The 114,040-nt window shown below is 60.8% G+C and carries 101 protein-coding genes, 2 tRNA genes and 9 pseudogenes (1 of these 112 only partly in view); 65 read left to right on the top strand and 47 right to left on the bottom strand.

Annotation, left to right across the window (positions count from 1 at the left end):
• Positions 1-145 precede the first annotated feature (145 nt).
• The 5 genes and pseudogenes from ACS4RR_RS23930 to ACS4RR_RS23910 form a co-directional block, all read right to left on the bottom strand.
• Positions 146-1,089 (bottom strand): annotated as a pseudogene (locus ACS4RR_RS23930) (IS110 family RNA-guided transposase).
• A gap of 239 nt (positions 1,090-1,328) precedes the next feature.
• Positions 1,329-5,106 (bottom strand): annotated as a pseudogene (locus tag ACS4RR_RS23925) (peptidoglycan-binding protein).
• Positions 5,107-5,437: 331 nt separating this feature from the next.
• The gene (locus ACS4RR_RS23920) at positions 5,438-5,803 is read right to left on the bottom strand and encodes a VOC family protein (protein WP_260110018.1); all 366 of its coding nucleotides are present in this window, start codon (positions 5,801-5,803) and stop codon (positions 5,438-5,440) included.
• A 215-nt stretch (positions 5,804-6,018) separates the two neighbouring features.
• Positions 6,019-6,720, bottom strand: a complete 702-nt coding sequence (locus ACS4RR_RS23915) for an SDR family NAD(P)-dependent oxidoreductase (RefSeq protein WP_456189503.1) — start codon at positions 6,718-6,720, stop codon at positions 6,019-6,021.
• Positions 6,721-6,793: 73 nt separating this feature from the next.
• Complete coding sequence (locus tag ACS4RR_RS23910) at positions 6,794-7,477, bottom strand: DNA-3-methyladenine glycosylase I (protein WP_456189502.1); 684 nt, start codon at positions 7,475-7,477, stop codon at positions 6,794-6,796.
• 280 nt (positions 7,478-7,757) lie between these two features.
• Between ACS4RR_RS23910 and ACS4RR_RS23905 the strand changes: the two genes are divergently transcribed.
• The 4 genes from ACS4RR_RS23905 (at position 7,758) to ACS4RR_RS23890 (ending at position 13,938) form a co-directional block, all read left to right on the top strand.
• Positions 7,758-9,554, top strand: a complete 1,797-nt coding sequence (locus tag ACS4RR_RS23905) for an acyl-CoA dehydrogenase C-terminal domain-containing protein (protein WP_260110020.1) — start codon at positions 7,758-7,760, stop codon at positions 9,552-9,554.
• A gap of 138 nt (positions 9,555-9,692) precedes the next feature.
• Positions 9,693-10,901 (top strand): acetyl-CoA C-acetyltransferase, encoded by a 1,209-nt coding sequence (locus ACS4RR_RS23900; protein WP_260110021.1) that lies wholly within the window; start codon positions 9,693-9,695, stop codon positions 10,899-10,901.
• Between the two features lie 143 nt (positions 10,902-11,044).
• A complete protein-coding gene (locus ACS4RR_RS23895; protein WP_260110022.1) occupies positions 11,045-13,261 on the top strand; it encodes a 3-hydroxyacyl-CoA dehydrogenase NAD-binding domain-containing protein in 2,217 nt (738 codons plus the stop codon).
• A gap of 467 nt (positions 13,262-13,728) precedes the next feature.
• Positions 13,729-13,938 (top strand): cold-shock protein, encoded by a 210-nt coding sequence (locus ACS4RR_RS23890; RefSeq protein ID WP_003545273.1) that lies wholly within the window; start codon positions 13,729-13,731, stop codon positions 13,936-13,938.
• 438 nt (positions 13,939-14,376) lie between these two features.
• Here ACS4RR_RS23890 and ACS4RR_RS23885 read toward each other — a convergent pair whose 3' ends face one another.
• Positions 14,377-14,877, bottom strand: a complete 501-nt coding sequence (locus tag ACS4RR_RS23885) for a MarR family winged helix-turn-helix transcriptional regulator (protein ID WP_260110023.1) — start codon at positions 14,875-14,877, stop codon at positions 14,377-14,379.
• 58 nt (positions 14,878-14,935) lie between these two features.
• Between ACS4RR_RS23885 and ACS4RR_RS23880 the strand changes: the two genes are divergently transcribed.
• Positions 14,936-15,340 carry a GFA family protein gene (locus ACS4RR_RS23880; protein WP_260110024.1) on the top strand — a complete coding sequence of 135 codons (405 nt, stop codon included), beginning with the start codon at positions 14,936-14,938 and terminating at the stop codon, positions 15,338-15,340.
• 93 nt (positions 15,341-15,433) lie between these two features.
• Positions 15,434-15,877 carry a YybH family protein gene (locus ACS4RR_RS23875; RefSeq protein WP_260110025.1) on the top strand — a complete coding sequence of 148 codons (444 nt, stop codon included), beginning with the start codon at positions 15,434-15,436 and terminating at the stop codon, positions 15,875-15,877.
• A 6-nt stretch (positions 15,878-15,883) separates the two neighbouring features.
• Here ACS4RR_RS23875 and ACS4RR_RS23870 read toward each other — a convergent pair whose 3' ends face one another.
• Complete coding sequence (locus ACS4RR_RS23870; RefSeq protein WP_260110026.1) at positions 15,884-17,086, bottom strand: MFS transporter; 1,203 nt, start codon at positions 17,084-17,086, stop codon at positions 15,884-15,886.
• Between the two features lie 137 nt (positions 17,087-17,223).
• Here ACS4RR_RS23870 and ACS4RR_RS23865 point away from each other — a divergent pair, with 137 nt between their 5' ends.
• Positions 17,224-17,781 carry a TetR/AcrR family transcriptional regulator gene (locus tag ACS4RR_RS23865; RefSeq protein ID WP_260110027.1) on the top strand — a complete coding sequence of 186 codons (558 nt, stop codon included), beginning with the start codon at positions 17,224-17,226 and terminating at the stop codon, positions 17,779-17,781.
• A 9-nt stretch (positions 17,782-17,790) separates the two neighbouring features.
• Here the strand turns inward: ACS4RR_RS23865 and ACS4RR_RS23860 are convergent.
• A pseudogene (locus ACS4RR_RS23860) lies at positions 17,791-21,334 on the bottom strand (PAS domain-containing hybrid sensor histidine kinase/response regulator).
• 205 nt (positions 21,335-21,539) lie between these two features.
• Here ACS4RR_RS23860 and mscL point away from each other — a divergent pair.
• The 5 genes from mscL to ACS4RR_RS23835 all read left to right on the top strand — a co-directional run bounded on the left by mscL (position 21,540) and on the right by ACS4RR_RS23835 (position 27,941).
• Positions 21,540-21,977 carry a large conductance mechanosensitive channel protein MscL gene (gene mscL, locus ACS4RR_RS23855; RefSeq protein WP_017966928.1) on the top strand — a complete coding sequence of 146 codons (438 nt, stop codon included), beginning with the start codon at positions 21,540-21,542 and terminating at the stop codon, positions 21,975-21,977.
• Between the two features lie 122 nt (positions 21,978-22,099).
• A complete protein-coding gene (locus ACS4RR_RS23850; RefSeq protein WP_456189501.1) occupies positions 22,100-23,266 on the top strand; it encodes a pyridoxal phosphate-dependent aminotransferase in 1,167 nt (388 codons plus the stop codon).
• A gap of 436 nt (positions 23,267-23,702) precedes the next feature.
• Entirely contained in the window at positions 23,703-24,737 is a 1,035-nt protein-coding gene (galE, locus tag ACS4RR_RS23845; protein WP_456189500.1) for a UDP-glucose 4-epimerase GalE, read from the top strand.
• 108 nt (positions 24,738-24,845) lie between these two features.
• Positions 24,846-26,807: a putative bifunctional diguanylate cyclase/phosphodiesterase gene (locus ACS4RR_RS23840; RefSeq protein WP_456189499.1), complete on the top strand. Its 1,962-nt coding sequence runs from the start codon at positions 24,846-24,848 to the stop codon at positions 26,805-26,807.
• 81 nt (positions 26,808-26,888) lie between these two features.
• Positions 26,889-27,941, top strand: coding sequence for an enoyl-CoA hydratase/isomerase family protein (locus ACS4RR_RS23835; protein ID WP_456189498.1), 1,053 nt, complete (start codon positions 26,889-26,891; stop codon positions 27,939-27,941).
• A gap of 11 nt (positions 27,942-27,952) precedes the next feature.
• Here the strand turns inward: ACS4RR_RS23835 and ACS4RR_RS23830 are convergent, their stop codons facing one another.
• On the bottom strand, positions 27,953-30,010 hold the full coding sequence (locus tag ACS4RR_RS23830; RefSeq protein WP_456189497.1) for an ATP-dependent helicase: 2,058 nt from the start codon (positions 30,008-30,010) through the stop codon (positions 27,953-27,955).
• A 107-nt stretch (positions 30,011-30,117) separates the two neighbouring features.
• Positions 30,118-30,384: a hypothetical protein gene (locus ACS4RR_RS23825; protein WP_260297748.1), complete on the bottom strand. Its 267-nt coding sequence runs from the start codon at positions 30,382-30,384 to the stop codon at positions 30,118-30,120.
• Between the two features lie 160 nt (positions 30,385-30,544).
• On the opposite strand from ACS4RR_RS23825, the gene ACS4RR_RS23820 reads away from it, so the two are divergent.
• Positions 30,545-30,805: a BON domain-containing protein gene (locus ACS4RR_RS23820; protein WP_456189496.1), complete on the top strand. Its 261-nt coding sequence runs from the start codon at positions 30,545-30,547 to the stop codon at positions 30,803-30,805.
• Between the two features lie 110 nt (positions 30,806-30,915).
• Positions 30,916-31,176 carry a hypothetical protein gene (locus ACS4RR_RS23815; protein WP_456189495.1) on the top strand — a complete coding sequence of 87 codons (261 nt, stop codon included), beginning with the start codon at positions 30,916-30,918 and terminating at the stop codon, positions 31,174-31,176.
• Between the two features lie 237 nt (positions 31,177-31,413).
• Here the strand turns inward: ACS4RR_RS23815 and ACS4RR_RS23810 are convergent, their stop codons facing one another.
• The 3 genes from ACS4RR_RS23810 to ACS4RR_RS23800 all read right to left on the bottom strand — a co-directional run bounded on the left by ACS4RR_RS23810 (position 31,414) and on the right by ACS4RR_RS23800 (position 33,834).
• Positions 31,414-31,656, bottom strand: a complete 243-nt coding sequence (locus tag ACS4RR_RS23810) for a DUF982 domain-containing protein (RefSeq protein WP_162119242.1) — start codon at positions 31,654-31,656, stop codon at positions 31,414-31,416.
• Between the two features lie 867 nt (positions 31,657-32,523).
• The gene (locus ACS4RR_RS23805; RefSeq protein WP_456189494.1) at positions 32,524-33,462 is read right to left on the bottom strand and encodes an IS110 family RNA-guided transposase; all 939 of its coding nucleotides are present in this window, start codon (positions 33,460-33,462) and stop codon (positions 32,524-32,526) included.
• Positions 33,463-33,759: 297 nt separating this feature from the next.
• A tRNA-Thr gene (locus ACS4RR_RS23800) sits at positions 33,760-33,834 on the bottom strand.
• Positions 33,835-33,987: 153 nt separating this feature from the next.
• On the opposite strand from ACS4RR_RS23800, the gene ACS4RR_RS23795 reads away from it, so the two are divergent.
• The 10 genes from ACS4RR_RS23795 to ACS4RR_RS23750 all read left to right on the top strand — a co-directional run bounded on the left by ACS4RR_RS23795 (position 33,988) and on the right by ACS4RR_RS23750 (position 39,946).
• Positions 33,988-34,182 carry a hypothetical protein gene (locus ACS4RR_RS23795; protein WP_456189493.1) on the top strand — a complete coding sequence of 65 codons (195 nt, stop codon included), beginning with the start codon at positions 33,988-33,990 and terminating at the stop codon, positions 34,180-34,182.
• A 107-nt stretch (positions 34,183-34,289) separates the two neighbouring features.
• Complete coding sequence (gene murA, locus ACS4RR_RS23790) at positions 34,290-35,582, top strand: UDP-N-acetylglucosamine 1-carboxyvinyltransferase (protein WP_456189492.1); 1,293 nt, start codon at positions 34,290-34,292, stop codon at positions 35,580-35,582.
• Between the two features lie 124 nt (positions 35,583-35,706).
• Positions 35,707-36,138, top strand: coding sequence for a DUF2948 family protein (locus tag ACS4RR_RS23785; RefSeq protein ID WP_456189491.1), 432 nt, complete (start codon positions 35,707-35,709; stop codon positions 36,136-36,138).
• 56 nt (positions 36,139-36,194) lie between these two features.
• Positions 36,195-37,493, top strand: a complete 1,299-nt coding sequence (hisD, locus tag ACS4RR_RS23780) for a histidinol dehydrogenase (RefSeq protein WP_456189490.1) — start codon at positions 36,195-36,197, stop codon at positions 37,491-37,493.
• Between the two features lie 4 nt (positions 37,494-37,497).
• A complete protein-coding gene (locus ACS4RR_RS23775; RefSeq protein WP_020048402.1) occupies positions 37,498-37,971 on the top strand; it encodes a UPF0262 family protein in 474 nt (157 codons plus the stop codon).
• The gene (locus tag ACS4RR_RS23770; protein ID WP_456189489.1) at positions 37,968-38,453 is read left to right on the top strand and encodes an arsenate-mycothiol transferase ArsC; all 486 of its coding nucleotides are present in this window, start codon (positions 37,968-37,970) and stop codon (positions 38,451-38,453) included. Before ACS4RR_RS23775 ends, ACS4RR_RS23770 begins: the two co-directional genes overlap by 4 nt.
• A 123-nt stretch (positions 38,454-38,576) precedes the next feature.
• The gene (gene infA, locus ACS4RR_RS23765; protein WP_003545338.1) at positions 38,577-38,795 is read left to right on the top strand and encodes a translation initiation factor IF-1; all 219 of its coding nucleotides are present in this window, start codon (positions 38,577-38,579) and stop codon (positions 38,793-38,795) included.
• A 37-nt stretch (positions 38,796-38,832) separates the two neighbouring features.
• Positions 38,833-39,453: a Maf-like protein gene (locus ACS4RR_RS23760; protein ID WP_003556345.1), complete on the top strand. Its 621-nt coding sequence runs from the start codon at positions 38,833-38,835 to the stop codon at positions 39,451-39,453.
• 25 nt (positions 39,454-39,478) lie between these two features.
• On the top strand, positions 39,479-39,691 hold the full coding sequence (gene yacG / locus ACS4RR_RS23755) for a DNA gyrase inhibitor YacG (protein WP_012755993.1): 213 nt from the start codon (positions 39,479-39,481) through the stop codon (positions 39,689-39,691).
• A gap of 179 nt (positions 39,692-39,870) precedes the next feature.
• Positions 39,871-39,946 (top strand) — tRNA-Phe (locus ACS4RR_RS23750).
• A 160-nt stretch (positions 39,947-40,106) separates the two neighbouring features.
• Here the strand turns inward: ACS4RR_RS23750 and ACS4RR_RS23745 are convergent.
• Both ACS4RR_RS23745 and ACS4RR_RS23740 read right to left on the bottom strand, forming a co-directional pair.
• The gene (locus ACS4RR_RS23745) at positions 40,107-40,508 is read right to left on the bottom strand and encodes a hypothetical protein (protein ID WP_456189488.1); all 402 of its coding nucleotides are present in this window, start codon (positions 40,506-40,508) and stop codon (positions 40,107-40,109) included.
• Between the two features lie 122 nt (positions 40,509-40,630).
• Positions 40,631-40,951, bottom strand: a complete 321-nt coding sequence (locus tag ACS4RR_RS23740) for a hypothetical protein (protein WP_456189487.1) — start codon at positions 40,949-40,951, stop codon at positions 40,631-40,633.
• 133 nt (positions 40,952-41,084) lie between these two features.
• Here ACS4RR_RS23740 and ACS4RR_RS23735 point away from each other — a divergent pair, with 133 nt between their 5' ends.
• The 4 genes from ACS4RR_RS23735 to ACS4RR_RS23720 all read left to right on the top strand — a co-directional run bounded on the left by ACS4RR_RS23735 (position 41,085) and on the right by ACS4RR_RS23720 (position 43,609).
• Positions 41,085-41,429: a hypothetical protein gene (locus tag ACS4RR_RS23735; RefSeq protein ID WP_456189486.1), complete on the top strand. Its 345-nt coding sequence runs from the start codon at positions 41,085-41,087 to the stop codon at positions 41,427-41,429.
• 12 nt (positions 41,430-41,441) lie between these two features.
• Complete coding sequence (locus tag ACS4RR_RS23730; protein WP_456189485.1) at positions 41,442-42,182, top strand: hypothetical protein; 741 nt, start codon at positions 41,442-41,444, stop codon at positions 42,180-42,182.
• A 396-nt stretch (positions 42,183-42,578) separates the two neighbouring features.
• Positions 42,579-42,956, top strand: coding sequence for a GIY-YIG nuclease family protein (locus tag ACS4RR_RS23725; protein ID WP_456189484.1), 378 nt, complete (start codon positions 42,579-42,581; stop codon positions 42,954-42,956).
• Positions 42,957-43,150: 194 nt separating this feature from the next.
• The gene (locus ACS4RR_RS23720) at positions 43,151-43,609 is read left to right on the top strand and encodes a hypothetical protein (RefSeq protein ID WP_456189483.1); all 459 of its coding nucleotides are present in this window, start codon (positions 43,151-43,153) and stop codon (positions 43,607-43,609) included.
• Between the two features lie 455 nt (positions 43,610-44,064).
• Here the strand turns inward: ACS4RR_RS23720 and ACS4RR_RS23715 are convergent.
• The 4 genes and pseudogenes from ACS4RR_RS23715 to ACS4RR_RS23700 form a co-directional block, all read right to left on the bottom strand.
• A pseudogene (locus ACS4RR_RS23715) lies at positions 44,065-44,328 on the bottom strand (transposase); the annotation flags it as partial.
• A gap of 7 nt (positions 44,329-44,335) precedes the next feature.
• Positions 44,336-45,781 (bottom strand): HlyD family type I secretion periplasmic adaptor subunit, encoded by a 1,446-nt coding sequence (locus ACS4RR_RS23710; protein ID WP_456189482.1) that lies wholly within the window; start codon positions 45,779-45,781, stop codon positions 44,336-44,338.
• A 14-nt stretch (positions 45,782-45,795) separates the two neighbouring features.
• Positions 45,796-47,511, bottom strand: coding sequence for a type I secretion system permease/ATPase (locus ACS4RR_RS23705; protein WP_456189481.1), 1,716 nt, complete (start codon positions 47,509-47,511; stop codon positions 45,796-45,798).
• Positions 47,512-47,601: 90 nt separating this feature from the next.
• Positions 47,602-48,177 (bottom strand): hypothetical protein, encoded by a 576-nt coding sequence (locus ACS4RR_RS23700; RefSeq protein WP_003584165.1) that lies wholly within the window; start codon positions 48,175-48,177, stop codon positions 47,602-47,604.
• A 472-nt stretch (positions 48,178-48,649) separates the two neighbouring features.
• On the opposite strand from ACS4RR_RS23700, the gene ACS4RR_RS23695 reads away from it, so the two are divergent.
• The 3 genes from ACS4RR_RS23695 (at position 48,650) to ACS4RR_RS23685 (ending at position 51,671) form a co-directional block, all read left to right on the top strand.
• The gene (locus tag ACS4RR_RS23695) at positions 48,650-49,738 is read left to right on the top strand and encodes a hypothetical protein (RefSeq protein ID WP_456189480.1); all 1,089 of its coding nucleotides are present in this window, start codon (positions 48,650-48,652) and stop codon (positions 49,736-49,738) included.
• Positions 49,739-50,532: 794 nt separating this feature from the next.
• Positions 50,533-51,297, top strand: a complete 765-nt coding sequence (locus tag ACS4RR_RS23690) for a LuxR C-terminal-related transcriptional regulator (RefSeq protein WP_456189479.1) — start codon at positions 50,533-50,535, stop codon at positions 51,295-51,297.
• A 116-nt stretch (positions 51,298-51,413) separates the two neighbouring features.
• Positions 51,414-51,671, top strand: a complete 258-nt coding sequence (locus ACS4RR_RS23685) for a hypothetical protein (protein WP_222280844.1) — start codon at positions 51,414-51,416, stop codon at positions 51,669-51,671.
• Positions 51,672-51,674: 3 nt separating this feature from the next.
• On the opposite strand, the gene ACS4RR_RS23680 is transcribed toward ACS4RR_RS23685, so the two are convergent.
• The 6 genes from ACS4RR_RS23680 to ACS4RR_RS23655 form a co-directional block, all read right to left on the bottom strand.
• Positions 51,675-52,400: an SDR family oxidoreductase gene (locus ACS4RR_RS23680; RefSeq protein WP_456189478.1), complete on the bottom strand. Its 726-nt coding sequence runs from the start codon at positions 52,398-52,400 to the stop codon at positions 51,675-51,677.
• An 11-nt stretch (positions 52,401-52,411) separates the two neighbouring features.
• On the bottom strand, positions 52,412-53,473 hold the full coding sequence (locus ACS4RR_RS23675) for an ABC transporter ATP-binding protein (protein ID WP_017966965.1): 1,062 nt from the start codon (positions 53,471-53,473) through the stop codon (positions 52,412-52,414).
• A 60-nt stretch (positions 53,474-53,533) separates the two neighbouring features.
• Positions 53,534-53,740, bottom strand: coding sequence for a DUF2160 family membrane protein (locus ACS4RR_RS23670; RefSeq protein ID WP_222386415.1), 207 nt, complete (start codon positions 53,738-53,740; stop codon positions 53,534-53,536).
• A gap of 4 nt (positions 53,741-53,744) precedes the next feature.
• Complete coding sequence (locus ACS4RR_RS23665) at positions 53,745-54,581, bottom strand: carbohydrate ABC transporter permease (RefSeq protein WP_017966967.1); 837 nt, start codon at positions 54,579-54,581, stop codon at positions 53,745-53,747.
• A 4-nt stretch (positions 54,582-54,585) separates the two neighbouring features.
• The gene (locus tag ACS4RR_RS23660; protein ID WP_017966968.1) at positions 54,586-55,461 is read right to left on the bottom strand and encodes a carbohydrate ABC transporter permease; all 876 of its coding nucleotides are present in this window, start codon (positions 55,459-55,461) and stop codon (positions 54,586-54,588) included.
• Between the two features lie 97 nt (positions 55,462-55,558).
• On the bottom strand, positions 55,559-57,007 hold the full coding sequence (locus ACS4RR_RS23655; protein ID WP_222280841.1) for an extracellular solute-binding protein: 1,449 nt from the start codon (positions 57,005-57,007) through the stop codon (positions 55,559-55,561).
• Positions 57,008-57,289: 282 nt separating this feature from the next.
• Between ACS4RR_RS23655 and ACS4RR_RS23650 the strand changes: the two genes are divergently transcribed.
• From ACS4RR_RS23650 to ACS4RR_RS23595, 12 genes and pseudogenes are all read left to right on the top strand, one after another.
• Complete coding sequence (locus ACS4RR_RS23650; RefSeq protein ID WP_162117864.1) at positions 57,290-58,174, top strand: sugar phosphate isomerase/epimerase family protein; 885 nt, start codon at positions 57,290-57,292, stop codon at positions 58,172-58,174.
• A 62-nt stretch (positions 58,175-58,236) separates the two neighbouring features.
• On the top strand, positions 58,237-59,463 hold the full coding sequence (locus ACS4RR_RS23645; protein ID WP_260110047.1) for an ROK family transcriptional regulator: 1,227 nt from the start codon (positions 58,237-58,239) through the stop codon (positions 59,461-59,463).
• A 30-nt stretch (positions 59,464-59,493) separates the two neighbouring features.
• Positions 59,494-60,471 carry a tagatose kinase gene (locus ACS4RR_RS23640; RefSeq protein WP_260110048.1) on the top strand — a complete coding sequence of 326 codons (978 nt, stop codon included), beginning with the start codon at positions 59,494-59,496 and terminating at the stop codon, positions 60,469-60,471.
• Positions 60,468-61,748 (top strand): D-tagatose-bisphosphate aldolase, class II, non-catalytic subunit, encoded by a 1,281-nt coding sequence (locus ACS4RR_RS23635; protein WP_260110050.1) that lies wholly within the window; start codon positions 60,468-60,470, stop codon positions 61,746-61,748. The genes ACS4RR_RS23640 and ACS4RR_RS23635 overlap by 4 nt, the downstream gene beginning before the upstream one ends.
• 30 nt (positions 61,749-61,778) lie before the next feature.
• Positions 61,779-62,504, top strand: coding sequence for an SDR family oxidoreductase (locus tag ACS4RR_RS23630; RefSeq protein WP_260110051.1), 726 nt, complete (start codon positions 61,779-61,781; stop codon positions 62,502-62,504).
• Positions 62,505-62,515: 11 nt separating this feature from the next.
• Positions 62,516-63,289, top strand: a complete 774-nt coding sequence (locus tag ACS4RR_RS23625; protein WP_260110052.1) for an SDR family NAD(P)-dependent oxidoreductase — start codon at positions 62,516-62,518, stop codon at positions 63,287-63,289.
• A 139-nt stretch (positions 63,290-63,428) separates the two neighbouring features.
• Complete coding sequence (locus ACS4RR_RS23620) at positions 63,429-64,253, top strand: class I fructose-bisphosphate aldolase (protein ID WP_260110053.1); 825 nt, start codon at positions 63,429-63,431, stop codon at positions 64,251-64,253.
• A 22-nt stretch (positions 64,254-64,275) separates the two neighbouring features.
• A complete protein-coding gene (locus tag ACS4RR_RS23615) occupies positions 64,276-65,430 on the top strand; it encodes a Gfo/Idh/MocA family protein (RefSeq protein ID WP_162117858.1) in 1,155 nt (384 codons plus the stop codon).
• The gene (locus ACS4RR_RS23610) at positions 65,430-66,101 is read left to right on the top strand and encodes a D-lyxose/D-mannose family sugar isomerase (RefSeq protein WP_260110054.1); all 672 of its coding nucleotides are present in this window, start codon (positions 65,430-65,432) and stop codon (positions 66,099-66,101) included. The genes ACS4RR_RS23615 and ACS4RR_RS23610 overlap by 1 nt, the downstream gene beginning before the upstream one ends.
• Positions 66,101-67,159: a carbohydrate kinase family protein gene (locus ACS4RR_RS23605; protein ID WP_260110055.1), complete on the top strand. Its 1,059-nt coding sequence runs from the start codon at positions 66,101-66,103 to the stop codon at positions 67,157-67,159. The genes ACS4RR_RS23610 and ACS4RR_RS23605 overlap by 1 nt, the downstream gene beginning before the upstream one ends.
• A gap of 108 nt (positions 67,160-67,267) precedes the next feature.
• Positions 67,268-68,055, top strand: a pseudogene (locus ACS4RR_RS23600) (L-iditol 2-dehydrogenase).
• Positions 68,056-68,145: 90 nt separating this feature from the next.
• Entirely contained in the window at positions 68,146-69,156 is a 1,011-nt protein-coding gene (locus tag ACS4RR_RS23595; RefSeq protein WP_260110057.1) for a zinc-dependent alcohol dehydrogenase family protein, read from the top strand.
• Here the strand turns inward: ACS4RR_RS23595 and ACS4RR_RS23590 are convergent.
• Positions 69,153-70,184 (bottom strand): LacI family DNA-binding transcriptional regulator, encoded by a 1,032-nt coding sequence (locus ACS4RR_RS23590; protein WP_260110058.1) that lies wholly within the window; start codon positions 70,182-70,184, stop codon positions 69,153-69,155. The two genes, ACS4RR_RS23595 and ACS4RR_RS23590, sit on opposite strands and share 4 nt — an antisense overlap.
• Positions 70,185-70,434: 250 nt before the next feature.
• Between ACS4RR_RS23590 and ACS4RR_RS23585 the strand changes: the two genes are divergently transcribed.
• Positions 70,435-71,085, top strand: coding sequence for an esterase/lipase family protein (locus tag ACS4RR_RS23585; protein ID WP_162117852.1), 651 nt, complete (start codon positions 70,435-70,437; stop codon positions 71,083-71,085).
• A gap of 74 nt (positions 71,086-71,159) precedes the next feature.
• On the top strand, positions 71,160-72,305 hold the full coding sequence (locus ACS4RR_RS23580) for a right-handed parallel beta-helix repeat-containing protein (RefSeq protein WP_260110059.1): 1,146 nt from the start codon (positions 71,160-71,162) through the stop codon (positions 72,303-72,305).
• Between the two features lie 33 nt (positions 72,306-72,338).
• On the opposite strand, the gene ACS4RR_RS23575 is transcribed toward ACS4RR_RS23580, so the two are convergent.
• The 3 genes from ACS4RR_RS23575 to ACS4RR_RS23565 all read right to left on the bottom strand — a co-directional run bounded on the left by ACS4RR_RS23575 (position 72,339) and on the right by ACS4RR_RS23565 (position 75,565).
• The gene (locus tag ACS4RR_RS23575) at positions 72,339-73,364 is read right to left on the bottom strand and encodes an acyltransferase family protein (protein WP_311202884.1); all 1,026 of its coding nucleotides are present in this window, start codon (positions 73,362-73,364) and stop codon (positions 72,339-72,341) included.
• Positions 73,365-73,431: 67 nt separating this feature from the next.
• Positions 73,432-74,787 carry an O-antigen ligase family protein gene (locus tag ACS4RR_RS23570; RefSeq protein ID WP_017966986.1) on the bottom strand — a complete coding sequence of 452 codons (1,356 nt, stop codon included), beginning with the start codon at positions 74,785-74,787 and terminating at the stop codon, positions 73,432-73,434.
• A gap of 43 nt (positions 74,788-74,830) precedes the next feature.
• A complete protein-coding gene (locus ACS4RR_RS23565) occupies positions 74,831-75,565 on the bottom strand; it encodes a GDSL-type esterase/lipase family protein (protein ID WP_260110061.1) in 735 nt (244 codons plus the stop codon).
• 237 nt (positions 75,566-75,802) lie between these two features.
• On the opposite strand from ACS4RR_RS23565, the pseudogene ku (ACS4RR_RS23560) reads away from it, so the two are divergent.
• Positions 75,803-76,608 (top strand): annotated as a pseudogene (gene ku, locus ACS4RR_RS23560) (non-homologous end joining protein Ku).
• Between the two features lie 180 nt (positions 76,609-76,788).
• Here ku (ACS4RR_RS23560) and ku (ACS4RR_RS23555) read toward each other — a convergent pair.
• The 3 genes from ku (ACS4RR_RS23555) to ACS4RR_RS23545 form a co-directional block, all read right to left on the bottom strand.
• Positions 76,789-77,643, bottom strand: coding sequence for a non-homologous end joining protein Ku (gene ku, locus ACS4RR_RS23555; protein WP_260110062.1), 855 nt, complete (start codon positions 77,641-77,643; stop codon positions 76,789-76,791).
• Between the two features lie 18 nt (positions 77,644-77,661).
• Positions 77,662-77,892 (bottom strand): DUF2188 domain-containing protein, encoded by a 231-nt coding sequence (locus ACS4RR_RS23550; RefSeq protein ID WP_222386398.1) that lies wholly within the window; start codon positions 77,890-77,892, stop codon positions 77,662-77,664.
• 72 nt (positions 77,893-77,964) lie between these two features.
• Positions 77,965-78,225 (bottom strand): hypothetical protein, encoded by a 261-nt coding sequence (locus tag ACS4RR_RS23545; RefSeq protein WP_456189477.1) that lies wholly within the window; start codon positions 78,223-78,225, stop codon positions 77,965-77,967.
• A 145-nt stretch (positions 78,226-78,370) separates the two neighbouring features.
• Here ACS4RR_RS23545 and ACS4RR_RS23540 point away from each other — a divergent pair, with 145 nt between their 5' ends.
• From ACS4RR_RS23540 to ACS4RR_RS23530, 3 genes are all read left to right on the top strand, one after another.
• The gene (locus ACS4RR_RS23540; protein WP_017966992.1) at positions 78,371-78,799 is read left to right on the top strand and encodes an OsmC family protein; all 429 of its coding nucleotides are present in this window, start codon (positions 78,371-78,373) and stop codon (positions 78,797-78,799) included.
• Positions 78,800-78,847: 48 nt separating this feature from the next.
• Positions 78,848-80,332 carry an FAD/NAD(P)-binding protein gene (locus tag ACS4RR_RS23535; RefSeq protein WP_222386396.1) on the top strand — a complete coding sequence of 495 codons (1,485 nt, stop codon included), beginning with the start codon at positions 78,848-78,850 and terminating at the stop codon, positions 80,330-80,332.
• 111 nt (positions 80,333-80,443) lie between these two features.
• Positions 80,444-81,349: a DMT family transporter gene (locus ACS4RR_RS23530; RefSeq protein WP_170262306.1), complete on the top strand. Its 906-nt coding sequence runs from the start codon at positions 80,444-80,446 to the stop codon at positions 81,347-81,349.
• Between the two features lie 15 nt (positions 81,350-81,364).
• Here the strand turns inward: ACS4RR_RS23530 and ACS4RR_RS23525 are convergent, their stop codons facing one another.
• The 4 genes from ACS4RR_RS23525 to ACS4RR_RS23510 are packed head-to-tail and all read right to left on the bottom strand — an operon-like array spanning position 81,365 to position 87,321.
• Positions 81,365-82,984 (bottom strand): VOC family protein, encoded by a 1,620-nt coding sequence (locus ACS4RR_RS23525; RefSeq protein WP_260110065.1) that lies wholly within the window; start codon positions 82,982-82,984, stop codon positions 81,365-81,367.
• 21 nt (positions 82,985-83,005) lie between these two features.
• Positions 83,006-84,601 carry a response regulator gene (locus ACS4RR_RS23520; protein WP_456189476.1) on the bottom strand — a complete coding sequence of 532 codons (1,596 nt, stop codon included), beginning with the start codon at positions 84,599-84,601 and terminating at the stop codon, positions 83,006-83,008.
• 4 nt (positions 84,602-84,605) lie between these two features.
• Positions 84,606-85,031 (bottom strand): response regulator, encoded by a 426-nt coding sequence (locus ACS4RR_RS23515; RefSeq protein WP_017966997.1) that lies wholly within the window; start codon positions 85,029-85,031, stop codon positions 84,606-84,608.
• Positions 85,018-87,321: a sensor histidine kinase gene (locus tag ACS4RR_RS23510; RefSeq protein WP_456189475.1), complete on the bottom strand. Its 2,304-nt coding sequence runs from the start codon at positions 87,319-87,321 to the stop codon at positions 85,018-85,020. Before ACS4RR_RS23510 ends, ACS4RR_RS23515 begins: the two co-directional genes overlap by 14 nt.
• A 28-nt stretch (positions 87,322-87,349) precedes the next feature.
• On the opposite strand from ACS4RR_RS23510, the gene ACS4RR_RS23505 reads away from it, so the two are divergent.
• From ACS4RR_RS23505 to ACS4RR_RS23495, 3 genes are all read left to right on the top strand, one after another.
• Positions 87,350-87,727 (top strand): response regulator, encoded by a 378-nt coding sequence (locus tag ACS4RR_RS23505; protein ID WP_456189474.1) that lies wholly within the window; start codon positions 87,350-87,352, stop codon positions 87,725-87,727.
• Positions 87,728-88,207: 480 nt separating this feature from the next.
• Positions 88,208-88,912: a helix-turn-helix transcriptional regulator gene (locus ACS4RR_RS23500; protein WP_456189473.1), complete on the top strand. Its 705-nt coding sequence runs from the start codon at positions 88,208-88,210 to the stop codon at positions 88,910-88,912.
• Between the two features lie 30 nt (positions 88,913-88,942).
• Complete coding sequence (locus ACS4RR_RS23495; protein WP_162117837.1) at positions 88,943-89,380, top strand: response regulator; 438 nt, start codon at positions 88,943-88,945, stop codon at positions 89,378-89,380.
• 244 nt (positions 89,381-89,624) lie between these two features.
• Here ACS4RR_RS23495 and ACS4RR_RS23490 read toward each other — a convergent pair whose 3' ends face one another.
• The 6 genes and pseudogenes from ACS4RR_RS23490 to ACS4RR_RS23465 form a co-directional block, all read right to left on the bottom strand.
• A complete protein-coding gene (locus ACS4RR_RS23490) occupies positions 89,625-90,473 on the bottom strand; it encodes a hypothetical protein (RefSeq protein ID WP_456189472.1) in 849 nt (282 codons plus the stop codon).
• A 158-nt stretch (positions 90,474-90,631) separates the two neighbouring features.
• Positions 90,632-91,348 carry a sensor histidine kinase gene (locus ACS4RR_RS23485; RefSeq protein WP_407767670.1) on the bottom strand — a complete coding sequence of 239 codons (717 nt, stop codon included), beginning with the start codon at positions 91,346-91,348 and terminating at the stop codon, positions 90,632-90,634.
• A 262-nt stretch (positions 91,349-91,610) separates the two neighbouring features.
• Positions 91,611-94,157, bottom strand: coding sequence for a protein translocase subunit SecD (gene secD, locus ACS4RR_RS23480; RefSeq protein WP_017967003.1), 2,547 nt, complete (start codon positions 94,155-94,157; stop codon positions 91,611-91,613).
• Between the two features lie 83 nt (positions 94,158-94,240).
• Positions 94,241-94,621 (bottom strand): hypothetical protein, encoded by a 381-nt coding sequence (locus tag ACS4RR_RS23475; RefSeq protein ID WP_456189471.1) that lies wholly within the window; start codon positions 94,619-94,621, stop codon positions 94,241-94,243.
• A 54-nt stretch (positions 94,622-94,675) separates the two neighbouring features.
• Positions 94,676-94,888: pseudogene (locus ACS4RR_RS23470) on the bottom strand (sodium:proton antiporter); the annotation flags it as partial.
• A gap of 132 nt (positions 94,889-95,020) precedes the next feature.
• Entirely contained in the window at positions 95,021-96,451 is a 1,431-nt protein-coding gene (locus ACS4RR_RS23465; protein ID WP_456189470.1) for an ArnT family glycosyltransferase, read from the bottom strand.
• 728 nt (positions 96,452-97,179) lie between these two features.
• Between ACS4RR_RS23465 and ACS4RR_RS23460 the strand changes: the two genes are divergently transcribed.
• The 13 genes and pseudogenes from ACS4RR_RS23460 to visR all read left to right on the top strand — a co-directional run bounded on the left by ACS4RR_RS23460 (position 97,180) and on the right by visR (position 109,343).
• The gene (locus ACS4RR_RS23460) at positions 97,180-98,814 is read left to right on the top strand and encodes a methyl-accepting chemotaxis protein (RefSeq protein WP_456189469.1); all 1,635 of its coding nucleotides are present in this window, start codon (positions 97,180-97,182) and stop codon (positions 98,812-98,814) included.
• Positions 98,815-98,877: 63 nt separating this feature from the next.
• Positions 98,878-99,174: an STAS domain-containing protein gene (locus tag ACS4RR_RS23455; protein WP_017967009.1), complete on the top strand. Its 297-nt coding sequence runs from the start codon at positions 98,878-98,880 to the stop codon at positions 99,172-99,174.
• Positions 99,171-99,536, top strand: coding sequence for a chemotaxis response regulator CheY1 (gene cheY1 / locus ACS4RR_RS23450; protein ID WP_017958972.1), 366 nt, complete (start codon positions 99,171-99,173; stop codon positions 99,534-99,536). The genes ACS4RR_RS23455 and cheY1 overlap by 4 nt, the downstream gene beginning before the upstream one ends.
• A 17-nt stretch (positions 99,537-99,553) precedes the next feature.
• A complete protein-coding gene (locus ACS4RR_RS23445; RefSeq protein WP_222386387.1) occupies positions 99,554-101,830 on the top strand; it encodes a chemotaxis protein CheA in 2,277 nt (758 codons plus the stop codon).
• Between the two features lie 4 nt (positions 101,831-101,834).
• Positions 101,835-102,302: a chemotaxis protein CheW gene (locus ACS4RR_RS23440; RefSeq protein WP_017967011.1), complete on the top strand. Its 468-nt coding sequence runs from the start codon at positions 101,835-101,837 to the stop codon at positions 102,300-102,302.
• Entirely contained in the window at positions 102,299-103,207 is a 909-nt protein-coding gene (cheR, locus tag ACS4RR_RS23435; RefSeq protein ID WP_260297776.1) for a protein-glutamate O-methyltransferase CheR, read from the top strand. The genes ACS4RR_RS23440 and cheR overlap by 4 nt, the downstream gene beginning before the upstream one ends.
• Positions 103,204-104,247: a protein-glutamate O-methylesterase CheB gene (gene cheB / locus ACS4RR_RS23430; protein ID WP_456189468.1), complete on the top strand. Its 1,044-nt coding sequence runs from the start codon at positions 103,204-103,206 to the stop codon at positions 104,245-104,247. The genes cheR and cheB overlap by 4 nt, the downstream gene beginning before the upstream one ends.
• The gene (locus ACS4RR_RS23425) at positions 104,248-104,637 is read left to right on the top strand and encodes a response regulator (protein ID WP_003556488.1); all 390 of its coding nucleotides are present in this window, start codon (positions 104,248-104,250) and stop codon (positions 104,635-104,637) included. It abuts the gene before it with no gap.
• Positions 104,634-105,188 (top strand): chemoreceptor glutamine deamidase CheD, encoded by a 555-nt coding sequence (gene cheD, locus ACS4RR_RS23420; protein ID WP_017967014.1) that lies wholly within the window; start codon positions 104,634-104,636, stop codon positions 105,186-105,188. The genes ACS4RR_RS23425 and cheD overlap by 4 nt, the downstream gene beginning before the upstream one ends.
• A gap of 16 nt (positions 105,189-105,204) precedes the next feature.
• Entirely contained in the window at positions 105,205-105,594 is a 390-nt protein-coding gene (cheT, locus tag ACS4RR_RS23415; RefSeq protein WP_017958978.1) for a chemotaxis protein CheT, read from the top strand.
• Positions 105,595-105,705: 111 nt separating this feature from the next.
• Positions 105,706-107,396 (top strand): annotated as a pseudogene (fliF, locus tag ACS4RR_RS23410) (flagellar basal-body MS-ring/collar protein FliF).
• A gap of 445 nt (positions 107,397-107,841) precedes the next feature.
• The gene (gene visN, locus ACS4RR_RS23405) at positions 107,842-108,588 is read left to right on the top strand and encodes a transcriptional regulator VisN (protein ID WP_026154436.1); all 747 of its coding nucleotides are present in this window, start codon (positions 107,842-107,844) and stop codon (positions 108,586-108,588) included.
• An 8-nt stretch (positions 108,589-108,596) separates the two neighbouring features.
• Complete coding sequence (gene visR, locus ACS4RR_RS23400) at positions 108,597-109,343, top strand: transcriptional regulator VisR (RefSeq protein WP_222294979.1); 747 nt, start codon at positions 108,597-108,599, stop codon at positions 109,341-109,343.
• A gap of 308 nt (positions 109,344-109,651) precedes the next feature.
• Here visR and ACS4RR_RS23395 read toward each other — a convergent pair.
• The 5 genes and pseudogenes from ACS4RR_RS23395 to ACS4RR_RS23375 all read right to left on the bottom strand — a co-directional run.
• Positions 109,652-110,094, bottom strand: a pseudogene (locus ACS4RR_RS23395) (BspJ family T4SS effector nucleomodulin).
• Positions 110,095-110,099: 5 nt separating this feature from the next.
• Complete coding sequence (gene flhB, locus ACS4RR_RS23390) at positions 110,100-111,179, bottom strand: flagellar biosynthesis protein FlhB (RefSeq protein WP_026154437.1); 1,080 nt, start codon at positions 111,177-111,179, stop codon at positions 110,100-110,102.
• 335 nt (positions 111,180-111,514) lie between these two features.
• A complete protein-coding gene (fliG, locus tag ACS4RR_RS23385) occupies positions 111,515-112,555 on the bottom strand; it encodes a flagellar motor switch protein FliG (RefSeq protein WP_003556501.1) in 1,041 nt (346 codons plus the stop codon).
• 28 nt (positions 112,556-112,583) lie between these two features.
• The gene (gene fliN, locus ACS4RR_RS23380; protein WP_222386385.1) at positions 112,584-113,171 is read right to left on the bottom strand and encodes a flagellar motor switch protein FliN; all 588 of its coding nucleotides are present in this window, start codon (positions 113,169-113,171) and stop codon (positions 112,584-112,586) included.
• Between the two features lie 65 nt (positions 113,172-113,236).
• Positions 113,237-114,040, bottom strand: partial view of a FliM/FliN family flagellar motor switch protein gene (locus ACS4RR_RS23375; protein ID WP_456189467.1) — the 3' portion only. The gene runs 147 nt beyond the window's last position; the window shows 804 of its 951 coding nt (coding positions 148-951); its start codon lies off the right edge, out of view; it ends in the stop codon at positions 113,237-113,239.

Raw genomic sequence — 114,040 nt, 5'->3', positions numbered from 1 at the left:
CCTCACCCTAACCCTCTCCCCGTAAACGGGGCGGGGGGACGTGCCCTACGAGAAGGAGCGAGGAACGGAGAGGTTGCGGCGATCCCCCTTCGCCCCGCGAGCGGGGAGAAGGTGCCGGCAGGCGGATGAGCGACTATCTGGGTTGTCAAGTTGCGCATTCGAATTCTCTTCGCGCATCCCGTGCTTTTGCATTGAGAATGACCAGCAGTTTTCGGGCGAGCGCAATGCGGATAACCATTTTTGGCTTGCCAGCGCTCTGCAACCTTTGCCTGAAGGCAGCCAAATGCGGATCGTACCTGGCCGCGGTGGCGGCGACCAGGAACAGGATGCCACGCGGTCCGGAGCGCCCGCGGCGCACCGGCCGGGGTCCGCTGCGTTTGCCGCTATCGTTGGCAATCGGCGCCAGGCCGGCCAGTTTGACGATCGCCTTGTTGGAGATCGGCCGATTTCGGGCAATTCGGCCATCAGCCGGGCAACGGTACGGTCCGCCACCCCCTTGATCGAGCGAAAGGCTTGGTTGAGGCAGGCCCAGAGCGGATCGTCGTCGATCATCGAGGCAATCTCGCCCTCAAGGGTGCGGCTCTGGCTCTGGCGCACCAGAAGCGCGATCACTTCGTCGAGGCTTGCCACACTCTGCTGATCGCGGGCAGCACTGCGGCGCTGCCTCTGGACGGTCAGATCGCTGGTGACCTGAGACAGCCGCGTCATCAGCGCCGACAGCCGCAGCTGCGCGGCTTTCGGCGGCGGCAGGGCAGACAGCCGCCTGGCCTCGGCATAATGGGCGATCATCGCCGCATCGATCCGGTCGGTCTTTTCCAGAAAGCCCATGGCCTCGGCAAAGCGGCGCACATGGCGCGGATTGGCAAGCGCGCAGGCGATCCCCAACTCCCACAACAGCAGGAAGGCCGAACGCTCGTAGCCGCCCGACGCCTCCATGACGACGAGCTCGACACCCTGCTCCCGGCAGAGCGCAGCCAGCGCGCCGATGCCGGCCGCATCGTTGCTGAAACGCTCAAAAACCCCGGACGGGCGGATAAACGCATCCAGCCAGTCCTTCGAAACATCCACTCCACATATAACTCTGTTCACGGTAACCTGCCTTGTGCGTGCGGTTGAAGCCAAGCGACTATTCGGTCGTACGTGACGATGACGAAGATCCCAGGCTCATCCACGGTTGTAACCGGAGGGGGAAACGGGCGACTTCGTCACGCCTCTGGCTGGGTGGCCACCCAGCCAGAGGCTCAATCGCTTCCATCGCACATAAAATCTAACATGCAGATACAAGGGGCCGCTGTCGGCGATCTCCCGGACGAAGATGACGACGCGCCTCAGATCGCCTTGCTGCCCTGCTTGTTGCGTTCGAGCAGCGCCTTCACGGTCGCGTCGGTCACCTTTCCGTCCGGCTCCTGGCCGACGGACTTCTGGAAGTTTTTGATCGCGGTCACGGTCTTCGCACCCATTTCGCCGTCCGGCACTCCGGCGTCGAAGCCGTTATTGTTGAGGATCGCCTGGATGTTGCGGACGGCCTTCTTCATGTCGACGGTCGCCGTCTTCGCGCCAGTGCCGGCCCATTCGTCGGGAATGTCGATGGCGTTCGTACGGTGGTCGACCGGCTCCGGCTTCCAGAGATCGGCCTTGGCGCGCGCCCGTTCGAGCTGGTCGGGCTTCATGGCTTTGGCGACTTCGTCGCGCTTCTGCGCCGCATCCTTGTCGCCGGCCTTGGCGGCGATCGCAAACCATTTGTACGACTCTTCGAGATCAGCCGGAACCCCGTTGCCCCTAGCGCAGAGGATCGCCAGGTTGAACTGGCTGTCGGTGATGCCGAGGTTCGCAGCCTTGGTGAACCACGAGGCGGCCGTGGTATAGTCCTGCTGGCCCAGCGCGCCGGAGGCGTAGAGGACGGCGAGATTGTGCATGGCGCTCGCATTGCCCTGGTTTGCCGCCTGCTCGTAGAAGCCCTTCGCCTTGGCGATGTCGCGTTCGACGCCGTTGCCCTTCTCGTACATGCTGCCGAGCCGGTATTGCGCAGGCGCAAAGCCCTTGTCGGCCGCAAGCTGGTACCAGTTCGCCGCCTGCTTCTGATCGGCTGTCATGCCGTTGCGGCCGTCGGAATAACGCGCGCCGATCTCGAACAGCGCCAGCGCATCGCCGCCGCTCGCCGCATCGGCAAGCGATTTCGGCTGGACGGTGTCGGGAATGGTAATAGTCGCCTGCGGCGCGGGTGCGGGAACGAAGCTCGATGTCTCCTGTGCCGCGCCGGACGGACCGGGAGCGGCAAGCATCGCCGCCCCTTCGCCGTCAAGCGGCGTCATATCGGTCAGATGGTCGCCGCCGACCGGCGGGGTTGCCTCCGGCTGCGCCGGTTCGGCGACGGGCGGTACAGTTTCGGCTGCCGGAGCGGTGGTTTCGAGAGCGGCGGCATCCGGCTGGGCAGGTGTCGCTTCGGGCAAGGCCGGCGCCGGGTTTTCCGCAGCACCCGTCAGCGCCGAGACTTCCGCTGGCGGCTGCGGCGCGCGCTCGCCGCTCGTCAGCGTTCGGGCAAGCGGAAAGGCCATGATGGCGAGCAGCACGGCGCCGACCGCCAGCAAGATCGGCCGCCGGTAGCGCGAAAAGGCACTGGTCTTGCCCGTTTTGTCAGAAGCCTTGCCGGCTTTGTCGGCAGTCGCGCCCTTCTTCTCGGCCTTGACGGCCGCCTGCTTCGGATTGGCGTCCACTTCCATCGCGGCCGCCTGCGCCGCCCGGCGCGCAGCAGCAATATAATCGGCGCGATCGGTTTCGCCGGCAGGTTTGCCGCGCGCCGCGCTCTGGCTGGCGCGAACCCGTTCAAGAATCTTCTTCACGTCAGGTGCGCCCGAGCCCGGCTCGAGCAGTTCGTTTGCCGCATCCGTCGGCACCACGTCGGTGGGATCGATCGACGGCGCGGGATCGATCATCGGACGTTCGGTCGCCCGGCTCTCGGCTTTCTTGCCGGGCAGCAGCCGCTTGCCGAGACTGGCGAGCAGGCTGGCCTTCGCCGGGGTCTGTGTCCGTGTCGCTGTCGCAACCTCCGCGGTCCGGCTCGCGGCTTCGATGGCGATCGCGCTCGTTCCGCTCATGGCGGCGGCTTGTGCCGGGGCGGCAGCTTCGGCTGCGACCTCGGCCGTGCGGATAACAGGGGAAGCCGTCGCTGTCGGGGCAGCGGCCGGCATCCTGTTCATCTCGGCTTCGGCCACCATCAGCGCATAGGGATCGACATCGAAATCGACGTCGGCAACCGGCATCTGGGCGAGCGGCCGGCCGCGATCCTCCATGCCGTCGAGGCGGTCGGCGATATGCACCAGCGTCTCGTGCAGCGCCTGGAAAGTCTTGTGCGTGCGTTCCTCGCTGTCACGGCTGAGATCCTCGAGGTGGCGCAGATCCTCGGCCAGCGCCGTCAGCGCCGACATGTCGGCGGCGGGCATGACACCCTGTGGACCGCCATGGCGCGAATAGGCTTCGACGACGGCCTCTGCCGCCTGGCGTGCCGCCTCGATGATATATTCGTCGCTCGTCGCCATATAGTCTTCGATCGCGCCCATGCGCTGGTCGAGTTCGGGGGGTATTACGGCGCTTTCGCGCGGCGCGCTCATCAGCGCCGACAGATTGGCAATCTGGTCTTCGAGGTTCTTCAGCGCGTGCGGATCGGTCGGCGCTGCCGATGTGCTCTCTTCGAGCCGGGCGGCAATGTCGCTCAGCCGTCCTTCGAGACGCAGGAAGGCGCTGTCGTCGGCCACAGCGGCGCGCCGGCGCCTGCTGCTGATAGGCCATCTCGTCGATGCGCCGGGCGAGATGGTCGAGCCGCTGCGCCAGCACGTCGTTGACGGCGCCATTCTCAAGCGCGTCGATCTTGCGGGAAATGTCGGAAAGCGTGCCGGTGAGGTCGGCCTGCGGCGCCGTCTCCTGCGTGCGCTCCAGCAGATAGGAAAGATGTTCCAGCCGTTCATCGAGCCGCGACGTCGCTTCCGCCTTCGTCATCTCCTCGACGCGTCCCGTCAGCGCCTCCAGCCGCATCGCCAGCTCATCGGCCGGGTTCACGCGGCTGGCCACATCATGGCTCATCAGTTCGATCTGATCGGCCAGCGCCTCCAGCCGGTTTTCCAGCCGCTGCATCAGGCCCGGATCATTCGTGGTGGCCGTGCGCCCGCTTGCCGCGATCGCCCGGCTGATCTCGTCGAGCCGCATGTCCATGGCGGCGAACTGTTCGGACATTACCCGGTCGTGCGGCTGGATCATGTTGCCGAAATGCTCCATCGCCGTGGCGATCGAGATGAGCTTGTCTTCCAGCGCCCGAACCGCGGGGCTTTCGCCCATGCCGCCGATATGGCGCTTGATGTCGTCGAGCCGATAGGCAAGCGAAACGAGCTCTTCCTGCAGCCCTTCGGTATCGAGCGCCGCAAGCCGGTTTTCGAAACCGTCCCAGCGGTTTTCCATATGGCGCAGCGAATCCTCGCGCGCCAGCCCGTCGATCAGCGAGCGCAGCTCTTCAAAATCCTCGCGAAGGCCTGTGGCCTCCGGCGCGGCGGAGCGGCCGGTCAGCTGCGTGATGCTCTGGGCAAGGCGGCCCATGTCGGCGCGCATGTCGTCGGCGAAACGGCCGTCGCCAGCATTTGTCTTGATCTCGCGCAGCTCGGCGCGCAGCGCGTTCATCTCACGGGTGACGCCCTCGGAAATGTCGCGCTTCAGGTCCTGCCGCAGGTTGACGAGGGCCTGGGCAATCTCCGTCATCGTATCGTCGCCGGCGCGCAAGGCCGGCGCCGGCGCTGGAGCGGCGGCGCGCGGCACAGGTTCGCGAAGCTGCGGGGCCTGTTGGCGTGCGTAGGGCCGTTCGCGGCTGGCTTCGAGCGCGCGCTGGCGTTGACGGATTTCGGCGAGCGGATCGGGCCGCGGCTCGGGCGGGACCTTTGCGGGCCGGGGAGCATGGGAGCCGGCATAAGGATCGCGCTCGGCCGTTGCCGTGCGCGGCCGCTGCTCGCGCCCGCTGCCCATCAGCCCTTCGATGCGCGCCTCCAGCCCTTCGATCGTGCGGTTCAGCGCATCGAGCGAGGTCCTGTCGGACTGTCGGGAAGGATTTAATCGCGATCCGTTCATGTTCTTGCTCGCTTCGACTGCTCGACCTCTCGTCAGAGCTCGATCTTTGGCTTTTCCGTCTGCTGCCCGCCTCTTTACGCGGACCGGAGCGCACCATTCATAAGACGATAGTCAATTAGACTTTCCTCAAGCTGAACGATGTAGCGGCATCCTAAGGGAACGCGAGACTGGGAAAAGGAATGCGGATCGCTACTGCTCAATCCGCACCTTTCACGAAACGTGGTAAACAAGCCGTTAATGCCGATGGGAATTTTTTAACGTTTGTGTTCAAAACGCCGTTTCTGACGGCAACTGCCGTTCAATTCGTCAGATCAAATCGCCGCTCGCGCGATCACGCCGGACGCGGATATTGCAGCTCGATCTTCACGCCTTCAGGGCCGTAGACGAAGATCTGGCCGAGTTCTGTGTCGGGAATATCGTAATATTCGTGGCGATAGCCGCCCGCCTTGATGCGTTCCAGCGCCGGCCCGAATTCATAGAGGCTGAAGGCGACATGGTTGAAGATGCCGGGCGGAAAATCGGTGCTGCGCGATGTCAGGTTGAGATGGATGACCGGGCGTTCGTCCAGATAGAGCCAGTGGCCGGGCGAGGCGAAGGGCGGCCGATAGCCCTCGCTGACGCCGAGCACGGTCTCCAGGAAGCCGATCATCCCGGGCGCATCGCGGGTCTCGATGGTGACATGGTCCAGACGTGGCATCGGTATCCTCCCAGCTAGAGCATGATGCCGAAAAGTGTGAGCGGTTTTCGGACGACATCATGCTCTAACTCTTTAATTGAGAACAGGATTCAGATGTTAGGCCGAACAGGCCTAAAATCATCCTGTTCTAGCCTTGACGGCAAAGCCTAACCCGTCTGAGAGTGTCGCGAAAGTTGCTTCCCCTGCGGCGGCAGGCCGCGGCCAGGGCGTGAGACCTAGAAGCTCTCCGTCCAGGGCCGGACTTCCACCTCCAGCGACCATGCGCTGCGGTGCTGGCGAAGCACGTCGATATAAGTCTGGGCGATCGCATCCGGCGAGAGCGTGCCATCCGGCTTCTCCACCCGGTCCGGCCGGGTCTGCGACCGCACCGCGCCGTCGATGACGAAATGGGCGACATGGATGCCCATCGGCCCGAGTTCGCGGGCGGCACTCTGGGCAAGGCCACGCAGCGCGAACTTGCCCATCGCGAAGGATGCCGATTGCGCAAAGCCCTTCACGCTGGCCGACGCGCCGGTGATCAGGATGGCGCCGCGGCCACGCGGGATCATCCGACGCGCCGCCTGCTGCACCACCAGGAAACCGCCGAAAGCGGTGGTCGCAATCGCCTTCTCGACCTCGGCGGGATCGAGTTCGGCGAGCGGGCCGCGCTGACGGGCGCTGGCATTGAAGATCACCACGTCGGGCCCGCTGATCGCAGCGGCAGCCGCTTCGAAGAGTGCTGCGACGCTCGCAGGTTGCGAGACATCCGTTGTAAAGGCGCTGGCGCCGGTCTCCTCGATCAGCCCCTGCAGTTTCTCGATATTGCGGGCGGCAAGCCCGACCTTGACGCCCTGCGCCGACAATTGCCGGGCAAGCGATGCGCTGATGCCGGAGCCCGCGCCGACGATCAGTGCGCTCTCATAGGGAAAGTCGGTCATAATGTCTTCCTCGATGGATCGTGGCAAAGACGTAGGAAGTCCGAACGGCCGGCGCCACCACGCGACCGGAATTTCAGTGCGCTGAATCGATCGAATAGGCGCTGATGCGCGAGAGATGGATGAAGGAAAGGCCCGTTTCCTCCGCCCAGTCATTGAAGGCCTGCTGGATCAACTGCTGGTCCTTCTTGGTCGTGCCGGAGGAGGAGAGCGGTACGCCGGCCGATCGGAGGCAGGCGAGCACGTCGATCGTGGCGATGAAGCTGTCGCGGCCGATGCCGCGCAGGAAATATTGTCCGGTCATGCCGCCGAGCCGGTTGCCGCGTTTGCTCAGCAGGTCGAGAAGGCCGATCTGGTCATCCCCAGGCCAGTCGGCGAAGAAGACGCCGGCGCTGCCATATTCCTTTGCCAATTCCCTGATGAAGGCGGCATTGGCCCGAACCGACATGATCTTGGCGCCGTTGCGGATGATCCGCTCATCCGAAGTGAGGGCATGCCAATAGTCGTCGGGCGCGATATTCAGCATCGCCGGATCAAAACCGGAAAACGCTGACTCGAAACCTGGCCACTTGCTGTCGATCACCTTCTGGACGAAACCGCTGTAGAAGATGCGCCGGGTCATGTCTGCCAGGATGCGATCGTCGGGCATGGCGCGCAGCCGCTCGGGATCCGGTCGGTGATTCTCCAGCAAGGCCTGCAACGCGGCGGCCCCGCCCTTTCGCTCCTCCGCACGCTGCCTTATCGCCTCGAAACTGATCATGCGGCCCTCCTCAAACATTTCCCGATTGCGGCTTGAACGACGCTTCCGTTTATACGCCGTTCTGCGATGGACAAGGAAGATGAGATGGCGTCTGTTCCTTCCCACGCGTGATGCATTACGCGTCGCACTTTCATCGCCCAACGGATTCGCGCGTTCGAATTTTTTTCATGAAAAGACGGCCAAGGTTGCAAAATTTGACGTTTACGCAAACGTCAATATTTTGTAAGACAGTGCCCGAGGCTGGAGCAATCCGGTCAGTCGAATGGGAGGAATTTGAGAGATGCCAGTCTACAAGGCCCCGGTGAACGATACGCTCTTCGTCCTGAACGACGTGCTGGGTCTCGAACGCTACAACAATCTGCCGGGTTTTGCCGACGCGACCCCCGATATGATCGAAGCGATCCTCGGCGAGGCCGGAAGGGTTGCCGAGGAAGCTCTCTTTCCACTGAATTATTCCGGCGACCAGGAAGGCTGCACGCGCCACGACGATGCCAGCGTCTCGACGCCGAAGGGTTTCAAGGAAGCCTATAAAGCCTATCGCGAAGGCGGCTGGATCGGCCTTGCGGTGCCGGAGGAATTCGGCGGCCAGGGGCTTCCCTATACGCTGCATACCGCCGTCGGCGAATATACGTCGGCCGCCAACATGTCGCTGATGATGTATCCAGGCCTGACGCAGGGCGCGATCGCGGCACTCCTCGTCCACGGTTCCGACGAACAGAAGGCCACCTATCTGCCGAAGATGGTGGACGGTACCTGGTCCGGCACCATGAACCTGACCGAGCCGCATTGCGGCACCGATCTCGGCATGCTGCGCACCAAGGCGGTGCCGCAGGCTGACGGCAGCTACAAAATATCAGGCCAGAAGATCTTCATCTCCGCCGGCGAGCACGACCTGACCGACAATATCATCCATCTGGTGCTGGCCCGCATCGAGGGTGCGCCCGAGGGCACCAAGGGCATCTCGCTCTTCATCGTCCCGAAATTCCTCGTCGGCAAGGACGGCGCACCGGGCACCCGCAACGCCGTCTCCTGCGGTGCCATCGAGCACAAGATGGGCATCCACGCCAACGCCACCTGCGTCATGAATTACGACGAGGCGACGGGCTTCCTGATCGGCGCCGAAAACCGCGGCCTCAACGCCATGTTCGTGATGATGAACGAGGCCCGCCTCATGGTCGGCCTGCAGGGCATCGCCATTTCCGAGATCGCCTATCAGAACGCCGCCAGCTATGCCCGCGACCGCATCCAGGGCCGTTCGCTGTCCGGCCCCAAGGCGCCGGACAAGAAGGCCGATCCGATCATCGTCCATCCGGATATTCGCCGCACGCTGATGACCATCCGCGCCTTCAACGAGGCCGGCCGCGCCTTCCTGCTCTGGACCGCGCTGAAGTCCGATATCGCCCACCGCGCTAGCGACGACAAGGAGCGCCAGACGGCCGACGATATTCTTAGCCTCGTCACCCCGATCCTCAAGGGCGTGATGACCGACAAGGGCTTCGATCATGCCGTCATGGCTCAGCAGGTCTTCGGCGGCCACGGCTATATCGAAGAACACGGCATGAGCCAGTATGTGCGCGACGCCCGCATCGCCATGATCTATGAAGGCGCCAACGGCATTCAGGCGCTCGATCTCGTCGGCCGCAAGCTGGCGCTGAACGGCGGCCGCGCCGCCATGGCCCTCTTCAAGGAGATCGGTGATTTCTGCGAGGAGAACCGCAGCAACGAAAAGCTCTCCTTCTTCACCAAGCATCTGAAGAAGGGCTTGAACGACGTCCAGGGCGCGACCATGTGGTTCATGCAGAACGCCATGGCCAAGCCCGACAATGCCGGTGCCGGCTCGACCGACTACATGCACCTCTTCGGCCTCGTCATTCTCGGCTATATGTGGGCAAAGATGGCCAAAGCCGCCGAGGACGGCCTTGCATCCGGCGATGCCGCCCGCGAGGATTACCTGAAGAACAAGCTGGTCACCGCCCGCTTCTTCATGGAACGCCTGATGCCGGAAACCGCGCTTCGCAAGGCCCGCATCGAAGCCGGCGCCGACACGATGATGGAACTGGCCGCCGAAGCGTTTTGATTGTGTCCCCTTCTCCCCAGCCGGGTTCCGAAGGACGGGCCGAGACCGGTGGCTCGACCCAGGCAGAGGTGGCCCGTTGGGCAGAAGAGGGAAGAACGAAATTCACCGGCGCCGCCGCGCCGTCAGGGAGATGAGACAATGACCGAGGTTTTCATTTACGACCACGTGCGCACGCCGCGCGGCCGCGGCAAGAAGGACGGCGCCCTGCATGAGGTGCCCTCCGTCCGGCTCGCGGCAAAGACGCTGGAAGCGATCCGCGACCGCAACGGGCTGGACACGGGCACGGTCGACGACATCATCATGGGCTGCGTCGATCCGGTCATGGATGCCGGCGCCGTCATCCCCAAGGCCGCCGCCTTCGAAGCCGGTTACTCCACGAAGGCGCCCGGCATGCAGATCTCCCGCTTCTGCGCCTCCGGCCTCGATGCCGTCAATTTCGGCGGCGGCAAGATCGCCCAAGGGGCCGACGATATCGTCATTGCCGGCGGCGTCGAAAGCATGTCCCGCGTCGGTCTCGGCATGTCCGGTGGCGCCTGGTTCATGGATCCTTCGGTGAATTTTCCGGCCTATTTCATGCCGCAGGGCGTCTCGGCCGATCTGATTGCCACCAAATACGGCTTCAGCAGAACCGATGTCGACGCTTATGCGGTCGAGAGCCAGAAGCGTGCCGCCCATGCCTGGGAAAAGGGCTGGTTCGACAAGTCGGTCATCCCGGTCAAAGACCAGAACGGCCTGACGATCCTGGCAAAGGATGAACACATGCGTCCCGGCACCGACATGCAGGCGCTCGCCTCCCTCAATCCGTCCTTCCAGATGCCCGGCGAGATGGGCGGCTTCGAGGCCGTCGGCATACAGGCCCATCCTGAGATCGAGCGCATCAACTATGTCCACCATGCCGGCAATTCCTCCGGCATCGTCGATGGCGCCAGTGTCGTCCTTCTCGGCTCCAAAGCCGGCGGTCAGAGCATGGGCAAAAAGCCGCGTGCCCGGATCAAGGCCTTCGCCAATATCGGCTCCGATCCGGCCCTGATGCTGACCGGGCCTGTCGACGTCACCGAGAAGCTGTTGAAACGATCAGGCATGAGCCTTGCCGACATCGACCTCTTCGAACTCAACGAGGCTTTCGCTGCCGTGGTGCTGCGCTACATGCAGGCCTTCGACATCGACCATGACCGGATCAACGTCAATGGCGGCGCCATCGCCATGGGTCACCCGCTCGGCGCCACCGGCGCGATGATCCTCGGAACGGTGCTGGACGAACTTGAACGCCGCGATCTCAACACCGCGCTGGTGACGCTCTGCATCGGCGCCGGCATGGGCACCGCAACGGTTATCGAAAGGGTCTGATGGGACCGAAACCTTCCCCCTTGTGGGGAGGGTCGAGCAAAGCGAGGGGAGGGGTCTTCTCGCCAAGGAAACCCCTCCCCAACCCCTCCCCACAAGGGGGAGGGGCTTCACCGCCAGAGAATTCAGGGAGAGGAATTCCCAAGATGAGCACCTACACCAATTTCACGCTCGAAACCGACGCCGATGGCATCGCTCTCGTCACCTGGGACATGCCCGGCAAATCGATGAACGTCTTCACCGCCGAGGTGATGGCCGAACTCGACGCCATCATCGACGCCACGACCGCAGATGCCGCCGTCAAGGGTGTCGTCTTCACCTCGGGCAAATCCTCTTTCTCCGGCGGCGCCGATCTGTCGATGATCAAGTCGATGTTCAGCTCCTATCAGGATGAGAAGGCAAAGAGCCTAGAGACGGCGGTGCAGAACCTCTTCGGTCTGGTCGGCCGCATGAGCGGCCTGTTCCGCAAGCTCGAAACATCGGGCAAGCCCTGGGTGTCCGCCATCAACGGCACCTGCATGGGCGGCGCCTTTGAACTGTCGCTCGCCTGCCACGGCCGCGTCGCCTCCAATGCCAAGAGCGTCAAGATTGCGCTGCCCGAGGTGAAGGTCGGTATCTTCCCCGGCGCCGGCGGCACGCAGCGTGTGCCGCGGCTGGCGAACGCCCAGGATGCGCTGCAGATGATGACCACAGGCCAGTCGCTGACCGGCTCCCGCGCCAAGGCGATGAACCTCGTGCATCAGGTGGTCGAGCCGGATCAGCTGATCCCGGCCGCCAAGCAGATGATCAAGGACGGCCTGAAGCCGGTCGCCCCCTGGGACGAGAAGGGCTACAAGGCCCCGGGCGGCGGCATCTGGACGCCGGCTTCCGCCCAGCTCTGGCCGGCAGCCCCGGCAATCCTCCGCCGGGAAACATCGGGCAATTATCCTGCAGCGCTTGCCATCCTGAAATGCGTCTACGAAGGCCTGCAGGTGCCGTTCGACACCGGCCTGAAGATCGAGCAGCGTTACTTCACCGAGGTGCTGCAGACCCGCGAAGCCTTCTCGATGATCCGTTCGCTGTTCATCTCCATGCAGGAACTCGGCAAGGGTGCCCGCCGCCCGGCAGGTCACGCGAAGACCGAGCTGAAACATATAGGCGTCGTCGGCGCCGGCTTCATGGGCGCCTCGATCGCCTATGTCACGGCTGCCGCCGGCATTCCGGTGACGCTGATCGATCGCGACATCGAAGCAGCGACCAAGGGCAAGACCGTCTCGGAAGGCCTGGTCAAGGATTCTGTCGGTAAGGGGCGTCTTACGCAGGACGAGGCGGCTGCACTGCTCTCCCGCATCACGCCCTCGGCAGACTATGCCGACCTCGCCAATGCCGATCTCGTCATCGAGGCGGTGTTTGAGGATCGCGAGGTGAAGAAAGCGGTCATCGAGGCGGTCGAAGCCGTGCTGCCGGAAGGCGCGATCTTCGCCTCCAATACCTCGACCCTGCCGATCTCAGGTCTCGCCAGGAATTCGAAACGCCCTGCCGATTTTATCGGCATCCACTTCTTCTCGCCTGTCGAGAAGATGATGCTGACCGAGGTCATCCTCGGAAGCGACACCGGCGACAGGGCGCTGGCCGTCGCTCTTGATTATGTCGCAGCCATCAAGAAGACGCCGATCGTCGTCAACGACACCCGCGGCTTCTTCGTCAATCGCTGCGTGCTGCGTTACATGTCGGAAAGCTACGACATGCTGATCGAGGGCGTGCCGCCTATCATGATCGAGAATGCCGCCAAGATGGCCGGCATGCCTGTGGGACCGCTGGCGCTCAACGACGAGGTGGCGATCGACCTTTCGCTAAAGATCCTCAAGGCGACGGCCGCCGATCTCGGCGAAAAGGCCATCGACCCCAGGCATATGGAACTCATCTCCCGCATGGTGGAAAAGGAGGGCCGCTTCGGCCGCAAGAATTCCAAGGGCTTCTACGACTACCCGCCGAAGCCGGCGAAGAAGTCCCTCTGGCCCGACCTCAAGACCCTTTACCCGCAGAAGCAGGCGGATGAGGTCGACGTCAACGTCCTGAAGCAACGCTTCCTCGTCACCATCGCGCTCGAAGCCGCCCGCACCGTGGAGGAAGGCATCGTCACCGATCCGCGCGAGGCGGATGTCGGCTCGATCCTGGGCTTCGGCTTCGCGCCCTATACCGGCGGGGCGCTGAGCTATATCGACGGGATGGGCGCGAAGGCTTTCGTGGAATTGGCGGAAAAGTTAGCTGCTGCTTACGGAAGTCACTTCAAGCCGACGCCGCTGCTGAAGGACATGGCTGCCAAGGGCGAGACGTTTTACGGCCGGTTCGACCCCTATGCGAAGGTAGGGAAGGCGGCTTAGGCCTCTGTATCGTGCCGCGGCGCCCCGCGCTGCCCTGCCGGGCCCCGGGGTCGAGCCACGCGTCTCGACCCGTCCTTCGGACCCCCACAGGTGGGGAGATTGGCTCGGCGCACCGGCTTCCCCAAACAATCGGCGTCCAGCACGACGAAACAATAGGATACGAAGTTCAAGCCACTTGTGATCTCCCCACCTGTGGGGGAGATGGCCGGCAGGCCAGAGGGGGCGGCCCACATACGACGTTCAAGAGTTACTCGACTTCACCTCGCCAGCTGAATTCCACTTTCCCTAGCTGCGGCCTTGTCACCGACACAATTTCCGATTACATGTGCGCGCATCGATCTTGCTAGATGAACTTTGAAACGGCCTTGTGTCGTTCCTGGCGAACTTCCTCCAAAATCGGTTTTCATCGCCGCTTGGCATTTATCCGAGCTGCAATCTTTAATGAACGATTCGAAAAGGATATCGTCATGAGCACAGGTACCGTAAAGTGGTTCAACGCAACCAAGGGCTTCGGCTTCATTCAGCCGGATGACGGCGCAGCCGACGTTTTCGTCCACATCTCCGCCGTTGAACGCGCTGGCATGCGCGATCTCAAGGATGGCCAGAAGCTGTCTTACGAGCTCGTCCGCGACAACAAGTCCGGCAAGATGTCGGCAGACCGCCTCCAGGCGGCCTGAGCCTTCAAGGCTCTAAATATCATCTCCGGATCGTGACCACGGATGTACTGGCACGGTTCGTTGAGATAGCAGGGAAGGTCGGGTTCACCCGGCCTTTTTTTGTATTTGGTTGGCTGATGTTGTGCCCGATTGGCGGAGTAGCCGGCATCGCCTTGGCGCATAAGTCGTGCCGTGTAAGCCCCCCTCTGCCCTGCCGGGCATCTCCCCCACAGGTGGGGAGATCGGCTGGGCGCACCGGCTTCCCCAAACAATTGGCGTTGCAGCACGGCGAACGGCCGAGGATCGAGAAGGTCAAGCCGCTTGTGATCTCCCCACCTGTGGGGGAGATGCCCGGCAGGGCAGAGGGGGGCGGCCACGGCACGACCTTAGAGAATCTTTCGTGTCGCCAAGCCGAGAGCGTCACCGGCGACAACGAGCCCCGCAACACAAGTAAGTCGTTCAGCCTCCTGCCGCCTCGCTACCCTCCAGCATCTCCATGACCCGCGCCATCACCGCCCGCGCCGCATCGAGTTCTGCTGACGTAAATGCAGCCCCCAGCTCGTCGGCCCAACCGGCTTGCGCGGTCTCAATGACACCGAGCCGCGCCGCCCCTTCTTCCGTCAGCCGCACCAGCTTGGCGCGCTGGTGCTGCGGGTTGTCGGCATAGGCGATCAGCCCTTCGCTCTCCAGTACGTCCGCAAGCCGCTGCACGCCCTGGCGGGCGACGCCGAGGGCGCGGGCGATCTGCGCTACCGACATGTCGCCGCGTCGTGCCGCCGCCAGCACCTGCCAGCGCGCGCTCGTCTGTCCTGCCGGCTTTGCCAGTCGGTCGCCGGCGGCCGTCAAATGGCCGGCCAGGCGAAGGGCGGTGATCGCGAAAGCGGAAAAGGCATCCCCTTCCAATGTCCGCTCCGGTCGATTTTGTTTGACAACATGTTGTCGATTTTGTATTTCATCCATAATGACAACATATTGTCATATCCGAAAACTGAAGGCAACGCCGAAGGAGGATAGCACCGTGAAGAAAACCTACAAGGGAAGCTGCCATTGCGGCAAAGTGCACTACGAGGTGGACATGGACCTCGAGGAGGGAACCGGCCGCTGCAATTGTTCGATCTGCGCCAAGCGCCGCTATTGGGGCGCCAACGTCAAGCCGGAGGATTTCCGACTGATGTGCGACCAGGCGGAAACGTCCGACTATCAGTTCAACACCAGGAGCGGTCATCATCGCTTCTGCCGCACCTGCGGTGTGCCGGCCTATGGCGACGGTTATGTCGAAGCGATCGGCGGCGCCTATGTCTCGATCAACATCGCCTGCCTCGACGATATCACGCCCGAGGAACTGGCAGCACTGCCTATCCGTTATGCCGATGGCAGGCACGATGCCTGGTGGAACGAACCGGCGGTGACGAGTTATCTCTGACGCAATTCCAAAAGTGCGCAGCGGTTCTATCGCTGATGTCGGAACGTCGTCCTCCCCTTCGTCCTCTGTCCATAACGGAGAAGGAGAACGACCGTGAAAGACGAAGCGAACGCCAAGATCGAGGAAGAGGCGATCATCGCCATGCTGATGATGCGCGCCAAGGCGCTGGGCGAAAAAAACGCCAAGGATGCGCTTTCCTACGAGACCGAGGATGAGGTCGAGTTTTCGCTGGCGCCGCCGCTCGTCTACTACGGCAAGGACGAGGCGGGCCTGCAGGCATGGTTCGATACCTGGGAAGGCCCGATCGGCGGCGATGTACGCGATGCCAGACTGACGGTTGGTGAAGATGTTGCTTTCTGGAGCGGCCTGACGCGCATGACCGGGACCAAGACCGACGGCACCGAAGTCGATCTCTGGTTCCGCCAGACCCTCGGCCTCGTCAAGCAGGATGGCCGCTGGCTGGTTGCCCATCAGCACGCCTCGGTGCCCTTCGCCATGGACGGCAGCGGCCGGGCGCTGCTCGATCTCAAGCCGTGAAGACCGTCAGGCAGCACTCCCCGCGACCTTCCGCCGGTCGGCGCGAATGCTCATCAGTCCGACGCCCATCAAAAGCAGGATCGCCGTCGCATAGATATCCGTCGTCAGCGCGTAACCGGCCGATTTCGCCAGGAACCCGGCAAGGATCGCCGGCAGGCTGAAGGCGAGGTAGCTCTGGACGTAAAAGGCCGACAGCAGCCCGGCTCGCTCGTCCGGTTTGGCGAGCGGCATGATGGTGCCGATCGAACCGAGGAAATTGGTGCCGAAACCGGCGCCGGTGAAAATCGTGCCGATCAGCAGCAGCGGCACATTGGCGAGATGCACGCCGGCAACGACGGTCAGGATACCGAGCGTCTTGGCCGATACGCCGAAAGCGAGATTGGCCGAGGCCGTCTTGCTGCGCCTGAGATAGACGGCGATCGCTCCGCTCACCATCAATGCGGTGACGACGGCCCCGCCGGTCAGCGGCGCCCGACTGCCGGTTGTGGTGGCGACCAGGGACGGGACCAGCGAGAGATAGAAGCCGGCAAGCGTCCAGTTGGCGATATTGATCGGCGTCACCAGCGAGAGCGGTCGCTTCACCTGCGGCGGAATGGTGACCCGTGGTATCAGCGAGCCGAGTGCGCCGGGCCGCGTGCCGCCGGTCTCGTGTGTCAGCCAGATGACCGCTGCCTGCAGCGTGAAGGCGACGAGCAGCAGCGCATAGATCAGATGCATCGGGAAGGGCCCGTATTGGATCAAGGCACTGGTGCCGACCGCGCCCACCGCCATGCCGGAAAGCGGTGCGATCGAGTTGACGATCTGTCCCTTTGCCCGGTCGACATCGACGAGCGCCGCCCCGAGCGAGGCACCGGCAATTCCCGTTGCCAGCCCCTGCACAATCCGTGCTGCGATCAGCCAGCCGGGACCGCTTGCGACGATGAAGAGCGCCATGGCGGCGATTTCGAGCACAAGGGCGAAGAAGATCACCGGCTTGCGGCCGAGATGGTCGGAGATCGAACCGGCGGTCAGTAGCGCCGCCAGCAACGCGAAGGCGTAGACCGCGAAAATCACCGTGATCAGCACCGGCGAGACGGAGAAGTTTTCCTGATAGATCCGGTAGAGCGGCGTCGGCGCCGCGGAGGCGCCGAAGAAGGTCGCGAGCGTCAGCGCATGAAAGCCGATCGAGGGGCGCGGCGAATTCTCGGTGGATTTGGCTGCGACGAACATATATAAGCTCCTTAAAGCTAAGCCGTTGCGTTAGCTTATGTAGAGCAGGCATTTCGTAAAAGCAAATTCTTTGCGTTAATAGGTCTGTCAAAGATTTTGAACCATCGGCATCAAGGAGAGAAAGTCGGGTTGCCCGCATGACAGTGAAAGAGAATCTCCGTCCGGGCGGCAGAAGCGCCCGGGTTCAGGCATCGGTGCACAAGGCGGTCCGCGAGCTGATGGCCGAGATGAGCCGCGCCGAGGTGACGATCCCCCTGATCGCCGGCAAGGCGGGGGTGACGCCATCGACCATCTATCGCCGCTGGGGCGACCTGCAGGAGCTTTTCGCCGATGTCGCCGTCGATCGGCTGCGCCCGGATATGCAGCCGGTCGATGCCGGCAGTGGCAAGGCCGATCTCGAAGCCTGGGCCGAGCAATATGCCGAGGAAATGTCCTCCGGCCCGGGCCGCGAGATGATCCGCGACGTGCTGGCGGCGCAGGCGGGCGCAAATGCCTGCAAATGCGCTGAATTTACCCGCCAGCAGATCGGCGTCATCGCCGAGAGGGCAAAGGCCCGCGGCGAGGTCTTTCCGGATGTCGACCGCGTCATGGACCAGGTCGTGGCGCCGATCATGTACCGCATCCTGTTCGCTGACGTGCCGGATGCAGCGCGCGTGCGCGATCTGGTCGCCCGTGTCATGGGCGCGACGGACTGAGCGTATCTGTTACTCCGCGGCGGCGCGCTTGAGGCCGGAAATCTGGGTGATATAGGCGCGCAGTGCCGCCGGCCGCACCGGTTTGTGCTGAACGGCGATGCCGTATCGCTCGGCCTCGCTGCGAACCTCCGGCGTGCGGTCGGCCGTGATCAGCAAAGCGGGAATATCGGCGTCGAACTGCCGGCGCAGATGCAGGATAGCGGCAATGCCGGTGCCATCGCCGAGATGATAATCGGCGATGACGATATCTGGCGGTCCGTCCCGACCGTCGCTTGATATCACGTCGGCGAGACAATCCAGCGCTGCCACCTCGCAGCCCCAGCCGCTGATCAAGAGCCGCATGCCCTCGAGGATCTTCGGCTCGTTGTCGATGCAGAGGATTTTCAGCCCGCTCAGCGGCTGCCCCGGACGGTCGTCGGGCGTGACTGCCGCTAGCGTCTCGGCTGGGCGCGAGACGTCGAGCGGCATGGCGATCTGGAATTCCGTGCCCCTGCCATGCGTCGAGTGCAGCTCGACCGGATGGTTGAGCACCCGGGCGATGCGATCGACGATCGAAAGGCCGAGCCCGAGGCCGGAGGCGGTTTTCGCGCCCTCGTCCAGCCTCGCGAATTCTTTGAACACGGTGCGGAATTTCGATGGCGGAATGCCGATACCTGAATCGATCACCTGGATGATCACCTGGTTGCCGCGCGGCCGCGCGCCGACCAGCACCTTGCCGCTGATCGTGTATTTGATGGCGTTGGAGACGAGATTCTGCACCAGCCGGCGCAGCAGGTTGGGGTCGGAGCGGACCCTGAGCGACGTCGGCATGACCACCAGCTTCAGCTGCTTTTCGCGGGCGATCGGCGCAAAGTCGGTTTGGATACGCTTCAGCAGGTCGGAGAGGGCGACGGAGGCAAGCCGCGGTCGCATGGCGCCGGTATCGAGCCTGGAGATGTCGAGCACCGCGCCGAGAATGGTCTCGACCGATTCCAGCGCCGAATCGATGTTACGCACGATCAGGCTGTTGTCGGATTGCGCCATGCGCTCGACCAGCGCCGAGGAATAGAGCCTGGCTGCATTGAGCGGCTGCAGGATATCGTGGCCGGCGGCGGCGAAAAAGCGCGTCTTGCCGATATTCGCTTCGTCGGCGGCGGCGCGTGCCTCGCCGAGTTCGCGGTTGACGCGGGTAAGCTCGGCCGTACGTTCGGCAACGCGCTGCTCCAGAGTTTCATTCGCCTGTTTCAGCGCCTGGTCGGCACTCACGCGCTGGGTAATGTCGGTGAAGGTGGCGACGATGCCCTTGTCGGGCATGGCATTGGAACGCACCTCGATGATCCGCTCGCCGCCGCCGAGCACCAGCGAAAAGGGTTTGTCGAGCGTCAGGAAATGTCGCACCGTCTGGCTGAGATCGCCGGGCGCGATGTCGCCGCGCTGGCTGAGCGTAGTGACGATATCGGACAGCGGAAAACCGACCTGGCCGGCACTTTCCGGCAGATCCAGCAATTGCCGGAAGCGCCGGTTCCAGATCGTCAGCCGGTTGGAACTGTCGAAGACCGCAATGCCCTGGTCCATCTGCGAAAGGGCTGTCTGCAGCATGTCCTGGTTATATTGCAGCGCCTCGCTCGCCTGGTCGAGCAGCCAGGCCGTGTCGGAAGAGGCATCCTCGATCTTCTGCAGGATCAACGACAGCACCAGCCGGGCCGAGGACGAGCCGATGGCGCTGCCGAGCAGCTGTTCGCTGAAATGGATGAGCGCCATGTCTGCCGGTTGCTCGTCCTCCAGCTTGCGGCCGGAGCTCTGTTCGTAGGTCGTCAATGAGCGCTGCATGCGCTCTTCGCCGAGATAGCGCGAGATCGCCGCCTTTAGATCGCCGACGCTGATGCGGGTCTTCCAGCCGCGCGTGGCAAATTGCGAGCGCGAATGCCGCTTGACGAAGATGCCGGCCTGGATGCGTTCCAGCGGCCTGGCGTTGCGGGTGAGCGAGCCGACAATAAAGAAGGCGGTGTTGACGAGCAGGCTCATCGCTGTCGCATTGACCAGCGGATCGGCGTCGGCTGTGGTGAACAATGTCGTGCCGGGGAAGATGAAGCCGAGCACGGCGCTCGCCACATAGGAATAATCGGGGCCGCCCAGCGAGGGCAGGAACAGCAGGTAGATCCAGATGACGAAACCCGAGGTCAGCCCGAGGATCGCGCCGCGCGCGTTCGCCCGCCGCCAGATCAGTCCGCCGAACAGCGCCGGGGCGATTTGCGCGATCGCGGCAAAGGAAAGAAGGCCGATCGAGGCAAGGCCGGCGGTGCTGTCGGTCGAACGGTAATAGGCGTAGCCGAACAGCAGCACGGCGAAGATGGCGCTGCGGCGGATATTGAGCAGCGTCTTGGCGAAATTGTCGCGCTGGCCGGCGCGGCCGGCGAGTTTGCGCCTGAGGAAGATCGGCATGATGATGTCGTTCGACACCATGATCGACAGCGCGACGGAATCGACGATGACCATCGCCGTTGCCGCGGAGAAACCGCCGATGAAGATGATCAGTGAAATCAGAGGCATCTGGCCGGCCAGCGGCAGCGACAGCATGTAGAAATCGGCATTGCCGTTTCCGCCGAAGGTCAGCAGCCCGCCGATCGCCACCGGCAGCACGAAGAGATTGATCGATATGAGATAGGTGGGAAACAGGAAGCCCGCGAGTTTCAGCTGTTTCGAGGTTCGGTTTTCGACAACCGTCACGTGGAATTGCCGCGGCAGCAGGATGATCGCAAAGGCCGACAATAGGATCAGGGTGATCCAGCGGCTGATCGGCGTATGGTAGCTGAGCGCCGACATCACCAGCTCATTGTCGACGGTCTTGCGCCAGAGATCGGTCGGGCCATCGAAGAGAAACCAGATGACGCAGACGCCGGCCGTCAGGAAGGCGACGAGCTTGACCACCGATTCCATCGAGACGGCGAGGATGAGGCCGTCCTGATGCTCCGTCGCATCCGTATGCCGCGTGCCGAACATGATGGCGAAGCAGGCAAGCACCAGCGTTGCGACGAGTGGCAGGTCGAGGAAATAGAGATTGCCGCTGCCGATGCCGTAATCGGACGGATTGACCATGGCGCTGACGGTGCTGGAGATCGCCTTGAGCTGTAGCGCAATATAAGGAATGGCGCCGATCAGCGAGATCAATGCGACGATCGTTGCGACCGTCGAGTTCTTGCCGTAGCGGGCGGCGACGAAATCGGCAACCGAGGTGAGCTTCTCCGCCTTGGCGAGCTCGATGATGCGGCGAAGCAGCGGCATGCCGAGCGTGAAGACCAGGATGGGGCCGATATAGATGCCGGCAAATTCCAGGCCCCGCTGCGCCGCAAGCCCGACGCTGCCGAAATAGGTCCAGGAGGTGCAGTAGATCGCAAGGCTCAGCGCATAGACCACCGGCCATCCGCCTTCCAGCGTGCCCGGGCCGCCTTGCCGCGTGCCCTGGCCGCGGTAGCATGCCCTGGCTGCGGTTCTTGCGGTCGCCATAGCTTGCCACGGCGAAAAGCAGGAGCAGATAGCCGAAGGCAGACGCGAATATGACCCAGCCTGGAAGCATTGACCCTCCGCCGGCGGAAAACCCGCCGGGACCTCCCGCAACGTGGCCAGCTTAAGTCATTTCAGACGCTTTGGAAATTCCTGGCCGTCTAGGCCTTAAGTCAAAGACGGCTGAGGTTCAGGCGGAGAATTGCGATTGACGATTGATTAATTGCAATGAAGATGTAGCTAATAAAAACAACTGTATCGAAGGGAGACGGACTCCGATGCTTAACGAGTTCAAGGCCTTTATCGCCCGCGGCAATGTCATGGATCTTGCAGTCGGCGTCATCATTGGCGGCGCCTTCGGTGGCATCGTCAAATCTTTGGTGGATGACCTCATCATGCCGATCGTCGGCGCCATTTTCGGCGGCTTCGATTTTTCGAATTACTTCCTCCCGCTCTCGTCGGCCGTCAACGCACCGACGCTTGCCGCCGCCCGCGCTCAGGGAGCGGTCTTTGCCTATGGCAGTTTCCTTACCGTGCTCATCAACTTCCTCATTCTCGCCTGGATCATCTTCCTGATGGTCAAGGGCGTGAACACCCTGCGTGCGCAGGTCGAGCGCCAGGAAAAGGCCGCACCGGAAGAGGTGCCACCACCGCCGGCAGACGTTCAGCTGCTGACCGAAATCCGTGATCTTCTTGCCAAGCGCCCGACGGCTTGATCCGGGCTGGAGCCCGTCCGCTCCGCCCGGGCTCAATCATCACGAAAATCGATAAGCCATCACCGGATGTCATGAGATTTGCCGGCGCAAATCCGCTATGAAGGCGGAAACCGGAGATATGCATGTCGATCGTCAGCAACCTCAGCCCGCGCGCCTTGGCGGCGCCCGAAAGCGGGATCGTCGAAGTCGTCAATTATGCCCGTGGCCGCGAGGGTCTGCTGCCGCTCTGGGTGGGCGAGGGCGATCTGCCGACGCCCGATTTCATCAGCCGGGCGGCGATGGAGGCGCTTGCATCAGGCGAGACCTTCTACACCTGGCAGCGCGGTATTCCGGAGCTTCGCCAGGCGCTTTCGGATTATTACAGCAGACATTTCGGAATCCGGCTTCCGGTCGAACATTTCTACGTCACCGGCTCCGGCATGCAGGCGATCCAGATCGCCGTGCAGGCGCTGACCTCGCCGGGCGACGAATTGGTTTACCTCTCGCCTTCCTGGCCGAATATCGCCGCCGCTCTCGAAATATCCGGTGCGCGCTCGCGCGGTGTCGAGCTGCAGTTCGAAGCCGGTAAATGGGCGGTCGATCTGAACCGCATCGAAACCGCGATCACCCCGAAGACCAAGGGTATCTTCATCAACACGCCGTCGAACCCGACGGGCTGGACGGCAACGAAGCAGGATCTTGGCGATATCCTGGCGCTTGCCCGCAGGCACGACCTCTGGATCATGGCGGATGAAATCTACGCCCGCTACTATTTTGCCGGCGGCCGAGCCCCCTCTTTCCTCGATGTGATGGAAGAGGGCGACAAGGTCATCTTCGTCAATTCCTTCTCGAAGAACTGGTCTATGACCGGCTGGCGCGTCGGCTGGATCGCAGCACCCCCTGAGATGGGCCAGGTGCTCGAAAACCTCATCCAGTATTCGACTTCGGGTGTGGCGCAGTTCATGCAGAAGGGCGCTGTCGCAGCCCTTGATCAAGGCGACGATTTCGTCGCTGCCAATATCGCCAAGGCGACCCGTTCCCGCGATATTTTCTGCGATGCGCTTGTCGCCACCAACCGGGTCGAGACTTTGAAGCCGGACGGCGCGATCTACGCCTTCCTGAAGATCGACGGCGTCGCCGATAGCCGCAGCGCAGCGCTCGATATCGTCGACAAGACTGGCGTCGGCCTTGCCCCCGGCACCGCTTTCGGCCGAGGCGGCGAACTCTTCCTGCGCGCCTGTTTCCTGCGCGACCCCGCGCAGGTGGCGACCGCGGCCGAGCGTCTCCGCGATTATATCCTCAAGCTCTGACGGGATCAGTCGGTCTGCTGCGAAAAGGAGCGTCATCCGCGGCCCAGGAGATCGGCGAGGGCTGCCCCTCATCCGGCTGCCGCCACCTTCTCCCCGCAAACGGGGCGAAGGGGATATGCCGCGACCTTTCGGTCCTCATTGACGTCGCGCAAGGCACGTCCCCTCGCCCCGTTTACGGGGTCCGAAGGACGGATCGAGACGAGTGGCTCGACCCCGGTAGGTTAGGGTGAGGGGCAGCCATCAGCCGCGAATGCCGCGATTTTGTGCCGGAATCGCCGGATCGATAAAACTCTAGCAAAGCCCGAAATCGGCCTCTAACCACGACTCCAAACATACCCGTTCAAGGGCCTTCCAATGGCCGTTCGATAAGAAAATTGGAAAGAAAAACCGGCGCCTGATGCCCCTGCTTATAAAAACGAAAGCAGGGACGCGGGACATGGCGGTTTTGGTGACGGGCGGGGCCGGATATATCGGCAGTCACATGGTTTGGGCGCTGCTCGATGCGGGCGAGGACGTGGTCGTACTCGACCGCCTCTCTACGGGCTTTCGCTGGGCCGTGGCGCCGGCGGCGCGTTTCTATCTCGGCGACATTGCCGATCCCGACATATTGAAAAAGGTCTTCATCGAAAACGACATCGAGGCGATCATCCATTTCGCCGGATCCGCCGTCGTCCCGGTCTCGGTCACCGATCCGCTCTCCTATTACGACAACAATTCCGGCAAGACGCGGGCGTTGCTGAGCGCTTCGGTCAAGGCCGGTATCCGCAACTTCGTCTTCTCTTCGACGGCGGCGGTCTACGGTCAACAAAAGACCGACCTGCCGGTGAAGGAGACGGCCCCGCTCAATCCGGAAAATCCTTACGGCCAGTCGAAGCTGATGACCGAGTTCATGCTGCGCGATGCCGCCGCCGCCTATGATTTCAACTATATCGCGCTGCGCTATTTCAACGTCGCCGGCGCCGACCCGCGTCATCGCGCCGGCCAGTCGACTTCAGGCGCCACGCACCTCATCAAGGTCGCCTGCGAGGCAGCGCTCGGCAGGCGAGACAGCGTCAATGTCTACGGCATCGACTATCCCACCCATGACGGCACCGGCGTGCGCGACTACATCCATGTCAGCGATCTCACGGATGCGCATCTGAAAGCGCTGCAGCACCTGCGCAGGGACAAGGGCTCGCTCGTTGCCAATTGTGGTTATGGCAGCGGCTATTCCGTGCTCGACGTGCTGAACATGGTCACCCGCCTGCACGGACATTCCTTCAAGATCCACATGGCGCCGCGGCGCGCCGGCGATTCGGCAAGCGTCGTCGCAGACGCTTCGCTCGCCCGGCAGGTGCTCGACTGGAAGCCCAGATACGATTCGCTGGAAACCATCGTTCAGAGCTCGCTCGATTGGGAACTGTTCCTGTCGAACAAGAGCGTCGACGACCTGCACAGTATCCACCGGGCACTGGCCGCCGCTTCGTTCTGATGCAGAAGCCTGTTTACCATCCCCGCGCCTGCGGGGACCACATGCCGTGACGTGAATAAGGAAAAATCAAGCTTTCTCTGGCTGGCTCTGGCCGACGGAAAGGAGAAGATGAAGAACTTTCTGGCCTCATTGCAGCTGCAAAAAGACAATCCGACGCTCCTGACGGCGCAGTTCCGGGCCTTGTCGTCGCAGATCCCCATTCTCTATGTTCTGCTGATCATCAACGCCCTTGCGGTGGCGATCACCCACCTCAAATCCGCACCCCTTTGGCTCTCGCTCTACATTCCAGTGGTCTTGAGCGTCGTCTGCGTCTTCCGTCTCTGCTGGTGGGAGATCCGGGGCAAGGAAGATGTGACAGCCGAGCGGGCCTACAGGCTGATGAAGGTGACGATATCGGGGGCCGGCATGCTGGCTGTTGCTTTCGGCGGCTGGGCGATCGCGCTTTACCAATATGGCGATGCTTCCCAGCAGGGGCAGATCGCCTATTTCCTCGTCGTGACGGGCATCTCCTGCATCTTTTGCCTGATGCACCTGCCGATGGCGGCGGCGCTGACCACCGTCATCACCTTCTCGGCCATGATTGCGACCTTCATGTTCTCGGGCAATCCCGTTTTCGTCGCGACCGCCGTCAGCGGACTCTTCCTGATCCTGCCCTTCCTCAGGGTGATCAACAGCTATTTCCAGAATTTCGTCGGTCTCGTGCAATTGACCGAGGAACTGAAGCAGAAGCAGGCAGAGGCCGAGGAACTGAACCTCGTCAATAGCCGCAACGCCCTGCATGACCAGCTGACCGGCCTTGCCAACCGCCGCAGCTTCTTTCTGTCGCTGGAAAAACGGCTGCAGAAAGATCCATCCTCGCTGCCCGTCCTCGGCATTCTCGATCTCGATGGCTTCAAGCCCGTCAACGACGTCTTCGGCCATGCCGCTGGCGACCTCGTGCTCAAGGAGACGGCCCGCCGCTTCGTCGCGCTGGTCGGCGAAGAGGGCATCGTCTCCCGTCTCGGCGGCGATGAGTTCGGGATCATCTTCCCCTGCTCGATGACACGCCAGGCGATCGCCGATCTCGGCCAGGCGCTCTGTGCTGCCGTCCGCGACCCTTTCGAAATCCCCGACGGCTCAGTCCGCGTCTTCGGCTCCTGCGGCATCGTCTATCCCGATATCGGCACATATACCGCCGAGGATCTCTACGAGAAGGCGGATTTCGCCCTCTATCAGGTCAAGAGCAAGCGCAGCAGCGGCGTCGAATTCTTCTCGGCCGAGCACGAGAAGATCCTGACGCAGCGCCACCTGATCGAACTCGAACTGCAGGCGAACGACTTCGCCAAGGAATTGAAACTCGACTATCAGCCGATCGTCGAATTGAAGAGCGGCCGCGTCGTCGCTTACGAGGCGCTTGCCCGCTGGGACAGCGCCCGCTTCGGCCGTATCAGCCCAGACGCCTTCATCCCCGCTGCCGAGCGCACGGCGGTCATCGGCCGCATGACACGCATCCTCTTCGCCAAGGCGCTCGAAGCGCTGGCGATCATTCCACGGCATCTCAGGCTGTCCTTCAATCTCTCGGCGCGCGATATCTGCGACCACGAAACGTCGATGGCGCTGCTTGCCATGATCACCCGCTCCGGTATCGATCCCAGGCGCATCGAATTCGAGATTACCGAGACCGCATTGCTCTCCGATTTCGACACCGCCGACCAGGTGATATCAATGCTGCGCGCTGCCGGCATCTCGATCGCGCTTGATGATTTCGGCACCGGCTATTCGAGCCTCAGCCATATTCATCGTCTCGCCTTCGACAAGCTGAAGATCGACAAGTCCTTCGTGATGAATTTCGATCGCGACGCCCGCTGTATGAACATCACGCGCTCGGTCGCCAATCTCTGCCAGAATCTCGGCATTGCCTCCGTCGCCGAAGGCGTCGAAAGCGAAGAGATCGCCGAGGGATTGAAGGCGATGGGCGTTCGTCTGGCGCAGGGCTATCATTTCTCGCGACCGCTGCCGCTCGAACTTGCCATCGATTACGCCGCCCGGTGCGAGGCTGAAGCCTCCGCCCGCAATTCACTGTCTGCCTGAACCAATCTCCCGACCGGTCTTAAATCGACTGGAGCGAAGCTACGTCGTCGTCTATTCATAGCCGTAACAATGAGGTGAACCATGCAAGACGGCGAAGTCATCATTGAACGGCGAGGGACTGCGGGCGTCATCCGCCTCAATCGGCCGCGGGCGCTGAACAGCCTGACGCTGCCGATGATCGGTGCGATCACTGCGGCCCTTCACGATTTTGCCGATGACCCCGAGGTGGCAGGCGTCGTGGCGACGGGAGAGGGTGAACGCGGCTTCTGTGCCGGCGGCGATGTCCGCGCCCTGCATGAGAGCGCCCGCGCCGGCGATGGCCTCGCAGGTACCTTCTGGCGTGAGGAATTCCGCCTCAACCATCTGATTGCCTCCTACCCCAAACCCTATGTCGCGCTGATGGACGGCATCACCATGGGCGGCGGCGTCGGCCTGTCGTCGCACGGCCGCCACCGCATCGTCACCGAGCGCACGCGGCTGGCCATGCCCGAAACCGGCATCGGCTATGTCCCGGATGTCGGCGCCACCTGGCTACTGCCACGCGCGCCCGGTGAAGCCGGAACATGGCTCGGCCTGACCGGGCTCGATATTGGTGCTGCCGATGCGATCCACGCTGGGCTTGCCGACCTCCAGATCGCTTCGTCGCGGCTCGGCGAGGTGGTCGACGCTCTCTCGGGCCTGCCGCGCGCCAGCTCATCCGGCGATGTCGATGCCGTGCTGCAGGCGCTTTCTGAACCTCAGGGCGAAGGGCGGCTCAAGCAGCACGCGGCGATGATCGATCGCGCATTTCGGTTCGACAGCGTCGAGGAGATCCTGGCAGCGCTTGCCGCGGAGGAGGGCGAATTCGCCGCCGAGACGCGCCGGGTGCTGCTGACGCGTTCACCGACCAGCCTGAAGCTCGCTTTGCGGCTGCTGAGAGCCGGCCGCCGCAGCGCCTCGCTGGCCGAATGCCTCGGCCGTGAACTCGGCGCCTGTCTGCAGATGCTGGATAATCCCGATTTCTTCGAGGGTATCCGCGCCGCCGTCATCGACAAGGACCGCAATCCGCAATGGTCGCCGGCAACTGTCGAGGCTGTGGGGCCCCAAACGGTCGAGCATTTCCTGAAACCGGCCGAGCCGCCGCTTTCACTCTGAACTCTATCTGACTATCGCCACATGCCGCGCATGCGGGCGCCGACATCGATGCGCACCTGTCGCGCCTGCGCTTGAGCGGCCTCCGATTTCCCCTGCGGCCAGCTGCAGGCCTCGAAGAACTGCAGCAGGGTCGCGGGAATGAAGCGGCTGCGTGAGGCATAGACGTGCCGGTCGCCCTGCGAGTTCTGCCCGTAGGTGAAGAAGCGTTGCGGCACGACGAGATCAAGGCCATCCCGGGCGCGTGTCATCGCGACATAGAGCAGCCGGCGTTCCTCCTCGATTTCGGCAGTGGTGCCGACGGCGAGATCGCTCGGTATGCAGCCGTCGACGACGTTCAGCATGAATACCTTCGTCCATTCCTGGCCCTTGGCGGAATGGATGGTGGAAAGGATGAGGTAGTCCTCGTCGAGAAGCGGCACGCCCGCCTGGTCGCTGGTCGCATCCGGCGGATCGAGGGTGAGTTCGGTCAGGAAACGCTCGCGCGAGGCATAACCGCCGGCGATCTGTTCGAGCTGCAGCAGATCGGCCTGCCGCGTCGCTGCGTCCTCGTGCAGCCGTTCAAGATGCGGCGCGTACCATTGCCGCGCCAGGCCGATTTCCGCCGGCCAGCCGGCCTTGCCAGTCTTCAGCTCCTGCAGCATCGAAACGAACATTGTCCAGTCCTCGCCGGAGCGTGGCGGCGCCGGCATGGCAGCAAGAGCAGAAATCGGACTGGCATCCTCGGCCATCAGGTCGAGCGTCTTCTGCGCCGTCGACGGGCCGACGCCCGGCAGGATCTGCATCAGCCGGAAGCCCGCCACCCGGTCGCGCGGGTTCTGCGCGAAGCGAAGGGCGGCCAGCATGTCCTTCACATGCGCGCTGTCGAGAAACTTCAGCCCGCCGAACTTGACGAAGGGAATGTTGCGCCGGGTCAGCTCGACCTCCAGCGGCCCGCTGTGATGCGAGGCGCGAAAGAGCACGGCTTGCTGCTTGAGCCTGAGGCCTTCCTCGCGATTGTCGAGCACCATGTCGGTGATGTAGCGCGCCTGCTCAGCCTCGTCGCGCACAGTGACCAGGCGCGGCCGCTCGGATGATTGCCGCTCGGTCCAGAGATTCTTGGTGAAGCGCTCCGAGGCGAGATCGATGACGGCGTTGGCGGCGGCGAGGATTGGCTGCGTCGAGCGGTAGTTGCGATCGAGCGTGACGATATTGGCGATCGGGCTGAAGGCGGCGGGAAAATCGAGGATATTGCGCACCGTCGCCGCACGGAAGGAATAGATCGACTGCGCATCGTCGCCAACGACGGTCAGTCCCTGGCCTTGGGGCTTCAGCGCCAGCAGGATCGAGGCCTGCAGCCGGTTGGTATCCTGATATTCGTCGACCAGCACATGGTCGAAGCGGCTGCCGATATCCTCGGCAATGACAGCCTCGCCGACCATCTGCGCCCAGTAGAGTAGCAGATCGTCGTAATCGAGCACGTTCTGGCTCTGCTTGGCCTCGACATAACAGGCGAATAGCTCGCGCAGCTGTTTCTCCCACGCCGCGCACCAGGGAAAGACGTCGCGCAGCACGAGGTCGAGCGCGGTTTCCGAATTCACCGCCCTGGAATAGATGGCAAGACAGGTGCCCTTTGTGGGAAAACGGCTTTCCGTCTTCGAGAAGCCGAGGTCGTGCCGGATCAGGTTCATCAGATCGGCACTGTCTTCGCGGTCGTGGATGGTGAAATCCGGATCGAGGCCAATCTGCTCGGCATAATCGCGCAACAGCCGCGCGCCGATGCCGTGGAAGGTGCCGGACCAGGAAAGCGCGTCCGCCATGACGCCGGCATTTGCACCAAGCACATCGCGGCAGATGCGCTCGACGCGCCGCGCCATCTCGGCGGCTGCTCGGCGCGAGAAGGTCATCAGCAGGATGCGGCGGGGATCGGCGCCCTTGACGATCAGGTGGGCGACCCGATGCGCCAAGGTATTCGTCTTGCCAGAGCCGGCGCCGGCAATGACCAGCAGCGGCCCGGCAATATGGCTGCCGTCGATGAGCGTGCCGTGCTCGACGGCCATGCGCTGCTGCGGATTGAGCTTTTCGAGATACATCCAGCCGTCCGGTCGGGCTCCCGCAGAATCACTGGGGAAAGATTAGATGTTCCTTGAATGTTCGCGATTGCCGTCCCTGTCAAGCGATCTGGCGCGCGAGCAACATCTCAGTCGGGAAAATCCGGGCCGATCTCGCGCCGCACCAGCTTCAGGCTGCGGTCGGGCTGAAGGATATAGGTTTCCTCAACGCGCTGGCCCGTTCCGTTGTAAAACTGGTTGTAGACGACGCTGCCGACCGGCGATTTGGTGAGCTTCGTTCGCGGTTTGCCGCCATAGGTGATGCTGCCCGGAATGGGTTCCAGCGCCGGCCTATCGGCCGAGGAGCAGCCGGCAAGCAATGCCCCGGCAAACAAGGCGGGCAGAAGCGCTTTCATTGTCATCATCCCTCATTCGACTGCAGCCAGATATGGAAGCCGCGGCGCCTTTCGCCAAGGATCGTCCATGCCAGGGTCCACGGGAAACAACCCAGCGCACCGCAACGAAATGCTTTGCCGAGGCGTTAACGGATATCAACTGACATCAGGAGAGGCCACTGTGCTCGGCTTTGCAGCATTCACGAACCATGAGGAATCCGGCCGTCAGGGTCACAGCGACGCGGCGACACGCGCCTCGGTGGAGAGCGCCCTTCATGCCGTCGACGATATCGAAGTGGCGGAAATCATCGTCGACATGTCGGGCTCATATGTAATCCTGGAAGGTTTCATACGCCGGCGGGGTGATGTCGAGCGGGCGATCGAGATTGCCGAGAGCGTCGTCGGCCGAGGCTATGTGCGCAGCCGCCTGCTGCGACGCTGAAATCGTAAGATGGTGCCCCGGCCCTCTGCTCACCTGTCCTTGCGATGCATAAGGGGAACCAAGTGCTCTCCCGCGTGTTGAAATGCCGGATCTAAACGCTGGAGACCCTCATGTCGTTGCTTCTTCGCCTTTGGGCAACCACCTTGATTTCAGGCAGTGTCTTTGTCGGCTCCGCCTACGCCTCGCTGGAAACCGGCACAAATTATTCCGCTTTGCCGAAGGACCAGATCGCCCTCAACGAATATACCGGGGCCATCGCCTGCACGCCGGCAGAGCCTCGGTATTTGCCGTCCTTCATCCGCGCATCGGATGGCACGATCATCGGTGTCAGTTATATCGAAGTGGAGGGTGAGGGCGGCGCGAACTGCTGAGGCGTCCGCTTTGCTCAGACGAGGCTCGCCTGCGTTCCCGCAGAGGTGACGAGCCTCTAACCATCATCATGATGGCTGGGCATCTTCTATGAATACACCTGTACCGGGCGCAACGCCCTTTGCACCAAAACCCGGCACGCACTTGTTGCAGGGTTAAACCAAAATTAAAGCATTGTCCCGTTCCGGCACGCTTGCGCGCCAGAAGGCGAAAATCGCCCGAATTTCCTTGCTGAAGTGCTAATGCAGCTTCAGCTTCGCTTCTTCGGCGGCCGCCAGGAACTCGGCTCTTGCTTCTTCCACGCTCTTGCGCCCGTCGAGCGCCGCCCGGCAGGCACTGCGGGCCTTGATGTAATGAAGCCCGCGCACACTCGGCCAGAGATCCGCCAGGCACTTCAGCGCATCGAACGGCCCATTAACCGTTCGCGCATCGGCATCTTCGAAACCAACCTTGACCGGGCTGTTCCATCTTTCAGTTGCCATCGACACTCCTCCACGATTTTCGACAGAAACGAAGTGCAACGCTTCCCTATCCTTAGGGACACGCCGCCATAATACGCATTCTAGCGGGATTTTTGCGGTCAACAATGGTGAATCGTTTGATGCTGATGAGGCGAAGTGTCGATCGCGGAAGAGGTCGCGGACGCCCGGGAGTCATGAGCAGCTTTTTAAACAGTCGCAAATAAGTTGTATGGCGCCAGCGCCACACCGCCGCTACCATGCTCGCGGACATGAGAGGTTCAACGTGGTTTGGAATCGAAAAGGAATTCGGGCTGCTTTTGTTTGCGGGGCGCTGGCAATGCCGGCCGTTGCCGGCGGCGCGGAGATATCTGCTGAAGACGCCTTGCTGGCGCGTATTTCCAGCGAGGTTATCCCTAGAATGCAGCGTGAATATTTGCGTACCAACCTTGAGCGGCTGGGGAAGGGGGAGACGATAGATATCGCCGCCTATATTCTATCAGAGAGCGTTGATCGATGGTATGTCGAGGGCATTTTTGATGGGGTTAATGCCCTGCCCCATCCGCCAATCCCAGGTGAAGAGGTGGTGGTAACAGGCGAACTGATCCAACAGTGGCAGTTATCCCCGTTCCTACCTTATTATCTGGAAGTCAACGACATTCCCGATTGTACTGCAATGCTGTCCAATTCATGCCGATGGCAGCCCCTCACCCTAACCCTCTACCAGGGTCGAGCCACTCGTCTCGACCCGTCCTTCGACCCCCGTAAAAACGGGGCGAGGGGACGTGCCCTGCGAGAGGTGAGTGGGGAACGGAGAGGTCGCGGCATATCCCCTTCGCCCCGCAAGCGGGGAGAAGGTGGCGGCAGCCGGATGAGCGACTATCTGGGTTGTCAAGTTGCGCATTCGAATTCTCTTCGCGCATCCCGTGCTTTTGCATTGAGAATGACCAGCAGTTTTCGGGCGAGCGCAATGCGGATAACCATTTTTGGCTTGCCAGCGCTCTGCAACCTTTGCCTGAAGGCAGCCAAATGCGGATCGTACCTGGCCGCGGTGGCGGCGACCAGGAACAGGATGCCACGCGGTCCGGAGCGCCCGCCGCGCACCGGCCGGGGTCCGCTGCGTTTGCCGCTATCGTTGGCAATCGGCGCCAGGCCGGCCAGTTTGACGATCGCCTTGTTGGAGATTCGGCCGATTTCGGGCAATTCGGCCATCAGCCGGGCAACGGTACGGTCCGCCACCCCCTTGATCGAGCGAAAGGCTTGGTTGAGGCAGGCCCAGAGCGGATCGTCGTCGATCATCGAGGCAATCTCGCCCTCAAGGGTGCGGCTCTGGCGCACCAGAAGCGCGATCACTTCGTCGAGGCTTGCCACACTCTGCTGATCGCGGGCAGCACTGCGGCGCTGCCTCTGGACGGTCAGATCGCTGGTGACCTGAGACAGCCGCGTCATCAGCGCCGACAGCCGCAGCTGCGCGGCTTTCGGCGGCGGCAGGGCAGACAGCCGCCTGGCCTCGGCATAATCGGCGATCATCGCCGCATCGATCCGGTCGGTCTTTTCCAGAAAGCCCATGGCCTCGGCAAAGCGGCGCACATGGCGCGGATTGGCAAGCGCGCAGGCGATCCCCAACTCCCACAACAGCAGGAAGGCCGAACGCTCGTAGCCGCCCGACGCCTCCATGACGACGAGCTCGACACCCTGCTCCCGGCAGAGCGCAGCCAGCGCGCCGATGCCGGCCGCATCGTTGCTGAAACGCTCAAAAACCCCGGACGGGCGGATAAACGCATCCAGCCAGTCCTTCGAAACATCCACTCCACATATAACTCTGTTCACGGTAACCTGCCTTGTGCGTGCGGTTGAAGCCAAGCGACTATTCGGTCGTACGTGACGATGACGAAGATCCCAGGCTCATCCACGGTTGTAACCGGAGGGGGAAACGGGCGACTTCGTCACGCCTCTGGCTGGGTGGCCACCCAGCCAGAGGCTCAATCGCTTCCATCGCACATAAAATCTAACATGCAGATACAAGGGGCCGGTCTTGCGCCCAGTCCACATTGTTACGGCAGCACACGGCTTCCTGCTTGTCTAGCCGCGCGTGCGAGAAATAATGTCCGATACTTGAGAGAAAACTGGTGCTGCCGAGTGGGATTGAACCACCGACCTCACCCTTACCAAGGGTGTGCTCTACCACTGAGCTACGGCAGCAGGACCAGTACTCGTGCGAGCCGGGTGGCTCAATCGCGAGAACGGGGGGCTATTGCCACAGCTTGGCGGCCAGCGCAAGCCGCAAATTCCAACTTCGTATGGATTGAGGCAAAGGGCCTTTTGGATTGGCGCGAATTCGGCTAATCCTGTCGCATGAACGAAAAGACCGAAACCGGCCAGCAGAGCCGCAAAGAGGCGATCGAAGCGCAGGCGAAACTGCGCCGCGAGCGCGCCGCCGAAAAGCTCAGGGAAAATCTGGGGCGACGCAAACAACAGGTGCGCGCCCGCCGTTCCGGCCAAGCCGACGAAACAAATGGGCTGCCCGCCGCAAAAATGGACAAATCGTAATGTTCCGTCCGTCGCGAATTGAAGCGTGTCGATAAATCCCCTAAACACCTCACTCCTTATTTCAAGGCAGAACTTTCAGGAAAGGCGGGCGCTGCCCGTAAGCGCACATGGATCGTATCAGAATTGTCGGCGGTAATGAGCTGAATGGCATCATTCCGATTTCCGGCGCCAAGAATGCTGCACTGCCGCTGATGATCGCCTCGCTTTTAACCAGCGATACGCTGACGCTCGAAAACGTGCCGCATCTGGCCGATGTCGAACTCTTGATGCGCATCCTCGGAAATCACGGCGTCGACGTTGCCGTCAACGGCCGCCGCGAGCGCCAGGAAGATTCTTATTCGCGCACGATCCATTTCACCTGCCGCACCATCGTCGATACCACCGCATCCTATGAACTGGTCTCGAAGATGCGCGCCTCCTTCTGGGTCATCGGCCCACTGCTGGCGCGCGAAGGCCATTGCCGCGTGTCGCTGCCGGGCGGCTGTGCCATCGGCACGCGCCCCGTCGATCTCTTCATCGAGGGCCTGACGGCGCTCGGCGCGACCATGGAGATCGATGCCGGTTATATCAACGCCAAGGCGCCTGCCGGCGGCCTGATCGGCGCACGCTACACCTTCCCGAAGGTCTCCGTCGGCGCCACCCATGTGGTGATGATGGCGGCAACGCTTGCCCGCGGCACGACTGTCATCGGCAATGCCGCCCGCGAGCCTGAGGTCGTCGATCTCGCCAACTGCCTGAACGCCATGGGCGCCAAGATATCGGGCGCGGGTACCGCGACGATCACCATCGAAGGCGTCACCTCGCTCTCCGGCGCCCGCCACCGTGTCCTGCCGGATCGTATCGAGACCGGCACCTATGCCATGGCTGTCGCCATGGCAGGCGGCGACGTCGTGCTCGAAAATACCGACATGGCGCTGCTCGAAACCGCGCTTGAAACGCTGCGCCGCGCCGGTGCGGAAATCTCGTCGACCAACAACGGCATGCGCATCAAGCGCAACGGCGCCGGCATCAGACCGGTCGATATCGTCACCGATCCTTTCCCGGGTTTCCCCACAGATCTGCAGGCGCAGTTCATGGCGCTGATGACCCGTTCTTCCGGCGTCTCGCATGTCACCGAGACCATCTTCGAAAACCGTTTCATGCATGTGCAGGAGCTTGCCCGCCTCGGCGCCAGGATCTCGCTGTCCGGCCAGACGGCGAAGATCGAGGGTGTCCAACGCCTGCGCGGCGCGCCTGTTATGGCGACCGATCTGCGCGCCTCCGTTTCGCTCGTCATCGCCGGCCTTGCCGCCGAGGGCGAAACCACGGTCTCCCGCGTCTATCACCTCGACCGCGGTTTCGAGCGGCTCGAGGAAAAGCTGACCCGCTGCGGTGCCATCGTCGAGCGCATCAGCGAATGAGGAGAGGGTGCTAAGGCGCCCTTTATCCTGGTTGCGTAATTGGCCGCAGCGCCTTATTTCCCTTGTCTGACGCATCGCCATTCCGGCGGTGCCCGGCACCGGCCGGCAGTGGGATTGAGCCTGAATGACTGATCTGAAGCTTGTTGCGCTCGATGACGAAGACCTTGCGATCATGTCCGCGCATATGCAGGACAGCGTCTTCAAGGTCGGCGACATCGACTGGTCGCCGCGCGACGCGCAGTTCGCGCTTGCCGTCAATCGTTTCGTCTGGGAAGGTGCCGAGCGCAAGCGCAGGGGTTTCGAGCGCCGCCGCGCTGCCCTGGTCTTCAAGCGCGTGCTTGCCGTCCGTTCGCTCGGCATCGATCGCGGCAAACGTGACGAGGTGCTGTCGCTGCTGGCGCTGCGCTTCGAAAAGAAGGGCGAGGGGCCTGATGGTACGGTCGAGCTGGCGCTGTCGGGCACGGCGTCGATTGCGCTCGATGTCGAATGCATCGAGGTCCAGATGGCCGATATCGGCGGCGCCTGGGCGGCTGTCGCCAAGCCTCGCCACCGCTAATGCCTGACGCCATGAGTTTGAACATCGCAGTTTCGAGTTGAGAAGGAATATCGGCCTTGGCAATCTGGCTGGATCAGGCATCGGAAGGTTTCGAGCAGCATTTTGCCGGCTTTCTGACGACGAAGCGTGAAGTCTCCGAGGATGTGAACATCGTCGTTCGCGCTATCATCGATGATATCAGAGCCCGCGGCGATGTCGCGCTGGCCGAATATTCGCTGAAATTCGACGGCATCGATTACGCCACCGTCCCGATGCGCGTCACATCAGAGGAGATCGACGCGGCGATCGAGGCGGTGCCTTCGGAAGTGCTGGGGGCGCTGAAACTCGCAGCACTGCGCATCGAATCCCATCATCGCCGGCAGCTGCCGAAGGACGATATCTACGAGGACGATATGGGCGTCGGTCTCGGCTCGCGCTGGACGGCGATCGAAGCGGTTGGGCTCTATGTTCCGGGCGGCACCGCGAGCTATCCAAGCTCGGTGCTGATGAACGCCGTGCCGGCCAAGGTCGCCGGCGTCGATCGCATCGTTATCGCCGTTCCCGCCACCGGCGGCGCCGTCAACCCGGCGGTGCTTGCCGCCGCCAAGCTTGTCGGCGTCACGGAGATTTACCGTGTCGGCGGCGCCCAGGCGATCGCGGCTCTTGCCTACGGCACCGAGACGATCGCCCCGGTCGCCAAGATCACCGGTCCCGGCAATGCCTATGTCGCCGCGGCCAAGCGCCATGTCTTCGGCACCGTCGGCATCGATATGATCGCCGGCCCCTCCGAAGTGTTGGTGATTGCAGACAAGGACAACAATCCGGATTGGATCGCAGCCGACCTCTTGGCGCAGGCCGAGCACGACGTCAGTTCCCAGGCGATCCTGATCACCGACGATGCTGCATTCGGAAAGGCGGTGGAGCAGGCGGTCGAACGTCAGCTGAAGACGCTGAGCCGCGCCGAGACGGCGGCAGCGAGCTGGCGCGATTTCGGCGCGGTCATCCTCGTTGCTGATCTGAAACAGGCCATTTCCTTGGCAAACCGCATCGCTGCCGAGCATCTGGAGCTCGCGGTCGTCGATCCGGACCGGCTGCTCGACGGCATCCGCAATGCCGGCGCGATCTTCATCGGCGCCCATACGCCTGAAGTCATCGGCGATTATGTCGGCGGTTCGAACCATGTGCTGCCGACGGCGCGTTCGGCGCGCTTTTCATCCGGCCTTTCGGTGCTTGATTTCATCAAGCGCACCTCGATCCTGCGTCTCGGCCCGCAGCAGCTCCGCACCCTCGGCCCGGCGGCGATCGCCCTTGCCGTTTCCGAAGGCCTTGATGCCCATGCGCGATCGGTCGCGATCCGCCTTAACCTCGAAAGGTGAGGGCATGGCGAAGGGCGATTTCCGGCTTTGCGACGTCGTCCTTGACGATACGATCGGCCGTTCGACGCCCGATGTCGAGCATGAACGCGCCGTCGCCATCTTCGATCTGATCGAGGAGAACAGGTTCGAGCCGCTCGGCCATGTCGGCGGACCTTACCGGCTGAACATCTCCCTGGTCGATTCGAAACTGGTATTCGCCATCACCACCGAAGAGGGTGGCGGCGTCGCCACCCATATACTGTCGCTCACGCCCTTCCGGCGGATCGTCAAGGATTACTTCATGATCTGCGAGAGCTATTACGAAGCGATCCGTTCCTCGACGCCGAGCCGCATCGAGGCGATCGACATGGGCCGGCGCGGCATCCACAATGAGGGCTCGCAGACGCTGAAGGATAGGTTGGCCGGCAAGATAGAGGTCGATTTCGATACCGCCCGGCGCCTTTTCACGCTGGTCTGCGTGCTCTACTGGCGCGGATGACGGCGATGGAGCGCGCCGTCGACGTCGAAGAGGGAAAGCGGCCAGGCGCCATCCTCTTCATGTGCGGTATGAATGCCATCCGCTCGCCGATAGCCGAAGCGATCGCCCGTAGCATTCTGCCGGCCAATACCTACATCAGATCTGCTGGCGTTCGCGCCGGCGAGCGCGATCCCTTCGTGGATGCCGTGCTCGAGGAGATCGGGCTTTCCCTCGGGCGCCGCCAGCCGCAGACGCTGGAAGAGCTCGAAGACGATTATTTCGATCTGATCATCACGCTGTCACCGCAGGCCCATCACGCAGCACTCGAGCTGACGCGGTCGAGTGCTGTCGATGTCATCTACTGGCCGACCATGGATCCAACGGTTGCAATCGGAACGCGCGAGCAGATACTGGAGAGTTATCGCGAGGTCCGCGATCACCTGGCCGGCCTCATCGAAAGCCGGCTACTCAAGCGAAATGGCATTGCCGCGCAATCGGCATGAAAACAAATAAAGGAAAGGCCGTTCAACAAGGTTCACAAACCTTCGTTGATTGTGTAGTTTCCGCCCAAATTTCAAAGGCGCGCGCTGCGCTGCCTATTCAACTCACAGGAAGAAAACACTTATATGCCTAAAGAAGAAGTCCTCGAATTCCCGGGAATCGTCACCGAACTTCTGCCGAATGCGACGTTCCGCGTGAAGCTCGAAAACGAACACGAGATCATCGCCCACACCGCGGGCCGCATGCGCAAGAACCGCATCCGCGTTCTCGCCGGCGACAAGGTGCTTGTGGAAATGACGCCCTACGATCTGACCAAGGGCCGTATCACCTACCGTTTCAAATAAGCTTGCCCCACTCCCGTCTGCCGATGGTCGAGGTTCCATGGCGCTGAAATACAAGCTCATTCTGGCCTCGGGCTCGCCCCGTCGCGTCGACCTGCTCAACCAGGCCGGCATCGAGCCCTCGCGCCTGATGCCGATGGATATCGACGAGGCGCCGAAGAAGTCGGAGCATCCGCGTTCGCTCGCCCGCAGGCTTTCGGCTGAGAAGGCGGAAGCCGCCCTTGCCGCCATCAAGGGCGATATCACCTGGAAGGGCAGCTATATCCTGTCTGCCGATACGGTGGTCGCCGTTGGACGGCGCATCCTCGGCAAGGCTGAGTTCGCCGATGAGGCGTTGAACTCGCTGCATCTTTTGTCGGGACGCAACCATATGGTCTACACCGGCGTTTGCCTGGTGACGCCGGATCGCAAGATCCGCCAGAAGATCGTCGAGACCAAGGTGCGCTTCAAGCGTCTCTCCGGCTTCGAGATCGAGAACTACCTGGCCTCCGGCCAGTGGCGCGGCAAGGCAGGCGCCTACGGCATCCAGGGCCTTGCCGGCACCTTCGTGCAGAAGATGGTGGGCTCCTACACCAATGTCGTCGGCCTGCCGCTTTATGAAACCATTCTGCTTTTGACCGGCGAAGGCTTCGATGTGCATAGCCGGTGGCCCGAGGGCTGAGCCCGACGGCTTAGGATGAACCGATATGCCTGAAGACAAGAAAGCGGCCGCCAAGGTCGAACCGCTGCGCAAGACGCGCCCTTGCCCCGAATGCGGCAAACCCTCCCATCGCGAACATTACCCCTTCTGCTCCAACCGCTGCCGCGAGGCCGACCTCTCCCGCTGGCTGACCGGCGCCTATGCCATTCCGGTTGCCGACGACGAGACGAAGGCCGACTATCCGGATGAGGAAAACTAGAGAATTCCGCCCGCGAAGCTCTTATTTTTCCTCATGAATCCGCAAAGCCGGCAAGACCGTCAAAAAAGAGTCATTTGACGCTTGCCATGGACGAACAAGATGCTATAACCCCGCTCGCTTCCGGGGTGAACCAAGGCCCCGCGGTTCCTTTTCTGAAAGGGACCATCGGAAGCAGGTTAGCCCAGGTAGCTCAGTTGGTAGAGCAGCGGATTGAAAATCCGCGTGTCACTGGTTCGATTCCGGTCCTGGGCACCACTTCCAACTATTTGGTTTTTCCCGAATTTTAGCTCCTTCTTTTGATGGCCCCCAAACTGCGTCTAGATAGTATTTTTTTGTCTTCTAGACGCTTTTCGTTTTTCGTCTGTTCACCTCGGCCTCGAAATCACTGACTGTCTCGGCCATCTTCTTGGATCTGTCAGCTCGGCGAGAATAATGCTTGGCCATGGTCTCGGTCTTCTGCCCGAGCATCTCGGCGATTGGTCTTGCATCCAGGCCGCAGTACATCATGAGCGCCACTGGCAGCGCCATGTGGGCCGGTAGGGTGGGCCGCTACTGCATCACGTTCAAAGTCCATCCAAGGGCGATTGGCCTCCGGCGCATCGGTCGGCTTGCGACCGCGCTTCATCTTGGAAACCGGATTCGTCGACATGAGCTCCTGCTCGATGCCATGCTCAAAAAGGATGCTAAGGACGGTGAGTACGTAGTTCGCGAACTTCCGTTTCCGCTTCTCGAAGGTTTTGTCTCGAAGCCGCGGGATCCAGCCTTGCGTCAGTTCAGCCAATGGCGACGGCGCCAGCGGCCGCAGATACTCCAGCACTTTCTCGTAGTCAGGCTTTGTTCGCGTCTTCAGAGACTTGAAGCTGGCTGATCCACGATAGGAAACTATGAGCGCGCCAAGTGTGCCCGGCTCCCGGGAAAAGGCGGGCCAAGCCCGCCCGCTCAAGCCGCCAGGGCAGCGATAAGCGCCGCTACGGCCAGCATGGCGCGCTGGTCAGCTCCAGTCTCGTTCAAGTGCGTGTTGTCGTATCGGCCTCCGGATCCAATGGAGTCGACGTTCTCGCCGGCGAAGACAGTCGTGCCGTTGACCACACTCGCTTGCGCGGCCAGATCTGCCGCGCTGGTAGCGCCGTCATAGTAGCTCTCTTGCGCCACCAAGATTGCACAATTCGGGATCGCGTGATTGAACGGAAACGTTGACACCGAGGAGCGGGTCTTTCGCCCTGTAAAGCTTGCCGTCGTAAAATTGTCAACGCGCTTCATAGCAACCCGAAGGCGCGCCCCAAATTGGTGATGTGGGGCATCGATCAGCCATCAAATTTCTCGGCGATGTTCCAGCATCACTAGACAGCGATCAGTGCCTTGGTAAACTTCGGACAACGGAGTGGGCGCCACAATGACCAAAATTGATCATGAGCGAGGAGTGTTGCGACTCCGAGACAGCGGAGCCCACGAGCCCCACTGGAGTGGGTTTGAGCGCGGAAAAACTGAGAAGCGGAAGAAGGCGCCGCCCGACCCAGAAGTTATGGCCAAGAAATTTCGCTACATGGAGCTATGCGCCATTTCTTTAGAATGCGGTCACAATTTCCCGCGCATTCCGCGGTGCTTGGCTAAGGCAATTGTGGTCAATAAGAAGATGGATAAGGCTCGTTTGATTTCGGCTTGGCTTGGGCGGCAGGAGGAATTCGAACAAATCCAGATTCGCGTCCGAGTGAGCCGCTCTGCAATGTTACGCCGATAGGGCCAGGATAATATGTTTAAAGAGCACCCTACTTTTGTTGCCCCGCAAGATGAGAATTTAAAAATCTGGCGTTACATGGATTTAGCAAAATTTATCTCTCTTCTGGAGAATAAAACACTGTTCTTCACGCGGGCTGACAAGTTCGAAGACCCATTTGAAGGATCGTGGCCAGTGACAAACGTAATCGCGCGAAACATGATCGTGCCGCCAGAGCTTCCGCCTGAGGGCATAGCGGGTTGGAAGACACTCGTTTCGCAGCAGTCGGATCTTACCAGGAAATTTCGGACTTGGTGTGCGGTTAACTGCTGGCACATGAATGAGTACAGATCGGCGGCAATGTGGAAACTGTATGTCCAGGCAGGCGACGGTATTGCGGTACAATCAACGTATGCCCGCCTCCGTGACTCTATTTCCTCGGAAGAGGAAGTGTACATTGGTAAGGTGAATTACATTGATTATCAAAGACATGTAATCGACGCTAACAACCTCTTGTCGCCCCTTGTTCATAAACGAACCAGCTTCAGCCACGAATGCGAGCTGCGGGCGGTTGTCGTCCATTGGCCGACCCGAGAGCAGTCACCAATAGAGCACGGCGTGGCAGTCCCGGTTGACGTCAAGCGGCTGGTGCAGAAGGTCTTTGTCTCGCCAAGTGCTTCGCATTGGTTTAGCGATCTACTACAACCCCTTATCGCCAAATACGGATTTGATTTTGAGGTCACTCATTCATCCATGAATTCGCAAGTTATGTTCTAACAGGCAAAAATGCGAAGTGCGTCATGCGGGGGTCTTAATTTCCAATAACGGAGCGTGCGCCGGCGCCGAGCCGCCGAGATGCTGGTCCTGGACGCGATGAACGAGGTTGCCTCGCCAGAAGAGGTGCGTCGCGCCTTCATCGCCGCGTCAAAGGTGAGCGATATTGATTGCGGTTCCTAAACAGGGCGGCGCACTAGATCTTGTGCCGGCGGCCAAGAAAAACGCACTCCATTGCGTTTGTCTAATGTTCTGTCACCATCATGTCCGGGGAGGCTGATTCGAACCTCGGAGTTTGATATGAGCACTGGCATTTTCGGACTTCCAATGCAGCCACCTCAGCCGAAGATGGACGAAACCCGATACCATCAATGGCAAGGTGCGTCCGGGAGATGGTGGATGACCACGGTTCAGCCATTGATCGTTGAGCATCTTCGCCTTCCGTCTGTCTATGTGATGGTTCGTCGAGACTTTGATGGTCGCGCCCATCCACTTTATATCGGGCAAACTTCTGACACTGGCCGGCGCATGAGCGAGCATCTTGGCGGCAAGCTGAAAGAGGCAATTGCCCTCGCCGGAAACGAGCTCCATCAGCATTTTTCGGCTGGATCGGAGCGCGAGCGTTCCGCAATAGAAACCGACTTGCGGAATGGGCACAACGCTCCGCTCAATCGTCAGAGCAGTGCAGCCGTTTTTGGTGGCTTGCTCGGCCTTGGCGCGGCGCATATTGAAAAACGCAATCAAACTCTCGCTGGATTGCTGGCCGGCCGCGGCTGACCGCCCTGCGCTGCGGCACCTCTAATTTTTTACACACAGCATGCATGCAGCACCCCCTTGCGGCACCGCGATTTTATGGTGCCGCAGCTGGTACGCTGACGTGGCCGGGGAAAGATCGGTGGTACCCCTAGAGGGTACGCCTTGGATCTTTATAGGATGTCGGTATCCTGCGGCTCCTGCTTTGGGGGAATCATATGATCGATAGATTCAGGCGTTGGGCTCCAATCGCGGTCGCGATTTGGGTGCTAACGGCATTCATCGCCTGGCACTACGAAAGCGCCTGCGGCGTCTTTTTTAGCGGCGTATGCGTTAGCCAGTATTGGGCGGGTCTTCGCTGGATCTTGCTCCTCAAGTGGATTGCACCGTACCAAACGTTGCTTGGCGGTCTCGCTGCGGTAGCCGCAGGCACCTTTGTTCTGCTTGCTGCCAAACTCTCATCTGAGCAAGCGCAGACCGCCGAAAATGCGCGACGGAAGCAGAGCGCGATCGTCGCATGTTCTATCGTGGCAGACGAATTTCGCGACGCCCAAATTCAGGTTTCCTTACAACTTTCCAAAACCGCCGACACCCTTTGCACAGTCTGCTACCTACATTCCCATGCTTCATTCAATCGACCCTATGCTTGGTTCGATTGTCTCGGCACAAAAGCGTGACGTTCAGCAGCACCTGGACTCCTCAGGCGGCTTTGACGCTTACCATGCTGTGCAGGTTACACAGGCCAAGTGCTACCTTGTTTGGCACCTACTACTCTCAATCTCCGAGCGGCTAGACGCTGGTGGAACCTACAATCTTCGCAGTGGCAAACAGCTGCCTGCAGGGCAACTGAAGGGCCTGCTTAACGGGCTCTCGGTTGCGCCACGCAGCTTGACGGGGGTTCATTTCCTTTTTGATTGGGAGACGTAACCTGCCCTCTCGAATTTGGAGGGCTTCTCGGCCTCGCGCGCGGCGCGTGATGAAGCCGGCCGGCGCGAGTGCCGGTCCTTATCGTTATCATGCGCTGACGCGGCCTGCCGGTCAGCTATGGCCGCAAGGTCTGCGGCCCGGATCAGTCGGCGATCCCCATGAAGCCGGCCAACACCCCCTCTGTTTGAGGTTAGTGTCGCCCTTTCAATGTCTTCGCCAGCATCTCGCTCAGTGTTGCCGCCGAGAGCATGGATTCGGCCAAAAGCTTCTTGAGCTTCTGGTTCTCTTCCTCCAGCGCTCTCAACCTTTTGGCATGGAGACCGACATTTCCGAACTGCAGGGATTGCCACCGATAGAAGGTCGGCTCGCTGATACCGTGCTTGTGGCAAACATCTGCCACCGTCACCCCGGCTTGGTGTTCCTTCAGAATACCGGTAATCTGGTCGTCGTCGAATTTTCGTTTGCCCATCACGGTCTCAGTCCTCACGAAATGCTCTGTTGAAACTGTCGAGGAGTGGTCTGACAGCATAGAGCGCTACGCTGCTTTTGCCGGTTTCGATCAGTGTCTGTGCGGGCATGCCGGCGACCAACTCGACATCTTTCATTTTCGCCAACCGCTCGTCCGTGACACGGATCGTCGCGGCAAAGTAGGGTTGGCCGCTCTGCGGATCGATGAGGCGGTCGGCTGACACATACTCCACCCGTCCTTTCAGGAGGGGAACGCGCCGCTGATTGTATGGAAGAAGGTGCACCTGTGCCTCCAGCCCCACATGGACAAGATTGATGTCCTCCGGTCTGACATGGGCAGACACGATCAGGCGATCGGAGCGGGGCAGAAGATCGACGAGCGGTTCGCCCGCGCCGATCACGCCACCTGATGTGTGGATGCGCAGGTTCATGATTGTCCCATCTTCGGGAGCCCGGATATCGGTCCTTGAAAGTTGGTCGTCGATCGCCCGCAGGCGCTCGCGCAGTTGCATGATCCGGCTTTCCGTATCGCGCATGCCTTGGGCGACTTCGCTCAACCGGTCGCTCTCAAGCTTTGCGAGATCGGCCTGCGACTCGCTGATCACCTGGTAGGCGCGAGAGATCTGTGCCTCGACCTGGCCCTGCTGGCCGTCAAGGTCTGCTTTTTCGCGCTCGAGGTTGAGAAGCCTGCTCCTTCGTTCCAGTCCCTTGGCGGCGAGGACCGTAACCTGATCCAGTTCTTCCTGCGAGATTGCGGCTCTGTCGGCCAGTGCCGCCTTCTGCGCGCCAAGCCCGACGATTTCCTGCCGCACCTGCGCGATTTTTTCATTGCCAATCTGAATTTCCGCCTGCATGACCCGGCGGCGGGCCTCGAAGATTTTCTGTTGCCCGATCAGAATCGCGCTGACCGAAGGATATTTGTCCATCGCTGCCCTGAGATCCTCGGGATAGGCGACATGGTCGCCGCCCGTCTGCTCGGCAAGCAGGCGGGCGCGGCTTCCTTCGGCGTCCCAAAGCTGCCCCTGGATACTGTCGCGCTCCGAGCGAGACTTCGTATCGTCGAGTGCTATTACGATTTGCCCGGCCACCACCGTATCGCCGTTCCTGACGAGGATCCGTCGGACAATCCCGCCCTCCAGATGCTGAATGGTCTTGCGGCTGGACTCCGGTTCGATAACACCCGATGCGACCGCAGCGCTTTGCAGCGGCGCCAGGACCGACCAGATTCCCAATCCGACGATGAAGACCAGGATCAACAGGTTCCCCGTCCAGACAACTCCTCTGAGTCCCGGCATCGGCGAAGGGGCGGCGGGTCCGCGCTGTTTCGACTCGATCACCGGCAAATAGGCCGTCTGTTGCCTGGCTGTCGCTGTCGGTCGTTGAGCCAACTGCCGACCCGTCCTTGACGAATTTGAAAATTTCGGCGCCGTTGCATCCAGTTGAACAAGGGTCATGGCAGCATTTCTCCCTACGTTCCTGTTCGCGACGGTGGTTGAAGATAAGTTTCGTAAATCCGCTCGCTGTCGCCGAAGGCAGCCACCGTCCCGTTACGCATGATGGCAATCTTGTTGGTGGCCGGCAGGATACCCATCCGGTGCGTTATGATAACAACGGTCATTCCCCTGGACTTCATGCGCTCGATTGCCGCAAACAGCATGCGTTCGCCGTCATAATCCAAGCTCGAATTCGGATCGTCGAGAACGATAAGTGACGGATTCCCATAGGCCGCCCGTGCCAGTCCCAGCTGTTGGCGCTGAGCCCGAAGGAGCAGGTTTCCACCGTCACCGATATCGGTCTCGTAGCCCTGCGGCAGCCGCATGATGGCTTCATGCAATCCAACCAGCTTTGCGGCGTCGATCGCTTTGCCGGGGTCTCCCCCGTCCAGCCGGCCGATCACATCCTTGATTGCTCCGCCGAAGAGTTCGATATCCTGCGGCAGGTATCCGACGTGGCAGGTCCCCCCGCAAAGGCGCAGAGCCGAGATATCGACCCCACCGAGAAGAGCATATCCGCTCGTTGCCGGCACAACGCCTGCCATGATGCGACCCAATGTCGATTTTCCCGATCCCGACGGACCGATGAGCGCTACGCAATCGCCTGGCGCGAGCCGCAATGTGATATCAGTTAGTATTGGACGATCGGCGAATGGCTTGAAATAGCTGACGTTCTCGAGAACGAGGCCATTGGGTTCCGGTCGCGGCACCATTCGGGCGTCGCGTTCCGATGCAACTGTAATCAGCATTCTGTTCAAGCGATTGAAGGCGTTGCGCGCAAACATAAAGGAGCGCCATGCGCCTATTGCGCCCTCGATCGGTGCGAGCCCTCGCCCGAGCAACAGGCTCGCAACGAAGATGATTCCCGGACTGCCGCTGTTGACGAGCACCAGCCAGGTCGCCGATCCCATCATCAGGATCTGCGCCAGTGTGCGGATCGATTTGGAGAAACCAAGAATGATCTCCGTGCGATGCATCGCTATGTCCTGGGCCCTTCTTGCCATCTCCGCATCGCGATAGACGATCAGCGCTGCGCCATCCTGCATGCCCATTGCCCGGATCACCTCGATGTTTTTGAGGGCGGTCGCAAATCGGATATAGCTCCTCGAAAGGGCGAGATTGGCGTGGGCAAGCGGCTCGCGTGTCGCCAGTTCCGTCATGAACGCAAACAGCAGAAGTGCAACTGCGCACAGAAGACCGATGGTCCCAAGCAGCGGGTGAACAAGAAAGAGCAGAAGCAGGAATACCGGCGCCCAGGGAACGTCAAATAGAAGCGAGCTGGCCGGTGAATCGAGGAACTGGCGTAGCGCGGAGAGATCCCTGTAACACTCTGTGGCGGCTCCCGTATCGGCGTGAGCGGCATATTCGAACGATGCGGTGAGCACCATGGGCCGTAGCCTGTGGTCCAGCCAGCTGCCGATGCGCGAAAGAGCTGCCCTGCGCACGATATCGAGCGTCGACCCGACCAACACGGCGATGGCGATGATCATCGTCAGCATCAGGAGCGTGTCGGCGCTTCGGCTCGACAGGACCCTATCGTAGATCTGCAGGAGATAGATGGAAGGCGTGAGAAGAAAGAGATTGTAGCCGAAGCTGTAAACGAAGACCAAGCCGAAGGCTCCGGCACAGGCCCGGAGTGCAACAACGAGCTGCGTCGGCGGGCACGGTGGCTTTATGGAAATTGTTGTCATTATCAGATCTCGCTGCACTTGATACTGACAAGAAGAGGATGCTTACCTTGAGGGCCGCCGGCCGAAACCAGCGGCCCTTGAGGTCTGAGTTCAGGAGCCGAGATGGTCGACGTCGATATGGCCGAAGGCGTTGATGAAGTGATCGAGAGAATTGGTCACCGTCGTCGTTTCGGGATCCGTGTGAACCAATGCCGACGAGATATCGCCGCCGTGAGCCATGTTTCCGTTGCCGCCGTTGCCGCCGACACCGGCGAGGATGGTGGCATGCTGATCGGCCATAAGCTGCGTATATTGTGTCGCGGTCGTCGCCGCAGCCACCGCAGCCGTGTCGCCGCCGCTTGTGTTTCCTTGACTGCCGTTGGAGTTGGAATCTCCGCCCGCGCCGCCGGCGCCGCTATGCGCGATTGCCGCTAGGAAGTTGTTCTGGGCTTGGCTAAAGCCACCGTTTCCGCCATGGCCGGCGTCCCAGTCTGCCGTCTGCCAAACGTGATCGCCGTTGTGCACATCGGTCGTTGCCCCGTAGACCTTTTGTGTGGGGTCGACATAGGCGACCGGGTTGTAGTTGATGTTCCCATCGTTGTGGCCATCACCACCGTTGCCGGCATTCGCGTCACCCGCATCCGGATGATTGAGATGAATCGTGTCGGATATTTGTGGAATAGGCATTGATGTCACTCCTTCTAGTTGGTTTGCGAGTTAGTTTTTTTACGGCGTCCCACTACGACGTGCGTTCCGGCATATCGCCGCAGTCAATACGACCGCGGACGAATATTGCCCGCGATTTAAACTTCGAACTACCTAGATATTCGGGGACATTCCTTCGGATGTATTTTTGATATAGCCGAGCGTTATTTGATTGGTGTTGGCGATTTGGCGCAGGGTGGCATGTCATGATCAAGCCTTCGACCTCGCCGAAGCGACGCCGGGGCCTCTGATCCAAAGGCCGATTGCGTGCTTGCAACTCGCACAAGGGACGCTGCGGTCATGACGGCCAAATGGCTACAGAACTAGCCGATGGGATGTAGACGAATTGCAGGCTCTGCTTTTCTGAGGTTCAGAGGCACAATGCCTGAACAATTCAGGCTGCATGGCGCCGCACGCTCGGGGGACATGCGGTTGACCGTGGATGGAGACGGTAATGGCGGAAACTCGTTCCTTATTGGAAGACCTGCCCAAGGCGGGCACCGATCAACACCTCGCCTCCAATGTGGCCGCGGGGCATCTGGCGCTGGTGCCGACTTGGCTTCCATTGGATGTCGCTTCCGGTCCGAGCCATAATTCAGCCGGCAGCGGTGGTGACGGGATAAGCGAAGGCGTGATCAGCAGCAACGCGCTGGCCGTCTTCATGCCGTCCAATGCCGCCATTGCGGGACCTCATTCGGGTGCCGACGCCTTCCAGGGCAGTGATGCGCTCATCAATCAGCATCCCACCGAAATGGCTGGGATAGGCGGAAATGGCGGAAGCGGCAATGTTGCCGTCGGCAGCGGCGATGGCGCCAATCATGCCGGCACCGGCGGCAATGGGCTCTTCTACGGTGGACTCGTCAGCACCGAAGTCGCGCTGTTTGCCCCCGTCAATACCGCCGTGGCTGCGGGCCCTGGCGCGGAGGCTCACGCCGAGCAATCGAACAACGCCCTGTTCCTGCAGGGCGCAACCCAGATCGGCGGCATGGGGGGCACGGGCGGAGATCATAACGTCGCGAGCCATGGCCCGTCGATGAGCCCTGGAACTGCGCTCACATTGACCGGCGACTATTATGCAGGCCACGGCGGCGATGGATATTTCGTCGGCACTATGGTCGACGTGAGTATCGCCATCTTCTCGCCGATCAACATCGCCATCGGCGCCGCGGGCGGCTCGGCGGAGGCCCATCAGACAAACAATGTCATTTTCGATCAAGGCGCTGTGCAGATCGCAGGCATCGGCGGCAATGGCGGTGGCTTCAACCTGTCGTCAGACACGATTTTCACCGGCAACCATGCGGGCGGCGGTGGCGGGGCAGGATCGTCGGCCGGCAGCATGGTCGATGTCAATTTCGGCTATTTCCATCCCATCAACATTGCCGTTCCGGCTGGCGGGACGGCGGACGCCCAACAGATCGACCATGTTCTCTATGACCAACATGCGCTCCAGTTGGCCGGCATCGCGGGTCACGGCGGAGAAGGCAACCTCACCGACGCCCATTCGGCTCTCGTAGACGACATTCTGGCCTTCATGCATAGCTAGAGCAGGATGATTTTAAGCCGGGTCGCCGAAAACCGCTCACACCGGCATCATTCTCCAGGGGATAGAATCCCGGCTTGCATTGCAGAGGCTCAACTGCACGAAACCGTTCTTCGTGCGATCTTTCAAGCCATGTGTTGAATTGTTTCCTCCGCCCGGCATTCGGCTCCTTGGGCCGACATGGCACTGAGCGGCGGGCTCACTGAGATCCCGAACATTCCACAATGACCTCATCCGCATTGTCGCCGATTTCGGCCGCCAGCGGCCGTGACCTCCGGCCGCTATCGGTCGGTGCCGGCGCAGTGCTGCCTGCGGCAGAACAATGCTAACTGGTATTAATGCGTCACTAGAGCATGATTTTACTAATCATAACGGGTAGTCAGCGATCCCAGGCTTTTGCTGCTTTTCGCGTTTGTCGTCTTGTTGTCGGGTCTGCGACTGCTTTGAATTGAGACATGGAAACAAAGCCGAGCCGATCGGCAGCTCGTTATATCCACTGGCGCTTTCCGAAATGGGTCTGTAGCAGATCGATTGGCTTTTCAATGCCTTTGAAAGCTTTGTTGACCCGCTTGCCATACGTGAATTCGGCGAAGGCTGGAAAGTCTGCAGCGACAAGTCGAACCAGCAGGACGTCATGAAAAATCTCTTAACTGTTCTCTGCAAGCCCAGTTATCTATCGTTGATATCTTATAGACTATAAGAATTATCATGCGAGATCAGACTATTAATATCTGAAATACACTCACTTTTTATCATGACATGTAATGAGAACAGGAATAATATGAATAGCTGTTGCGTTGCAAATATTCGTGGGGAGCACGCAAGTGTCCGACATTAATGGAACTAGGCGCCGTATGGGGCGCAATGCACCAACTGTGATCATCGTCGAGCATTCTACATTGGCGCGCACCACCGTGGTGAAGCTTCTGGAGCGTGAACTCGGCGGATGGAACGTTATAGATTTGATCTCGACTGAGAGTCTCGATAGTGCTCTTGGAACTGAGGTGCGTTTGATTGTATTGGGTCTGGCCGGCAGAAGTGTTGAGAGCACCAGCCTGCGTGATGATCTCGCGGCGATTGCCGCGCGTTTTCCTGAGGCTCCTGTCACGTTGCTCTCAGGTACGGATGACGCCATCATAGCCCGTCAAGCACTCAAGATGGGCATCCGCGGCTTTTTCTCGACCTCACTTCCCGTTGACATTGCTCTTGCCGGTCTTCGTCTCGTTCTGGCAGGAGGAACATTTTTCCCGCAGCTATTGGGAGCTGTTACAGCAGGCGCAAGCCAGCATATTCCGGTCAGAAATGAGGCCGAAAAGAGCTTGGATGACAGGACGCAGTACTTGGCGATTGCTGATTTCACTCCCCGGGAAGCGGATGTCCTCGCAGAGCTGCAATGCGGCTGTTCAAATAAGGTCATTGCAGGAAAACTCAATTTGTCGGGGCATACGGTGAAGATGCATCTGCAACACATCATGCGCAAGTTACAGGCGCAGAACCGCACTGAAGTGGTTGCCCGCTTGATTCAAAGAGCCGCCAGCGAGCCTGACGCCTCGCCGAGTTAGGCGGCGTCGCCAGTACTGGCGTATCGGCGGGCGTTCGTTTCAACTTGTCTCATATCGTGATGCCATGATCGGAACCGCGAGTCCGGCCGCCCGTTACCCTTTGAGGAACGGAGGACATGGACATGCGCAAGAGAAAAGCCATCGTCGAGGCGGCGCTCGAGTCCGAGTACGAGCGCCAGGCGCTCGGGATCATGAATACGGAGCAAGCTCTGAAGCTTGAGGATGCTGATGGTCTTGTTTTCAGCCATCCGGATAAAGAGGCCGGCGTGACGGATCACTTTGTTGATCAGGATGAACTGCGCCGATTGGTGCGGCGGTCAACGTCGCCGCTTCCGGTGTTGCAATCGCCGGGCCGCACTGCACGTTCGTCCTGAGCCTCAAGCAATCATGTAACCGCCGTCCACCGGCATCGAGATGCCGTTCACCATGGCAGCCTCATCGGACAGCAGGAAAAGAACAACCTCGGCAATGTCTGCCGGCTCCGCGAAGCGACCAACCGGAATTCGCTTCATCATCCCCGCGGCCTTCTCGGGATCGCTCCACGCCTTCACCGCCATCGGCGTCAACGTCACCGTTGGGTGGACGCCGTTCGCGCGGATGCCGTGCGGCGCGAGCTCCTTGGCCATGACCCGCGTCAAGCCATCCAACCCACCCTTCGATGCACAATAGGCAGCGTGGTCGGGGATGCCGACGAAGGATGCGACCGACGAGACGTTGACGATGGCACCTGGACGGCCCTCCTTGATCAGCGAGCGGGCATATTCCTGGGCGACGATCATCGGAGCACGCGTGTTGACCGCGACGAGACGGTCGAAGGCTTCGACGGTTGTCTCGAGAAACGGCTGAAGCTCGGTCGTGCCGGCGCAGTTGACAAGGAAATCTGCGGGAAGGGCAGCGATGACAGCCTCTCTGGTCGCATCGGCGTCGGCGAGATCGACCTGGATTGCCCGGCAGCCGAATTCCCCTCGCAGCGCGTCGACGTCGGCGGCACTGCGGGTCAGGGCGACGACATACGCACCCCGTCCGGCGAGCATCCTTACAATTTCGCGTCCGATGCCTTTTCCGGCGCCGGTCACGATCACCGTCTTACCTTTGAACTCCATGGGGCGTCCTCCTATAGTCTCTGGCCTGTTTCCCGATCGAAGATATGCGCACGTCGGGGATCGATATGGAAGTACATCGTCCGTCCGGGATCGACCTCGATACGCTCGCGGATCAGGGCGTCGATCGGCACGCCTCCCGTCCGGCCGAAGATCAATGTTTCCGAACCCGTCGGCTCGAACACCGACACCTCCACCGGAACGCCTTCTTCGCCGATCGTGATGTGTTCCGGTCGGATGCCGTAGGTAACGGCTCTTCCTTCATCCGCATTTGTGTCTGCCATCGGAAGGGCGATGCCCTGGTCGGTGACGACGATCTTCCTGCCGTCGCGGATGGCTATGCGGCCCTGGAGGAAGTTCATCGATGGGCTGCCGATGAAGCCGGCGACGAAGAGGTTGACCGGGAAGTCGTAAAGATCGAGAGGCTTGCCGATCTGCTCGACCCTGCCGTCGCGCATCACCACGATCTTGTTGGCCATCGTCATCGCTTCGATCTGATCGTGCGTGACGTAAACCGTGGTGGTCTTCAGTCGCTGGTGAAGCTCCTTGATTTCGACGCGCATGGTGACGCGGAGTTTGGCGTCGAGGTTCGACAACGGTTCGTCGAACAGGAAGACTTGCGGATCGCGAACGATGGCACGGCCCATTGCCACGCGTTGACGCTGGCCGCCCGATAGTTGCTTCGGATAGCGGTCGAGATAGGGCGTCAGGTCGAGGATCTCGGCTGCCCTGCCGACCTTCTCGTCGATCTCCGCTTTCGGTCGCTTGGCCATCTTCAGCGGAAAGCCCATATTCTCGGCGACCGTCTTGTGGGGATAGAGCGCGTAGCTCTGAAACACCATCGCGATGTCACGCTCCTTCGGGGGAGCGTTGGTGACGACACGGCTGCCGATCCGGATGTCTCCGCTGCTGACCGTCTCCAGCCCGGCGATCATCCGGAGCAGGGTGGATTTGCCGCAACCGGATGGACCGACCAGCACGACGAATTCGCCGTCCTCGATGTCGACGCTGACGCCATGCATGACCTGAAGAGAGCCATATTTCTTGGTGACGTCGCTAACCTGTACGTTTGCCAATGTCGTTCCCCCTAAAGCAGCGCGGCTTGTGACTTGATGTCGTTGACAGAATTCATCGGCTCATCCCTTCCAGACGACGTAGGCGCCAAGGACTGCCGAGATCGCCGCCGCGAACCATACGGAAAGGCCGATGGGTTCAATGAACCGCATCCAGAACAGCGAGAGCGCGACCCAGATGACGACTGAGATGAAGAGCCGGTCGAACCAGTTCGTTTCGATCGGCAGAAACCCCGGCTTGCGTTCGTTATTTCCTGATTGAGACGTCATCGTTTCATCCTTTCACGGCACCGAAGGTCAGGCCGGCGACGATGTGACGCTGCACCACCGAAAAGACGATGAGCGCCGGAACCAATGTCAGCATGGAGATCGCGGCCATGATGCCCCAGGCCGTGCCCGTGGTCGTCACATATTCCGACAAGCCGGTGGTCAGAGTCCGCGCATGGAAGTTGGTGAGCGTCGCCGCCAGCAGGTATTCGTTCCACGCAAACACCCAGGTCAGGATCAGCGTCACCGCAAGTCCGGGCCGTGCCAAAGGAAAGATGATGTCATAGAGGACGGTCCATGGGCTCGCGCCGTCCATATAGGCCGCCTCGTCCAACTCCTTCGGAATGCCGTCCACGGTCGGGCGCAGGGTCCAGATGGCGAAGGGGAGGTTGAAAGAGCAATAAACCAGGATCATGCCCAGCTTGGAATCGGCGAGCGAGAAGTCGCCGATCCTGTAGACCTGCGTCAAAAGCAGGAAAAGCGGCAGCAGGAAGACCGCCGGCGGCGCCATGCGGTTGGTGATCGTCCAGAAGAAGATGCTTTCCTTGCCGGCGAGGTCGAAGCGCGTCAGGGCGTAGCAGGCAAGGAAGCCGAGCGTGGTGACGAGCAGCGCGTTGCCTGACGAAATGATCAGCGAGTTGAGCATGTAGCCGCGCAAGGTCGGATTGGTCAGCACGTCCTGATAATTCTTCCAGAAGAAGCTCCTGAGAATGACATCGGGCGTCGAGAACAGGTCGAAGGGCTGTTTCACCGATATGACGAAGAGCCAGTAGATCGGGAAAAGGGTGATGAAGCTTATCAAGGTCCACAGGAGGGCTGGAAGCCAGGGATTTTTGGTCTTCATCGCTTCAACCTCTCTTCACGCGGGGTGCAATCAGGCCGACGTAGAGCAGCCAGCAGACGACGATGGTGAGATAGAGGACGATGACGGAGATCGCCGAACCGTAGCCGTAATTCGTCTTGGGGAAGACTTCCCTGAAGATATGGACACCGATGTAGCGCGTCGATGAACCCGGACCGCCTCCGGTCAGCATCAGGACTTCGTCGACGGTGCGCAGCGCGTCCATGAGCCTGATGAACACGGTGGCCAGCATGGCCGGCCGGATCAAGGGGAGCGTGATGTGCCAGAAGATCTGGCTCTTGCCGGCGCCGTCGATCTGCGCCTGCTCGAACGGGTCTGATGGAAGCGAGACGAGTGCGGCGATCAGCGAGAGGGTGACGAGCGGCGTCCAGTGCCAGATGTCCATGATGACAGTGACCGTGAAGGCCGCAACGGCGCTCTGGCCAATATTCAGATCGTAGCCGAACCAGCTTCTGAGAAGATAGGGAATGATGCCGATGGACGGGGTGGTCATCAGCTTCCAGACTGAGCCGACGATGATCGGCGCCATGATCAGCGGTAGAGTATGGATCGTGCGAAACACTGCCTTTCCGGGAAAGTCCTTGAGCAGCGCCTGGGCGAGGATGTAGCCGAGGACCAGTTCCGACACGACCGCGAAGAAGACGAATGCCAGGGTGATGCCGAGCGATGCCAGAAACTGCGGGTCGAAGACGAGCCGCCGATAGTTCTCAGCCCAGTTGAAAATCATGCCCGGATTGGCCGCGAACGGGTTCCATGAATGGAAAGAGACCCAGAGGACGTAGATGAAAGGAAAGATCCCGAACAATCCGAGGATCACTATGGTCGGTGACAGCAACAGCCACCCGAGCTTCTGCGAATGCATCGCCTGTCCCCCGTTGAACACTAAGTGGATGTCCGCTCCATCTGGGAACGGAAGATGACGGGTCGCCGGAGCGACCCGTCAAGTTGGGGAGGATGTCTTATTTGCGATAGCCGAGCGAGGTGAGCTCCTCTTCGGCCTTGGCCGCCATCTGATCGAGGCCTTCATCGGGCCCGATCTTGCCGGTCAGGATGTCATAGAAGATAGGCGCGGTCGCTTCACGTACCTGCGCATGGAAGGGGTAGGGAGGAGCGCCGGCGAAGAGCTTGCCCTCGTCCTTCAGCATTGTGTAGAAGCCGCCGAGCTTGACGTCCATCTCCTTCACCTTCGGATCGTCGAACGTCGCCGTATTGGTGATGCGCGGTGCGGCGATCGCCCAATCGGGCTGCACGTCGTTTTGGCCGATGAATTCGAGGAAGAGCAGCGAGGCTTCCTTGTTCTTGGACGTGACCGGCACGCCGAAGGCGCCGCCGTCGTAGTAGCCGATATAGCCCTTTCCGGCTTTCGCGTCGTCCAGCACGCCCGGCTCGAGCGGCGGCAGAGCAAACCCGACCTGGCCGACCACCTTCGACTGCGCTGGATCGCTTGCGATCCAGGCGGCATTCTCACCGTAGATCAGCCCCTGGGCGACACGGCCGGCGGCGAAGGTCGTTGCTGTTTCCGTCCAGGTTGACTGCGTCGATTCCGGAGGAGCAATGTCGCGCAGGTGCAGCCAGTACTTCAACGCGGCCTTCGCCTTGTCGCTGTTCATCGCGCCGCCATGTTCGACCGTCGCCGCATAGTTGTTCTTGGCGTCGATGCCCCAATTGTAGACGCCGAAGGTCGGCACGATGGACTCGAAGAATTCATACCAGGACGCCGGATGGCCTGTATGTGCCTGGGCGGTCGTGCCCCAGAGCTCCATGCCGTTATCCTTGCCGTACTTCGTGAAGAATTCGGCGATCTGGGTGTATTCCGCGTGTGTGGTGGCCGGCTTCAAGTCCTTGCCGGTTTCCTTCTTGAAGGCTTCCTTGATCTTCGGATCTTCGAAGAGGTCCTTGCGATAGAGATAGGTCTTCAGGAAGGCTTCCATCGGAACGCCGAAGAGATCGCCGCTCGCGTCCTTGAAGTAGTTGGCAAAGCTGGTGAAGTTCGCATCGTCGTAGGTCGGCGCCTTCAGATCAGCCTGGTCTTTCAGCGTCTTGGTGATGTCGACGAGGAAATTCCTGGCGAGATAGGAATAGATGATGTCCTGCTCGATATAGACCATGTCATAGATGCCGGTCTTGGCTTCCATGTCCTTGATGGCCTTGTCATACATCTGATCCCAGGACGTCGTCTCGATGTCGACCTTGATGCCGGTCTTCTTTTCGAATTCCGGAGCGAGCACGTTCTTGATGTAGTTCGATGGCGGGGTGCTTTCGGTGACGCCGTGCAGCGTCACGCCTTTGAATTTGGCGCCGGCGTCGGACCAGAAGTCAGCCCAGGCAGGCGAAGCAGTGGCGGCGAGGCTGAGCGTCAGCGCAAGCGCGCTAGCCTTCAAAGCATAATTCATTTTCAATCCTCCCATATTGCAGCGAGATCATTTCGCCGGTCCTTTGTGTAGGCCAAAAAAACTGGCAGCGCAATATTTGTTGTCTAAACATGCAAATCGCGGGTCTATCCCATTGATTTTTGCAGAAACTAATTTCGGGCAGAGGATGAAATGCAATGGGCAGAGATTTAAAATATTGCGTTGCAAGGGGATTTTGCAAAGCAGCAAAAGATTTTCAGCCGAAATTATTTGTTGTCTCTCCAAACTAAATGGCATAGCACTGTGCGCAGCCAAAGGCATTTTTTGGAGGAAAAGGCTATGCGTCGATTGGGTATCCATTCATTTGTATGGACAGGCGGCCAAACGCAGGAAGGGCTGGAGATGGCCCTCAACAAGACGGCCGAACACGGATATCGCACCATCGAATTTGCCTATCTGCGCCCCGAGAAATTCAATCTGGATCGACTGGCAAAGCTTGCGCAGTCGCTTGATGTCGAGATTGGCGTGACGATGGGTCTGCCGCTCGACAAGGACGTATCGAGCGAGGATACCTCTGCGGTATCCGCTGGCAAGCAGACGCTGGCCGACGCCGTTCGTGCGGTCCGCGATATCGGCGGCAACAAACTCGGCGGGATTCTCTATTCCGCGCACACCAAATACAATCGCCAGCCGACGAAGAAGGGCTGGGATAACAGCGTCGCCGCGATCGCCGCGACCGCCGAAGTCGCGAGACAAGCGAACGTCGACCTGGTCCTGGAGGTTGTCAACCGGTTCGAGACGAACCTGCTGAACACGGCGGCGCAGGGGCTGAAGTTCATCGCCGAGACGGGATCGGAACATGTTCGTCTCCACCTCGACACGTTCCATATGAACATCGAGGAAGCCAATCCGGCGGCCGCGATCCGCCTGGCCGGCGACAAGATCGGCTACTTCCACATCGGCGAGAGCAATCGCGGCTATCTCGGCGACGGCGTCATCAACTTCGAACTGATCTTCGACGCTCTGCTCGACATCGACTACATCGGCGACATCGTATTCGAGAGCTTCTCGACGACGGTCGTCGACGAAGGCCTGTCGCTCGCCTGCGCGATCTGGCGCGACACCTGGGAGGATAATGATCCGCTTGCGGCGCACGCGAAGCGCTACATCGAGCTGAAATATGACGAGGCCAAGCGTCGCCGCGCCACAAACGCGCGGCCCTGATTATCCTTCTGACAGCCTGTTCCAGTCGTGTAAGGGTTGGGCGACTTGAAGGGAATTGAAATATGAACGACACCGTCTCCATCGGAAGTTCGCCGCGCAGGATCCGGCAGAACAATATCGTCGCCGCCTTGCAGACGATCTATGCTCACCGAAGCCTCAGCCGCGCGGATCTCGCCCGGAAGCTCGGGATGAATCGCTCATCCTCGGGAGAGATCGTCGCCGAACTGACGGAAGGCGGGTTCGTTCAGGAGTCGGACGAGAGCGGCAGGCAGCGCCTGGAACATTCCCGTGCCGGGCGCCCGGGCATCATGCTCGAACTGGTCCCCGATGCCGCATTCTTCGTCGGGATAGAGATTGGCGTCGAGCATATCTCGGCGGCAGTTATCGATCTCTCCGCCGACGTCCGGGCATGTCGGAAAATGGCGTTCGACAGCATGTCTTCGACGGTGGAGGAGGCCGTGGCGCAGGGCGTCGAGCTGATTGTCAGTGCGATGGAAAAGAGGATGATCGGGCGGTGCAAAGGTCTCGGCATATCGGCGCCGGCCCACATCCGGCCCGACGGAATTGTCACCCTCGCACCCATCATCGGCTGGCGAGAGGTGTCGTTGAAGGAGATTGGCCGATCCGCCTTCCTGGCCGCCTTCCCGGCCGCCGTTCCGATCGCGGTTGAAAACGATGCCAACGCCTTTGCGATCGGCGACAGCTATCGTCACGGCGCCGCAGGCGTGACCCTGTTCCTGCTCATGGAAACCGGCGTCGGCGGCGGCATCACGATCGATGGCAAGCTGTTCCGGGGCGGCCACGGCCTGGCGGGAGAAATCGGCCACACCCTGGTGCCGGGGAGCGGCGGTCAGAAGTTTGAACAACTGATCGGTCGCGAGGTGCTCATCAGGCAGTATCGTGAGACTGTCGGCCGAGAGGACGCGGATCTGCAGGATTTCCTCAGCGGTGTTCGCGACCGTGTCCCGGCTGCCGTCAATATCGCCGAAACCTGGTCGCGCCATCTCGCATACGCATTGCTGCAGGCCTGTCGCCTGCTCGACCCCGACAGGATCGTGCTGGGTGGCTCCGTGGCATCCCTCTACCCGATGGTGGCCGCCCGCGTGGCGGTTCACATGTCGGAGGGGCAGAACATCCCTTTTCCCACGCCGGAGGTCGTCGTGGATGGTGATGCGGAGTTCGGTTCCGCCTTCGGGGCGGCATGCATGTTGCACCAGCGCTTTCTGTCATTGGAGAGCGAGGAGTTCGGCAGCGAGGACGGTGCGCCGGTCCAGGCACCGACGAGTTGACGACAAGAACGATCGAAAGCAGGATTGCAAATGGCTACAGTACTGGCTCCGGACGCGCTTGGTCCCACGGTTTGCGTGGGCGAGATCCTCGTCGAGATCGTCGCCACGACGGTCGGAGACGGGTTTCTCGAAGCGCAGCCGCTTGTCGGTCCGTTTGCGAGCGGAGCGCCGGCGATCTTCATCTCGCAGTGCGGCCGCCTCGGCGGCAAGGCCGCCATGGTGGGCGCCGTCGGCGATGACGATTTCGGTCGTGTCAATACGGATCGCCTCAAACGCGACGGCGTCGATATTTCGACGATCTCGATCGATCCGGATTATCCCACAGGAAGCGCCTTTGTCCGCTACCGCAGGGATGGCTCCCGGGATTTCGTCTACAACATCGCCACATCGGCAGCTGCGCGCTTCGGCTGGTCTCAAACGGTCGGCGACCTCATCCATCGGAGCGGTCATCTTCACGTGATGGGCTCCGCTCTCTCGGTTCGCAGTGCGCGTGAGGTGATCGACCAGGCGGTCGACATCGTCAAGGCCCGCGGGGGAACGCTCTCGGTGGATCCGAACATTCGCAAGGAATTGAAGCTGGACAAGGACACCGAGCGCCGCTTTTCCAAGCTTGTCGCCGCCGCCGATCTGCTTCTGCCGTCCGGAGAGGAGCTTGAGCGCGCCGCAGGTGTCGAAGGCGAGGCAGAAGCGATCCGCCGCTTGTTCGAGATGGGCGTCAAGGAGATCGTGCTGAAGCGCGGGGCCGAAGGCGCGACCTATTTCGGCAGGCAAGGAGACCGCATCGATGCTCCGGCATTTGTCGTTCAGGAGGTCGACCCCACCGGCGCCGGTGACTGCTTCGGCGGTGCCTATCTCACCTGCCGGCGGCTCGGAATGTCTCCGCAGCAAGCTCTGACCTATGGCTCGGCTGCCGGCGCCCGCAACGTGACGGTCCTCGGTCCGATGGAGGGCGCCGGCACCCGTCGGGAACTCGATGCGTTCATCGCTTCAACGGAAAGGCGCCCATGATGCAGGTGCATCTCAACGACCTGGCCAGGCTGAGGATCGAGGGCCGCCCCAGAGGCGTGACCTCCGTATGCTCCGCCCATCCGATCGTGCTGCGCGCCGCTCTCCGACACGGGCGGCAACATGAGAGCATCGTCCTGATCGAAGCCACCTGCAACCAGGTCAACCACCTCGGCGGCTACACTGGGATGACGCCAAACGACTTCGCGTCCCTAGTCGGCAAAATAGCCGCCGAGGAGGGATGCCCCGAAAATCTGATCGTTTTCGGCGGCGATCACCTCGGCCCCAATCCTTGGCGCGATCGCCCGGCCGAAGAGGCCATGGCCGAGGCGGAGAAGATGGTTGCCGCCTATGTCGAGGCCGGCTTCCGCAAGATTCACCTCGACGCCTCGATGGGCTGCAAGGGCGAGCCGGTGGCGCTCGATGACGAAACCACCGCCCATCGCGCCGCCCGGCTTGCGGCGGTCGCTGAGGCATCGGCGAAGAGGGCTGGCGGCGCAATGCCGGTTTATGTCATCGGCACGGAAGTGCCGCCGCCAGGCGGGGCCGATCATGCCCTGACAACCATCGATCCGACGGCGGCCGCAGCGGCGCTGAAGACGATCGAAGTCCACCGCCGGATCTTTGCGGAGGCCGGACTCGGCCAGGCGTTTGAAAGGGCCATCGGGCTGGTCGTGCAGCCGGGCGTCGAGTTCGGCAATCAGAATGTCGTCCTTTACGACCGGAGCAAGATAGAAGCGCTGAAATCGGTGCTCACCAATGAGCCGCAGTTCGTCTTCGAGGCGCATTCGACCGACTATCAGGGAACCCGGCCGTTGACCGCGCTGGTGGAGGACGGGTTTCCAATTCTGAAGGTCGGTCCCGAGCTGACCTTCGTCCTACGCGAAGCGCTCTATGCGCTGGATACGATCGCGTCGGACCTCCTGCCCGATTACGGCCAGCGTCCGCTCTATCAGGCGATGGAAGCGCTGATGATCGATCAGCCAGGCAACTGGAGCCGCCACTACCACGGGACAAACGCCGAGATGCGCTGGTTGCGGCACTATTCGCTGTCCGACCGCATCCGCTATTATTGGGCGTCGGCTGAAGCACAAGAAGCCGTCCGACGCCTGTGCGAGGCCCTTCGAGGGCAAACCGTACCGCTGCCATTGCTTTGGCAACATATGCCGGCCGCTCAGGATTTCGCAGATGCACCGCTCGATCCGGAACAGGTTTTGATCTGGAGAGTGACCAAGAGTCTCTCGGACTATCACGCCGCCTGCGGCGTTGGGAAGAATTGACAATCAGCATCAAGACAGGAGGAGAAATCGATGAACGAATTGAATGGGAAGATCGCGGCGGTCACGGGTGCTGCGTCCGGAATAGGGCTGGCTTCGACGGAGGCAATGCTCGCCGCTGGCGCGACGGTCGTGCTGGTCGACCGCGATGAGAAGGCCCTTGAGACGGTTTGTGCCCGGCTTGGCGAGCGCGCTATTCCGCTCAAGATCAACTTGCTGGATTCGAGCGAGTGTGCTGGACTGCTCGAGGGCATCCTGTCGAAGACCGGCAAGCTCGATATCCTGCATGCCAATGCAGGCACCTATATCGGCGGCGACTTGATGGAAACCGATCTCGATACCATCGATCGAATGCTCAATCTCAACGTCAATGTCGTCATCAAGAACGTTCGAAACGTCATTCCGCACATGATCGAACGTGGCACCGGCGACATTGTCGTCACCAGTTCCGTCGCCGGACATTCGGCGATTCCATGGGAACCGGTCTATTCGTCGTCGAAATGGGCGATGACCTGCTTCGTCCAAACGATGCGACGCCAGCTTCTGAAAAACGGCATTCGTGTGGGATCGGTTTCTCCAGGGCCGGTGATCAGCGCTTTGCTTGCGGATTGGCCGGAGGAAAACCTTCGCAAGGCCAAGGAGGCCGGAGCCTTGATCGAGCCCAAGGAAGTCGCCGACGCGATCATCTTCATGCTGACCCGGCCGCGCAACGTTACCATCCGCGATATCGTCGTGCTTCCCAGCGCCTTTGACATTTGAGGAGAGGTGAGATGAGCTACCAGCAGAAATTTCGCGTCGACGGCGAACGGGCAGTGGTCACGGGCGGAGGGCGTGCGATCGGGCTCTGCTGCGCCGAGGCGCTGGCCGAAGCGGGCGCCGCCGTCGTTGTCATCGAACGCAGTGAGAGCGACGCTGAGCAAGCGCTTGCTCTCCGGGATAGAGGCTACGACGTCGAAGTCCGGGTCGGCGACGTCACCGACGCGGCCCGAATGGAGGCGATCGCAACCGAGCTTGCCGATGGCGGGCGGCCGGCGACGATCCTGGTGAACAATGCTGGAATTGGCCAGAACGGCATCCCGGCGCAGGATCTCACCGACGCCGATTGGCTGCGCATGATGGACGTCAATCTCAATGGCGTCTTCTGGTGCTCGCGCGCCTTCGGTCGTCCGATGATTTCGATGAAACGCGGCGCCATCGTCAACCTCGGCTCGATGTCGGGGCACATCTGCAACCGGCCCCAGCCTCAGACCGCCTATAACGTTTCCAAGGCGGCGGTCCATCACCTCACGCGCTCGTTGGCCGCCGAGTGGGCGCATCACGGCATCAGGGTAAACGCCGTCGCACCCACCTACATCGAGACGCCGATGGTGGTGGCCGTCGAAGCCAATCGCGAGCGTATCCCGCTTTGGCTCGCCGACACGCCGATGGGAAGAATGGGAACGCCGGAGGAGGTTGCCAGCGCAGTCCTCTTCCTTGCGTCAGGCGCCGCCAGCCTCATGACTGGGGCGATCGTCAACGTCGATGCAGGATTCACCTGCTGGTAGTCCTTCCGGCACGAGGCGCGAGCGGCGCCTCGTCCCGCGCCGGAAGAGGCGACATGGAAACGTTTCCACATTTTCTTGACTCGCCATCTTGCTCCGCTTATTCGAATGTGGAAACGTTACCATATCTGGGAGGAATTCGATGAAATCCGCGCGATTGAACCGACTTTTCGGCGTGTCTGGAAATTGTTTTGACGTGGCCATCGATCACGGCATGTTCAATGAACGAACCTTCCTCGCCGGCATCGAGAACATGAAGACCGCCATCGAGGTGATCGCGCAAGCGGCGCCGGATGCCATTCAGCTGCCGCCGGGGACGGCACCCCTTCTGCAGGCGATCCCCGGCAAGCAGCGTCCGGCACTGGTGCTGCGCACCGACATCGCCAACATCTATGGCAATCCCCTGCCGTCTCAGCTGTTTTCCGAAATGATTGACAGGGCGGTGGAGCAGGGCGTTGCATTGGATGCTGCTTGTGTCGTCGTCAATCTTTTGATGCTTCCGGACCAGCCGGAAGTCTATCGCGCCTGCGTGCGCAATGTGAACAGCCTGAAACGTGAATGCGAGATCTACGGCATGCCGCTGATGGTCGAGCCGCTCGTCATGCAGGACAATTCCAAGGGCGCCTACACGGTCGATGGCGCGATCGACAAGATCTTGCCGCTGGTGCGCCAGGCGGCTGAACTTGGCGCCGATATCATCAAGGCCGACCCCTGCGACAATGTCGAGGAATATCACCGCGTGGTCGAGATCGCCCAAGGTCTGCCGGTGCTCGTGCGCGGCGGCGGCCGCGTTTCGGATCAGGAAATCCTGATCCGCACCAGAGAGTTGATGGAGCAGGGCGCCCGTGGCATCGTCTATGGCCGCAACGTTATCCAACATCACAATCCCGCCGGCATGACGCGGGCCTTGATGGCCATCGTCCATGACAAGGCTTCCGTCGAGCAAGCTTCGCTGCATATTGGCTGATGCGCGTTTGGGAGGAGATGTCATGACGAAAATATTCCGCTTCGGCGTCATCGGCTGCGGTCTGATGGGACGCGAGTTTGCGAGCGCTGCGGCGCGCTGGCTGCATCTGGCCGATGTGAAAGCGCGACCGGAAATCGTCGCCGTCTGTGATACCAACGCGACGCTGCTCGACTGGTTCAGGGATCATGTGCCGACTGTTCGCCAGTTCACCGCTGACTATAAGGAGCTTCTGGCCAATCCCGAGGTCGATGCGGTCTATTGCGCCGTCCCGCATGTGCTGCACCAGCAATTCTACATCGACATCCTGAAGGCCGGAAAACATCTTCTCGGTGAAAAGCCCTTCGGCATGGACGCCGCGCAGAACCGGGAGATGATGGCGGTTCTCGCCGAGCATCCGGAACTTCTGGTCCGCTGCTCGTCGGAAATGCCTTTCTTCCCCGGCGCGCAGAAGGTCATCGCGCTCGCAAAAAGCGGCGAGATGGGGGATATAATCGAAGTCGAGGCGGGTTTCCTGCACTCTTCGGATATCGACCGGCAGAAGCCGATCAACTGGAAGCGCATGGCCGATATCAATGGCGACTATGGCTGCATGGGTGATCTCGGCATGCATGTGCTGCACGTGCCGCTGCGTCTCGGCTGGCGCCCGACGACCCTGCATGCACAATTGGTCAAAAAGGTCACCGAACGTCCTGACGGCAAGGGCGGCATGTTGCCCTGCACCACCTGGGACAATGCCACGATCAGCAGCCGCGTGCGCACCGGGGATCAGGATTTCCCGATGGTGCTGAAAACCTGGCGCATCGCGCCCGGCGAATCCAACACCTGGTACCTAAGAGTTCTCGGCATGAAGAAAAGCGCGTTCTTCAGCACGAAGTCGCCGCGCCAATGGCAGTGGATGGACTATAATGGCGGAGCGCAGGCTTGGAGTACCGAGGATCTGGGTTATGGCTCGCTATTTCCGGCCATAACAGGCAAGATCTTCGAATTCGGTTTTGCCGACGCCATACAGCAGATGTGGGCGGCCTTCGTCGATGAGCTTGCCGGCGGCAATGCCAACGGTTTCGGCTGCGCGACGCCGGCCGAGGCGCAGGCGCATCACGCAGTCCTGACGGCAGCTCTCAAATCCGGTCGCGAGGACGTCGTGGTGCCGGTCGAGTATGACGGGGCGTCAGCCTGATGAAGCGTTCTGCGATCAACGCCGCGTTGCTGCGGGCAACCGAGAGCCTCGAGCGCTGGCACTGGTCCCTGCCGGCATGGGGTTCCTGGACGGCGGCGGATTTTGCCGCTCATCCCGAGGCATCAGCCTATTTGCGCGCCCATCAGCTGGGTTGGGATGTCACCGATTTCGGCTCGAACCGGTTTGCCGAATGCGGTCTCGTGCTGTTTAGCCTGCGCAATGGCATCGTCGATGTCTTGGGTGAACGGACCTATGCCGAAAAGCTGCTCTTCGTTGGCGAAGGGCAGGTCACGCCGACCCACCGTCATGCGGCGAAGATGGAAGACATCATCAATCGCGCCGGCGGCGATCTCGTCATCGAATTCGCCGCAACCGATGCCGATGGCAATGTGCTGGCGGAGGATCTAACGGTGCCGGTAGACGGGCTGGCGCACCGGCTCGCTGCATGGGAACCGCTGGTTCTCCAGCCTGGGCAGAGCGTGACGATCCGCACCGGGCTCTACCACCGCTTCTACGGCAGGAAAGAGGGCGGACCTGTGCTTGTCGGCGAGGTCAGTCAGGTCAACGACGACAACAGCGACAATTTCTTTCTGGAGCCGATCGCACGCTTCGCCGCGATCGAGGAAGACGAGCCGCCGCTGAGACCCTTGTGGAACGAAGGAGTCAACTGATGCGAGCCGGGGAGGAGGTTTGCGATCGCGACGGTCAGAAGCATGGCGGCATCGTCTGCGCGGGAAACTTCATTGTCGATCGCGTCCACACCCTGTCCTATTGGCCCGAACAGGGCAATCTCGCGCATATCCTGCACCAGGATCTGGGCGTGGGGGGCGGGGCGGCCAATGTCGTCACCGATCTGGCCTCGCTTGGGTTTCTCGGAAAGCTGGCGGCGGCGGGATGCATCGGCGCTGATCAGGACGGCGAAATCGTCAAGGCCCGCCTGGCAGTTGCCGGCGTCGATGTCGGTGGGCTGATCGCGCTTGCCGACCGGGTGACGGCGCATACGCATGTCATGAATGTGCCCGGTCAGAACCGGACCTTCTTCTATCATGGCGGCGCCAACGATGCCGTCACGGACGAGCTTGTCTCACCCGCAGCCTTCGCCAAGGCCGGCTATCGGCTGTTCTATCTCGGTTATCTCATGCTGTTGCCGGGTCTCGACGGCATTGGTCCCGACGGTCGTTCGGGAGCGTCGCGCCTGCTGGAAGCGGCGCGCCGCGCCGGGCTTACGACCTGTGTGGATTTCGTATCGAGCGAAGACCCGGAATTTGCGAAGAAGGTCGGTGTCGCTCTGCCCTTCTGCGATTATCTGATCATCAACGAGATGGAGGCGGGGCGGGCAACCGGCGTTATCGTTCGCGATGCGAAGGGAGATTTGATCGAGGCGGGGCTTTTGGAAGCGGGCGAGCGCCTGCTTGCCGCTGGTGTCGTCAAGGGCGCGATCATCCATGCACCGGAAACCTGCTTCTGGTTTGCATCAGGCGCTTCCACGATCATCACGCGTTCACGAGCTGTCGATCCCGATGACATCGTCAGTACCGTCGGCGCAGGAGACGCTTTCTGCGCCGCCGTGCTCTACGGCCTGCATGAGAACTGGCCGGTCGAGCATATCTGCGCCGTCGCCCATGCCGCAGCTGCGCATTGCCTCAAGGGTGCGACGGCCACCGATGGCATCCCCGACATGTCCGTGCTTCTTCGCGAGGCGAAGGAGACGAACCCGCAATCCGCTTAGCCCATTGGCGTCGCCTCAGGAGGACGGCTCCGATTATCGTTCAGTCAAAAGGGGAGGAGCAAACATGAAGCTATTCGTTACGGCAGCCGCGGCCGGGGAGGCAGTGCGATGACCCATACGGAAACGGCGCGGCTCTCCGGCAAGGTGGCATTGGTCACGGGAGGAGCGAGCGGCATCGGCAAGGCGGTCTGCGAACGTTTTGCCGCCGAAGGCGCGAGGGTTGTCGTGGCGGACCTCGACGGTGAACGATGCGCAGGGGTGGCGGAAGCGATCGGCCCGCAGGCCCGGGGTGTGGCGCTTGACGTGACCAGCCAAGACAGCATCGAAGAAGCTGTACGCTTCACCATATCAACCGCTGGTCAGATCGATATCCTGGTCAATGCTGCAGGCATTTACGACGTCGAGTCCATTCTGGAAATATCCCGAGAGCGCACCGCAAGGGTATTTCAGGTCAATATCGAAGGGCTGATCTTCATGACGCAGGCCGTTGCCCGGCACATGGTGGAGAGAGGGGAAGGTGGACGCATCATCAACTTCTCGTCCCAGGCCGGGCGCCGGGGCGAAGGACCGGCGGTGGCTTACTGCGCTTCCAAGGCGGCCGTCATCAGCATCACCAAAGCTGCGCTCTGGAACTGATCCGTTATGGAATCAACGTCAACGCCATCGCTCCCGGCGTCGTCGATACGCCGATGTGGGACGTCGTCGACGCAAAACTAGGCAGCCGGGAAGGTTTGAAACCCGGTGACGTCAAGCACCGCGTGGCCGCCGCCGTCCCCGCCGGACGATTCGGCGCTCCCCACGAACAAGCTGCCATGGCCGCCTTCCTGGCCGGGCCAGATGCAGCATACATCGTGGCGCAGTGCTACAATGTCGATGGCGGCAATGTCATGAGCTGAGCGCTTGAGCCGCGCGTCGCGGGCGCATGATCCCGCAGGCGGCTTCATCAGCACGAATAGGCAATCGAACTTGAGGTCTGGAGGAGTGAAATGAGGGCTGTACGTTTAGAGTCGATCGGGTCTTTGACCATGTGCAGCGTCGAGAAGCCGGTTGCCGGGCCGGGCGAGCTGCTTGTCCGGGTTGCGGTGGCCGGCATCTGCGGTTCCGATCGCCACATGTACAAGGGCGAATATCCGACAGCGATCCCCGTCACGCTTGGCCACGAATTCTGCGGCATCGTCGAAAGGATCGGCGATGGGGTGACACGGTTTACCGGCGGCGAGTTGGTGACGGTCGACCCGAATATTGCCTGCGGCACCTGTCGGGCCTGCAGGCAGGCGCGGCCGAACTTGTGCGAGAGCTTGACCGCCATCGGCGTGACACGGGATGGCGGCTTTGCCGAATATGTGGTGGTGCCGCACGCCCAGGCCTTCGTCCTGCCGGCCGACCTCGATCCTGTTCACGGCGCCTTCAGTGAACCGCTGGCCTGCTGCATCCACGCCATCGACAAGGCAAGGATCCGTCAGGGCGACAGCGTTGCTATCCTCGGCGGGGGCGTGATCGGCCTGCTCATGGTGCAACTGTCTCGCCTTGCTGGGGCAGGCGAGATCATTTTGATTACGCGCCAGCTATCGAGACGCCAAACCGCTCTGCGCCTGGGGGCGGCGCACGCCTTCGACCCGGCTTCTTCAGACACAATCGCTGCTGTACGGGAGGTCACCAAAGGCGGCGCCGACGTGGTCATCGAGTGCGCCGGCGTCAGCGAGACGCTGCAAAGCGGTCTGAAAATGGCGCGGCGCGGTGGCACCTTCGTGCTTTTCGGGGTGACGCCGGCAGGTGTCGAGGTGCCGGTTCTGCCCTTCGATCTGCTGGTAAACGAAGTCGATATCAGGCCGGCCTACCTCAATCCCTTCACCCATTCGCGTGCTGCGGCAATGGTCGCGAGCGGGGCGTTGGAACTGGATGCATTGGTCACCAAAACCATAAGTCTCGAGGAGGTCGCCGACGTGGTGGGCAACGCGCCATTGCCAGGCGAGATCAAGGTCATCGTCCGGCCCTAGCTTGGCCGCGTCCTGCGAACAATGCCGGTGGAATCGCGCTCGATCAGCGTGACCGGCACTTTTACGATCGCGCCTTGCCGAGATTCGTACCCTGTTTGGTGCTCTTCGATCAGCGCTTCCAGCAGCTGTGCTGCCTGCCGTCCGACATCGCGGATCGGCTGCGCGACCGTTGTCAGCCGTGGAAAGACGTAGGCAGCCTCCGGCAGATCGTCGAAGCCCACGACCGAATAGTCGCCCGGAACGGAAAACCCGCGATCCTGGATGGCATGGATTGCGGCAATCGCCGAAACGTCGGTCGTGCCGATGATCGCGGTGACCTCAGGTCGAGAGGCCAGCAGCTCCCGCGCCAGCCGGTAGGTCTCTGCAAAGCTGTGCTCTTCCGCCATCGCCACGGTGGCAGGCGCGATCGCATTTTTCGCCATCTCCGCCGTGATGCCCTGAAGGCGAAGCTGGATCGGCTGACTGTGGGCCGGCGCGCCGACGATGGCGATTGCCCGGTGGCCGAGGCCCATCAGATGGCGCGCCATCAGCCGTCCACCTTCCTCGTGATCGGCCATGACAGCGCCGTCAGCGATGCCGTTCAGCTCGCGGTCAATGGCGATGATTGGAATGCCAGCGTCCCGCAGCACCCCGAAATGCTCGATGCTGCCGAAGGCGCTTGCCACGATGACGCCGTCGACGCGCTGGGCGAGCAGCATGGAGATGTAGCGCACCTCATGGTCCACGTTTTCCGCCGTGCTGCAGATCAGCGTCTGATAGCCGTGCTGGAACAGTTCCTGTTCGATCGCATGGGCGAGGATGCCGAAGAAAGGCACCTCGATCGACGGCAGCATCAGTCCGACCATCCGGCTTGGTGCACCGCGCAGCATACGGGCACCCTTGCTGGGCGTGTAGTTCAGCGTTCGGATGGCCGCCTCGACCCGCTCCCTGAGCTCTGGCGAGGCATAACCGCTGTTGTTGAGCACGCGCGAGACCGAAGAGACTGACGTTCCTGCAAGCTTAGCGATATGTCGGATGCTGGTCGTCACGTACACGCATTTCTTTCTCTACAGCGCCGCGCGTCTTATCAGACGCGCATAGGAGGCTAGCACAGGAGCGGTCGAACATTCATCAGAAGGACTGCTGAAGTTCACCTTCATTTCAGCATCCACTAGATCACTAGCGGGACGCCGCATCAAGCGCGCCGCTATTCGAGAACGCCGGCTGTCGTGACAAGCTTCACCGTGAGAGCTAGAAGGATAGGCGCCTGATCGATAGCAGCCCGTTGAGCGGATACTGATGAACGACACAGTTCTCCTGTTTCACGGAATTGCCCGGACGAAGAAAAGCATGGCGAAGCTCGCCGGCTTCCTGTCGGCCCACGGGTATCGGGTTGTGAACGTCGGTTACCCCTCCACCAAGTTTTCGATCAGCGACCTCGTCGACATCATCCGACCTGAGATCGACGGCGCTGCGAAGGAGGCAGGCGACGGCCGGGTCCATTTCGTCGGTTATTCGATGGGCGGGCTGATTGTCCGCGCTTTTCTTAGGAACTATCGCCCAGCCAACCTGGGGAGAGTTGTGATGGTCGGAACGCCGAACAGCGGCAGTCAGATTGCCGATTTCCTCAAGAACTGGCCCCTGTTCAGGAAGGTCTATGGACCGGCAGGACAGCAGCTGATCACCGATCAAACCGCGATGACGGAGCTGTTTGGCACTGTGGATTATGAACTTGGCATCATCGCCGGGAATCGGACCATCGACCCGGTCTCCTCCCTTATCATCGGCCTCAGGGTTCCGAATGATGGAAAGGTTTCGGTGGAGAGCACCCGTCTCGACGGCGCGTCGGCGCATATCGTCATTCCGGCAAACCACACTTTCTTACCCGTCAACAAGACCATGTGGAGCCAGACACTGTCGTTTTTGCAAGATGGGCGGTTTACAAGCTGAATATCCACATATTCAAACATCCGCCACATGCCCTCTGCTTAATTCCCCGCGGCACCGGTATCGAAGGAAATGCAATGACCGCCATCCTGCGAAAGAAAGTTCACGGCGCGTCTACACGCGGACAGGTCATCGATGGTGCGCCCGATGTCGGCGTCGCCTATCAGGTGTTTTCCGATACGGTGATCGAAGACGTTATCGTCAAGAATTCTCCTCGAGGCTTCAAATTTCACAATGGCAAGAATCTCACCGTCAGGCGCTGTGAAACGGAGAATGTAAACGGCGACGGCATCTACCTGACAAAGACGACGCACGTGTTGCTGGAGAATAATCGCATCGGCGCGGCGCCGGGCGAGGGAGCAGACTGCTGCCAGTTCGCCTATCAAAACAGCGACGACAATATCAGCTCCGATATCGTGATCCGCGGCAATCTCTTCCTGCAGTCGCCGGCGAGCGCATCGAACAAGGGCGCGCTGGTCTGCGACAGAACTCGCAAATACCTGGTCGAATACAATTTCATCGGCGGCAAGAATTTCTCCTTTTCGTCGATTGGGGATGACGCCGTGGTGCGCAGCAATATCATGCGCGATGGCAGGATGAATGATTATTCCTTCGGCTACGGCATCGGCGACAAGGCGGACCACGCCGGGCATCACGTTTACGACAACTGGATCGAAAACACCAATCGTGGCGTCAGCATGAGCGGCTTTTCGGATCAGGAGCTGGCATTTCGCAAAGACATCGATATCCACGACAACGTCATCAGCCAATGCGACATCGCCTTCTTCGCCAATCGACCGTGGTCCGGCAGCTTTCGGCGCAACATATTCCTGCGGTGCGAACAGGACATCGTTCTCGAGAGAAACGGCAGAGCGACTGCGGGTGATATCGATGGCAACTATCGCAACGATGGCAGCTTTCTGAATGTCACCCCGCCGCCACTTCGCTTGAAGCCTGACGGCAAGGCTTCCGTTGCCTCCGGCGAGTGGACATCCGAGCCCGACGAAATCCGCATCCAGTGGCGTGACAAGGGGATCGACATTCCAGGTGCCAATCGGCCTTCCATTACGGTTGAGCCTGGCATGGAATTGTCATGCGTCTTGCTGGCCCGCAAGGCGCAGAACTGGATGCTGGCGATCGCTGAGACTGCCTATGACGACTTCACGCCGCGCGCATGGCAAGAACATAGGCTGCATTGGCAGAAGCGCTATCTCTCGATTTAAGCGGTGTGACCGGTGACCCTGATCGCGCCAAAATCAGGATCGACGCCAGCGAAGTCTCATGGCCTTTCCGGCGCTGAGCGCTTTGCGCACCGGTTCATCGTAGAGGCGGGTGACGATGATGGCCAATAGGACGATCAATGGAAGAACGATGGCAAAGATCGCCCAAGCCGGCGGTTGCCCCAGGCCAGCGGCTTTCAATGCTCCCAATAGCAAGCCGAGCAGCGGAACATGAATTGCATAGAGCGCGTAAGACGCCTCTCCCGCAATAAGAAGCGGCTGTCGCAGCACGCCATCGAAGTTGGCTGTGTAAAGGACAAGCACGGCGATCGGAAATAGAGCAGTGATGACAATCAGGTCCTTAATGCCAACCAAGGCGGCGGGCGCCTGGAAAACGAGAAGTGCAGTCGCGACGACGATGACAGCCACTGCTACTGCTTTTCCGATGCCTGAAGGGGAAAGCCGCTCACGGTAGCGGTACATCAAGATGCCGAGGGTGAAGGAAAAGAGAACGCGGGGAAAACCGGAGAGCAAAGCGCCGTCGAGCGGGATCAGGTCGGCGCTTCCATGGGCCAGCGTTTGCGCCGCCAGCCAAACCCATGACGCCAGCAGGATGAGTGCGAGCACGCCGCTGGACAGCATTCTCGCCGCATAGCCGTAGGCGAGGTTGATCACGATCTCCAGGAACAGGGACCATGACGGACCGTTGAAGGGGAACAAGTTCGGCGCCTTCAGCGATGTTCCACCGATCGCCGGCAGGAAGAACATCGAGGCAAGCAACGAGGTGGCAAACAGCATGGGATCCATTTGCTGATTTCTGCTGAGCGACATACCTGCATATGCGAGTACGCCGAGCAACAATCCGAGCAGATAGAGGGGATACAAGCGGATGAGACGCTTGATGGCGAAATCATTGGCAGAGAGCGTAGACTCCTGAATGAGTTTCCTCTCATAGGCGTGGCCGATCACGAAGCCGCTCAGACAAAAAAACAGGTCGACGGCGAGGTAGGCAGCAGGTGCTGCATCAAAGCCGACAAACCCTTCGGTGTGATGCATTGCCACACAAATAGCCGCCAGGCCGCGAATTCCATCGAGGCCAACCAGTCTACGATTATTTGAACTCATCTTTTTAGCCTGATGCATGTTGCGCTCCTGCCTGGGTCGGTTTGCGGAAGCGGGACAGGAACTCCGGGCCGAGGCTCGTCAGTGCAATCACGGTATGGGGCCATAGGATGAAGGGGGCCAGCATCATTCCGGCTTCGGTGAACGCGCCGATCAGGATCAGGAGGATAATGACAACCTCCTTCCTCTTGGTGATGGCGAGCGCTTGATTGAGGGGTGACGAGGTCATCTTCCCCACGAGCCGCACCACCACGAACGACGTCCAGATGATGGTGGCGGGTATGCCCATGTTCAGCGCAAGTTCGATATAGGTGTTGTGGGTGGATTGAGCGTCCCAGGTAAGGCGAACATATTGCTCCATGATTTCGGGCTGTCGGAACAAGGCAAATCCCCAGCCTGTAAGGGGCCGCTCGAAGATCAACGGCAGCAACTGTTCCCAGACATTCGTACGTCCGCTGAGCGTAAGGTCTTTCCCGAATGACTCGGCAATCGCCTGTGCCACACCCATCAACGCGACGGAGACGACAAAGCCCAGCAGGGCGAATGCAAGAAGAACGACGAAGGATCTGAAAATCCGGCCTGGAAAGCGCTGAATCCAGCTCATTCCATAGTATACGGCTATTCCGATCGAAAGCAGGATGATCGCCGTCGATGATTTCGCCAGCACGATCAGCACGAGGTAGAGCAGCATTGCCGCCCATCGCAGGAGATCATAGTAGCGCAGACGCCACATCGGCAGGGCCGGCAGCAGCAAGATGAAGTTTGTTGCCGAGAACTGGCCGAGCATGTTTTTGTGGTAAAAGGCCCCTTTCACCATCCCGGCATAACTGCCTCTCATCACCGCGAACCGCGGAAAGGCTGCTGTGTAAAGAATATTGATGAAAGCCGTTGCAATCGCAAACTTCGCCAGGCTTTCAAATGTGTCAACGGCTCCGTAACGGGCCCGGTAAAGAATGGGTCCAGCTGTCAGCAATGCGACGGCGACGAGGGCTCGGAGCGAGGCTCCGACGCTGACGGAAAAAGCAATCGAGAGAAAGACGCATAAGCAGACTATGCCGACCAGCGGCGAGGCGCTGCGAATCAATTCGAAGATGCGCCTGGGCTCCAGGATGCAGTAGAGGCCAATGAGTGGAACGAGCGACATCAGCAACAGTCGCATCGGCATGGGGTCTTTGCCGACGCCCTCCTGGAAGTCGGCCGGCAGCCCATACCACATGCCGGTCGCTCTCCAGAGGGAAATATAAAATATTGCCGAGAGGACGATCCGCACGAAGGTTTCACGCCGAATGCGATATTGCGCGCGAGCTCTGGGTCTATGTCTTTGCAGGCCAATCGGTTGGTAGCTGTCAAATGAGGTGCTCATGACATTCCGCCTTGCGTTTTGGTAACCACCTGAGCGGCAAAAATCAAAGCTGTAGACCCGCTGCGGCGAGGAAGCTCGTGATCAGCTTGTATGCCCCTTCATTAAAATGAAGATGGTCAGGCTTGTAGTTGGAACATTCTTTATCGCTTGGCTTACCGCACCGCAACATATCATCGTTCATTTGAACAAACGTGACACCCGGCATTTCAGCCAATGACGATGCGACAAGCTGGTTGGCCGGAATTCGTACATTCTCGTAGAAGGCATAGCGCTTGCCCCGGGGCGGTATGGACAAAGCATAAATGTGGGCGCCTGGCCAAAGAGCGCGAACCTTGCTGACAACAGCGACAACACCAGCTGCCACGGCGCATGGCGCAGTTTTCGCCCCCAGATTGTTCGTGCCGATAAGCACGACGACATCGGCGGGATGGAAATCCGGAAGGTTTAGACCATCGAGGCGGTACAGTGCATTTTGCGTGGTATCGCCAGCGACCCCGAGGTTCATCACTGGGCGCGTGGGAAAGCTGTCCTTGATCCAAGGCTGCCAGAGCTCGACAAGTGAATCGCCGACAAGAGCCAGATTGTATCGGGCCGATTTGTCGCGGTAGCTGGGAAGAGCTCGATCATATCTCTTGTTTGCCGGCTTTTGTTGAGCCGACACATTCGACGCTTTTGCAGGGTCGGGGCATTCCTGTGCGAAGGACGGGCCAGCATTGCTGACAATGAAAAGGAAATTCAATGCGAGGACGATGACAAGGTTGGCGAAGAGTCGCAACATTCAGATTACCGATATCCTGACGTCTTGGGGCTTTCATTATTGAAGAGGAAAATGGCGGTGGCAAGGAAAGAGTGGCTGTGTCCTCTCCGCCCACAATGCTCGGCCCCGTTGGCAGCCGATCCATGAAATGGAAATCACTGACCGCAACTGATCAACGAAGTCTTCAATTGCCGGAACCAAAGATCGAACCAGCCCGTTGATTGCCATGCCCAACTGTGCGCGGGAGACAGGACAGACATGGCACGTCAGACATTCTGGAAAGGTTATCTCAAGCTCTCGCTCGTCACTGCCGCCGTCTCGCTGACGCCGGCGACGACCGAAAGCAACAAGGTCCGTTTCCATGTCCTCAATCGCCAGACGAAGAACCGCGTCGAAAGCCGCTATGTCGACAGCGTCACGCATAAACCGGTGGCCGAGCGGGACCAGGTGAAGGGCTATCCGCGCGGCGAGGTCGACTATGTTCTTCTCGAAGACGAGGAGATCGAGGAAGTCGGGCTCGAAAGCACCCGCACCATCGAGATCGACAGTTTCGTGCCGCGCGGATCGATCGATTGGATCTGGTACGACAAACCGCATTTTCTGGCGCCCGAGGACAAGGTCGGGGTGGAAGCCTTCTGCGTGATCCGCGAGGCGATGAAGGCGAATGACGTGGTCGGCATCGCCCGCCTTGTCCTTTACCGTCGTGAGCGTGCCGTGCTGTTGGAGCCGCAAGGCAAAGGCATCGTTCTCTGGACCCTGCGCTATGGCGACGAGGTGCGTGAACCCGTGGCTGAACTCGACGAGAAGACCGAGATCGACAGCAAGCTGCTGACGCTGATGACGCAACTTGTGAAGGAAGAGACGAAGGATTGGAGCCCCATCATGGTGCAGGACCCATCCAGAAACGCCTGAAATCGATGCTCCGTGGCAAGCAGAAGAGCTTGAAGAAGGCCGCGCCCGCGAAAAAACCTGCACCCGTGAAATCGACGGGCAATGTCATCAATATCATGGATGCGCTGAAAAAGAGCCTGGCCGCGGAAGGCGGCCAGAAGTCGCGCCAATGAAGAAGCGGCCAGCAATTTTGGGGAAACGACATTTCTAAATCAAAGACTTAAAACGCACTGCGGGAATCCACTTTGACGCGCTTCAGGTCCAGCGGCTTCGCCGGCACGACAAGCTGATGCATTCGCGCGAGGTCGGGTGCGCCTGAGATTGCCTATCGCCCGCCAACGGGCGAGGCCATCTCAGCTTGCCTTCTTGCTGCGGCTGTCGCTGCGCGCCGGCGCCTTCTTCTTCGCCAGGGCCTTCTTTGTTGGAGCCTTGCCGCTCATCTTCGCGCTCTGTCGCAGCGCTTCCATCAGGTCGACGACCTTGCGTTCCGGCGGCTCTTTCTTCTTCGGTGGTGCCCGGCCCTCGATCTTCGCTTTCACCAGTTCGACGAGGGCAGCCTCGTAGCGATCTTCGTATTCGCTCGGTTCGAAGCTGCCACGCTTGGTCTCCAGGATATGGCCTGCGAGTTCGAGCATCTCCTTGTCGAACTTGATGTCTGGAATGTCCTTGAAGATGGTATCGGCCGAGCGCACCTCGTAGTCGAAATTCAGCATGGTCGCGACGATGTAGTCGTCATGAGGACGGATCAGCAGCGTCCGGTTGCGCCGGAAAAGCACGGCTTCGGCCAGCGCCGCGACCTTGCCGTCACGCATGCCCCTGGCGATCAGCGACAGCGCCTTCTCGTCGTGTTCGTCGACGGGCGCGAGATAGTAAGGGCGGTCGAAATAAAGCTTGTCGATATCGTCATAGGCGATGAAAGCCTTGATATTGAGGACCTTGTCGCTTTCCGGCATGATTTCGGCGATCTCGTCGCCCTCGATGACGATGTAATCGCCATTCTCCATCTGGTAGCCCTTGACCTGGTCGCCCCGCTCAACCGGTTTGCCGGTCTCGCTGTCGACGAATTGCCGTTCTACCCGGTGGCCGGTCCTGCGGTTGATGATATTGAAAGAGACACGGTCGGAGGAGGAAACAGCGGTATAGAGCCCGACGGCGCAGGCAAGGTCGCCCACCTTGAGATGACCTTTCCAGCTTGCCCGGGCGGCCATTCCATCCTCCGCGGCCAATCAGAGCCGGCTGCCGCTCTTGTCGGTGTCGATTGGCTGGACTTCCCAGCCGCCATCAGGCGCGGGATAGGCGAGCAGCGCATCGCCATCGCCGATCTTCTGCCTCGATGCAGCGTCCTTGGCATGGATAATTGCTTCATCCGCTGTCGCATAGGTTTCCGAAAGTGTGTCGCCGAGCTTATAGGCCCAACCATTGTCATGCGGCACGACCTGATAGGTGATATCGGCCATTTCGGATCTCCTCTTTTATTCAACAGTGAGAACATGATGCCGAAAACTGCTCACGGTTTTCGGTATCATGTTCTACTTCCGATGTGGTTTGCGCCGTTCGTCGAGCGCAATGATCTTCTCCAGCGATGCGATGTCCTCGCTGGTGACGACGGCAACCGGATCGGCAGCGATGGCTTCCAGCACCTCTCGCGAGATCGCGCCATTGCAAATCGCCCATTCCAGCGTTTCGCGCGTTGCCCGCTCGGCCTTCAGCTGCGCATAGAGCGCAACGATCAGACGATCGCGAGCATCCATCCGCCGGCTCTGGTTATCCACGCTGCGGACATCAGGCATCGCAATCCACCTTTGTCACTGATTTCGTTCAGGTGTATTCAACTGATGAGGGATGGAAAGGTTCCGAAACCGATGGGCGGGCCATTGCCATTGCCGCGCTGGGAGGAAATCACCATCTGCAGGATATTCGCAAGAGGATTTCAACATGGCCGATCTCAAGGCTCGTCCCCGCCCGACCGGCGCTACCGCCGTTCTCGGCCGGACGGGTTTCCCGCACGTCACTTCCGCCACCAAGGGCGAAATCGATATCGTCACCGCGCCGTCGCAGCCGGGTTTCAATCCGCTCGATCTGCTCTATTCCTCGCTCTCGGCCTGCCTGGTGCTCAGCGCCCGCATCGCCGCCAGCCAGATGGGCATTCTCGACAAGATCAGCGAGATCACTGCCGAGGTCACCGGCGAGAAGGCGACGGAAGGCCTTTCGCGCGTTGCCAAGTTCAATATCGCCTTCTCCATCAAGGGCGATATCGATGAGGAAACCCGGCAGAAAATCGCCCATGCCGCCGAAGACGAGATCTGCACGGTGAGCAACACCATCCGCGGCGATCCCGAGTTCTCGACGACGATATCGGGCTAAATCTATATAATAATTATAGACAACTGGAGGAGGAGGATTGCGTGACCAATGCCCCGCTTCTATGCTCGGGCATCGAAAGCAATGATCCCGGCCATCATGCAGCCCAAGCCTCTCCCGACGTCTGAACAGCCCGTCGTCGCCATCATAGGCGGCGGTGTCTCCGGCGCCGGCGTGGCCTATCATCTCGCGAGAGCCGACTGCGGCGAGCGCCCTGCCATCGTGGTCTTCGAGCCGCGCGCCGAGCTCGGCCACGGCCTTGCCTATGACACCGCCGATCCGGCCCACCGCATCAATGTTCCTGCCGCCAAGATGAGCCTGCAGCCCGACGACCTGGGGGAATTCCAGGCCTGGATCGAAGCCCGCAACGCCGTCGCCGACGACCCTGAGGCCAAGCAGCCCGAGGGCCTGCTCTTCCCCCGGCGCCGGCTGTTCGGCGATTATGTCGCCTCGCTGCTGAAGCCGCTGCTGGAAGATGGTGCCGTGCGTCATTGCCGCGCCGCAGTGACTGGGGTCGAGCGCGGTGCCGGCCGCTGGTTGATCCTCGACGACAGAGGCGGCGTGACGGAGGCCGATATTGTCGCGATCGCCACCAGCCATCCGGCGCCGGCAGCCCCCGGCCGGCTTGCAAGCCGGCTTGCGGCCCATCCCCGTTTCATCGCCGATACCACCAAGCCCGGCGCGATCGAGGTGATCCGTCCGCATGATCGGGTGCTGGTCATCGGCAACGGCCTGACGGCTGCCGATGTCATTGCCTCGCTTGCTGGGCGCGGGCATGACGGTCCGGTAACCGCGATCTCGCGCCGCGGTCTGCGGTCTCGCGGGCATGCGCCGGTGCCGCAGCAGCTTTTCGGCGATTTCGTCTCCGATGCGACCCATTCCGCCGTGTCGCTGCTGAGAGGGATCCGCGCCGCCATAAAAGCCGCGAAGGAAGAGGGCATAAGCTGGCATGGTGTGATCGACCAAGTGCGGGCGCAGGGATACGATCTCTGGCAGGTGCTGCCGGTTGCCGAACGACGCCGCCTCGTGCGCCATCTGCGTCCCTATTGGGACGTGCACCGTTTCCGTATCGCCCCGCAGGTCGAGGCCGTGCTCGACGCGGCGATTGCCTCGGGCCGACTCGATATCCTGGCCGGCTCGGTCGCCGATGCCCGCATCGAAGGCGAGTTCATGCTTTGCATCCTGCAGCCGCGTCATCAGCGCCAGCCGTTGGAGGAACTCTATGACGCCGTCGTCGTCACCACCGGCCCGGCGCATGGCGGCATTCTCGAGACCCAGCCGTGGCTCGCGGCACTCGCGGCAAGCGGTCACCTGTCGCTTGATCCGACTGGCCTCGGCCTTGCCTGCACCGAGCGTTCTGAGGCGATCGGCCCGTCGGGAACGACAGACCCTTCGCTGCTGATCTCCGGCCCGCTGGCGCGCGGCACCTTCGGCGAGCTGATGGGACTGCCGCAGGTGACCGAGCATGCCTTCTTCGTCGCCGGCGAGATCGCCGAAAAGCTACGGACGAGCGCGACGAATAGGCATCCCGCCTGATTCTCCACCAATATGTCGCTCTTCGACTGTCCGCGGTGATCGACTTCTGATAGTCACTCGGCCAACAACTTTCGCCGGCCCGGCATTCGGGCGACCACAAATATCGAGATCATGTCGCAGGCTGCCTCCACCCTTTCCGAAGCCCCGCCTTCCAATCGTTTCGCCCTTGCGTCGCTTCTTCTCGGCGGGGCGGCGATCGGCGGCTCGCCGATCTTCGTCAGGCTGTCTGAGGTCGGCCCGATGGCGACGGCCTTCTGGCGCGTGGCGCTGGCGCTGATCCCGATCGTCATCGTCTCGCTCATGAAGAAGGATGCGGGGCCGAAGCCGCAAAGCCTTTCCGACTATGGCATGCTGGTCCTGCCAGGCGTGATGTTGGCGCTCGACCTCGGCGCCTGGCATCTTTCGCTCACCATGACGTCGGTCGCCAACGCAACGCTGCTTGCCAACCTCGCACCGGTTTTCGTTACGCTGATCGCTTTCCTCTTTTTCAGCGCGAGGATCAGCCGCATCTTCCTGTTCGGGCTTGTCCTGGCGCTGTCCGGCGTCGTCATCCTGAAGGGCGGACCGGCAGCCATCGGCAATGGCGACCTCCGCGGCGACGGCATCGCGATGATCGCCGCCTTCTTCTATGCCTGCTACATCCTTGCGATCGGCAGGCTGCGCAGCCGCTTCGATACCATCCGCATCATGTTGTGGAGCACGGCATCGGCTGCCGCCTTCATCTTTCCGGTCGGCTTCTTCTACGAAGGTCACATGCTGCCCGCGACCGCCTATGGCTGGTCGATCGTCTTCGGCCTCGCCTTTATCAGCCATGCCGGCGGGCAGGTGGCGATCACCTATGCGCTCGCCTATCTGCCGCCAGCCTTCTCCTCGCTGACACTGCTGCTGCAGCCGGTGGTCGCGGCCATCCTTGCCTGGGCGCTGCTCAACGAGGCGATCGGGACGATGCAGGCGCTCGGCGGCGCCGTGGTGCTTGCCGGCATCATGGTTGCCCGGACATCCCGCGTTCAGGTGTGAAGCCGAGCCCGATCGTCAGCGATTTTCCTGCAGCAGCCATTTCTGGATGATCGGCACATCGGCATCACCGAGATCGTGGCCGCCGGGGATGACGTCGGAATCGACGGTGGCGCCCGAACTCTTCAGCCTCTCCTCCAACTCGCTCGCATATTTGCCGTAGGCATCCGTCTTGCCGCTGATGACGAGCAGGTCCGTGCCCTTCAGATCGGCATGCGGATAGTCGCTGAGAACGGGCATGGAGCGCAGCAGCACCGCCTTATGAACCAGGTTTGGATGCAGATAGAGCAGCGAGTTCAAAAGATTGGCGCCATTGGAGTAGCCGACATAGACGACCTTATCAGGATCGAGCCCGTAGGATTTGACGGCCCCCTCGATGAAGGCCGCAAAGGCCTCGGCCTCGGTCTTGATGTCGTTCTGGTCGAAGGAAAAGGGGGTAATGCGCTTGTACCAGCGCGGAAAACCTTCCTCCGTCGCCCGGCCGCGCACGCCGAGCAGCGTTGCCCGCGGCGCCACCTTGTTCAAGAGCGGCATCAGCGTCGTCTCGTTGCCGCCGGATCCGTGCAGGAGCACGAAGACGCTGCCGTCTGGGTCGGGGGGCGTATAGAAGCGATGGACGAATGGCAGCTCGCGATAATTGATGCGCGGCTGACCGGGCATTGAAAATTGCGGCAGCATCACCTTCAGGTCATGGAGATTGGTGATGGCTTCGGGTGGCGCGAACAGCTTGCCTCCGAGGGCGGCGTGCTCTTCGTCCACGGTCATGCCCGGCTTGTCGGTCGCGAGCTCCACCAGCGTGCCGCCGGGCTCGCGGGCGTAGAGCGAGCGGAAATATTTGCGGTCGTGCATGTTGGTCGGTGACGCGTCGGTCGCCTCGAGCGCCTTGCGCACCGAAAGCAGCGTCTCCTCGTCGGCGGCGCGGAAGGCGACGTGATCGACCGTGCCGGTGCCCGGCGCGCCGGACCAGAAGCCGCGCGCATCGCGCACGTCGATGATGTCGCCGGACTGCGACACCAGCCTGTCGATCGTGCCGCGGTTGGCCTGGAAACGGTAACCGAAATGGCTCTCGATGAAGCTGCGGCTTTCGGCGGGCTTCTCCGTCAGCATGGTCGCGCCACGAACGCGCTGGATGGCATGCTCGACTGGGATCGAGGCGCCATCCCAGGCGGCCGGCGATACCAGGTTCTTTGCGCCTGCGAGCTTGAGGATGATGTTGTCGGGGTCCTTCAGCCGCAGCACAGGCTCGCCGAATTCGTCGGCCGGTCCTTCCGAACGCAGGCCGAAGCTCATGGCGCGCGTCAGCCAGTAGCCGATGCTGGCGGGGTTTATCGACAGCGATATTTCGCTGATCTGGCCATAGCCGGCCCGGCCGGGCGTACCATCTTCCCAGGCGAGGAAGGTCAGCAGAGAACCTGGTGTTCCTGCAGCATCGCCATAGAAAAGATGAAGTTGCGTCGCGTCCTCGTAACCGGCCGTCTGCTTGACGAGCCGCATGCCGAGAAATCCAGCGTAGAAGTCCACGTTCGCCTGCACCTTTCGGGTGACGGCCGTGACGTGATGTATGCCTGATACCATCGAGAGCAGTCCTGATTGAAGCGGCGTCGTCAGGAGCGCCAGTATGAGAGCTGCAAAGGTCATACCGTTGCCAATGACGATCGCTTAGTTTTGTTCCGCACAAAGCGCAAGCAGATCGCCGCGCTGCAACAACTCCAAATGTTCGACATCTTCGAGCGCCTCTTCCAGTTGCTGCAGGGTCGGCGGCTTGACCATATAGGCGCGCGCGCCGAGACTTCTGGCCCGCCGCATGTCGCTCTCGTCGCTTGATGTGCTGAGAATGCAGACGGGAATTTGCTTGAGGCGGACGTCGGCTGAAAGCGCATGCAGCACCTCGAAGCCGTCCATGATCGGCATGTTGATGTCGAGCAGCATCAGGTCGATCTGCGGCACATCGGCGATGCCGGCGCGTTCTTCGAGCAGCCGCATTGCCTCGCGTCCATTGGTGGCGACATGCAGGTTGAAATTCACCTTCTCCCGCCGCATCAGCTTGATCTTCAGAATCTGGATGTCGGCCGGGCTGTCTTCCACCAGCAGCACTTCGGCCAGCCTGCCCGAACCTTCGCCTGGCTGCTCCGCCGGCCTGGCGCTGTGCGGGATGGCCGATGCGGCAGGCGGCGTGGACCTCGCCTCGGCGCGCGGCACTTCGAGAATGAAGGCGGCGCCCGGCCCGTTTTCTGCCTCGCACCAGATAGAGCCGCCATGCATCTGTGCGATGCGGCGGCAGATGGCAAGGCCGAGCCCGGTGCCTTCGATGCCGCGGCCGACGAGGCGCTTGAACGGCTGGAAGATCAGCTCGCGATGCTCAGGATCGATGCCGGGCCCGTTGTCACGCACGGTGAGGCGGAAGATATCGCCCTGCGTTTCGCCTGCGATGCTGATCTCCGGAACTTTCTGCTCGCAATAGCGGATGGCATTCGACACCAGGTTCTGCAGGAGCTGGGTCAGCAGCGTCGCATCGCCCATCACCTCCGGCAGTGCCCCGCGGATGATGATGGCGCCACGGCTTTCGGTCTGCTGACGCAGATTGTCTTCCACTTGGTCGAGCACATCAGAGAGCGAGACCGGCCTGAGCTCCAGCCCGCCGGAGGCCTCCAGCCTGGTGAAGCCCGAGACCTTGACGATCAGGTCTTCCATATGATCGGCGGCGCTGAGCACGTAATCGAGCAGTTCCCGGTCTTCGGCCGGAAGCGCGGCAGAACCGTGCAGGATGCGGCTGAAGGATTTGATCGTCCGGAGCGGCTCCTTCAGATCATGGGCCATGGCGCGGGTGAAGATCTCAAGCGATTGCCGCTTCTGCTCCAGCTTTGCTTCCAGCATGCCATGCATGATGGCGTTCTGGATGCAGCGGTGCAGTGTTTCAGGCGACAGCAGATCTTTTGTCAGATAGTCGCGCGCGCCGCTCTTCATCACCTCGACGGCCACGGTTTCGTTGCCCTGGCCGGTCAGCATGATGACGTTGGCGGCGGGATCATCCTCCAGGATATCGGCGAGAACGCCGAGCCCGTCGCGACCCGGCAGCGAATAGTCGAGCAGGATGCAGTCCGGCCGTTTCCGTCCGTTCAGTGCAAGGCCCTCTTCGCCCGTCTCCGCCTCCACGACGGTATAGGCAGTACTGGAGACGCGGCCCAATATGCGGCGATAGACCTCGCGATCGTCGATGTTGTCGTCGATGATGAGAATGCAGCAGTGTTCCGCCAATCTGTCAGTCCTCGAGCGGCAGGATCGCGATTTCGAACCAGTATTCCTTCAGCCGCTGGATCGCGGCGAAGAGCCCGTCGAGATCGACCGGCTTCTGCACATAGGTATTGGCGCCGAGCGCATAGCAGCCGTCGATATCGCGCTCGTCGTCGGAGGTCGTGAGGATCACCACCGGGATCTTGCGCCAGCCGGCGTTCGACTTGATCGCCTCCAGCGTCTTGCGGCCGTCAAGACCCGGCATGTTGAGATCGAGCAGGATCAGTCCAGGTTTCGGCACCATCGAGGCGAGCATGTCGAGCGCTTCTTGACCGGAGGCCGCCCAGCGGATCGAGTTGCGCAGGTTGGTGCGTTTGAAGGCGCGCATCGTCGCTTCGAAATCATCCTCGCTATCCTCGACGATCAGGATCGGTTGCGTGTCACGCTGCTGCATTCTGCCCCTCGCGCTTTTTTCCCAGGGTGAAATAAAATGTCGTGCCGGTGCCGACTTCGGATTCCAGCCAGATATCGCCATTGTGCCGCGCGATGATCTTGCGGACGAAGGTAAGGCCTGCTCCGGTGCCGTCGTCGGAATCCTGCGACTTTTCCAGCCGCTTGAAAATGCGGAAAATATCCTCGTGGAATTCCTGGGGAATGCCCTTGCCGTTATCCTTAACGAAAAACACGTTGCGGGCAACCGTGCCGTCCTTGCCGACGAACCGATCGAGGTAACCGATCGAGACGAGCGGCGCCGGCTTGTCATTGTATTTGATCGCATTGGTGATGAGATTGCGGAAGACTTCGGTCAGCCGCGGCGCATCGCAGACCACCTCCGGCAGCCGGCCGTCGATGATGACCTTGGCATGCCGCTCCTCCAGCAACAGCTCCATGGTTGCGACGACGTCCTTGACGATCAGGCCGATATCGGTGCGTTTGACCGCCAGTTGCTGCCGCCCGAGCCGGGAGAAATAAAGAAGGTCGTTGACGAGTTTCTCCATGCGCTGGCTGAGGCGCACGAGCCGGTTCAGCCGGCGCACGCCATCCTCGTCGAGCTTGTCTTCATAGTCCTCCAGGAGGAAGCGGGAATGGTTGTGCAGGCCGCGCAGCGGTTCCTTGAGATCATGCGAGGCGATATAGGCGAATTCATCGAGGTCGTGGTTGCTGCGCTCGAGCTCGGCCGTATAGGCCTCGAGCTGGGAAAGCGTCGTTTTCATCCGTTCTTCCTGGCGGACGCGTTCGCTGATGTCGCGCACGATACCGACAAAGGTCTTTGTTTGGCCGGTGACGACGGCGCTGATGGAAACATCGATCGGAAAGACGATGCCGTTCTTGCGTCGTCCGGAAACCGTGCGGGTCGTGCCGATGATGCGCTCCTCGCCGGTCTGCCGGTAATGGGCGAGGTAGCCGTCGTGCTCGGAATGGTAGGGTTCGGGCATCAGCATCTTGATGTTTTTGCCGATCGTCTCCTGCGGGGAGTAACCGAACATGCTTTCAGCCGCCGGATTGAAATTCTTGACCGTTCCACGCTCGTCGATGACGACGACGGCATCAGGAGTACCGCGCACCAGCGCGCCGAAGCGGACGCGCTCGGTTTCCAGGTTATAGTTGTTGCGCATGAAATAGAAGACGAGGATCGCGATCAGCCAAAGCGTGGCAGCCGTGATGGCACGGTTGGCGATTTCCTGCCAGAACGCCGTCTCGTTGTGCTTGACGGCGAAGAAGCCGAGCATCAGGAGCACGGTGCAGGCAAAGGCGAAGAAAAGCGGCGCATTTCTGTTGCCGAACCAGAGGGCCGTCAACACCAGCGGCACGTAGAGAATGCCGTTGGCAACACCCAGCGGCGTATAAAGATCGACAAGAATGCCAGTGAAGCAGACCGCAGCCGGGATCCACAGCGGGATCTGCGCCCGGTTTGTCGGCTGCATCCACCAGGAGCGGGCGAGAAGCCCCGAGCCGAAGATCACTATGCCGATCGCCGTATGCAGCGCCATCGCCGCATAGGGTCCCCAGCGGTAACCCTGTTCGGCATCGGTGACATAGCCGGCCAGCGCGATCATGCCGAGCGTGATGACGACATAGCTCGTCAGTTCCTGCATCACTTGGCTTATCTTCTCCATGTGGAGCGAGAGCAGCAGCGAAAGATTGGCGATCAGGAAGACCAAAGCGGTGTTCGGCCCCATGCCGCCGCCGATCTTGGCGATGAAATCGGGCGGAACCAGGAAGCGCGTGATCGACATGTCGACATTGTGAAAAGCCCGCCCGATGGTGACGATTTCCACGAGCCGGGCCGCAGCGATCGCTGCCGCAAGCCCCGCCAGGATCGTTGCCGTTACGCGAAAACGGCTGGCCGCCAGTGTCGAGGCGGCAAGCCCCACGCCGGAAAGCACGAAGCAGAGAGCAGTGTTGAAGGCCATCGACGGAAAGCCGGGAACCAGCGAAATGACAATCTCGACCTGCAGTAGCCAGCCGGAAAGGGCCGTCACCCCGAGAAGGAACATCAGGCAGCCGACCGCAATCGCAAAGGCACGGTAGTGCCGCCTTGGCTGGTCCTGCAGGTCCACGTTGCCCTGATCCTGCACCCGTGTCTCCTCCTTCGGTTCGCGCGGCCATTTTTTCCGAAATCGAGGAATACTCAATAGGCAAGGCGGGGCGGTGCCACGCTTTTTGCGAAATGATCTGCGATAAGGTATATCGAATTTCAGTGGAACCGCGATATGGTGATGTCGAAGGACGGCGAGGTTCATTCGAACAATATCCAAATTACGGTGCTAGATGACCACCCTATTTTATGTCGACGACAGCAAGGATGATCTCTTCTATCTCGACTATATCTGCAGAAGGCAGCAGATAGACGTCGATCTATTCTGTTTTCCCACGGCCGAAATGGCGCTGGAAGCGCTGGAGATGCGCGCGGCGGAAGGCAAGACCTCGCCTGACCTGCTGGTCGCCGATCTCTACATGCCACTCGATAGCGGCATCGGCCTGATCACTCGGTTGCGCCTGGATGATCGTTTCAAGGCGATGCGGCTTGCTATCTGCAGCGGATCGGATGCTGCCGAGGATCGCGCGCGTTCGCTCGAGGCCGGCGCCGATGCCTATCTGGAAAAGCCACTTGACCTTGCCGCGATCATTCACAATCTCGAGATGTAGAAAACGGCGAAAGCCGGATGACCTGTTCCCTCTCATTCGTCCAAGCCATATGACAAACCGCAATTGACAAGGTCGAGGACGCATCACAAGATGCAACCGGAGCGAAGAATATGGAACGCAAAAAAAGCGCTGAGAGAACCAATCAACCCGCGTTCGCCGCCACGAACATCAGCCAACCCCTTAGCTGAATGGGTCTATCGGCTCTCTCGCGCTTACGTCTGGCACTGCCTTCCCGCATTCATGGATGTTGAATGCAGGAAGAATACGATACCCAGGTAAGAACTACTGCCCCTCAGTAAAATCTGCCCGTGCATCACCTCAAGTTGAGATAATTGATGATTTCCGCCTTGCATACCGAAAGTCCCCGTTTTCGATATCTCTCATCAACCGTCTCGCAATTTTTGTAGCTCTTCGCCTTTAAGACGTATATCCCAAGATTTAGGGATCGGATGCATTGGCGGGAGGAGAGGAAGAGTGGGAATGAACAATGCCCCGGCAATTCCCTTTCATGCCGGACCGGAGTTGAGCCGGGCGATCAACCGCACCGATTTTTTCCGCCTGCTGAAGTCGGCGGCGCAGCATTACAACTTCGACAATTTCGCGCTTGCCCGCATTTCCGAGGCTTCGGCCCCTTTCGGTGAACGCGATATCGTCATCACCAATGTCGCTGAGCGGCGTGTCGGCCTTTTCATCACGACGTTGAAGGAAGCGCTGGGAACGGTCCGGGCAAAGACCGCCCATTTCCTGGCAACGCCGGTCCATGGCAGGAGCGCACAGCCGGAAGTTTATCCGTCCGATCTTGTTTTCAACGAATTCCTCGCTGGCGTCTTTCTCTTCATCCCGCTGTTTACGCCGGAAGGGCGGCGATACTGCCTCGTGCTCAGCGGCGAGCGTCAGGAGCCGGATCAGAGTGAGATCGCCGACATGCTTCTCGACGCCATGCGCATTTTCGACAAGCTGTACGAGGAAATCCTGGCGCCGGAAATGTCCGGACGGCTGACGCAGCGCAGATCGGAAATCGTCAAATGGACGAGCGAAGGCAAGACGTCGGCGGAAATCGCCATCATTCTCGGTCTCTCCGAACACACGGTCAATTCGCACATCACTGCGGCCGCGCGCAAACTTGACGCCGTCAACCGCGTTCATATGGTGGCGATCGCCTTGAGGAATGGTTTGGTTTCGTGAAATTGGTTTCGGGATTGGGGAAATGAGACGATGATCACCGAAACGGGCCGGAGGAACACCGTCAAAGTTCTCTTTGTCGATGACGAATTCATCGAATTCCGCGCGCTCAAGAAGAAGATAGCCGATCTCTCCGAGCCGGCCGTCGAGGTTGAATATTCGCAATCGATCGGTGACGCGCTGGAAAAGATCCGCCTGGCGCGCTTCGATCTCATCCTGCTCGACAATCGCCTGCTGCCCAATGCCGATTTCCGCGAAACGGTGCCGGAACTGCGCGGCATCGGTTACACCGGCCCGATCGGCGTCGTCTCGACCGATATATCGGGTGGCTATTTCCAGGAATTCCCGGATTACGGCGTGGATTTCCGCATCGGCAAGGACGAAATCGACGCCCAGGCGCTGCAGCACATCATCCGCGAATATGTGACCTATGACGTCCCGGATTTCTGGAAGGACGATTACAGCATCTAAATCAAGCGCGTCGCGAACTTTCAGATACGCTTGCCGCGCTTTAGGTCTTTGTTCTCACGCATGCCGTTTTCGCAAAACCGCTTCACACTTTTGCGCGACATGCTTAGCGATTCTAAGGCTGCGCTTGGTGCAGTTACAGCTTTGTGCGTGCATCTAGGTGTCGTTGTGAACGAGCGTTCGGTAGATCAAAGAAGGACTGTCCGTGACAGACTAATACGGAGTGGCTGGATCGCACCAACTGCGGTCAAACAGCCAACCGTCCCAATGCTCTTGACGGCTTCAGGGCCTCCGCTACCGAACGAGACAGCAACCCCGTTCCCTCGCCAGTGGGAACAAGATGGTCGAAATCACCGAAAAAGGCATCGTCAAAATCGTCGCGGTTATAAAAGTCGAGTATCTGAACTTCACGGTCGCGCTCGGTGTAGCGTAGAAGTGTGTCAAACAGTTCCTGGCCCTTACCTACCTGCAACCGGAAATCCCTTCGCGCCGGGGGGATTACAATGACGACTTCGTGTCCGTTGCGAGACGCAAGATCGATCATCATGTCCAAGTACGGAACCGCGTCTCGTCGTGTGTTGAATCTCATGTGATCGGCCGCACGCTTTTCCGCCGTCACGGTTGCGGGCATGAAGCCCTTTCCATGGTCTGGCAAGAAGCCAGCACCGCCCGGCAAATGGACCGACATCTCTCCTAGTTTTCCGGCGACCGCCGCATTCAGCGATGCAAGCTGATGGCTCTCATATTCGAGGCCAAGGTTGAACAGCTCGTTGATTGCGACAGCTATCTCGCCTTCGGAAGGGGAGCTCTCAAGAAGCCAGCCTGGGGAAAATATCGAGTAAAATATGACGAGCGTTGAAAGGTTCAAGTTCTGGTCTGATAGCTTGCTGTACAAGTAGTAGGAATGTTTTAAGTCTTGGGATCGGGAGCAGAGGTTGAATGAACCCGGCACGAGCGAGGGATCGAAACCAAAATCGCCATGCGACGAACCGACGACCAAAGTCGTGATGTCGGAAGTGAACTCCCGAAGCATCGTGCGTTTTGCAACCAGAAGCAACACCTGTTCTTGAAATAGCGGCGGAAATGCAAATGCCATTGCTGGCTCCTTGACAACGCGACAGTCTCTAAAAGAAAGTGACAAGCTGTCGCGAACCTTACTATGCGTCCATCGCTCGCCTTCCAAGATCTCTCGCCATCGATGCCGTCCTTCCGGACGAAGAACTGCTGCGCACTTTTGCTGGAATTTCTCTGATCTCAGGCAATCGGAAGGCGGATGATGAAACAGCTGCCGCTCGCATCCGAATGTTCGAGACTGATATCGCCCCCAAGCGCCGTTAGAAACTCCCGCGCCGTCGTCAATCCGAGACCGGCGCCCTGAACAGCTCCCGCCTTCGGCAATTTCCAGAACGGCTCGAATATTCGCTGCCGATAAGCCGGATCGATGCCCGTCCCATTGTCGGAAATCCGGAAAAACCAGTCCGTCCCCGCTCGCTCCGCGGCGATGGCGACATGCGGCGGCGCTTCCCCGCGATAGGTGAGGGCATTGGTCAAAAGATGCCGCAGCACCAGACCGAAGAGGGCAGGGTCGGTACGGATGGAGGGCAGGCCCTTGCTTTCAAGCGTCGCCTCGCGGACCGCCGCCTCGTCGGTCAGTTCGTCCCAGATATTTTCGGTCAGCGCCTGCAGATCGACCTCTTCAGGCGTCACCTGAGGTATGCCGCCGGCAAGGCTCATCAACGCCTTGGTGAGCCGCTGCGCCGTCTGCGCCTTTTCCAGGATCATCCGGAGGCTCTGAAGCTGTTCGCCGTCGAGCGTCTCCTCGAGATCGTCGAGCAGCAGCTCGGCATACATGGCGATATGGCGGAGCGGCGATTGCAGGTCGTGCGAAGCGGTCGCGAGAAAACGCTTGATGCGCTCCTCGCTGTCACGGGCACTGTTGGTTTCCGGCGGTCTTGTCGGGTTGAATGACATCTGGCGGTTTCCCCGATCTCAATTGCAGCGCCGCGCGTCCTTTCAGACGCGCAAAGGGCGCTGTAACACTTTGAATTAAAACATAATGCAGCAGCCGACAATAGAAAGAGGGCGCCGGCTCTGCAACCGGCGCCCCCTTCAGGGATGCGTTAAAGACGGAATAGAGCGCCGCGCGTCTTTTCAGACGCGCAAAGGACGCTCTATCACTTTGAATTGCGCATGATCCTTTCCGAAAATCGATTCCGATTTTCGGGGTTATGCGCTAGCTCGCGGACTTGCGCGGGCGACCCTGTTCCGGGGGGATGATCTCGACTGCCGTATCGGTTGCCGCTGCCTTGGCATGGCGGCGGCGCCAGTCGCCGAGGAAGAGCAGGATGGGTGCCGCGATGAAGATCGACGAGGCGCCGGCCACGAGAATGCCGAAGACCATCGGGATTGCGAAGCTCGAGACGGCACTACCGCCCCAGATCGCCATCGGCACGAGCGCAAGGAAGGCCGTCGCATTGGTGTAAAGGCTTCGCGCCAGCGTCTCGTTGATCGACTTGTCGATGATCTCGCGCAACGGCATCGACTTGTAGAGCCGCATGTTTTCGCGCATGCGGTCATAGACGACGACTTTGTCGTTCACCGAATAACCGACAAGCGTCAGGATGGCGGCGATCGCCGTCAGGTTGAAGTCGAGGCCGGTGATCGCGAAGAAGCCAATCGCCTTGGTGACATCGAGTACCAGCGTGACGATGGCACCCACGGCAAATGGCCATTCGAACCGCACCCAGATGTAGATGAGCATCGCCAAGCTTGCGATCACCACCGACAGGATACCGGCCCAGGCAAGCTCGCCGCTGACCTTCGGACCGATGACGTCGGTACCTTCGACGGTGGCGGTCGGATCGATCTTGGCGACCTCGGCCTTCAGCTTGGTCACCGCTGCCGTCTGCGCCTCTTCGCCACCTTCCTGCCGCTGGGCACGAACGAGAATGCTGTTCTTGTCGCCGAAGGACTGCAGCGAGATTTCGCCGAGACCAAGCGTGTTCAAGCCTTCACGGAACGTCCCGAGATCGGCCGGGCCGGTGGTCTTGACGGCCATCTGGATGCCGCCGCGGAAATCGACGCCGTAGTTGAGGCCCGGATGAATGAAAAGCACGACGGAGGCGATCGAAAGCAGCGCTGAAACGGTGAGGCCGAAGAAGCGCGCCTTCATGAACTGGATGTGCTTGTCATAGGGGCTGAACGGGATCAACGGCCGGATGTTCAGCACCTTGATCTTGCTGCGGCGGGTGATCTCGATCATCGCGACACGCACGAAGGCGACCGATGTGAACATCGAGATGATCAGGCCGAGCGCCATGGTCACGGCAAAGCCGCGAACCGGTCCGGAGCCGAAAAAGAACAGGATGGCCGCAGCGATCAGGGCCGTCATGTTGCCGTCGATAATGGTCGAATAGGCGCGGCGGAAGCCGGTGTCTATCGCGGCGAAGGCGCTCTTGCCCTTGCGCGTTTCTTCGCGGATGCGCTCGTTGATGAGAACGTTGGCGTCGACCGCAAGGCCGATGCCGAGAACGACACCGGCAATGCCCGGCAGCGTTAGCGTCGCACCGACCAGCGTTAGCGCCGAAAAGGTCAGGATCGTGTGGATCAACAGCGCGATATTCGCCAGGAAGCCCCAGGTGCCATAGAGAACGAAGATGAAGGCTGCGACGAGCACAAAGCCGACGATGCCGGAATAAATGCCCATCTTGATGGCATCGGCTCCGAGGTCGGCGCCGACGGTGCGCTCTTCGATGACCGTCAGCTTGGCGGGCAGGGCGCCGGCGCGCAACATGGCGGCCAGCGTCGTGGCGCTATCGGCCGAGAAACTGCCGGAGATCTGGCCGGAACCCCCGGTGATCGGCTCGCGGATAACAGGCGCGCTCAGCACCTTGTCGTCGAGGACGATGGCGAAGGGATTGCCGACGTTCTGGCGGGTGATCTCGGCAAAGCGGCTGGCGCCGGCGCTGTCGAAGCGGAAGCTGACGATCGGCTCATGCGTGTTCGGGTCGAAGCTGACGCGGGCATCCGAAAGGCGGTCGCCGGAGATTTCGACGCGGTCGAGGACCGGATAGGACCTGCCTTCATCGTCCTTCAGCATGGTCACGCCGGGTCCGGGCGCATTGTTCGGCGACAGCATGTGGAACGACATCTTCGCGGTGGAGCCGAGCAGTTCGCGCAGGCGTGACGGATCCTGTGCGCCCGGAAGCTGGACGAGCACGCGATTGGCGCCGATGCGCTGGATGGTGGGCTCGGAGACGCCGACCTGGTCGACGCGCTGGCGGATGACTTCAAGGCTTTGCTGGACGGCATTGTCCACATTGGCGGAGATGCCGGCCGGCGAGAAGCCGACCGTGATGGTGGCGCCGTTCGCAGTGACGGCCAGATCCGACTGGCCGGCGCTGAGGCCGGTGCTGATCGGGTTGGCAAGCGTCTTGAGCTCGGTGACGGCAGCATCGCTCTGCGCGGCATCGGCAAGCGTCACGACGATCTGGTTCTGGCTGCGGACCACGGCTTTCGGCTGGATGCCCTTTTCGCGCAGCACGCGCCGCGCGTCCTGAAGCAGCGACTGCAGCCGCTCCTTGGTCAGGTCGGCTTCGTCGACTTCCAGAACGAGGTGCGAACCACCGCGAAGGTCGAGGCCGAGCGACACCTGCTGATGCGGCAGCCAGGCCGGCACGCGCTGGAGGACGGATTGCGGCAGGGCGTTCGGCAGGGCGATCAATAGGCCGAGTAGGATGATCACCGTATAGGTGACCACCAGCCATCGTGAAGTACGCATGTTGTATTCCTTGATATCGAGGGCCGGCGCTCGGGCGCTGGCGGCATGTCGTCAATGGTCGGAAGCGCCGATCGGCGCGAGCGTCAGGTAGCGACCGGCGGTGCGCGCGGCTGATGGGTCCTGGAGACTGCGGCATGAAGCGAAGCTTCAAATGCCGGAAAAGGCGCGGCCATGGTCCAGCCGGAAAAATCGACAACCGGGGCGGCGGCAAGGGCAAGCGGTCCGGCGTCATGCGCCGCCTGCTTCGGTGCAAGCTTGCGTTCAGACGCAAGCAGCCCGCGCACGGCATCGCGCGCAGTCAGTTGCGGCGGCTGCAAATCCCGATCGGAAGAGGAAAGCGTATTGGCGGTGGCGGCCGGCGAGATCACCAGATTGCCGCCGAAAAGCAGGCAGAGATAGGCAAGGACAGCGACGAGAAGGGAAGCGGCGATACGGCTCGTCAGACGGCGCTGGTCCAGCTCCATCCTCTCCGTCCCGGCGATGTCACTCCCGTATCGGCTCAAAAGCGCGCCAATCTCTCATTCTCTTCCCGGCGGAGGGTCATCCGTCGGCATAATTGTATCAGGCCCATGCCCGTCTTCATAGGGCACACTCTCATGATGCACTTGGGCGAGCCGGTCAACCATGCCCAGCGCGATTTCACGCTCGCCCATGATGACGGTATCGGCGCCATAGTGCGTCAGCTCGTCGACGTCGGCGGCGGAATGGGCGCGGGCGACGAGGAGGCTTGAGATCATGGGTCAAGGCGCAAGGGAAACAATTCTCACTCCTGCTCTGTGCCGCGCGGCGCCTGCATAATTCAAAGGGTTACAGTGCCCGCTGCGCCTCTCGAAAAGACGCTGGCAGCTCTGTCATCGGGCAGGCTAAACCGGCTCAGGCGCCAGGCAGGAGGCAGAGACCTTGTAGGCAGAAAGCGCCTTACCCTTGTAGTTGCCTTCCGTCGGCTGCCAGTTCTTCAGCACCTCGGGCGTCTCGCTGGCGCAGGTGAAGGGTCCGTCCGTCAGGAAAAGCACCTTGCCGGTGGTGTCGGCCGGCAGAGCGAATTCCTGCTCGTAATAGCTCTCCGGAAGGCCCGCGGGCGCCCGCGCATAGATCCGGTACGATTGATCGCGCAGCGTATAGAAAAGATCGGCGACCATGTCGCGATTGTCGGTGACGATGATGTCGGTGCCGGCCTGAGCTGCGAGAGCGGCCGCCTCGCGGCTGACTTCGGCACGGCCGAGATAGCGCTTCATCAGCGCGTCGCCGTTCGGCAGCAGCAACTGATGCGGAAAGATCGTCGCCAGCGGAAAGAGCAGGCTGGCGATGCCGTTGATGGCCAGCGACAGCCTGAGCCCCTTGCGCCACATCCGGTAAAGCAGCCAGACGGCAAGGATGGTCCCTGCGACATAGGCAGTCACGGCCCAGTTGGCATAGGCCTTGGCGACCGTTGCCTGCAGCGTGATCAGCACCACCACCGGTATCGACAGACAGACCAGTATCTTCTCGCGATCGTCGCTCCTACCCTTGATCATGCGATAGACTGCCCAGAGCATCGCAAAGAAGATGATCGGCCCAACGACGCCGAATTGGGCGGCGAAAAATTCAAGCCCGCGACGCAAGTTGATACCGAGTTCGCTCCAATGGGCGATGTCCTGCGTATGCCGCACCGTCGTGTTGTCGTGCTGCAGGTTCCACCAGAGGTTCGGCAAGGCGACGACCGCCGCGACCGCGACCGCGATGATGAAATCCCGAATGGCGATGCGCGCCGCCGGAATGAGGAGGAGGGCAAGCGCGCCGCCCGGAACGACGAACAGCACGGCATATTTGGTCAGGAAGGCGAGGCCGACGCTAAGGCCCATGACGAGCGCCAGCCCGACCGAGCGTCGCTGCGTCAAGCCGAAATAGGCAAGCAAAGCGATCGCGATAAAAAACAGCAGGATCACGTCGGTCGAGAAGAACACCGAAGAAAGCGCCACGCCCGGAAGCGTGATGTAGGTGGCGCCCGTCCAGCCTTCGATCTCCGGCCCGACGAAACGTTTTGCCGTCTTCATCAGCACCAGTGCGGCCGCCATGTGGATCAGCGGTCCGAGCAGCCTGATCCAATAGATGGCGTTGGACCCGGAAAGCTCGGTCATCGCCCGGATCACCCAGGCAATCATCGGCGGCTTGGAATAGTAGCCGAGATCGAGATTCTGCGACCAGAACCAGTACTGCGCCTCGTCGACGAAAAGGTCCGTCGCATCGAAATTGAGCGTGACCACGCGCCAGAGCGTGAAGCCAAGAACGATGAGGAGACCAGATCTGGGGGACATGAACCGATAGTTCCGCTGACATGAAAGGCGCGAGTGCGATACACCAAAGGTGCCGGACTGCCAACGGGGAAGGGCGGAGATCAGTTTAAAGCATGGCGCGCAAAACTGTGCAGCTGCGGTAACGACATGCGTAAAAGTAAAAATCCAATGCGCGAAGAGCGTATCTGAAAGATCGCGACGCGCTTTAGAACACCCGAAGTGCGCGGAGATCGCGATTTGCAGCGAGAAAATCGAGACGGGCGACGGCGGCAAGCAGCGTCATTGCAATCAAGCAGGAACCCAATCCGAGAACAATCATTGCTCAGTCCTTGTCGACGTCATGTCTTGGTTATCGACCGGCATATAACACGGAGCTTGCGTGTGCCTTGTAGCAGCCGTGCAACTCCGCAGCAGTATTTGCTGTGAACGGCGTTGAATTGCTTCAAAAGCCCGCACCGCGAAAGGCTTATTAACCTTCAGGCAAGGAATTAACCATAAACATTGGTTTACACGTCGGAATGGGAAGATGCACTCGTTCCCACCAGGCATGACGCCGTCCCGCCGTACCGGGTTGATCCGGTATCCATCTCTTCAGACAGCTCCGAAACATAGCTGATCAGGGGGCTCGATCCGCCGGTTGTAACCGGTGGTGAGGACCGTCTCCACGCTTCGCGTTCAACGGATGCTGCGCAAGTTTTTGGCCGGGCCTTCGCCCGGAAAGTGGTTGGGGACAGGCGTTGAGGCAGGACATGCCATCAGATCAGGCTCGTGGCGCGCAGGCAGGCAGCTTGCGCGACCGCCTGCGCTTTGCCGGTCTCGATGCCGAACAGTGCGAGTTGGTGCGCCGTAACCGGCCAGCCCTCGAAGCGCATCTGAAGGCGGGCCTCAGGGATCTCTTCCACAGGTTCCAGTCATTCCCCGACGCCTCGCGCAATTTCGAGAGCGAGCGCCAGGTCGAGCGCCTGCATGATCTGCAGTCCTCGCATTGGGACGTGCTGACGGACGCACGATTCGACAGCCTCTATGCCGAGCGCGTCAAGGTTCTCTCCGATACCGAAAGCAAGATGGGTCTTGACCCGCGCTGGCACGTGGCCGGCCATGGCGTCATGCTGGAGCATGTCGTTTCCGGCCTCGCCGAGCAGATTGCCGGCCGTCCACTGCTGCCGTCGGCCAAACGCCGCACCCGTGAGATCTCCGATCTGATGACAGCGATCATCCGTATCGTCATGGTCGATGTGGAAATTGCCGTCTCGCTTCGCTTCAATGCGCTGCGTGCCGGGGAGCAGCGCGCGCTCGCCGATCAGCGCGTCGACAACGAAGCCGAGATCGCCCGGATATTCGGCGACGTCATCGAGGGCCTGTCCGCACGCGACCTGACGCGACGCGCGCCTGTCGACGGCGATGGCGCCTATGGCGGGATCGCCGCCGCGCTGAACGGCGCGTTGGACGGCCTCCAGGCTGAGTTCACCGCCATTACCGAGCGCACGGTCAAGGCCGAAGCGGCGACGGGCGCGCTTGCCGGCCTGTCACGGCAGTTTGCCGGCACGGCTTCCGGCCAGACCGAGCGGCTGCAGCTTTCCGCCGCGGCCCTTGCCGGCATCGCCGGTAGCGTCCGCGATGGCGCCGCCCACAGCCGCGCTGCCCAACAAGCGGCCGCCACGACGCGCGCTGTCGTCGAGGAAAGCGGCGAGGTCGTCGGCCGCGCGATCAGCGCCATGGCCGATATCGAGCAGTCGGCCGAAAAGATCGGCCAGATCATCGGTGCGATCGACGAGATCGCCTTCCAGACCAATCTCCTGGCGCTGAATGCCGGCATCGAAGCTGCTCGCGCCGGCGATTCCGGCCGCGGTTTTGCCGTCGTCGCCCAGGAAGTCCGCGCCCTTGCCCAGCGCTCGGCCGAAGCCGCCCGCGAGATCAAGACGCTGGTGACGACGACCAAGGCGCAGGTCGATGCCGGCGTGCAGATGGTCGGCCGCACACAGGATTCGATCGGCAGCATCGTACGTCAGGTCACCGACATCAACGCCGCCATATCAGGCATCGCCACCCGAACCGGCGAACATGCCGAAAGCCTCGACAGCGTAACAGCCGACATCAAGGGCCTGGGTGGCGAGGTGGCCGATAGTGCCGGCCTTGCGGAGCGCTCGGCTGAAGGCGCCGACCACCTCCACACCGTCATTCTCGAACTCGGCCAGACGATTCGCGAATTCCGCATCGCCCGGGAAAACGCCGCTGCCGGGCGCCCTGCGCCGGTTCGCGTGACGCCGCCGCGCGCCATCGAGGTCGCCGCTCGTCCGGCACTGGCCGAGGACGGATACGAAAATGACGATTTTAGCCTTCCGCAGCCCTTCGCAAGCGTCGGACGTGGGCGGAATGTTTACTAACCTATCGGATGATCGCCTCAGCTCGTCTTCTCGGGCCGGGGATAAGGGGACAAGGAAAAGCTGATGGCAGCAAAGAAGAGTGGCAAGACGCTGGATTTGACAGCGGTGCTCGACCTCAACGAGGCTTCCGCCTTGCGCGATAAGCTCCTCTCTCTCAGGGGTAGCGGTCTTTCGATAGACGCTTCCGGCGTTGAACGGATCGGTGCTCTTTGCGCCCAGGTTCTGATGTCCGCCGAGAAGACCTGGGAACAGGACAAGCAGCCGTTCACCTTCACCAAGGTGTCCGACGCATTTCAGAAAACCATGCAGTTGGTGGGCGTCAATATTGACCACCTGCTTGCCAAGGAGATTCGGCAATGAAGAAAAAAGTGCTGACCGTGGATGATTCCCGCACAATCCGAAACATGCTTCTCGTGACGCTGAACAATGCCGGCTTCGAGACGATCCAGGCGGAAGACGGCATCGAGGGCCTCGAGATCCTCGAAGAGTCCAACCCTGACGTCATCGTGACCGACATCAACATGCCGCGCCTCGACGGTTTCGGCTTCATCGAAGGTGTCCGCCGCAACGAGAAATATCGGGCGATCCCGATCCTGGTTCTGACCACCGAAAGCGACGCGGAAAAGAAGAACCGCGCCCGCCAGGCCGGTGCCACGGGCTGGATCGTCAAGCCTTTCGACCCGGCCAAGCTGATCGATGCCATTGAGCGTGTAACCGCTTAAACCCAGGATTTGCTCCTATGGATATGAACGAAATCAAAGAGATCTTTTTCCAGGAGTGCGAGGAACAGCTCGCCGAGTTGGAATCCGGTCTTCTGAAAATGAATGATGGCGATCGCGATCCGGAAACCGTCAATGCGGTGTTCCGTGCCGTGCATTCGATCAAGGGTGGCGCCGGCGCCTTCGGCCTTGACGATCTGGTAGCCTTCGCCCATGTCTTCGAGACCACTCTCGATTGCGTTCGATCCAACAAGCTTGAGCCGAACCAGGATGTCCTGAAGGTGATGCTGAAGTCGGCCGACGTGCTCGCCGACCTGACGAACGTTGCGCGCGACGGCGGCAGCGTCGATGAAAGCCGCAGCCGCGGCCTCGTCAGGGAGCTCGAGGCATTGGCCAACGGTGAAATGCCGTCTCCCTCGGCCTCAGCCGAGGCGCCTGCGCCGAGGGCCGCCGCAAAGGCCGCTCCGGCGCCGACCCCCAAGCCGACGGACGACAGCGGCTTCCAGCCAGTCCCCTTTTCCTTCGACGATTTTGGCGGCGAGGACGATGCGGGTAGCATGCCGGCCTATGAAGTCATCTTCAAGCCGCGCTACGAACTCTATTCCAAGGGCAATGACGCCACCCTGCTGCTGCGTGATCTCTCGCGCCTCGGTGAAATGACGATCTATTGCAATGCGGGTGACCTGCCGGGTCTCGAGGAACTCGATCCGGAAGGCGCTTATTTCTTTTGGAACATCACGATCAAGACGGACAAGGGCGAGGACGCCATTCGCACCGTTTTCGAATTCGCCGAGTGGGATTGCGAACTGACCGTGAAGCCGGTCGAAGAAGCAAGGACCGACGCGACCAGCAACGACGAACTGCCGATGGTGCCGGTTCCCTTCGATCTGTCGATCCTCGATGAAACGGGCGCAACGGAAGAGCTTTCCCCCTCAGACGCGCGCGCCGAAGAGACGGCCGCCGCCGTTGCCGCCGCCGAGACTGCCTCCAACGTCACGCAGATGGTCGCCGCCCGCGTCGAGAAGAAGGAATCGGCAGCCGCCGCAGCGGCCGCTGCAAGTGCTGCCGCCCAGAACAATGCCGCCGGTGCCGGCCAGACGATCCGCGTCGATCTCGACCGTGTCGACCGCCTGATCAACCTCGTCGGCGAATTGGTCATCAACCAGGCGATGCTGTCGCAGAGCGTCATCGAGAACGACACGACCGGCACCTCCTCGATCAATATGGGCCTCGAGGAGCTGCAGCAGCTCACCCGCGAGATCCAGGACTCGGTCATGGCGATCCGCGCGCAGCCGGTAAAGCCGGTCTTCCAGCGCATGTCGCGTATCGTCCGCGAAATCGCCGACATGACCGGCAAGTCGATCCGCCTGATCACCGAAGGTGAAAACACCGAAGTCGACAAGACGGTCATCGACAAGCTGGCCGAGCCGCTGACTCACATGATCCGCAACGCCGTCGACCACGGCATCGAAACGCCCGAAAAGCGTGCAGCCGCCGGCAAGAACACCGAGGGCACGGTCCGCCTCACCGCCAAGCATCGTTCCGGACGCATCCTGATCGAGCTTGCCGACGACGGCGCCGGCATCAACCGCGAGAAGGTCCGCCAGAAGGCGATCGACAACGACCTCATCCCGGCCGATTCCAACCTGTCCGACGAGGAAATCGACAACCTGATCTTCCTGCCGGGCTTCTCGACGGCCGACAAGATCTCCGACATTTCCGGCCGCGGCGTCGGCATGGACGTCGTCAAGCGCTCGATCCAGGCGCTTGGCGGCCGCATCAACATCACCTCGAAACCGGGCCACGGCTCGGTCTTCACCATGAGCCTGCCGCTGACGCTCGCCGTCCTCGACGGCATGGTGGTCACCGTCGCCGGCCAGACGCTGGTCGTGCCGCTGACGGCAATCGTCGAAACCCTGCAGCCGGAAGCTGCCGCGATCCACTCCTTCGGTGCGAACCACCGGCTGATCTCGATCCGCAACAGCTTTTGCCCGCTGGTCGATGTCGGCCGCATCCTGAACTTCCGCGCCACCCAGGCCAATCCGGTCGAGGGCGTGGCGCTTCTGGTGGAATCCGAAGGCGGCGGCCAGCGGGCTCTGATGGTCGATGCCATTCAGGGTCAGCGCCAGGTGGTCATCAAGAGCCTGGAAGCGAACTACACCCATGTGCCGGGCATTGCCGCCGCCACCATTCTCGGTGACGGCCGCGTCGCTCTCATCCTCGATGTCGACGCGGTTGTCGGCGCCTCGCGCGGCCAGTCGCTCAAAGCGGAAATGTCGCTAGCAGCGGTGGGATAAGCGAATGTCGTACACGGTAAAAAATCTGAACGAGGGGGATCGCGAGCTGATCGCGTTCCGCATCGGGGATCAGGAATTTTGCGTGAACATCATGTCGGTTCGCGAAATCCGGGGCTGGACCCCGGCGACCGCGATGCCGCATTCGCCTGGCTATATGCTGGGTGTCATCAACCTGCGCGGCGCGGTGCTGCCGATCATCGATCTTGCGGCTCGGCTCGGCATGAAGCCGGCTGATCCCACAGCCCGTCATGTCATCATCGTCGCCCAGGTCTGGCGTAAGGTCGTCGGCCTGCTGGTCGACGCCGTTTCCGATATCCTGACGGTGACCGACGAAACCATCCAGCCGACGCCCGAAATCTCCTCCGAACTCGAGCGTCAATTTGCCCGCGGCATTCTCGCGATCGAGAAGCGCATGATCTGCCTGATCGAACTCGAATCCCTCTTTCCAGAGACCGAAAGCGAAGCCGCATGAGTGTAATGGGCGCAAAAGATCAGAGACAGGGATCCGACGAGGTCCTGGCGAGCGGAGAATATCCGCTGACGCGCCGCGACCTCACTGAGATCGCCGCAATGATCTATTCGGATGCCGGCATCTTCCTCAACGAGACGAAGGCGTCGCTCGTCTATTCGCGCCTGTCGAAGCATATCCGCAATCTCGGTCTGTCCGGCTTTCGGGAATATTGCGACCTCGTCGCTTCGCCGGCCGGCGCCGCAGCGCGCCGCGAGATGCTTTCGCACCTGACCACTAATTTTACCCGCTTCTTCCGCGAGAACCACCATTTCGACCACCTGCGCGACCATGTCCTGCCGGAACTTCTGCAGCGGGCGAGATCGGGCGGCAGAGTGCGCATCTGGTCGGCCGCCTCCTCCGATGGGCAGGAGCCCTATTCGATCGCGCTGACGGTGCTGTCGCTGATGCCGAATGTCGCGGACTACGACTTCAAGATCCTGGCAACCGACATCGACCCGAAGATCCTCGCGATCGCCCGGGCCGGCGCCTATGACGAGAGCGCGCTCGAAACCGTTTCGCCGGCCATGCGCAAGCAATGGTTCAGCGAAGTCGAGGTTCAGGGCCGCAGGAAGTTTCAGGTCGACGACCGCGTAAAGCGGCTGATCACCTACAACGAGCTGAACCTGATGGCGCAATGGCCGTTCAAGGGCAAGTTCGACGTCATCTTCTGCCGCAACGTCGTCATCTATTTCGACGAGCCGACGCAGACGAAGATCTGGCAGCGTTTCGCCGGCCTGCTGCCGGAAGGCGGCCACCTCTATATCGGCCATTCGGAACGTGTTTCGGGTGAGGCAAAACACGTCTTCGACAATATCGGCATCACGACCTATCGCTATACGGCCAAAGGTCTCGGGAGGAAGGCATGAGCGCTCCGGCAAGGGTTCTCGTTGTTGACGACTCCCCGACGATGCGGGGCCTGATCACCGCTGTTCTGAGTTCCGACCCGGAGGTCAACGTCATCGGCCAGGCCGGCGACGCGTTGGAGGCGCGCGAGGCAATCAAGCGGCTGAACCCCGACGTCCTGACGCTCGACATCGAGATGCCGAACATGAACGGTCTCGATTTTCTCGAAAAGATCATGACGCTGCGTCCGATGCCGGTGATCATGGTATCCACAATGACCCATCGCGGCGCCGAGGCGACGCTTGCGGCGCTGGAGATCGGCGCGTTCGACTGCGTCGGCAAGCCGGCTCCGGGCGAAACCAGGCCCTTCGGCGATCTCGCCGAGAAGGTCAAGGCCGCCGCGCGCACGCAACGCCAGTATTCCCAGCCTGTTGCCGCTGTCGCGCCACCGCCCTCGGTCGCCGATTTCCGCGTCGGCCGCAAGATCGTCGCGATCGGCTCGTCGACCGGCGGCGTCGAGGCGCTGATTGCCGTGCTGCAGAAATTCCCGGCGAACTGCCCGCCGACCGTCATCACCCAGCATATGCCGCCGACCTTCACCAAGAGCTTCGCCGAACGGCTGAACCGCCTCTGTGCGCCGGTGGTGCAGGAAGCGACCGATGGTGCCCGTCTCGAAATCGGCAAGATCTATCTGGCACCCGGCGGAGAGCGTCATCTGCAGGTCAGCGGTGCCTCGGCGCCGTGCTGCCGTCTCATCGACCGTGCGCCGGTCAACGGTCACCGCCCCTCGGTGGACGTACTTTTCGATTCGGTCGCGGAACTGGCGGGCCGCAACGCCGTCGGCGTGATCTTGACCGGCATGGGCCGCGATGGCGCCGCCGGATTGTTGAAAATGCGCCACGCAGGCGCCAGAACGCTCGGCCAGAACGAAAAAACCTGTGTCGTTTACGGAATGCCAAGGGTTGCTCACGAACTTGGCGCCGTTGAGCAGCAGCTTCCGCTGTCTGCCATCGGTGAAGAAATATTGAAAATGACAGCCGCCCGAAAGGAAGGGACCGAATAAATGTCGATCGCGGAGAAAATCAAAGTTCTGATCGTCGATGATCAGGTAACGAGCCGGTTGCTGCTCAGCGATGCGCTGACCCAGCTCGGTTTCAAGCAGATCACGTCGGCCGGCGACGGCGAGCAGGGCATGAAGATCATGGCCGAGCAGCCGCACCACCTGGTGATCTCGGACTTCAACATGCCGAAGATGGATGGCATCGGCTTCCTTCAGGCCGTGCGCACCAACCCGAACACCAAGAAGGCGGCCTTCATCATCCTCACCGCCCAGGGCGACCGCGCACTGGTGCAGAAGGCGGCCCAGCTCGGCGCCAACAACGTGCTCGCCAAGCCGTTCACGATCGAGAAGATGAAAGCGGCCATCGAAGCCGTGTTTGGAGCCCTGAAATGATCACTGAGGGGGCAGCCCGCCGCGTGCACATCATTCAGGGCGAGTACAAGGTCCTGAACGATCCGAATGCGGTCCTCTCGACCATTCTCGGTTCGTGCGTGGCTGCGTGCCTCAGAGATCCTGTCGCCGGTGTCGGCGGCATGAACCACTTTCTGCTGCCCGGTTCGGCGACGTCGCCGACAACAGGTGGCGATGCCACGCGGTACGGCGTGCATCTGATGGAACTGCTGATCAACGGTCTCCTGAAGCAGGGCGCCCGGCGTGATCGACTGGAGGCAAAGATCTTCGGCGGCGCGAAGACGATCTCGACATTCTCCAATGTCGGTGAGCAGAACGCGGCCTTCGCCGTGCAGTTCCTGAGGGATGAAGGCATTCCGGTGGTCGGCTCCTCCACAGGCGGAGAGCATGGACGCAAGCTTGAATATTGGCCGGTCTCCGGTCGTGCCCGGCAATACCCCCTGACCGGTGCCGAAACGCAGAGAACCGTCGCTCTCGAGCAGCGCCCCGCCGCTCCGCAGAAGCCCGTCGAAACCAGTATCGAATTTTTTTGATGGCGAGGATTTTCATATGACATTTACCCAGATGATGGAGCCGCCTGCGCCTGTCGAAGCGCTGAGCGACATCCTGATGCGCATCGTGTCCGAACTGCACGATGTCGCCTATCTCATCGAGCGTATCGAGCCGCAGCTTCTCGACCTCGGCGGCGCCGAAATCCTGAACTCGCCGGATGCCATGAAGGTCATGCAGGGCATCGATTTGGCTGTGCAGAAATCGCGCGGCCTTGCAGAATTCATCGACACCATCACCGGCGAAATCCCGCACGGCTGGGCAGTCGACGTCGCGACCGCGCTCAGCCTCGTCAAGCTGGCCGAGATGCAGAAGGCATTGGGCGGCGCTACGCGCCACGGCCACTCCCAGCCATTAAGCAAGGCAGCCGGCGACTTCGATTTCTTCTAGGGTCTTTTCGGCCCGCACCCGCTTCACGAAACGCTCGCACAAGTTTCGCCGACTATTCGTCAGATGAGGCAATAAGCCTGCTTTGTCTTTGACGGATTGTGCGAGAACAGAATGAATCTGTTAAATCAATTAGTTCAGATCTTTAAGAACTTCGGTTCCCTTGGCCGAACACGCCTGATGATTCTCGGAGGCGTCGGTGCCGTCTCCATCGCAATCGTCCTTGCGGCCGCCCTTTTCGTCAACAAGCCGGCACAGGAAACGCTCTACGTCGGTCTGGACTCGCCGGATCTCAACCAGATCAGCATGGCGCTTGCCGAAGCCAACGTCGATTTCCAGGTCGGCACGGACGGCTCCAGCATCAGCGTCCCCGCGGGGATGACGGGCAAGGCCCGCCTGATGCTTGCCGAGCGCGGCCTGCCGAACAGCGCCAACGCCGGTTACGAACTCTTCGACAATGTCGGCTCCCTCGGCCTGACCTCCTTCATGCAGGAGGTGACGCGGGTTCGCGCTCTGGAAGGCGAAATCGCCCGCACCATCCAGTCGATCTCGGGTATAACGGCCGCACGCGTCCATATCGTCATGCCGGAGGTCGGGAACTTCCGGAAGGCGGAGCAGAAACCGACTGCCTCCGTCATGATTCGCGCCACCGCCACAACTGGACGCAGCGCAGCGACCTCGATTCGCCACCTCGTCGCCTCGGCCGTGCCGGGGCTTGACGTCGATGACGTGACCATTCTCGATTCCGCCGGCCAGCTGCTCGCTTCCGGCGACGAGGCGAGCAACAGCTCGCTGAATCGTTCGCTCAACATCGTCCAGAACGTTCAGCAGGAAGTCGAATCCAACATCGACAAGGCGCTGGCACCCTTCCTCGGCATGGACAACTTCCGCTCCAGCGTCACCGCCGATCTCAACACCGACGCCCAGCAGATCCAGGAAACGACCTACGATCCCGAATCCAAGGTCGAACGCTCGGTTCGCTCGACGAAGGAAGCCCAGCAGTCGCAGCAGAAGCAGTCCGATAGCGCGACGACGGTCGAGCAGAACATTCCGCAGGCGGCCCCTGCGGCCGGCGGTTCCGCCGGGCCCGAATCGCAGGACAAATCCGACAAGCGCGAAGAGCAGACCAACTACGAAATCAACAGCAGGACAACGGCGACGACCCGCAACAGCTATAAGGTCGAGAAGCTTTCGATCGCTGTCGTGGTCAACAAGGGCCGTATCGCCAAGATGGTCGGAGAACCCGCCGACCAGACCAAGGTCGACGCCTATCTTGCCGAAATGCAGAAGATCGTCGCCTCGGCGGCCGGCATCGACGCCAAGCGCGGCGACGTCGTCACCGTCACGGCTATGGACTTCCTCGAGAACCAGCTGCTCGAAGACGCCACCGGCGGTGTCCGCGTCATGGACATGCTGAGCCGCAACCTTGCCGGCATCATCAACTCGCTCGCCTTTGTCGCGGTCGCCTTCGTGGTCGTCTGGATGGGCCTGCGGCCTCTGGTGCGTAGCGTCAGCAGCAACGGCAGCTCTACGGCTTTCGGCGACGCCACGCCGGAAGCGGCCGGCCTCGAACTTCCGGACTTCGCGCCGGCATCGGGAGCAGCCGGGGCGCTCTCATGGACGGCTTCGGGTCCGATTTCGGCTTCGACAGTACCGAGGACCTGCTCAGCCTCGGCGACGACGACGGAAACTTCAATCGGCGCGTCAAGGAAGGCCCGGAACGCAAGCTTTCCCGGATGGTCGAGATCAACGAGGAACGCGCAGCGAAAATCCTCAGGAAATGGGCGATCGACGAGGCAGCGTAAAACAAAGGCCGGGCAACCGGCCTTTTTTAATGTAGGTACCGAGGTTTGATTCCCTAACCGCTGTTTGCTGAAAAGCCGTGACGGGAGCTGCGAGAGACTAGGCACGACTGGGTCAAGAATCCGAACAGGACCGTATAACGGACCGCATTGAAATGCGACTGCAGAGAGACTCGATGAGATCGACTCGCGTAAAACGCGAAGCAAGTTGCGGTTCCGCCAGAATCACCTTAGCCTCCCTCTATCTTGAAGGCTGGAATGAATGGTCGAATCAGTGCATTGGCGACGGCGAAAGTAAATCCCTAGAAGTCGGAGATGGTGATTTGCATCGACTGGCTTACCCTTGGGTGATTCGAAATGGGATTCGAGTGGGACTTGAGTTGAATCCCCTACAGAAAAATTGCTGTTGCACCGAGTTCGATCGTTTCTCAGCCGCAGGACATTGCCAATGGATATGAATGTAATTCAGGCGAGCAAAGGCGAGAGGCATATGGCGAATTTCGCGAGTGCAGTGGTGCCGGATCTGCTGCCGCGTGATGAGCTACTCCAGCGCCTTCACGGTGTCGCTAGCACCGGTAGGTTGCAGTCTGGTTTGCGCGCACTGACGGATTACGTGGGTGCTTCGCACTACCTTCTGGCGCGCTGCGATCTCCTCCAGGAAAGTGGCCTCGATTTCATCGTCTCGTCGGACTGGCCCTTCGACCTGGTCAGGGACATCGCCAATGATCTGGTCCGCGGTTATGCCCGCTCGACCGAGTTGGAAAAATGCATGCAGGTTTTCCAGCCGAATTTTGCCCTCCTGCCTGACAGTGCCGAGATTCCGGACGGCGCTAGCCGCCAATATTGTTCGGTGACCTTCAATGTCGGCCGGTCGCGGCTGGCTCTGATGTTCCTGTTCGGCGAGGGGTTCATCCTTTCGCCGGAGCGCCTGCGGGATGTAGGCCTGCTTGCAGGTTATGTCGCGAGCTTCCTGCGCTGCGGTGGTACGAAGGTCGATCGCGATTTCGAATTGACCGACCGCGAGCTGGAATGCCTGTTCTGGATCGCCGAGGGCAAGACCAGCGACGAGATCGCGATGATCCTCGGAATCTCTCGCAATACCATCAACAACTACATCACCAGCGTGATGCGCAAGACGGCGACCAAGACCCGGTCCGAGGCCATTGCCTTCGCCGTCCGCAATAATCTCGTATAGGGGGATCTATGGCGTATCCAGCAGGCAGGACCATGAGCAGTGCTGAGCAGCTGCGCATGGTGCGTGTGAACAGGATTTCCAGTCGGTCCGATCTTTTTCCGCGGCTGATTGCGATGCAGAAGCTCACCGATGCGCAAGGGTTCGCAATCTTCCGCGTCAGCGGCTCGGGTCTTCCGGCAAAGCAGCGCCTTATCTGCGAGCTCGAGAACTGGGGGCCTTCCAACGCCGGTTTCAACAAGGCCTTCACGGATGCTTACGGCGATATTCTTCTCGACCATATCGACAAGTCGCTGCTGCCGCTCTCATGGGCCGGCGGTTACGACCGCACGGCACCCGGACCGGCGGACTTCTCGCCGTTCATGACGCGGCTGCAGGACGGTATTCTGCCATTCTCCGGCCTTGCCTTTCCAGTGCGGCTCGGCGCCGTCGGCAATGGCTTCATCCTTTTCACCGGTGATGAACTCGATCCCTCGAGCGATACCATCGTCGAGCTGCACGGTCGCTGCTGCCACATCATGATGGATCTTCTCTCGCTCGACGAACGCCGCACGGCTGCCGCCGAGGCGCTCAGCGAACGCGAGATCGCCTGTCTGCAGCTTGCCGGCGACGGCCGCATCAGCGAAGAGATTGCCGACAAGCTTGGCCTGTCCGTGCACACCGTGAACGCCTATCTCGGCTCGGCGACCATCAAGCTCGATTCCGTCAATCGCATCCAGGCGATCGCCAAGGCGATCCGGCTCGGCTATATCAGCTGAACGCGTGCCATCGCTTACAGCGTCGCGCGTCCTTCGGACCCGCGAGAGCATATCGCGCAAAAGTGTGCAGCGGCTTTGCGATAACGACAGGCGTAAAACAAAGACCTAGAGCAATTCCAGCAAAAGTGCGTAGTGGTTTTGCGTCCGGAATTGCGTGAAAACAAAGAGGTAGAGCATTTCCGGGATTCGGAGAAAAACGGAAATGCTCTAAAGCGCGACAAGCGAATCTGAAAAATCGCGATGTGCTTTAGGACGCTTTAACGCTTCGAATTGCAAGGCGAATGAAAGCTTGGTTGTCATGAAAGAGGTTAGCCGGCCAGCGCCTGAGGCGGCTGGTTGACGCTGTAACGCGCTTCCCGAAGGCTCTTTTGAGGAAGATGGTGTTCTCGTCGGGATCGACCGAGGGATCCTGGAAAGCGATATGATTGATCTCGATGCCGGCGTGATCTTCGGCAAGGGTGAGCTGGGCGTAGACGGTGACGCCGCGCGGCTTGATTTCCAGGTCGAGAACGACTTCGGGCTTGCCGCCCCACTCCAGCGTATAATTGCCGCCCAGGCCGAAATTCACGGTGCCCGGATGAAAGAAAAGCTCCGCCGCCGAAGCGACGAGATCGGAAAGATTGCCGTAATACTCGAAGCGCAGCAGTGAAATAAGGTCAGAAGCATCCAGAAGGCGCAGTTCAGTGGCGACCGGGCTGATGGCGTCTGCGAGGATCTTTTCACGCTGGGTAGAGTGGGGACATTTTTTCATTCGGCTTATCTGACCCGTTTGTTCTTGGCGTCCGCGGCATAGACCCGGTGGATCAGCTCCGCAACCGCCTTATAGAAGACTGACGGGATGACACTATCGATCGAGACTTGCGCAAACATGGAGCGCGCAAGCGGCGGATCCTCGAACACCGGTATGCCGTTCTGCTCGGCAATCTCCCTGATTTTGAGCGCGATCAGGTCCTGACCCTTGGCCAGCACCACTGGCGCATCGTTCTCTTCACGCGCGTAACGCAGCGCCACCGCAAAGTGCGTCGGGTTTGCAATCACTAGCGTCGCCCTGTGCACGTTGGCGATCATGCGCCGGCGCGCGCGGTCGCGCATCAGCGAGCGCTGCCGGCTCTTGACGAAGGGGTCGCCCTGCGCCTGCTTGTTTTCTTCCTTTATTTCGTGCCGCGTCATCTTCAACTCGGTGAACCAGTGATGGCGCGTCCAGAAAAGATCGGCGATGGCCACGATCGCGGTGGCGATCAGCATGACGATGATGATCTTGCGCATCGCTGCCATTATTCGCACGAGAATCGTCTGCGGATCGGAGAACATCGCGTCGATCGAGCCGAAATATTCGCTCCTGAGCACGAAGAACAGGATCACCCCGACGACGACGACCTTGAACAGCGATTTTCCGAATTCGACCAGGCCGGGCACGCTGAACAGCCGTGACCAGCCTTTGATCGGCGAGATACGCGAGGCCTGCGGGCGGATGCGTTCAAGCACCAGTGTCGGCAGATTCTGGAAGACCGAGGAGGCGATGCCGAACACCATAAACAGGATGAAGGCGGGCGCCACCAGCGCCGCACTTGCCCAGCCGAGCCGCCCGAACAGCGCCAGCACATCCGGTCCCGTCTCGATCTTCCATTGGTCGGGCTGTTCGAAGATGTCGCGTAGCGTTTCACTCATGCGCCCGACGCTGTCGGGAAGGAAGAATACGAGATAAATAAAGGTAGCGAGGATCGTCGCAAAAATCGAAAGTTCGCGCGAAGACGGCACGTTGCCCTTTTCCGCGGCATCGCTTTGCTTTTTCGCGGTTGGGGCTTCTGTTTTGCTGTCCTTGTCATCGTCTGCCAAGTCGCGGCTCTCCGTCAAAGAAATAGGCCGCAGCTAATGCATGTCGCCCAAAAACGTGCAGCGGTTTGGGATGACGACATGCATCAAAACAAAGATCTAAAGCGCGTCGCACGAACCGAGTTCTATGCGACGCGCTTTAGAGCGGAGCCTGTTGCGGGAAGGGTAGTCGCCTGTGGCACGGCGATCAACAGCGGCCTTTCGGCATGCCGGATTTGTCAACAGTCTCGAAGAGCCAAAGCATGTCGCGCATAAGTGTGCAGCGATTTTGCGACAACGACATGCGTAAACTAGAGACCTAAGGCGCGAGGAGCGAATCCGAAAGATCGCGACGCGCTTTAGGCGGCTGCCGAAGCGTCGCCTTCCTTTTCCTTGAGCTCGATCTGGCCGGAATTGGCCAGGCGAATCGCTTCCTGTGCCACGGCGCGGCGGGCAATCGCGATCTCGCGCGGATTGACGCCGCCCATGCCGCTCTGCAGATCCGATTCGATCATGCGGCGCTGGCGTGGGCTGATGGCGGAGAGAACCGACTCGCGGATCTCGGGCGGCGACCCGCGCAGCGCGACGGTGAGCACATCCGTCGAGATGTCGTTGAGCAGCATGACGCGGCTGCGCTGCGGCATGTACATGAGATCCTCGAACAGGAAAATCTTCGGGCGAACCTTGTTGACCGACTCGCGGCTGATCGATTCGAGCGAGGTGAGCAGCGTGTCGACCTGCGGCTTGTCGAGTTCGTTCATCAGATCGGCGACCTTCGTCGAGCCGGCTGCATTGCGCTCTGCCTCGACCTCGGCAAGCAGCGTCATGACCTGGTTTTCGATGATCTGCGCAGCCTTCGGGCTGACCGCCTTCATGTTGACCGTTCTGTTCATGATGTCGGCGCGGCGATTGTCGGGAAGCTGCAGCAGCACCTTGGCGCCGAAGGAGGAGGGCATCATCGAAAGAATATAGGCAACGGTCTGCGGATGTTCGCGGAGCAGGAACTGCGCGACGAATGTCGGCTCCGCCTCGCTGAGGCGATCCCAGATCGAGGTTTCGTAGGCCTGGAATGCGGTGCGGCGGCCGAGCAGGCTGTCGACCTCGTCGGGCGTCAGGCCTTCTTCCAGAATGGCCTCGATCGCCTTGGCGTTGTCCATCAGTCCGGCGCCCTCGGTGAAGAGGTCTTCGAACTCGGAGACGAGCAACAGCAGTTCGTCCGGCGGGATGGCGCGCAGCGACTGGGCAGAAGAGATTATGGTCTGCAGTTCAGCTTGGGTGAAATATTTCAACAGCCGGCCGGCGACTCCCTTTCCCATAGCGAGAAGAACAGCCGCTGCCTTTTCAGCCTGGGTCAACGGTTTCCCGGCTAGCGCGCCGCCGAAATCGTCAAAGTCCATCATGGTCTAACCTCTCCGTCCCACACAGGGATCAGGCTTTTTTCGTACTCAAAACTTCTATCAGTTTCACACCGAATCGTGTGTCGTCGTTATCAAGCACCGTAATCTCGCCGCGGGCAATCCTGCGGCCATTCACCATGATCTCGACCGGTTCGCCGATCTTCTTGTCGAGGGCGATCGTCGCCCCTTCATTGAGGTTCATCAGGCCGGAGACCTGCATCCGGCTGGTGCCGAGCATGATCTGGACGTCGATCGGGATGTCCATGATCAGGTCGAAGTTGGAATTCAAAGCGCTGCCGAGCGGGGCCGGCGACGCCTCGAAGGAGGAGCTGCTGCCGAAATCCATGCCGGCAGCCGGACTGGCATCGCCGCCGCCGAAGTCGCCGCCGAAATCGTCGGTGCCAAAGGGGGTTTCCGAAGTCTCGCCGCCAAAGGCAGCCAGGTCCGTTCCTGCTGCGAAGGGGTCGCTCTGCAGGTCGTCGCCAAACTGCGACAGGTCGCCATCAGCATCCTGCTTCAGCACGCCGCGCAGATCGTCGATCGCCTGGTCGAGATCTGCTTCGCTGCCCGGAAGATCCAGGGAGAGGTCGCTGTTCTGCTGTGTTTTCTTCGTAGCCATGAAATCACTATTCCAGTTGAAACTTGCCTCAAACTGCCTTTGCAGCCCAAAAGCCAGAGAACCGATTAATTCATTAAATGACGGATGAGTTCATCATCCGAGTTCATCGTATCCTTGACGCGGACCATGTAATTTTCGCCTGAACGCCCGAACTCGCACACATACAATTCCTTGGTGTTGGCGCTGACCTCGACGCGCACATCGCCGTGATCGCGGAACGGAATGACGTCGCCGACCATCAGCTTCGATATTGTCCGCAGCGTCAAGTCCTGCAGCCTGATCTTGGCCTCGAGCGTGACATGCGAGCGGCGGACCTGATCGCCGAGCTGTTCGGTCCATTCCGCTGAGTTGCTGCTGGCCTGGCGTTTCGGCTTCGGCGGTGTCACCTTGGTCTTGAGCAGTGCCGTCTGCGGAACGATCAACGAAAATTCCGAAACGATGCCGGCAAGCGTGATCGACATGTTGATGGCAGCCGCGAATTCATCCGGACGATCCTCCGGCGGCCGGGCGCGCATGTCATGGGCGTGCGGGGCCGAAAGGCTCGGTTCGAAACCGCCCGGCGCGTTGACGGCCGAGCGCAGCACCTTGGCAATCTTGTCGAAGACCATGACCGCCAGATCGAGCTCGATGATCGAAAGCAGCCGTTCGGCCGGTTCCTCGATCGTGTCGGCTGTGGCCCCGAGCAGATGCTCCATCAGCGTAATGACGAACCCATTTCCGCAGGCAAGCGTAATGTTCTGCGACCAGTTGCGCAGCGTCGCGTCGACGAGTGTGACGTTCGCGCTCAGGTCTTCGATGAGGTGGGTCTTGTAGCCGATCTCGCAGCCGAGATAGTTGACCGTCACGTCGAGGCCGGTCTCGCTTTTGAT

It is taken from the genome of Rhizobium zaerense (genome assembly GCF_051810725.1).
In the GTDB taxonomy this organism is placed as follows: domain Bacteria; phylum Pseudomonadota; class Alphaproteobacteria; order Rhizobiales; family Rhizobiaceae; genus Rhizobium; species Rhizobium leguminosarum_I.
This window is presented reverse-complemented; position numbering and strand designations above follow the sequence as displayed.

Coding starts and splice junctions, on each gene's coding strand:
- fliN (WP_222386385.1), bottom strand. CDS start 113,171: ATGGCTACGAAGAAAACACAGCAGAACAGCGACCTCTCCCTGGATCTT.
- ACS4RR_RS23550 (WP_222386398.1), bottom strand. CDS start 77,892: ATGGCCGATATCACCTATCAGGTCGTGCCGCATGACAATGGTTGGGCC.
- ACS4RR_RS23465 (WP_456189470.1), bottom strand. CDS start 96,451: ATGTCCCCCAGATCTGGTCTCCTCATCGTTCTTGGCTTCACGCTCTGG.
- cheD (WP_017967014.1), top strand. CDS start 104,634: ATGATCACTGAGGGGGCAGCCCGCCGCGTGCACATCATTCAGGGCGAG.
- ACS4RR_RS23785 (WP_456189491.1), top strand. CDS start 35,707: ATGACTGATCTGAAGCTTGTTGCGCTCGATGACGAAGACCTTGCGATC.
- ACS4RR_RS23695 (WP_456189480.1), top strand. CDS start 48,650: ATGGCGGAAACTCGTTCCTTATTGGAAGACCTGCCCAAGGCGGGCACC.
- ACS4RR_RS23865 (WP_260110027.1), top strand. CDS start 17,224: ATGACAGTGAAAGAGAATCTCCGTCCGGGCGGCAGAAGCGCCCGGGTT.
- mscL (WP_017966928.1), top strand. CDS start 21,540: ATGCTTAACGAGTTCAAGGCCTTTATCGCCCGCGGCAATGTCATGGAT.
- ACS4RR_RS23445 (WP_222386387.1), top strand. CDS start 99,554: ATGGATATGAACGAAATCAAAGAGATCTTTTTCCAGGAGTGCGAGGAA.
- ACS4RR_RS23620 (WP_260110053.1), top strand. CDS start 63,429: ATGAAATCCGCGCGATTGAACCGACTTTTCGGCGTGTCTGGAAATTGT.
- ACS4RR_RS23540 (WP_017966992.1), top strand. CDS start 78,371: ATGGCCGATCTCAAGGCTCGTCCCCGCCCGACCGGCGCTACCGCCGTT.
- ACS4RR_RS23485 (WP_407767670.1), bottom strand. CDS start 91,348: ATGTCATTCAACCCGACAAGACCGCCGGAAACCAACAGTGCCCGTGAC.
- ACS4RR_RS23810 (WP_162119242.1), bottom strand. CDS start 31,656: ATGGCAACTGAAAGATGGAACAGCCCGGTCAAGGTTGGTTTCGAAGAT.
- ACS4RR_RS23840 (WP_456189499.1), top strand. CDS start 24,846: ATGAAGAACTTTCTGGCCTCATTGCAGCTGCAAAAAGACAATCCGACG.
- ACS4RR_RS23730 (WP_456189485.1), top strand. CDS start 41,442: ATGTTTAAAGAGCACCCTACTTTTGTTGCCCCGCAAGATGAGAATTTA.
- ACS4RR_RS23650 (WP_162117864.1), top strand. CDS start 57,290: ATGCGTCGATTGGGTATCCATTCATTTGTATGGACAGGCGGCCAAACG.
- ACS4RR_RS23920 (WP_260110018.1), bottom strand. CDS start 5,803: ATGCCACGTCTGGACCATGTCACCATCGAGACCCGCGATGCGCCCGGG.
- ACS4RR_RS23580 (WP_260110059.1), top strand. CDS start 71,160: ATGACCGCCATCCTGCGAAAGAAAGTTCACGGCGCGTCTACACGCGGA.
- ku (WP_260110062.1), bottom strand. CDS start 77,643: ATGGCCGCCCGGGCAAGCTGGAAAGGTCATCTCAAGGTGGGCGACCTT.
- ACS4RR_RS23905 (WP_260110020.1), top strand. CDS start 7,758: ATGCCAGTCTACAAGGCCCCGGTGAACGATACGCTCTTCGTCCTGAAC.
- ACS4RR_RS23795 (WP_456189493.1), top strand. CDS start 33,988: ATGAACGAAAAGACCGAAACCGGCCAGCAGAGCCGCAAAGAGGCGATC.
- ACS4RR_RS23490 (WP_456189472.1), bottom strand. CDS start 90,473: ATGGCATTTGCATTTCCGCCGCTATTTCAAGAACAGGTGTTGCTTCTG.
- ACS4RR_RS23835 (WP_456189498.1), top strand. CDS start 26,889: ATGCAAGACGGCGAAGTCATCATTGAACGGCGAGGGACTGCGGGCGTC.
- ACS4RR_RS23815 (WP_456189495.1), top strand. CDS start 30,916: ATGTCGTTGCTTCTTCGCCTTTGGGCAACCACCTTGATTTCAGGCAGT.
- ACS4RR_RS23710 (WP_456189482.1), bottom strand. CDS start 45,781: ATGACCCTTGTTCAACTGGATGCAACGGCGCCGAAATTTTCAAATTCG.
- galE (WP_456189500.1), top strand. CDS start 23,703: ATGGCGGTTTTGGTGACGGGCGGGGCCGGATATATCGGCAGTCACATG.
- ACS4RR_RS23720 (WP_456189483.1), top strand. CDS start 43,151: ATGATCGATAGATTCAGGCGTTGGGCTCCAATCGCGGTCGCGATTTGG.
- ACS4RR_RS23455 (WP_017967009.1), top strand. CDS start 98,878: ATGGCAGCAAAGAAGAGTGGCAAGACGCTGGATTTGACAGCGGTGCTC.
- ACS4RR_RS23885 (WP_260110023.1), bottom strand. CDS start 14,877: ATGGATGAAATACAAAATCGACAACATGTTGTCAAACAAAATCGACCG.
- ACS4RR_RS23625 (WP_260110052.1), top strand. CDS start 62,516: ATGAGCTACCAGCAGAAATTTCGCGTCGACGGCGAACGGGCAGTGGTC.
- ACS4RR_RS23425 (WP_003556488.1), top strand. CDS start 104,248: ATGTCGATCGCGGAGAAAATCAAAGTTCTGATCGTCGATGATCAGGTA.
- ACS4RR_RS23895 (WP_260110022.1), top strand. CDS start 11,045: ATGAGCACCTACACCAATTTCACGCTCGAAACCGACGCCGATGGCATC.
- ACS4RR_RS23680 (WP_456189478.1), bottom strand. CDS start 52,400: ATGGAGTTCAAAGGTAAGACGGTGATCGTGACCGGCGCCGGAAAAGGC.
- ACS4RR_RS23585 (WP_162117852.1), top strand. CDS start 70,435: ATGAACGACACAGTTCTCCTGTTTCACGGAATTGCCCGGACGAAGAAA.
- cheB (WP_456189468.1), top strand. CDS start 103,204: ATGAGCGCTCCGGCAAGGGTTCTCGTTGTTGACGACTCCCCGACGATG.
- ACS4RR_RS23515 (WP_017966997.1), bottom strand. CDS start 85,031: ATGCAGCAGCGTGACACGCAACCGATCCTGATCGTCGAGGATAGCGAG.
- ACS4RR_RS23760 (WP_003556345.1), top strand. CDS start 38,833: ATGGCGCTGAAATACAAGCTCATTCTGGCCTCGGGCTCGCCCCGTCGC.
- ACS4RR_RS23700 (WP_003584165.1), bottom strand. CDS start 48,177: ATGCCTATTCCACAAATATCCGACACGATTCATCTCAATCATCCGGAT.
- ACS4RR_RS23635 (WP_260110050.1), top strand. CDS start 60,468: ATGATGCAGGTGCATCTCAACGACCTGGCCAGGCTGAGGATCGAGGGC.
- cheY1 (WP_017958972.1), top strand. CDS start 99,171: ATGAAGAAAAAAGTGCTGACCGTGGATGATTCCCGCACAATCCGAAAC.
- ACS4RR_RS23915 (WP_456189503.1), bottom strand. CDS start 6,720: ATGACCGACTTTCCCTATGAGAGCGCACTGATCGTCGGCGCGGGCTCC.
- ACS4RR_RS23660 (WP_017966968.1), bottom strand. CDS start 55,461: ATGCATTCGCAGAAGCTCGGGTGGCTGTTGCTGTCACCGACCATAGTG.
- ACS4RR_RS23890 (WP_003545273.1), top strand. CDS start 13,729: ATGAGCACAGGTACCGTAAAGTGGTTCAACGCAACCAAGGGCTTCGGC.
- fliG (WP_003556501.1), bottom strand. CDS start 112,555: ATGATGGACTTTGACGATTTCGGCGGCGCGCTAGCCGGGAAACCGTTG.
- ACS4RR_RS23545 (WP_456189477.1), bottom strand. CDS start 78,225: ATGCCTGATGTCCGCAGCGTGGATAACCAGAGCCGGCGGATGGATGCT.
- ACS4RR_RS23495 (WP_162117837.1), top strand. CDS start 88,943: ATGATCACCGAAACGGGCCGGAGGAACACCGTCAAAGTTCTCTTTGTC.
- visR (WP_222294979.1), top strand. CDS start 108,597: ATGGCGTATCCAGCAGGCAGGACCATGAGCAGTGCTGAGCAGCTGCGC.
- ACS4RR_RS23705 (WP_456189481.1), bottom strand. CDS start 47,511: ATGACAACAATTTCCATAAAGCCACCGTGCCCGCCGACGCAGCTCGTT.
- ACS4RR_RS23630 (WP_260110051.1), top strand. CDS start 61,779: ATGAACGAATTGAATGGGAAGATCGCGGCGGTCACGGGTGCTGCGTCC.
- visN (WP_026154436.1), top strand. CDS start 107,842: ATGGATATGAATGTAATTCAGGCGAGCAAAGGCGAGAGGCATATGGCG.
- ACS4RR_RS23655 (WP_222280841.1), bottom strand. CDS start 57,007: ATGGGAGGATTGAAAATGAATTATGCTTTGAAGGCTAGCGCGCTTGCG.
- ACS4RR_RS23610 (WP_260110054.1), top strand. CDS start 65,430: ATGAAGCGTTCTGCGATCAACGCCGCGTTGCTGCGGGCAACCGAGAGC.
- ACS4RR_RS23500 (WP_456189473.1), top strand. CDS start 88,208: ATGAACAATGCCCCGGCAATTCCCTTTCATGCCGGACCGGAGTTGAGC.
- ACS4RR_RS23910 (WP_456189502.1), bottom strand. CDS start 7,477: ATGATCAGTTTCGAGGCGATAAGGCAGCGTGCGGAGGAGCGAAAGGGC.
- ACS4RR_RS23565 (WP_260110061.1), bottom strand. CDS start 75,565: ATGTTGCGACTCTTCGCCAACCTTGTCATCGTCCTCGCATTGAATTTC.
- ACS4RR_RS23665 (WP_017966967.1), bottom strand. CDS start 54,581: ATGAAGACCAAAAATCCCTGGCTTCCAGCCCTCCTGTGGACCTTGATA.
- ACS4RR_RS23850 (WP_456189501.1), top strand. CDS start 22,100: ATGTCGATCGTCAGCAACCTCAGCCCGCGCGCCTTGGCGGCGCCCGAA.
- ACS4RR_RS23735 (WP_456189486.1), top strand. CDS start 41,085: ATGACCAAAATTGATCATGAGCGAGGAGTGTTGCGACTCCGAGACAGC.
- ACS4RR_RS23645 (WP_260110047.1), top strand. CDS start 58,237: ATGAACGACACCGTCTCCATCGGAAGTTCGCCGCGCAGGATCCGGCAG.
- secD (WP_017967003.1), bottom strand. CDS start 94,157: ATGCGTACTTCACGATGGCTGGTGGTCACCTATACGGTGATCATCCTA.
- ACS4RR_RS23770 (WP_456189489.1), top strand. CDS start 37,968: ATGACGGCGATGGAGCGCGCCGTCGACGTCGAAGAGGGAAAGCGGCCA.
- ACS4RR_RS23440 (WP_017967011.1), top strand. CDS start 101,835: ATGTCGTACACGGTAAAAAATCTGAACGAGGGGGATCGCGAGCTGATC.
- yacG (WP_012755993.1), top strand. CDS start 39,479: ATGCCTGAAGACAAGAAAGCGGCCGCCAAGGTCGAACCGCTGCGCAAG.
- ACS4RR_RS23615 (WP_162117858.1), top strand. CDS start 64,276: ATGACGAAAATATTCCGCTTCGGCGTCATCGGCTGCGGTCTGATGGGA.
- ACS4RR_RS23510 (WP_456189475.1), bottom strand. CDS start 87,321: ATGAACCTCGCCGTCCTTCGACATCACCATATCGCGGTTCCACTGAAA.
- ACS4RR_RS23825 (WP_260297748.1), bottom strand. CDS start 30,384: ATGAAAGCGCTTCTGCCCGCCTTGTTTGCCGGGGCATTGCTTGCCGGC.
- ACS4RR_RS23460 (WP_456189469.1), top strand. CDS start 97,180: ATGCCATCAGATCAGGCTCGTGGCGCGCAGGCAGGCAGCTTGCGCGAC.
- ACS4RR_RS23830 (WP_456189497.1), bottom strand. CDS start 30,010: ATGTATCTCGAAAAGCTCAATCCGCAGCAGCGCATGGCCGTCGAGCAC.
- ACS4RR_RS23685 (WP_222280844.1), top strand. CDS start 51,414: ATGGACATGCGCAAGAGAAAAGCCATCGTCGAGGCGGCGCTCGAGTCC.
- ACS4RR_RS23535 (WP_222386396.1), top strand. CDS start 78,848: ATGCCCCGCTTCTATGCTCGGGCATCGAAAGCAATGATCCCGGCCATC.
- ACS4RR_RS23595 (WP_260110057.1), top strand. CDS start 68,146: ATGAGGGCTGTACGTTTAGAGTCGATCGGGTCTTTGACCATGTGCAGC.
- cheR (WP_260297776.1), top strand. CDS start 102,299: ATGAGTGTAATGGGCGCAAAAGATCAGAGACAGGGATCCGACGAGGTC.
- ACS4RR_RS23900 (WP_260110021.1), top strand. CDS start 9,693: ATGACCGAGGTTTTCATTTACGACCACGTGCGCACGCCGCGCGGCCGC.
- ACS4RR_RS23505 (WP_456189474.1), top strand. CDS start 87,350: ATGACCACCCTATTTTATGTCGACGACAGCAAGGATGATCTCTTCTAT.
- ACS4RR_RS23870 (WP_260110026.1), bottom strand. CDS start 17,086: ATGTTCGTCGCAGCCAAATCCACCGAGAATTCGCCGCGCCCCTCGATC.
- ACS4RR_RS23605 (WP_260110055.1), top strand. CDS start 66,101: ATGCGAGCCGGGGAGGAGGTTTGCGATCGCGACGGTCAGAAGCATGGC.
- ACS4RR_RS23530 (WP_170262306.1), top strand. CDS start 80,444: ATGTCGCAGGCTGCCTCCACCCTTTCCGAAGCCCCGCCTTCCAATCGT.
- ACS4RR_RS23640 (WP_260110048.1), top strand. CDS start 59,494: ATGGCTACAGTACTGGCTCCGGACGCGCTTGGTCCCACGGTTTGCGTG.
- ACS4RR_RS23525 (WP_260110065.1), bottom strand. CDS start 82,984: ATGACCTTTGCAGCTCTCATACTGGCGCTCCTGACGACGCCGCTTCAA.
- cheT (WP_017958978.1), top strand. CDS start 105,205: ATGACATTTACCCAGATGATGGAGCCGCCTGCGCCTGTCGAAGCGCTG.
- murA (WP_456189492.1), top strand. CDS start 34,290: ATGGATCGTATCAGAATTGTCGGCGGTAATGAGCTGAATGGCATCATT.
- ACS4RR_RS23670 (WP_222386415.1), bottom strand. CDS start 53,740: ATGACGTCTCAATCAGGAAATAACGAACGCAAGCCGGGGTTTCTGCCG.
- ACS4RR_RS23475 (WP_456189471.1), bottom strand. CDS start 94,621: ATGGAGCTGGACCAGCGCCGTCTGACGAGCCGTATCGCCGCTTCCCTT.
- ACS4RR_RS23740 (WP_456189487.1), bottom strand. CDS start 40,951: ATGAAGCGCGTTGACAATTTTACGACGGCAAGCTTTACAGGGCGAAAG.
- ACS4RR_RS23570 (WP_017966986.1), bottom strand. CDS start 74,787: ATGAGCACCTCATTTGACAGCTACCAACCGATTGGCCTGCAAAGACAT.
- ACS4RR_RS23775 (WP_020048402.1), top strand. CDS start 37,498: ATGGCGAAGGGCGATTTCCGGCTTTGCGACGTCGTCCTTGACGATACG.
- ACS4RR_RS23725 (WP_456189484.1), top strand. CDS start 42,579: ATGACCACGGTTCAGCCATTGATCGTTGAGCATCTTCGCCTTCCGTCT.
- infA (WP_003545338.1), top strand. CDS start 38,577: ATGCCTAAAGAAGAAGTCCTCGAATTCCCGGGAATCGTCACCGAACTT.